This is a genomic window from Pseudomonas sp. TH07, assembly GCF_016651285.1.
Classification (GTDB): domain Bacteria; phylum Pseudomonadota; class Gammaproteobacteria; order Pseudomonadales; family Pseudomonadaceae; genus Aquipseudomonas.
In genome coordinates, this window is the sequence record NZ_JAEKED010000001.1 from 1,765,197 (window position 1) to 1,875,313 (window position 110,117).

General features: G+C 63.8%; 108 protein-coding genes and 1 tRNA gene (2 of these 109 cut by a window edge). 55 read left to right on the plus strand and 54 right to left on the minus strand.

Going from position 1 to position 110,117, the window contains the following annotated elements; all coding sequences use genetic code 11:
• The 12 genes from JFU57_RS08360 to JFU57_RS08415 form a co-directional block, all read left to right on the plus strand.
• Nucleotides 1-213, plus strand: the end of a protein-coding gene (locus JFU57_RS08360) for a YdgA family protein (protein WP_201128857.1). Its footprint begins 1,290 nt before the window's first position; the window shows 213 of its 1,503 coding nt (coding positions 1,291-1,503); the start codon falls outside the window, past its left edge; its stop codon occupies nt 211-213.
• A 349-nt stretch (nt 214-562) separates the two neighbouring features.
• Nucleotides 563-3,040, plus strand: a complete 2,478-nt coding sequence (pgaA, locus tag JFU57_RS08365) for a poly-beta-1,6 N-acetyl-D-glucosamine export porin PgaA (protein WP_201128860.1) — start codon at nt 563-565, stop codon at nt 3,038-3,040.
• 12 nt (nt 3,041-3,052) lie between these two features.
• Nucleotides 3,053-5,050, plus strand: coding sequence for a poly-beta-1,6-N-acetyl-D-glucosamine N-deacetylase PgaB (gene pgaB, locus JFU57_RS08370; RefSeq protein WP_201128861.1), 1,998 nt, complete (start codon nt 3,053-3,055; stop codon nt 5,048-5,050).
• Nucleotides 5,051-5,053: 3 nt separating this feature from the next.
• The gene (gene pgaC / locus JFU57_RS08375; protein ID WP_201128863.1) at nt 5,054-6,403 is read left to right on the plus strand and encodes a poly-beta-1,6-N-acetyl-D-glucosamine synthase; all 1,350 of its coding nucleotides are present in this window, start codon (nt 5,054-5,056) and stop codon (nt 6,401-6,403) included.
• A complete protein-coding gene (gene pgaD / locus JFU57_RS08380) occupies nt 6,403-6,924 on the plus strand; it encodes a poly-beta-1,6-N-acetyl-D-glucosamine biosynthesis protein PgaD (protein WP_201128865.1) in 522 nt (173 codons plus the stop codon). Before pgaC ends, pgaD begins: the two co-directional genes overlap by 1 nt.
• 84 nt (nt 6,925-7,008) lie before the next feature.
• On the plus strand, nt 7,009-7,539 hold the full coding sequence (locus JFU57_RS08385) for a hypothetical protein (RefSeq protein ID WP_201128867.1): 531 nt from the start codon (nt 7,009-7,011) through the stop codon (nt 7,537-7,539).
• Between the two features lie 6 nt (nt 7,540-7,545).
• Entirely contained in the window at nt 7,546-8,013 is a 468-nt protein-coding gene (locus tag JFU57_RS08390; RefSeq protein ID WP_201128869.1) for a hypothetical protein, read from the plus strand.
• 159 nt (nt 8,014-8,172) lie between these two features.
• Entirely contained in the window at nt 8,173-8,733 is a 561-nt protein-coding gene (locus JFU57_RS08395; RefSeq protein WP_020297015.1) for a YbhB/YbcL family Raf kinase inhibitor-like protein, read from the plus strand.
• Nucleotides 8,734-8,821: 88 nt separating this feature from the next.
• Complete coding sequence (locus JFU57_RS08400; protein WP_201128871.1) at nt 8,822-10,588, plus strand: vWA domain-containing protein; 1,767 nt, start codon at nt 8,822-8,824, stop codon at nt 10,586-10,588.
• Nucleotides 10,589-10,625: 37 nt separating this feature from the next.
• Nucleotides 10,626-11,207: an RNA polymerase sigma factor gene (locus tag JFU57_RS08405; protein ID WP_078469682.1), complete on the plus strand. Its 582-nt coding sequence runs from the start codon at nt 10,626-10,628 to the stop codon at nt 11,205-11,207.
• Nucleotides 11,204-11,941: a hypothetical protein gene (locus JFU57_RS08410; RefSeq protein ID WP_201128872.1), complete on the plus strand. Its 738-nt coding sequence runs from the start codon at nt 11,204-11,206 to the stop codon at nt 11,939-11,941. Before JFU57_RS08405 ends, JFU57_RS08410 begins: the two co-directional genes overlap by 4 nt.
• 82 nt (nt 11,942-12,023) lie before the next feature.
• On the plus strand, nt 12,024-12,212 hold the full coding sequence (locus JFU57_RS08415) for a hypothetical protein (protein WP_078469201.1): 189 nt from the start codon (nt 12,024-12,026) through the stop codon (nt 12,210-12,212).
• Between the two features lie 60 nt (nt 12,213-12,272).
• On the opposite strand, the gene JFU57_RS08420 is transcribed toward JFU57_RS08415, so the two are convergent.
• The 9 genes from JFU57_RS08420 to JFU57_RS08460 form a co-directional block, all read right to left on the minus strand.
• The gene (locus JFU57_RS08420; protein WP_201128873.1) at nt 12,273-12,737 is read right to left on the minus strand and encodes a hypothetical protein; all 465 of its coding nucleotides are present in this window, start codon (nt 12,735-12,737) and stop codon (nt 12,273-12,275) included.
• Nucleotides 12,734-13,588 (minus strand): hypothetical protein, encoded by an 855-nt coding sequence (locus tag JFU57_RS08425; RefSeq protein ID WP_201128874.1) that lies wholly within the window; start codon nt 13,586-13,588, stop codon nt 12,734-12,736. Before JFU57_RS08425 ends, JFU57_RS08420 begins: the two co-directional genes overlap by 4 nt.
• 155 nt (nt 13,589-13,743) lie before the next feature.
• Entirely contained in the window at nt 13,744-15,075 is a 1,332-nt protein-coding gene (locus JFU57_RS08430) for a carbohydrate porin (protein WP_201128875.1), read from the minus strand.
• Between the two features lie 146 nt (nt 15,076-15,221).
• Entirely contained in the window at nt 15,222-16,028 is an 807-nt protein-coding gene (locus JFU57_RS08435; RefSeq protein ID WP_201128876.1) for an HpcH/HpaI aldolase family protein, read from the minus strand.
• A gap of 15 nt (nt 16,029-16,043) precedes the next feature.
• Nucleotides 16,044-16,814 carry an SDR family NAD(P)-dependent oxidoreductase gene (locus tag JFU57_RS08440; RefSeq protein ID WP_201128877.1) on the minus strand — a complete coding sequence of 257 codons (771 nt, stop codon included), beginning with the start codon at nt 16,812-16,814 and terminating at the stop codon, nt 16,044-16,046.
• Between the two features lie 24 nt (nt 16,815-16,838).
• Nucleotides 16,839-17,897: an L-rhamnose/proton symporter RhaT gene (gene rhaT, locus JFU57_RS08445; protein ID WP_078469207.1), complete on the minus strand. Its 1,059-nt coding sequence runs from the start codon at nt 17,895-17,897 to the stop codon at nt 16,839-16,841.
• Between the two features lie 61 nt (nt 17,898-17,958).
• Nucleotides 17,959-18,279, minus strand: a complete 321-nt coding sequence (gene rhaM, locus JFU57_RS08450; RefSeq protein ID WP_201128879.1) for an L-rhamnose mutarotase — start codon at nt 18,277-18,279, stop codon at nt 17,959-17,961.
• A 15-nt stretch (nt 18,280-18,294) separates the two neighbouring features.
• On the minus strand, nt 18,295-19,479 hold the full coding sequence (gene rhmD, locus JFU57_RS08455) for an L-rhamnonate dehydratase (protein ID WP_201128881.1): 1,185 nt from the start codon (nt 19,477-19,479) through the stop codon (nt 18,295-18,297).
• A gap of 372 nt (nt 19,480-19,851) precedes the next feature.
• Nucleotides 19,852-20,727: an amidohydrolase family protein gene (locus JFU57_RS08460; RefSeq protein WP_201128883.1), complete on the minus strand. Its 876-nt coding sequence runs from the start codon at nt 20,725-20,727 to the stop codon at nt 19,852-19,854.
• Nucleotides 20,728-20,847: 120 nt separating this feature from the next.
• On the opposite strand from JFU57_RS08460, the gene JFU57_RS08465 reads away from it, so the two are divergent.
• On the plus strand, nt 20,848-21,792 hold the full coding sequence (locus JFU57_RS08465; RefSeq protein WP_201128885.1) for a LysR family transcriptional regulator: 945 nt from the start codon (nt 20,848-20,850) through the stop codon (nt 21,790-21,792).
• 193 nt (nt 21,793-21,985) lie between these two features.
• On the opposite strand, the gene JFU57_RS08470 is transcribed toward JFU57_RS08465, so the two are convergent.
• Nucleotides 21,986-22,062, minus strand: a tRNA-Arg gene (locus JFU57_RS08470).
• Nucleotides 22,063-22,306: 244 nt separating this feature from the next.
• Here JFU57_RS08470 and JFU57_RS08475 point away from each other — a divergent pair.
• From JFU57_RS08475 to JFU57_RS08495, 5 genes are all read left to right on the plus strand, one after another.
• Nucleotides 22,307-22,546, plus strand: coding sequence for a hypothetical protein (locus JFU57_RS08475; RefSeq protein ID WP_201128886.1), 240 nt, complete (start codon nt 22,307-22,309; stop codon nt 22,544-22,546).
• Nucleotides 22,547-22,596: 50 nt separating this feature from the next.
• Nucleotides 22,597-23,031: a hypothetical protein gene (locus JFU57_RS33235; RefSeq protein ID WP_242487455.1), complete on the plus strand. Its 435-nt coding sequence runs from the start codon at nt 22,597-22,599 to the stop codon at nt 23,029-23,031.
• Nucleotides 23,032-23,379: 348 nt separating this feature from the next.
• The gene (gene gabD / locus JFU57_RS08485) at nt 23,380-24,822 is read left to right on the plus strand and encodes an NADP-dependent succinate-semialdehyde dehydrogenase (protein WP_020296991.1); all 1,443 of its coding nucleotides are present in this window, start codon (nt 23,380-23,382) and stop codon (nt 24,820-24,822) included.
• A gap of 176 nt (nt 24,823-24,998) precedes the next feature.
• Nucleotides 24,999-26,276 carry a 4-aminobutyrate--2-oxoglutarate transaminase gene (gene gabT / locus JFU57_RS08490; protein ID WP_020296990.1) on the plus strand — a complete coding sequence of 426 codons (1,278 nt, stop codon included), beginning with the start codon at nt 24,999-25,001 and terminating at the stop codon, nt 26,274-26,276.
• A gap of 136 nt (nt 26,277-26,412) precedes the next feature.
• Complete coding sequence (locus tag JFU57_RS08495; protein WP_201128887.1) at nt 26,413-27,627, plus strand: response regulator; 1,215 nt, start codon at nt 26,413-26,415, stop codon at nt 27,625-27,627.
• A gap of 28 nt (nt 27,628-27,655) precedes the next feature.
• On the opposite strand, the gene JFU57_RS08500 is transcribed toward JFU57_RS08495, so the two are convergent.
• The 3 genes from JFU57_RS08500 to desA form a co-directional block, all read right to left on the minus strand.
• Complete coding sequence (locus JFU57_RS08500; RefSeq protein WP_078469214.1) at nt 27,656-27,904, minus strand: hypothetical protein; 249 nt, start codon at nt 27,902-27,904, stop codon at nt 27,656-27,658.
• An 88-nt stretch (nt 27,905-27,992) separates the two neighbouring features.
• Nucleotides 27,993-28,982, minus strand: a complete 990-nt coding sequence (locus JFU57_RS08505; RefSeq protein ID WP_078469215.1) for a GGDEF domain-containing protein — start codon at nt 28,980-28,982, stop codon at nt 27,993-27,995.
• A 328-nt stretch (nt 28,983-29,310) separates the two neighbouring features.
• Complete coding sequence (gene desA, locus JFU57_RS08510) at nt 29,311-30,495, minus strand: delta-9 fatty acid desaturase DesA (RefSeq protein WP_020296986.1); 1,185 nt, start codon at nt 30,493-30,495, stop codon at nt 29,311-29,313.
• 146 nt (nt 30,496-30,641) lie between these two features.
• Here desA and dibA point away from each other — a divergent pair, with 146 nt between their 5' ends.
• From dibA to JFU57_RS08540, 6 genes are all read left to right on the plus strand, one after another.
• Nucleotides 30,642-32,561: a phosphodiesterase DibA gene (gene dibA, locus JFU57_RS08515; RefSeq protein WP_078469216.1), complete on the plus strand. Its 1,920-nt coding sequence runs from the start codon at nt 30,642-30,644 to the stop codon at nt 32,559-32,561.
• A 266-nt stretch (nt 32,562-32,827) separates the two neighbouring features.
• Complete coding sequence (gene oscA, locus JFU57_RS08520; RefSeq protein ID WP_007941032.1) at nt 32,828-33,010, plus strand: sulfur starvation response protein OscA; 183 nt, start codon at nt 32,828-32,830, stop codon at nt 33,008-33,010.
• Between the two features lie 157 nt (nt 33,011-33,167).
• Entirely contained in the window at nt 33,168-34,178 is a 1,011-nt protein-coding gene (locus tag JFU57_RS08525; RefSeq protein ID WP_201128888.1) for a sulfate ABC transporter substrate-binding protein, read from the plus strand.
• Between the two features lie 107 nt (nt 34,179-34,285).
• Nucleotides 34,286-35,104 (plus strand): sulfate ABC transporter permease subunit CysT, encoded by an 819-nt coding sequence (gene cysT, locus JFU57_RS08530; protein WP_201128889.1) that lies wholly within the window; start codon nt 34,286-34,288, stop codon nt 35,102-35,104.
• A 13-nt stretch (nt 35,105-35,117) separates the two neighbouring features.
• Nucleotides 35,118-35,990: a sulfate ABC transporter permease subunit CysW gene (cysW, locus tag JFU57_RS08535; protein ID WP_201128890.1), complete on the plus strand. Its 873-nt coding sequence runs from the start codon at nt 35,118-35,120 to the stop codon at nt 35,988-35,990.
• Between the two features lie 3 nt (nt 35,991-35,993).
• Nucleotides 35,994-36,983 carry a sulfate/molybdate ABC transporter ATP-binding protein gene (locus tag JFU57_RS08540; RefSeq protein WP_078469218.1) on the plus strand — a complete coding sequence of 330 codons (990 nt, stop codon included), beginning with the start codon at nt 35,994-35,996 and terminating at the stop codon, nt 36,981-36,983.
• Between the two features lie 64 nt (nt 36,984-37,047).
• On the opposite strand, the gene JFU57_RS08545 is transcribed toward JFU57_RS08540, so the two are convergent.
• The gene (locus JFU57_RS08545; RefSeq protein ID WP_078469219.1) at nt 37,048-37,578 is read right to left on the minus strand and encodes an Mpo1 family 2-hydroxy fatty acid dioxygenase; all 531 of its coding nucleotides are present in this window, start codon (nt 37,576-37,578) and stop codon (nt 37,048-37,050) included.
• Nucleotides 37,579-37,677: 99 nt separating this feature from the next.
• Between JFU57_RS08545 and JFU57_RS08550 the strand changes: the two genes are divergently transcribed.
• Complete coding sequence (locus JFU57_RS08550) at nt 37,678-38,364, plus strand: Crp/Fnr family transcriptional regulator (RefSeq protein ID WP_201128891.1); 687 nt, start codon at nt 37,678-37,680, stop codon at nt 38,362-38,364.
• Nucleotides 38,365-38,367: 3 nt separating this feature from the next.
• On the opposite strand, the gene uraH is transcribed toward JFU57_RS08550, so the two are convergent.
• Together uraH and JFU57_RS08560 are read right to left on the minus strand one after the other, a co-directional pair.
• A complete protein-coding gene (gene uraH, locus JFU57_RS08555) occupies nt 38,368-38,778 on the minus strand; it encodes a hydroxyisourate hydrolase (protein WP_201128894.1) in 411 nt (136 codons plus the stop codon).
• Between the two features lie 140 nt (nt 38,779-38,918).
• On the minus strand, nt 38,919-39,398 hold the full coding sequence (locus JFU57_RS08560; protein WP_078469222.1) for a GlcG/HbpS family heme-binding protein: 480 nt from the start codon (nt 39,396-39,398) through the stop codon (nt 38,919-38,921).
• Between the two features lie 136 nt (nt 39,399-39,534).
• Here JFU57_RS08560 and JFU57_RS08565 point away from each other — a divergent pair, with 136 nt between their 5' ends.
• The 3 genes from JFU57_RS08565 to JFU57_RS08575 all read left to right on the plus strand — a co-directional run bounded on the left by JFU57_RS08565 (nt 39,535) and on the right by JFU57_RS08575 (nt 41,922).
• Nucleotides 39,535-40,215, plus strand: a complete 681-nt coding sequence (locus tag JFU57_RS08565; RefSeq protein ID WP_078469223.1) for a heavy metal response regulator transcription factor — start codon at nt 39,535-39,537, stop codon at nt 40,213-40,215.
• Nucleotides 40,205-41,593: a heavy metal sensor histidine kinase gene (locus JFU57_RS08570; RefSeq protein ID WP_201128895.1), complete on the plus strand. Its 1,389-nt coding sequence runs from the start codon at nt 40,205-40,207 to the stop codon at nt 41,591-41,593. The genes JFU57_RS08565 and JFU57_RS08570 overlap by 11 nt, the downstream gene beginning before the upstream one ends.
• An 80-nt stretch (nt 41,594-41,673) precedes the next feature.
• Entirely contained in the window at nt 41,674-41,922 is a 249-nt protein-coding gene (locus JFU57_RS08575) for a helix-turn-helix domain-containing protein (RefSeq protein WP_078469684.1), read from the plus strand.
• Between the two features lie 210 nt (nt 41,923-42,132).
• Here JFU57_RS08575 and JFU57_RS08580 read toward each other — a convergent pair whose 3' ends face one another.
• Complete coding sequence (locus JFU57_RS08580; RefSeq protein ID WP_201128896.1) at nt 42,133-43,137, minus strand: AraC family transcriptional regulator; 1,005 nt, start codon at nt 43,135-43,137, stop codon at nt 42,133-42,135.
• A 330-nt stretch (nt 43,138-43,467) separates the two neighbouring features.
• On the opposite strand from JFU57_RS08580, the gene JFU57_RS08585 reads away from it, so the two are divergent.
• A complete protein-coding gene (locus tag JFU57_RS08585) occupies nt 43,468-44,394 on the plus strand; it encodes an alpha/beta hydrolase (RefSeq protein ID WP_242487454.1) in 927 nt (308 codons plus the stop codon).
• Here JFU57_RS08585 and JFU57_RS08590 read toward each other — a convergent pair.
• The gene (locus JFU57_RS08590; RefSeq protein ID WP_078469227.1) at nt 44,388-45,203 is read right to left on the minus strand and encodes an ABC transporter ATP-binding protein; all 816 of its coding nucleotides are present in this window, start codon (nt 45,201-45,203) and stop codon (nt 44,388-44,390) included. The genes JFU57_RS08585 and JFU57_RS08590 overlap by 7 nt on opposite strands.
• The gene (locus tag JFU57_RS08595) at nt 45,200-46,798 is read right to left on the minus strand and encodes an ABC transporter permease (protein WP_201128898.1); all 1,599 of its coding nucleotides are present in this window, start codon (nt 46,796-46,798) and stop codon (nt 45,200-45,202) included. Before JFU57_RS08595 ends, JFU57_RS08590 begins: the two co-directional genes overlap by 4 nt.
• Before the next feature lie 293 nt (nt 46,799-47,091).
• Here JFU57_RS08595 and JFU57_RS08600 point away from each other — a divergent pair, with 293 nt between their 5' ends.
• Nucleotides 47,092-48,114 (plus strand): ABC transporter substrate-binding protein, encoded by a 1,023-nt coding sequence (locus tag JFU57_RS08600; protein WP_201128900.1) that lies wholly within the window; start codon nt 47,092-47,094, stop codon nt 48,112-48,114.
• 124 nt (nt 48,115-48,238) lie between these two features.
• Here the strand turns inward: JFU57_RS08600 and JFU57_RS08605 are convergent, their stop codons facing one another.
• Nucleotides 48,239-49,159, minus strand: coding sequence for a LysR family transcriptional regulator (locus tag JFU57_RS08605; protein ID WP_020296968.1), 921 nt, complete (start codon nt 49,157-49,159; stop codon nt 48,239-48,241).
• A gap of 184 nt (nt 49,160-49,343) precedes the next feature.
• On the opposite strand from JFU57_RS08605, the gene JFU57_RS08610 reads away from it, so the two are divergent.
• The gene (locus JFU57_RS08610) at nt 49,344-50,249 is read left to right on the plus strand and encodes a TauD/TfdA dioxygenase family protein (RefSeq protein ID WP_078469230.1); all 906 of its coding nucleotides are present in this window, start codon (nt 49,344-49,346) and stop codon (nt 50,247-50,249) included.
• A gap of 252 nt (nt 50,250-50,501) precedes the next feature.
• Here JFU57_RS08610 and JFU57_RS08615 read toward each other — a convergent pair whose 3' ends face one another.
• Nucleotides 50,502-52,118: an alkaline phosphatase family protein gene (locus JFU57_RS08615; protein ID WP_201128902.1), complete on the minus strand. Its 1,617-nt coding sequence runs from the start codon at nt 52,116-52,118 to the stop codon at nt 50,502-50,504.
• Between the two features lie 129 nt (nt 52,119-52,247).
• Nucleotides 52,248-53,192, minus strand: a complete 945-nt coding sequence (locus tag JFU57_RS08620) for a LysR family transcriptional regulator (RefSeq protein ID WP_078469231.1) — start codon at nt 53,190-53,192, stop codon at nt 52,248-52,250.
• Between the two features lie 154 nt (nt 53,193-53,346).
• Here JFU57_RS08620 and JFU57_RS08625 point away from each other — a divergent pair, with 154 nt between their 5' ends.
• Nucleotides 53,347-55,731 carry a TonB-dependent receptor gene (locus JFU57_RS08625; RefSeq protein WP_201128904.1) on the plus strand — a complete coding sequence of 795 codons (2,385 nt, stop codon included), beginning with the start codon at nt 53,347-53,349 and terminating at the stop codon, nt 55,729-55,731.
• Between the two features lie 66 nt (nt 55,732-55,797).
• On the plus strand, nt 55,798-57,105 hold the full coding sequence (locus tag JFU57_RS08630) for an aryl-sulfate sulfotransferase (RefSeq protein ID WP_078469233.1): 1,308 nt from the start codon (nt 55,798-55,800) through the stop codon (nt 57,103-57,105).
• A gap of 59 nt (nt 57,106-57,164) precedes the next feature.
• On the opposite strand, the gene JFU57_RS08635 is transcribed toward JFU57_RS08630, so the two are convergent.
• From JFU57_RS08635 to JFU57_RS08660, 6 genes are all read right to left on the minus strand, one after another.
• Entirely contained in the window at nt 57,165-57,554 is a 390-nt protein-coding gene (locus tag JFU57_RS08635; protein ID WP_078469234.1) for an Imm50 family immunity protein, read from the minus strand.
• Nucleotides 57,555-57,597: 43 nt separating this feature from the next.
• On the minus strand, nt 57,598-58,296 hold the full coding sequence (locus tag JFU57_RS08640; RefSeq protein ID WP_201128906.1) for a hypothetical protein: 699 nt from the start codon (nt 58,294-58,296) through the stop codon (nt 57,598-57,600).
• A gap of 39 nt (nt 58,297-58,335) precedes the next feature.
• Nucleotides 58,336-58,752, minus strand: a complete 417-nt coding sequence (locus JFU57_RS08645) for an SMI1/KNR4 family protein (RefSeq protein ID WP_238596123.1) — start codon at nt 58,750-58,752, stop codon at nt 58,336-58,338.
• Between the two features lie 124 nt (nt 58,753-58,876).
• Entirely contained in the window at nt 58,877-60,088 is a 1,212-nt protein-coding gene (locus JFU57_RS08650; RefSeq protein WP_201128907.1) for a CynX/NimT family MFS transporter, read from the minus strand.
• Complete coding sequence (locus JFU57_RS08655) at nt 60,075-60,536, minus strand: nucleoside deaminase (RefSeq protein WP_078469239.1); 462 nt, start codon at nt 60,534-60,536, stop codon at nt 60,075-60,077. Before JFU57_RS08655 ends, JFU57_RS08650 begins: the two co-directional genes overlap by 14 nt.
• 21 nt (nt 60,537-60,557) lie before the next feature.
• Nucleotides 60,558-61,220, minus strand: coding sequence for an ankyrin repeat domain-containing protein (locus tag JFU57_RS08660; protein ID WP_201128908.1), 663 nt, complete (start codon nt 61,218-61,220; stop codon nt 60,558-60,560).
• A 107-nt stretch (nt 61,221-61,327) separates the two neighbouring features.
• Here JFU57_RS08660 and JFU57_RS08665 point away from each other — a divergent pair, with 107 nt between their 5' ends.
• The 7 genes from JFU57_RS08665 (at nt 61,328) to JFU57_RS08695 (ending at nt 67,390) form a co-directional block, all read left to right on the plus strand.
• On the plus strand, nt 61,328-62,185 hold the full coding sequence (locus JFU57_RS08665) for a LysR family transcriptional regulator (RefSeq protein ID WP_078469241.1): 858 nt from the start codon (nt 61,328-61,330) through the stop codon (nt 62,183-62,185).
• A gap of 282 nt (nt 62,186-62,467) precedes the next feature.
• Entirely contained in the window at nt 62,468-63,283 is an 816-nt protein-coding gene (locus JFU57_RS08670) for an energy transducer TonB (RefSeq protein ID WP_078469242.1), read from the plus strand.
• Between the two features lie 81 nt (nt 63,284-63,364).
• Nucleotides 63,365-64,090, plus strand: a complete 726-nt coding sequence (locus JFU57_RS08675) for a MotA/TolQ/ExbB proton channel family protein (protein ID WP_078469243.1) — start codon at nt 63,365-63,367, stop codon at nt 64,088-64,090.
• 1 nt (nt 64,091) lies between these two features.
• The gene (locus JFU57_RS08680) at nt 64,092-64,493 is read left to right on the plus strand and encodes an ExbD/TolR family protein (RefSeq protein ID WP_078469244.1); all 402 of its coding nucleotides are present in this window, start codon (nt 64,092-64,094) and stop codon (nt 64,491-64,493) included.
• 353 nt (nt 64,494-64,846) lie between these two features.
• Nucleotides 64,847-65,428: an alpha/beta hydrolase gene (locus JFU57_RS08685; protein WP_078469245.1), complete on the plus strand. Its 582-nt coding sequence runs from the start codon at nt 64,847-64,849 to the stop codon at nt 65,426-65,428.
• A gap of 57 nt (nt 65,429-65,485) precedes the next feature.
• The gene (locus JFU57_RS08690; RefSeq protein WP_201128909.1) at nt 65,486-66,406 is read left to right on the plus strand and encodes a sigma 54-interacting transcriptional regulator; all 921 of its coding nucleotides are present in this window, start codon (nt 65,486-65,488) and stop codon (nt 66,404-66,406) included.
• A 201-nt stretch (nt 66,407-66,607) separates the two neighbouring features.
• Nucleotides 66,608-67,390: a MetQ/NlpA family ABC transporter substrate-binding protein gene (locus JFU57_RS08695; protein ID WP_010464830.1), complete on the plus strand. Its 783-nt coding sequence runs from the start codon at nt 66,608-66,610 to the stop codon at nt 67,388-67,390.
• A 72-nt stretch (nt 67,391-67,462) separates the two neighbouring features.
• Here JFU57_RS08695 and JFU57_RS08700 read toward each other — a convergent pair whose 3' ends face one another.
• Complete coding sequence (locus JFU57_RS08700; RefSeq protein ID WP_201132254.1) at nt 67,463-67,612, minus strand: hypothetical protein; 150 nt, start codon at nt 67,610-67,612, stop codon at nt 67,463-67,465.
• A 274-nt stretch (nt 67,613-67,886) separates the two neighbouring features.
• On the opposite strand from JFU57_RS08700, the gene JFU57_RS08705 reads away from it, so the two are divergent.
• From JFU57_RS08705 to JFU57_RS08720, 4 genes are read left to right on the plus strand one after another with little or no spacing between them, the layout of a single operon-like run.
• On the plus strand, nt 67,887-68,552 hold the full coding sequence (locus JFU57_RS08705) for an amino acid ABC transporter permease (protein ID WP_078469247.1): 666 nt from the start codon (nt 67,887-67,889) through the stop codon (nt 68,550-68,552).
• Entirely contained in the window at nt 68,533-69,192 is a 660-nt protein-coding gene (locus tag JFU57_RS08710) for an amino acid ABC transporter permease (protein WP_078469248.1), read from the plus strand. The genes JFU57_RS08705 and JFU57_RS08710 overlap by 20 nt, the downstream gene beginning before the upstream one ends.
• Nucleotides 69,189-69,971, plus strand: coding sequence for an amino acid ABC transporter ATP-binding protein (locus JFU57_RS08715; RefSeq protein ID WP_201128910.1), 783 nt, complete (start codon nt 69,189-69,191; stop codon nt 69,969-69,971). The genes JFU57_RS08710 and JFU57_RS08715 overlap by 4 nt, the downstream gene beginning before the upstream one ends.
• On the plus strand, nt 69,968-70,852 hold the full coding sequence (locus JFU57_RS08720; protein WP_078469250.1) for a transporter substrate-binding domain-containing protein: 885 nt from the start codon (nt 69,968-69,970) through the stop codon (nt 70,850-70,852). Before JFU57_RS08715 ends, JFU57_RS08720 begins: the two co-directional genes overlap by 4 nt.
• Nucleotides 70,853-71,011: 159 nt before the next feature.
• Here JFU57_RS08720 and JFU57_RS08725 read toward each other — a convergent pair whose 3' ends face one another.
• Nucleotides 71,012-72,187, minus strand: a complete 1,176-nt coding sequence (locus JFU57_RS08725) for an AAA family ATPase (protein WP_201128911.1) — start codon at nt 72,185-72,187, stop codon at nt 71,012-71,014.
• A 244-nt stretch (nt 72,188-72,431) separates the two neighbouring features.
• Here JFU57_RS08725 and JFU57_RS08730 point away from each other — a divergent pair, with 244 nt between their 5' ends.
• From JFU57_RS08730 to JFU57_RS08740, 3 genes are read left to right on the plus strand one after another with little or no spacing between them, the layout of a single operon-like run.
• Complete coding sequence (locus JFU57_RS08730; RefSeq protein ID WP_078469252.1) at nt 72,432-73,526, plus strand: efflux RND transporter periplasmic adaptor subunit; 1,095 nt, start codon at nt 72,432-72,434, stop codon at nt 73,524-73,526.
• Nucleotides 73,523-74,605: an efflux RND transporter periplasmic adaptor subunit gene (locus JFU57_RS08735; RefSeq protein WP_078469253.1), complete on the plus strand. Its 1,083-nt coding sequence runs from the start codon at nt 73,523-73,525 to the stop codon at nt 74,603-74,605. Before JFU57_RS08730 ends, JFU57_RS08735 begins: the two co-directional genes overlap by 4 nt.
• Nucleotides 74,602-77,652, plus strand: coding sequence for an efflux RND transporter permease subunit (locus JFU57_RS08740; protein WP_078469254.1), 3,051 nt, complete (start codon nt 74,602-74,604; stop codon nt 77,650-77,652). The genes JFU57_RS08735 and JFU57_RS08740 overlap by 4 nt, the downstream gene beginning before the upstream one ends.
• 13 nt (nt 77,653-77,665) lie before the next feature.
• Here the strand turns inward: JFU57_RS08740 and JFU57_RS08745 are convergent, their stop codons facing one another.
• The 12 genes from JFU57_RS08745 to JFU57_RS08800 form a co-directional block, all read right to left on the minus strand.
• Nucleotides 77,666-78,292 (minus strand): class I SAM-dependent methyltransferase, encoded by a 627-nt coding sequence (locus tag JFU57_RS08745; protein WP_078469255.1) that lies wholly within the window; start codon nt 78,290-78,292, stop codon nt 77,666-77,668.
• A 133-nt stretch (nt 78,293-78,425) separates the two neighbouring features.
• Nucleotides 78,426-79,070, minus strand: coding sequence for a methionine ABC transporter permease (locus JFU57_RS08750; protein ID WP_078469256.1), 645 nt, complete (start codon nt 79,068-79,070; stop codon nt 78,426-78,428).
• Complete coding sequence (locus JFU57_RS08755; protein WP_201128919.1) at nt 79,060-80,184, minus strand: methionine ABC transporter ATP-binding protein; 1,125 nt, start codon at nt 80,182-80,184, stop codon at nt 79,060-79,062. Before JFU57_RS08755 ends, JFU57_RS08750 begins: the two co-directional genes overlap by 11 nt.
• A gap of 1 nt (nt 80,185) precedes the next feature.
• On the minus strand, nt 80,186-80,995 hold the full coding sequence (locus JFU57_RS08760) for a MetQ/NlpA family ABC transporter substrate-binding protein (protein ID WP_078469258.1): 810 nt from the start codon (nt 80,993-80,995) through the stop codon (nt 80,186-80,188).
• A 206-nt stretch (nt 80,996-81,201) separates the two neighbouring features.
• Nucleotides 81,202-82,557, minus strand: a complete 1,356-nt coding sequence (locus tag JFU57_RS08765) for an LLM class flavin-dependent oxidoreductase (RefSeq protein WP_078469259.1) — start codon at nt 82,555-82,557, stop codon at nt 81,202-81,204.
• Entirely contained in the window at nt 82,557-83,750 is a 1,194-nt protein-coding gene (locus JFU57_RS08770; RefSeq protein WP_201128921.1) for an SfnB family sulfur acquisition oxidoreductase, read from the minus strand. Before JFU57_RS08770 ends, JFU57_RS08765 begins: the two co-directional genes overlap by 1 nt.
• 23 nt (nt 83,751-83,773) lie before the next feature.
• On the minus strand, nt 83,774-85,015 hold the full coding sequence (locus tag JFU57_RS08775) for an SfnB family sulfur acquisition oxidoreductase (protein WP_078469261.1): 1,242 nt from the start codon (nt 85,013-85,015) through the stop codon (nt 83,774-83,776).
• 374 nt (nt 85,016-85,389) lie between these two features.
• Nucleotides 85,390-85,770, minus strand: coding sequence for a DUF2750 domain-containing protein (locus tag JFU57_RS08780; RefSeq protein ID WP_078469262.1), 381 nt, complete (start codon nt 85,768-85,770; stop codon nt 85,390-85,392).
• A 55-nt stretch (nt 85,771-85,825) separates the two neighbouring features.
• Nucleotides 85,826-86,578 (minus strand): L-cystine ABC transporter ATP-binding protein TcyN, encoded by a 753-nt coding sequence (tcyN, locus tag JFU57_RS08785; protein ID WP_078469263.1) that lies wholly within the window; start codon nt 86,576-86,578, stop codon nt 85,826-85,828.
• A gap of 4 nt (nt 86,579-86,582) precedes the next feature.
• A complete protein-coding gene (gene tcyL, locus JFU57_RS08790; RefSeq protein WP_020299787.1) occupies nt 86,583-87,248 on the minus strand; it encodes a cystine ABC transporter permease in 666 nt (221 codons plus the stop codon).
• Complete coding sequence (tcyJ, locus tag JFU57_RS08795; RefSeq protein ID WP_201128922.1) at nt 87,248-88,045, minus strand: cystine ABC transporter substrate-binding protein; 798 nt, start codon at nt 88,043-88,045, stop codon at nt 87,248-87,250. The genes tcyL and tcyJ overlap by 1 nt, the downstream gene beginning before the upstream one ends.
• Nucleotides 88,046-88,318: 273 nt before the next feature.
• A complete protein-coding gene (locus JFU57_RS08800) occupies nt 88,319-89,314 on the minus strand; it encodes a D-cysteine desulfhydrase (protein ID WP_201128925.1) in 996 nt (331 codons plus the stop codon).
• Nucleotides 89,315-89,505: 191 nt separating this feature from the next.
• Here JFU57_RS08800 and epsC point away from each other — a divergent pair, with 191 nt between their 5' ends.
• Nucleotides 89,506-90,432 carry a serine O-acetyltransferase EpsC gene (gene epsC, locus JFU57_RS08805; protein WP_020299790.1) on the plus strand — a complete coding sequence of 309 codons (927 nt, stop codon included), beginning with the start codon at nt 89,506-89,508 and terminating at the stop codon, nt 90,430-90,432.
• A 409-nt stretch (nt 90,433-90,841) separates the two neighbouring features.
• Nucleotides 90,842-92,806: a choline transporter BetT gene (gene betT / locus JFU57_RS08810; RefSeq protein ID WP_020299791.1), complete on the plus strand. Its 1,965-nt coding sequence runs from the start codon at nt 90,842-90,844 to the stop codon at nt 92,804-92,806.
• A gap of 42 nt (nt 92,807-92,848) precedes the next feature.
• Here betT and JFU57_RS08815 read toward each other — a convergent pair whose 3' ends face one another.
• Both JFU57_RS08815 and JFU57_RS08820 read right to left on the minus strand, forming a co-directional pair.
• Nucleotides 92,849-93,106 (minus strand): hypothetical protein, encoded by a 258-nt coding sequence (locus JFU57_RS08815; protein WP_078469266.1) that lies wholly within the window; start codon nt 93,104-93,106, stop codon nt 92,849-92,851.
• 95 nt (nt 93,107-93,201) lie between these two features.
• Nucleotides 93,202-93,942: an SDR family oxidoreductase gene (locus JFU57_RS08820; protein WP_201128927.1), complete on the minus strand. Its 741-nt coding sequence runs from the start codon at nt 93,940-93,942 to the stop codon at nt 93,202-93,204.
• A gap of 132 nt (nt 93,943-94,074) precedes the next feature.
• On the opposite strand from JFU57_RS08820, the gene JFU57_RS08825 reads away from it, so the two are divergent.
• The 3 genes from JFU57_RS08825 (at nt 94,075) to JFU57_RS08835 (ending at nt 95,684) form a co-directional block, all read left to right on the plus strand.
• Nucleotides 94,075-94,965 (plus strand): LysR family transcriptional regulator, encoded by an 891-nt coding sequence (locus JFU57_RS08825; RefSeq protein WP_201128929.1) that lies wholly within the window; start codon nt 94,075-94,077, stop codon nt 94,963-94,965.
• Nucleotides 94,966-95,070: 105 nt separating this feature from the next.
• Nucleotides 95,071-95,253 carry a type II toxin-antitoxin system HicA family toxin gene (locus tag JFU57_RS08830; protein ID WP_201128931.1) on the plus strand — a complete coding sequence of 61 codons (183 nt, stop codon included), beginning with the start codon at nt 95,071-95,073 and terminating at the stop codon, nt 95,251-95,253.
• A 29-nt stretch (nt 95,254-95,282) separates the two neighbouring features.
• The gene (locus JFU57_RS08835; RefSeq protein WP_043230523.1) at nt 95,283-95,684 is read left to right on the plus strand and encodes a type II toxin-antitoxin system HicB family antitoxin; all 402 of its coding nucleotides are present in this window, start codon (nt 95,283-95,285) and stop codon (nt 95,682-95,684) included.
• A 126-nt stretch (nt 95,685-95,810) separates the two neighbouring features.
• On the opposite strand, the gene JFU57_RS08840 is transcribed toward JFU57_RS08835, so the two are convergent.
• Entirely contained in the window at nt 95,811-96,857 is a 1,047-nt protein-coding gene (locus tag JFU57_RS08840) for a LacI family DNA-binding transcriptional regulator (protein ID WP_201128933.1), read from the minus strand.
• Between the two features lie 207 nt (nt 96,858-97,064).
• Between JFU57_RS08840 and JFU57_RS08845 the strand changes: the two genes are divergently transcribed.
• From JFU57_RS08845 to mgrA, 3 genes are all read left to right on the plus strand, one after another.
• Nucleotides 97,065-99,323, plus strand: a complete 2,259-nt coding sequence (locus tag JFU57_RS08845; protein WP_201128935.1) for a TonB-dependent receptor — start codon at nt 97,065-97,067, stop codon at nt 99,321-99,323.
• 85 nt (nt 99,324-99,408) lie between these two features.
• Nucleotides 99,409-100,743 carry an LLM class flavin-dependent oxidoreductase gene (locus JFU57_RS08850; RefSeq protein ID WP_201128938.1) on the plus strand — a complete coding sequence of 445 codons (1,335 nt, stop codon included), beginning with the start codon at nt 99,409-99,411 and terminating at the stop codon, nt 100,741-100,743.
• 72 nt (nt 100,744-100,815) lie between these two features.
• Nucleotides 100,816-101,853, plus strand: a complete 1,038-nt coding sequence (gene mgrA, locus JFU57_RS08855; RefSeq protein WP_078469273.1) for an L-glyceraldehyde 3-phosphate reductase — start codon at nt 100,816-100,818, stop codon at nt 101,851-101,853.
• Nucleotides 101,854-101,910: 57 nt separating this feature from the next.
• Here the strand turns inward: mgrA and JFU57_RS08860 are convergent, their stop codons facing one another.
• The 9 genes from JFU57_RS08860 to JFU57_RS08900 form a co-directional block, all read right to left on the minus strand.
• Nucleotides 101,911-102,339 carry a type II toxin-antitoxin system VapC family toxin gene (locus JFU57_RS08860; RefSeq protein ID WP_201128940.1) on the minus strand — a complete coding sequence of 143 codons (429 nt, stop codon included), beginning with the start codon at nt 102,337-102,339 and terminating at the stop codon, nt 101,911-101,913.
• Nucleotides 102,336-102,581, minus strand: a complete 246-nt coding sequence (locus JFU57_RS08865) for a FitA-like ribbon-helix-helix domain-containing protein (protein WP_078469275.1) — start codon at nt 102,579-102,581, stop codon at nt 102,336-102,338. Before JFU57_RS08865 ends, JFU57_RS08860 begins: the two co-directional genes overlap by 4 nt.
• A 96-nt stretch (nt 102,582-102,677) precedes the next feature.
• Entirely contained in the window at nt 102,678-103,511 is an 834-nt protein-coding gene (gene tauD, locus JFU57_RS08870) for a taurine dioxygenase (protein ID WP_020299803.1), read from the minus strand.
• 180 nt (nt 103,512-103,691) lie between these two features.
• Nucleotides 103,692-104,531 (minus strand): taurine ABC transporter permease TauC, encoded by an 840-nt coding sequence (tauC, locus tag JFU57_RS08875; protein ID WP_201128943.1) that lies wholly within the window; start codon nt 104,529-104,531, stop codon nt 103,692-103,694.
• Complete coding sequence (tauB, locus tag JFU57_RS08880; protein ID WP_201128944.1) at nt 104,528-105,322, minus strand: taurine ABC transporter ATP-binding subunit; 795 nt, start codon at nt 105,320-105,322, stop codon at nt 104,528-104,530. The genes tauC and tauB overlap by 4 nt, the downstream gene beginning before the upstream one ends.
• Before the next feature lie 27 nt (nt 105,323-105,349).
• On the minus strand, nt 105,350-106,327 hold the full coding sequence (tauA, locus tag JFU57_RS08885; protein ID WP_020299806.1) for a taurine ABC transporter substrate-binding protein: 978 nt from the start codon (nt 106,325-106,327) through the stop codon (nt 105,350-105,352).
• Between the two features lie 161 nt (nt 106,328-106,488).
• Nucleotides 106,489-108,072 (minus strand): glutamate--cysteine ligase, encoded by a 1,584-nt coding sequence (gene gshA, locus JFU57_RS08890; RefSeq protein ID WP_078469279.1) that lies wholly within the window; start codon nt 108,070-108,072, stop codon nt 106,489-106,491.
• A gap of 214 nt (nt 108,073-108,286) precedes the next feature.
• Nucleotides 108,287-108,670 (minus strand): PaaI family thioesterase, encoded by a 384-nt coding sequence (locus JFU57_RS08895; protein WP_020299808.1) that lies wholly within the window; start codon nt 108,668-108,670, stop codon nt 108,287-108,289.
• Nucleotides 108,670-110,117: the 3' portion of a Tex family protein gene (locus JFU57_RS08900; RefSeq protein WP_201128945.1), read on the minus strand. Its footprint extends 877 nt past the window's final position; only the last 1,448 of its 2,325 coding nucleotides appear in the window; its start codon lies beyond the right edge, outside the window; it ends in the stop codon at nt 108,670-108,672. Before JFU57_RS08900 ends, JFU57_RS08895 begins: the two co-directional genes overlap by 1 nt.

Consider the following 110,117-nt stretch of genomic DNA (forward strand, 5'->3'; position numbering starts at 1 on the left):
GCCAAGCTGATCGCCGATCAGAGCAACATGGCGGCTGAAATGGTCAGCGGCATGGCCCTGGGGACGCAACTGGCGAAGCTGGAAGGCACCGATATCGTCTCCAAGCTGCACTACGCCGATAACCAGGTGGACTTCAACGGCCAGAAGATGAGCGTTGAGCAGTTCATCGGTTTTGTCATGAGCAAAGCCGGTGGTGCCGGCGCCCTTCGCTAAGCCCGCTTCGGTCGGTCACCGCCGGCCGACAACGTTGTAGCAATCTGACGCCCGACGCCTGTTTTCAAACAGGATCGGGCGTTTTGCTGTGCGCGCAAAAAATGTCTGGAGCCTGATGGCGATCCGCAAACTCCGGGCTTGAGCTCTTGGGGAAAACCCAACGGGTTCAAATTTCCGAAACCTTGGGCGGGAAATGAATCTGAATAAATATTGCGCTGCAAATTCTCGTCTAACCTTGCGTGAAAGAATCCACTCGAAAAGATTTAGCCGGATCTTCTGATTCCGGCTTTCCGGCGCGTAACCAGCAGGGGGCGCAAGACCTCGGCTAGCCATTAAGGATGCTGACGAAATGCCGTTTATTGTTCATCCCGTTCGCCTCTATGGTTTGCGACCGCTGTTTCGCCTGGCGTTGTGCAGCCAGTTGCTCTGGCCGACCCTGGCGTTTGCCGACGCGGCCTATGACCAACTGATTATCCAGGCGCGGGCCGGTACTTACGCTCCGGCCCTGACCCATCTGCGCGCCGTACCGCCCGATCAGTTGACCAATGGGCTGGTCAGCGACCACCTGCAAATTGCCAGTTGGGCCGGCCTCGATTCAGAGGTGGTGGACGTCTATGAGCATCAGGCGCGCAACCGGGTATTGCCGGTGCAGGCGTTGACCGCCACGGCTCGCGCCTATCGCAACCTCAAACGCTGGGATTCGGCGACCCAGGTCTACCGTAAGGCCCTGGAGCGCGACCCGCAAAACGCCGACCTGCAACTGGGCCTGGCCATGACCCAGGCCGATGCCGGCCAGCCCGCCGAGGCGGTTGCCCGGGCCCGAGCCCTGGTGGCGGCCAAGCCCGATGACCCGGCGCGCCGTCTGGCACTGGGTTACGCGCTGACCCGTTCGGGCGCGCCCTATGATGCTTTGTTCGAATACGACCAGGCGTTTGTCCGCGCCGGCAACAAGCCTGAAGTCGCCCGTGAATACATTGTCGCCCTGCAGCGGGCACGCTTGCCGGAGCCGGCCCTGCGCCTGGCTCGCCAGCGCCCCGGGCTGCTCGATCCGGTGACCCAGCGCCGCCTGGAAGGCGACGTGGCGGCCGAGCGCGTGCGCCTGGCCGAGTTTGCCACCCGCAGTGAAAAAGAACGCTTCGTCATCGCCGACCGTGCCCTGGCCGATTACGACCAGTTGCTCGGCACCTGGACTCCGGACCCGCAAGCCAAGGAAGACGTGACTCGCTGGCGCATCGATCGCCTGGGCGCGCTGCGGTATCGCTCGCGCACCGACGAAGTGATCCGCCAATATCACCAGTTGGTGGCCGAGGGCGTGACCATTCCAACCTACGCCATGCGTTGGGTCGCCGCGTCCTTCCTTGATCAGCGCGAGCCGGAAATCGCCAGCGACCTGTATCGCGAGGTCCTGGCGGCGCCGGATGCCGACAGTGCGAACAAGGTCGAAGACAGCACCGCCTTGTACTACGCGCTGCTGGAAAGCGACCGCCCGGAAGAAGCGCAAAAGGTCGCCAGCGACCTGGCGCAAAGCCAGCGGCCACGGGTTGAACTCAAGGGGCTGCCGATCGGCAACCCCAACGATGACTGGATGGACGCGCAGCAATTGCTGGCCCAGTCCGGCACCTACAGCGCTGACCTGCCTGACAGTGAACAGCGGCTTGCGGCCCTGGTCGACCAGGCGCCGGGCAACACCGGCCTGCGCCTGGCCCAGGCCGATCTGTACCTGGCCCGGGACTGGCCGCGCCGCGCGGAAAGCCTGCTCAAGGAAACCGAGAGCTTGGTGCCGCGCGATATCGGCCTTGAGGTCGCCCAGGGCCACACCGCGATGGATCTGCAGGAATGGCGGCAGATGGACGCGCTCACCGATGACACCCTGGAGCGCTTCCCGGACAACCGCCAGGTCCAGCGTCTGGCGCGCCAGCGGGACGTCCACGACATGGCCGAACTGCGGGTCGAGACCTACGGCGGCAAGAGCTACGGCGGTGGCAACAATGGTGCCGGGGCCGTGTCCGGGAGCCGGGATTTCGGCATCGAAAGCGTGCTCTACAGCCCGCCCATCAATGAAGACTGGCGCCTGTTCGGCGGCGTCGGTTACGCCACCGGGGATTTCCAGGAAGGCACCGGCCACCATCGCTGGCAGCGCCTGGGCGTAGAGCAACGCACCCGGGACATGACCCTGGAGGCCGAGGTCTCCAACCATTCCTACGGCTACGGCGACAAGCTCGGGGCCCGAGTGTCGCTGGCGCGGGATATCGACGATCACTGGCAATACGGCGGCAGCCTCGAATACCTGTCGGCCAACACCCCACTACGGGCGCTGAACAGCGATGTCACGTCCAACGGCGGCAGTGCATTCCTGCGCTGGCGCGCCAACGAAAGCCGCGAATGGAAGTTGGCCTTGAGCCCCTCGCACTTCAGCGATGGCAACAACCGCCTTGAAGCCTTGCTCACCGGTCGCGAGGGCGTGTACGCCTCGCCCCACGTGCAGGTCGATCTGGGACTGGAAGTCGGCGCCAGCCACAACACCAAGGAAGACACGCCGTACTTCAACCCCAAGTCGGACTTCAGCGTGTTGCCGACGGTCAACGTCAACCACGTGCTCTACCACCGTTACGAAACCTCGTGGAGCCAGCAGTTCCAGGCCGGGGCCGGTACCTACAGCCAGCGTGACTACTCCACTGGTGGCGTCTGGCTGCTGGGTTACGGCCAGCGCGTGACCTGGAATGACGTGTTCGAAGCAGGGGCCAACTTGAGTGTGATCAACCGGCCTTACGACGGCGATCGGGAAACCGACCTGCGGCTGCTTCTCGACCTTACCTATCGCTTCTAGAAGAGTTTGACGATGCCTCTGATCACCCGTTGCATCCTCCTGCTGGGAGTCCTGATTCTCAGCGCCTGCGCCCAACAAGCCCCGGAGTTCGTGCCGCCGGCCCAACGCCCGCTGCCGGACAATGAGGCCCCATGGCCGAAAAACCATGTCCTGGGCATCGCCTATCACGACGTCGAAGACCGCGACCCCGATCAGGCGGTGGTGGCGGTGCGCACCGAGCGCATGATCGAACAGCTGGCCTGGCTGCGCGAAAACAACTATCGGCCGGTGACTATCGACCAGATCCTGGCGGCGCGCAAAGGCGGCCCCGAGCTGCCGCCCAAGGCCATCCTGCTGAGCTTCGACGACGGCTATTCCAGCTTCTATACCCGGGTGCTGCCGGTACTGCGCAGCTACAACTGGCACGCGTTGCTGGCGCCGGTGGGTGTATGGATCGACACCCCGGCCGACCAGAAGGTGGACTTTGCCGGTGAAATGCGTCCGCGTTCGCAGTTTCTGACCTGGGCGCAAATCCGCGAAATTTCCCAGTCCGGGCTGGTGGAAATCGCCGCCCACACCGACGCCAGCCACAAAGGCGTGCTGGCCAACCCGCAAGGCAACCTGCAACCGGCAGCCGCCACCCGGCGCTACGATGCAACCACCGGCCGCTATGAAAGCGAGGCCGACTTCCAGGCACGCCTGCGCAACGACGTAGCGACCATCTCCAAGAAAATTCGCGCAGTCACCGGCTACAACCCACGGGTCTGGGTCTGGCCCTATGGGGTGGCTGACGGCACGGCGCTGCAAGTCATCGGCGACCAGGGTTACCAGATGGCCCTGACCCTCGACGACGGGCTCGATGCCCTCGACAACCTGATGAGCAGCCCGCGTTTCCTGGTGGCATCCGACCCGGATGGCATGCACTTCTCCAACAGCATCACCGGCGTTCAGGCCGACGCGCCGATGCGCGTGGTGCACGTGGACCTGGATAACGTCTACGACCCCGACCCGGCGCAGCAGGAGATCAACCTCGGCAAGCTGGTGCAGCGCATGTCGGACATGGGGGCCAACACCGTGTTCCTGCAAGCCTTCGCCGACCCCAAGGGTGACGGCCTGGTGCACTCGCTGTACTTCCCCAACCGCCACCTGCCGGTGCGTGCCGACATCTTCGACCGCGTGGCCTGGCAACTGCGGACCCGGGCCCACGTCAAAGTCTTCGCCTGGATGCCGGTGCTGAGCTTTGCCCTGGACTCCAAGCTGCCACGGGTGACCCGCTGGGACCCGGCCACCGGGCAGGTGTCCACCGATCCCAAGCAATACCAGCGGCTGTCGCCGTTCGACCCCGAGGTACGGCGAGTCATTGGCGAGATCTACCAGGACGTGGCGCGCCTGACTTCGGTCGACGGCATCCTCTACCACGACGACGCGGTGCTTTCCGATTTCGAAGACGCCAGCCCCGCCGCCCTGCGGGTGTATACCGCCAACGGCTTGCCCGGCTCGATCGCGGCCCTGCGCGCCGACCCGGCCACGTTGCAGCGCTGGACTCAGTTCAAGACCCGCTACCTGACCGATTTCACCCATGAGCTGACCGCCAAGGTTCGCGCCATTCGCGGTCCTCAGGTGCAGACCGCACGCAACCTGTTCGCCGAGCCGATGCTCAACCCCGACAGTGAGGCCTGGTTCGCGCAGAACCTCGACAACTTCCTGGCCAACTACGACTGGACCGCGCCCATGGCCATGCCGCTGATGGAGGGCAAAAACGTGCACCAGTCGGGGGCCTGGCTCGAAGACCTGGTGGCCACGGTCAAGGCACGGCCGGGCGCCCTCAAGCGCACGGTGTTTGAATTGCAGGCCCGGGATTGGGCGGCAAAACCGGCGGCGGATATCTCCGCTGAACAGATGGCTGACTGGATGGGCCGTCTCAAGCGTCAGGGCGCAACCAGCTTTGGTTACTACCCGGACAACTTCCTTGAGAACTCGCCGGACCTGAAAACAGTTCGGCCCGCGCTCTCCAACAAATGGAACCCTTGAATCATGATCGATCGACTCTTAGCCCTATTGGTGCTGGCGATTGTCCTCGGGGTGCCGCTGGGCCTTATTTTCCTGGTCACGGGCCAGTTCCTGATGGACTTCGTGTTCTTCTACCCGTTGTTCATGTCGGGGCTGTGGATCGCCGGCGGCCTGTACTACTGGCTGCACTGGGAGCGCCACTGGCCGTGGAAGGAAGACACCCTGCCGCCGGTGCTGGAAGGCGAGCCGCTGATCACCATCCTGATCCCTTGCTACAACGAAGGGGATAACGCCGCCGACACCATCCATGCCGCGCTGGGCCAGCACTACCCGAACATCGAAGTGATCGCCATCAACGATGGCTCCAAGGACAACACCGCCCAGGTCCTCGATGCCCTGGCCCTGCAGGACCCACGCCTGCGTGTGCTGCACCTGGCGGAAAACCAGGGCAAGGCCGTGGCCCTGCGCATGGGCGCCGTGGCTGCGCGCAGCGAATACCTGGTGTGCATCGACGGCGATGCGTTGCTGGCGCCCAATACCGCGGCGTACCTGGTGGCGCCGATGCTGCACAACACCCGTCTCGGGGCAGTGACCGGCAACCCACGGATCCGCACCCGTTCGACCCTGGTCGGTCGGGTGCAGGTCGGCGAGTTCTCCTCGATCATCGGCCTGATCAAGCGCACCCAGCGGGTGTTCGGCAAAGTCTTCACCGTCTCCGGGGTGATCGTCGCCTTCCGTCGCACCGCGTTGCACCGGGTGGGCTACTGGAGCCCGGACATGATCACCGAAGACATCGACATCAGCTGGAAGCTGCAACTGGACCACTGGACGATCTTCTACGAGCCCCGGGCGCTGTGCTGGATCCTGATGCCGGAAACCCTGGGCGGCCTGTGGAAGCAGCGCCTGCGCTGGGCCCAGGGCGGCGCCGAGGTGCTGTTCAAGAACATTCGCGGCATCTGGGAATGGCGCCACCGCTACCTGTGGACCCTGCTGTTCGATTACTGCCTGTCCACCGGCTGGGCCTTCACCTTCCTGCTGTCGGTGATCTTCTGGGCCGTGGGCAAATTCATCGAGATGCCCGAGGCCATCGCTGTGCACCACCTGTTGCCGCCGGCCTTTACCGGCCTGGTGCTGGCAATGGTGTGCCTGATGCAGTTCGCGGTCAGCATCCTGATCGACCGACGATATGAAAAGGACCTGTGGAAGACCATGTTCTGGGTGGTCTGGTACCCCCTGGTGTTCTGGTTCATCAGCTTGCTCACCACACTGGTCAGCTTTCCCAAGGTGCTGTTTGGGAGACATCAGAAACGGGCGCGCTGGGTCAGCCCCGACCGCGGCATCAAGCCGATAGATGATGAAGAGGAGGTGAACTGATGAAAATCATCAGAACCCGTCAACGCCCGTTCCTGGTGGTCGTCGATGTGTTTTTCACCGTACTGGCATGGATTGGCCTGCTGTACCTGTTGGTGCGTGGCCTGTTGCCGCTGGTCGGTTCCCATGAAGGCGGGCCGCGCATCGATGTCAGCCTGCTCGACGCCTTGAGCACCCTGGAGATCTACCTCTGGATCGCGCTGGTCAACGCCGCATTGCTGATCGGCTGGGCGCGCTACCGACAACTGCGAAACCGCAAGTATCCGCCCCGCCTGCCGGCACCAGTGGTGGACGATCAGCGCCTGAGCGAAACCTTCAACCTCAGCGAAGACAATTTCACCCGCATCCGCCTGCCGGGCACCATGGTCGTGCACAACGACGAAGAGGGCGGCATCAGCCACGTCGCCACCCAGTTCTATCGCATCGAGCCGCAGGACCAATTGCATCCGCCGCTGGCCGCCGTCACGCCGACCCGGGTCATCCACCTGCCGGATGAAGACGGCAAGGGCAAAGACAAGGCCTGAGCCCCTTTGGCACAATGCGCCGAACGCTGAAAAGCCCCGTTTCCCGGGGCTTTTTATTGCCCGCTAAAACCAGGGATGAAGCAGATGCACGATGAGTTACCGGCGGCCCTTGCGACCCTTGTCAGCCAGTTGCCGCTGCCCTGGATCACCGTTGCGCCGCAAGCCGGCCCGGCCCTGGATTGGTTGCCCATCTTCGCGTTTGCCCAAGGGCGAGTCGGCATCGGCCTTTCGCCTCAGGGGGCCTGGGTGCAAGTGCATGACCAGCGGGTTATGCCCTGCATCGAGGGTGCGGCGCTGGTGGCGCTGCTGCCGCTGCTGGAGATGCCCCTGGAGCAGGTCCGCGCGCTGCTCAGCGAGGGCCTGGATCGGCATGGATTGCCCCAAGCCATTGGCGAACACTTTCCCTTTGCCCGGGTGGTCGCCACCGGCTTGCTAAGTCCGAGCGAATACTGGACGACCCGGGCCCTGCAATGGGCGGCGGACGGCGTCCGCTGCGCCACGGTGCAGGCAGCCCTGCACACCCTGAGCGAGAACGGACCGACACAGAACGTGCGACACCGGGCTCGGAAACTGGCCCGGCATTTACCGGTCAATGCACTCAGGTCAGGAGAGTAATCAGCGATGACAGATCTGTTTATAAGCGAAGCCGATAGCGCGCTATTGGCCCGCAGGCTGGCGGAGTTTGCCGTATTCAAGGCGGAGCGTTTGCCGGTGCTGCATCAGTTTGTCGAGGCCATTGGCGGTGAGAATGCCTACGAGGTATTGATTGCACCGGCGAAATTCCTGCCGCTGCTGGAACGCGCCTTCAACCACCTGGAGGTGGAAGAACACAATCGGATCTGGTTGATCACGCGCATTGGCTACTTTATCGGCGAGTACCTGCTGACGGCCTATGACGGCTGCTGGCAGGTGGATGAAGATCCCCGGTCGACGGCCTTTGCCCGCTATGTGGTCGGTGAGTTCTCCTACCCGCCGCGGCCAGGCTTGAGTGTCGACCCTTTTGATATCGCCCAGCGCTATGTCGATGGAGCGCTTCCCAGGAGCCTGGCCGGGGAGATTGAGCGGGGTGTGCAAGCGCACCAGGGCTGATCGCCCGGCCGCGTTGATGAAATCCCGTGCTTGCCCATTTACAAGCACCCCCCACCTAAAGCTCAATCACCCCCCGTGCGCTGCACGAACGGTCATGGCCGGTCGTGCAAGCTATAGTCTTCAGCTCACCGACCCTCCGCGTAATAAAGGTGCTTGTGTATGTCTCGCTTTGCTTCTCGCACTACTTGGCTGACCGCCAGTGCCCTGTTGCTGTGCCTGCAACTGCCGGTTCAGGCCCAGGAGCGTTTTACCCTGAATATCCCCGGTGTCACCGATGACCGTCTCTTCACCTCTGGCAGTGCCAGCGATGCCAAGGGCTGTGGCGGGCACAACAATTCGCCGGCGCTGAGCTGGACCGCCGGGCCGGAAGGGACCTTGAGCTATGCGATCGTCATGCACGACCCTGATGGCGCCAAAGGCCAGGGCGTGGATCATTGGGTGCATTACGGAATCAAGCCGACCACCCGGCAGATCGCCGCCGGTGCCGGGAGCAAGTCGACCCTGGAAGGCGTGGGCGGTACCAACAGCAAGAAGACCACCACCTATGTCGGCCCTTGCCCTCCGATTGGCGACAGCGCGCACCACTATGTGATCCAGATCTATGCCCTGGACCTGGCGCCCGACGCGTTGCCGGCCGGCCTGACCCGGGCCCAGCTGCTGGAGAAAATCAACGGCCATGTACTGCGCAACAGCAGCGTGGTGCGGCGCTACGTGCGCTGAAAAAAATTTTTACGGGGCTTAACCCGAATTGCACAGGGGCTTCGTCTGAAGGGGGGAATGGATTACTTTTCTCCCGAGGTCAGCCCCCATGTCCCTTCCTCTGCACTACCTTCGTCCGGCCGCACAGGGTTTCGCCGCCGGATTGTTGTTGGCGATCGCCGGTTGCGGCGTTTCTTCCAAGCCGGATGTCACCGCGGCCGAACCAGCCTCGCCGAGCGGGGTATTGATCCCGGCTCCGGCCCCGATCCCGGTTGCGCCGCAGGTGCAGAGCGAAGCGTTGAGGGCCGATGCGGTGGTCAGCAAGCGCAGCATGAGCCGGCCGATGATGACGGCGCCGATGATGGCCGCCGATCAGCAGCCTGCCGGCTATCGCGATGAATCGCGCGAGCAGTACCAGACCCTGCCTGACAACCCGATCCACAGCGTGGCGCAGGCACCGGTCTCGACTTTCAGCGCCGACGTCGACACCGGCGGCTACGCCAATGTGCGGCGCCTGCTGAACCAGGGCAGCCTGCCCCCCGAAGGTGCGGTGCGCCTGGAGGAAATGGTCAATTACTTCCCCTACGACTACGCACTGCCCAGCGATGGTTCGCCCTTTGGCGTGACCACCGAGCTGGCGCCGTCGCCGTGGAACCCCCACACCCGTCTGCTGCGTATCGGCATCAAGGCTTCGGACCGCGCGGTGGCCGAACTGGCGCCGGCCAACCTGGTGTTTTTGGTGGACGTGTCCGGCTCCATGGACCGCCGCGAAGGCCTGCCCCTGGTAAAAAGCACCCTCAAATTGCTGGTGGATCAACTGCGCGACCAGGACCGCGTGTCGCTGGTGGTGTACGCCGGTGAGTCGCGGGTGGTGCTGGAACCGACTTCCGGGCGCGACAAGGCGAAAATCCGCAATGCCATCGAGCAGCTCACCGCCGGCGGCTCCACGGCGGGTGCTTCGGGTATCGAGCTGGCCTACCAGATGGCGCGCCAGGGGTTTATCAAGGACGGCATCAACCGCATCCTGCTGGCCACCGATGGCGACTTCAACGTCGGTATCAGCGACTTCGACAGCCTCAAGCAGATGGCTGCCGACAAGCGCAAAACCGGGGTCTCGCTGACCACCCTGGGCTTTGGTGTGGATAACTACAACGAGCACCTGATGGAGCAACTGGCCGACGCCGGCGATGGCAACTATGCCTACATCGACAACCTGCGCGAGGCCCGCAAGGTGCTGGTGGATCAACTCAGCTCGACCCTGGCGGTGGTGGCCAAGGACGTGAAGCTGCAGGTGGAATTCAACCCGGCCCAGGTCAGCGAGTACCGCTTGCTGGGCTACGAGAACCGCGCGCTCAAGCGTGAGGACTTTAACAACGACAAGGTCGATGCCGGGGAAATCGGCGCCGGGCACACGGTGACTGCGCTCTATGAAATCGTGCCCAAGGGCGAGAAGGGCTGGCTCGAACCCCTGCGCTATGCCTCGGGCAAGGCGGCAGGCGAGAGCAGCAACAACCCGGAACTGGCGATGTTGCGCGTGCGCTACAAGGCGCCCGAAGGCGGTAGCAGCCGCTTGATCGAGCGCCCGATCATGTCGCAGTCCCAGCCTGCGACGCTGGCGGCGGCCAGCACCGACCTGCGTTTTGCCGCAGCCGTGGCGGCGTTCTCGCAGCAGCTCAAGGACGGGCGCTACACCGGCAGTTTCAGCCTCGACGACACCCTGAAGCTGGCGCGTGGCGCCCGGGGCGATGACCATTACGGCCTGCGCGGCGAGTTCGTGCAGCTGGTTGAACTGGCGCAAAGCCTGCAAACTCAGGCCCCACAACCCGGCCTGGCCGCGCAGCGCGACGACAGCCAGATCCAGAGCCGACTTGAATGACACCATGATCCGCAGCGAACAGGAGTTGATCAGCACTATGGCGGCTGCGAACCCACCCTCCGCCGCCAGCAGCGATGAAGCGCTGCTGGCGCGCTACCGCGCCGGTGATCCGGCGGCCTTCGAGGTGCTGTATCAGCGCCATCGCCAGGGGCTGTACCGCTTTCTCCTGGGCCTGTGCAACAAGCCCGAGCTGGCCGAAGAGGTGTACCAGGACACCTGGCTGAGCCTGATCCGCAGCACCAGCCAGCCCCAGGGCCGGGCGACCTTTCGCACCTGGCTGTACCAGATCGCCCGTAACCGGCTGATCGATCACTGGCGCAAGCACGGGCAGCGCAACCCGTTGCACGACAGCTACGACGAGCAAATGCACGGTGAGGTCGATGACGCGCCGGGCCCGGAGCAACAGTTGAGCCTGAGCCGTGACCAGCAGCGCATCGACGCGGCCCTCGAAGACTTGCCGGCCGACCAGCGCGAAGTGTTCCTGCTGCGTGCCCATGGCGACCTGGACTTGCCAGAGATCGCCAGCCTCACCCAAACCCCGCTGGAAACCGTAAAGAGCCGTTTCCGTTATGCGTTGAAAAAACTGCGTCGGCTCCTGGCCGAGGAGGTACTCACATGACTGACGCCCGACAAACGCCACCTTCTGTCGAAGAACAGATGCTCAAGCACATCCGCCAGCACAGCGTGGGCGAGCCCCCGGCCAGCCTCGATGCACTGATTCTGGCCAGCGCCCGGCGTGAACTGCCAAAACCCGCGCCGAGCCTGTGGCAGCGCTGGTTGCAGGCCTGCCAGAAACCCCGCCTGCAGATGGCGTTCGCCAGCCTGTTTGGCGTGGCCTTGATCCTGGTGCTGGTCCAGCGTTCGCCGGATCATTACCCGACGCCGATCATGGCACCCGCGCCGGCTCCCGCTCCCGCTCCCGCTCCCGCCTCCGCGCCCATTGCGCCCATGGCCCGGCAAATGGCCGAGCCAGCCCCCGCCGAGCTGGCCGAGCGCGTGCCGGAGCCGATGGTGCAGGGCGCGATGTCTGCGCCTGCTCCACGCCCGGCGGCGTCCATGGGCGGTTTGTCGGCCAGCCCCGCCGCCCGGGAGTACAGCGACCAAACCCAGATGCTCAGCGACGAGGCCTCGGCCCAGGTAGCCAAGCCCATGGCCGATCAGGCCAAGGGCAAGCCCATGCTCAGCAAGCGGGCGGCGGTCCCGGTGCGGTCGGTGGACGACGAGTTGCGGGAGGTGTTGCGCCTGCGTGAAGCGGGGCAGGTGAAGGAGGCTGACCAGCGTCTGGAGGCTTTGCACAAGCGTTATCCACAGCTGGACGTGCAGGCTCGATTGCAGGACTTGCAGCGGCCATGATGCAAAAGGCTGCGCAAAAATTGGTCTGCGGCGCTGAAAGCGAGCACTATCGAGCCCAGGTCCGCAAAGTGGGAGATTGGCCATGGCGCCACGTATCGACGGCATCGCCAAACTATTGAATTGCCCGACCAAGGGCAATGACATACGCCAGGCGATCAAGCAGAGCCGCAAGGATTTCGGTCTGGAAGCTGAGGCAGAAGATGACGAAGGGGAGCCATTGCCGGCTCCCGGTAGCGCGGAGCCCCCGGCCCCCGATACCGACACGAAATAACGCCGCGAGCACGCTCGCGGCGTTTTGGTTTGACAGCCCCGCCTGTACTGCCCTCGACGCTTAGTGGTAGGGCGAACTCTTCAAGTCGAGAAACTCGGGCGGGCAGCCGGCCTCCCGCATGCGCTGGCCACGGTTGGGGTACAGCTGCCATTGGGTTTCCAGCTGCCAGCGATACCACGTCAGGTGCTGGACTATCCGCCGCCGGCAAAGCGGCGACAGTTCCGCCAGCCAGTCGGGACCGTCCGGTGCCCGGCGCAGGCGCGTCGCGTAATAACCGAAGAGGTTTTCCCGCAGGCTGAAGCCATCGTCCAGGGTTTCTTCGAGGCTGTGCACATACAGTTCGAAACCCTCGCGCAGTTGCTGCTCGCCTTCGGCATGGTCGCGAACGTAGAGAAAAATATCCGTCCAGTTGATGCTGAACATATGGTCGCCCCAGTCGGGATCACGGGTGAAATACGGGCCCTGCCCGCGAAAGAACTGCGGGATTTCCTGGCGCTGCAGGGCATCTTCGAAATTGTTGCTCATGGGCGGGGTTCCTCGCGTGAACCTTGGACGTTGCTGATGCTGACCGACAGCGCCACGCATTCGATCAGGCAGTCGAAACCGATCTTCAGCTGTAGAAAATACCCGCCCGGCACTGCGGTGATTCGGGTCCGGGCGCGGCCATCGAAGCGTGTGCCGCTGACCGCCAGGTCGCTGATCCCTTGCACCCTCAGGTCCAGGGCGCAATGGCTCGGCGCCTGGCTGTCCGGCCAGGTGGAAGGTCGTGATGTCAGGCGCGTCAGAGCGCCCGCCAGGTGCAGGCTCAGTTGTTCGTCTTGAAACACCGGGCCCCGGGTGGCCAGGTCATAGGGGCTGGCCGCCATGCCGAATACGGCTTTCCAGGCTGCGGGGTTATCGACGGCGAACAACCAGTCGTAAGTGCCCAGGTCGCGCTCGGGGAGGGCCCGGCAGTGCGCCAGTGACGGCAGGCTGGCGCGGGCCAGATCATCGCGCCAGAGCTCCTGGGCAGCGTTCAGCAGGCGCTGGAAAAAATCCCGGCTGTTTTCGATCCTGGCCGGCCAGGTGGAGGGCCACTGACTGTCTTCGTAGTCGTCTTCGTCGTCCTCCCACACGTGCTGGAAGTCATAGCCAGGGTCGGCCAGGGCTTCTTGCAGCACTTCCACCAACAGCCGCCGATGGCGAAAATTTTCCTCGCCGTGGGTGCGGGCCAGACAATGCTGGCGGATCAGGTAGTCGCGGTCTTCGTCGGCGTTGGGGTTGTAGCGGCTGAGTTCGGCGTCGAGGGCGGGGGGCATGTCATAGCGCATAAAGCAGCTGACCCAATGCCGCAGGGTCGGCTGGTAAGGCTGGTTGGAACCGGGGTGGCACAGCATCGGGACCTCCTGTCCGGGCTCGGCGCGAGGCGCCGCGAACCTGGCCGGGACGCTGGCCATGCAGCGCCCTCTGGCGAAAGGCGCGAATGTAGCAAGTTGCGCCCCGCCACGACAGCTTCGGCAAGCGGCTGCTGGCAGGGCGCGATCACGGCACCTCAGAAATCGGCGATAAATTGCACGCCGCCCACCACGGCCGAGTCGGTCTGGGTCACGCCGCCGGGGTACTTCACGTATTGCAGGTTGGGCCGCACCATCAGCCAGCGGGTGGCCTGGTAGCCGTAGTTGATCTCGTAGCTGTATTCGCGCTTTTGCTCCGGCACATAGAGTGCGTCGTCGATGGACGTCACCCCGTGGTCGGCATTGAGCACCTGAGCGTTACGGCTGTAGCGGTCGTTGACCTTGAGCCGCGAGGCGCCCAGACCAATGGTGTCATCCGGGCGCGAGGCGAACGGGCCGCGATAGATCAGGCCGACCTGGATCAGGTTCTCGATCATGCTGCTGTCCGGGTCGTTGAAGGTCATGTTGGTGAACACATTCAACCCGCGCTTGTTGTTGCCCTCCACCGTGGTCAACTGCTGCTGGGCCGAGAGCCACCAACCGCTGTTGTCGCGGTACTTTTTGTAGGGCTGGCCGCTGCGGGCGGCATCGTTGCCGTCGGCGTCCTTGAGCATGTCGCGACCGTCGACATCGCTGTAGTAGTAACCCAGGTGGTACTCGGACGAGAGGTCGTTGATCCGGCCTTTCCACACCGCTTCCAGCGGGAAGCTGGTGCCCACCGAACCTGCGATAAACGGCTTGAAGCCATTGCTCAGCTCGGCGTTGCCGGGGTTTTTGTCATAGGCGCCGGCCTGCACGTAGAACTCGGGGGTGAAGTGGTAGCGCACGCGGATCGCCCACTGGCTGATGGGGAAGCTGTTCCAGGTGCCGTTCCAGTTGCCTTCCTGGGAGCCGCACAGGGTCACGTTCTGGAATTCGCAGGGGAACTGGTCGAAGTCTTCGCCATGGCCGAAGCGCCCCAGTTTCACTGCCAGCCTGCGCTCGAAGAACTTCTGCTCGTACCACAGCTGTGACAGGCGCCAGGCATTGCCGCCGCCGTAGACCTCCATGGTCGACGTCATGCCGGTGGCGTCGGGGTGGTGCACCCGGTCATTGGTGATGTCCTTGCCATGGCGTTCGCCGATGCCGATGCGCAAGGTCGCGTCCTGCCAGCCCAGGAGCTTTTGCAGGTCCATGTCGACACCGAGAATGATCTGGTCGCTGAGCCGCGCCGTGGTGCTGCTGTCATAACCGCCGGCGAGGTTGGAGCCCAGCTCGGCGACGTATTTGAGGGTGAAGTCAAAACCCTGCTGCGCCAGTTTTTGCCGCTGGCCGTTCCAGTCTCCCAGCAGCCACGGCGACTCGGCGTCGAGGGCATCGTAGGCGAAGGCACCAGCGGAAAAACCACTGGCCAGCAAGCACAGTACAGCCCCGGATAAGTGTTTGTTCATGAGCGGATTTACCTGTTGTTATTGTTGTGGGCACAGCCCTGCGCGAGGATTTCCGGGCGCAGTGATCCGCGACGTGGTGGCCACGCCGTTCGCGGAATGTTTAAAAAAAGCCCGGGCCTGCTCAGGCAGACCCGTAAAGGTTCGGCTCAGTAAGTGCGGGAGGGGCCTGCCGCCGGGGCGCCGTCCGGCTCGCGATAGCGCGCCAGATTGTTCAGCGCGGCCTGGCGGAACAGGCTGATATCGATGCCCACGGCAATGAACTGGCAACCCCATTCGCGATAGCGGCGGGCGTCCTCTTCAAAGGGCGCGAGGATCCCGGCGATCTTGCCGGCGGCCAGGGTGGCATCGATGGCGGTGCGGATCTGCGCCTGCACCTCGGGGTGCCCGGGGTTGCCGGGAAAGCCCAGGCCTGAAGACAGGTCCGCCGGGCCGACAAACACCGCGTGCACGCCTTCGACGGCGGCGATATCGGCGACGTTTTCCACCCCCAGTTTCGATTCCACCTGGACGATCAGGCACAGCTCTTCATGGGCCGTGGCCAGGTAGTCGGGCACCCCGTCCCAGCGCGTGGCCCGGGCCAGGCCGCCACCGACGCCGCGAATGCCGTGGGGCGGATAACGCATGGCGCGCACCAGTTGCCGCGCCTGCTCGGCGGTTTCGACCATGGGCACCATCAGGCTCTGTACGCCGATATCCAGCAGTTGCTTGATCAGGCTGCTGTCGCCATTGACCGCCCGTACCACCGGCGCGCTGGCGTAGGGCGCCACTGCCTGGAGCTGGGCGAGGATGCTGGGCACGGTGTTGGGCGCGTGTTCGCCATCGATCAGCAGCCAGTCGTAGCCGGTGCTGGCGGCGATTTCCGCGGCGTAGCCGGTGGCAAAACCGGCCCACAAGCCGTATTGGGTGCTGCTGCCGGCCAGGGCAGCCTTGAAGCGGTTAGGGGGCATCTGCATGGCGAGGCTCCTGGGTTATTGCAGGTTGACGAACAGACCGCCGTCCACCAACAGGGCGGCGCCGGTGACGTAGCGGGCCATGTCGGACGCGAGAAATACGATCGGCCCAGCGATGTCATGGGGTTCGCCGAGGCGGCCCAGGGGCGTGCGCTTGACCATGTACTCGCGTTTTTCCGGGTCGGCGAAGTCGTCCTTGTTGATGTCGGTGGCGATCGACCCCGGCAGCACCGAGTTGCAGCGAATGCCATAAGGCCCCAGGGCAATGGCGCAGGACTGCATCAGCGAATGCAGGCCGGCCTTGGTCGGCGTGTAGTGGGTTTGCATGCCGCCGCCCACCAGGGCGCTGATGGAGCTGACGGCGATGATCGCGCCGCCGCTGCCCTGGCGTTTCATCTGGTTGGCCGCGGCCTGCACTGCGAAGTAGGCGCCATTGAGGTTGGTGTTCACCGTCTTCAGGTACACCTCCTTGGGCATGTCGAGGAAGGAGTGGAAGGGGCAGATGCCGGCGTTGTTGACGAACACATCGACACTGCCGAAGGCCTCGACGGCGGCATCCACCAGACGCTCGCCGGTGTCGAGGTCGGCGGCGTCGCTGCCGATCTGGATCGCCTGGCCGCCGAAGGCCTCGATCTCCTTGAGCAGGGACGCGGCGGACTCGTGGCCCTGGGCGCTGCCGCTGTGGGCAGCCACCACCCGGCCACCTTGGCGGGCGCATTCGAGGGCCGCAGCGCGGCCGATGCCACGGGAGGCGCCGGTGATGATGACAGTCTTGTCTTTGAGCAACATAAAGAGACTCCTTTGGAAGTGGGATCAGCCCAGGTAATTGCCGTAGCCAACCATGGCGATGGACGCCAGGATCACCGCGATGCCCAGTAGCAGCACCTGTTTGGTTCGAGCGCTGGTGCCCTGCCATTCACGGAAGTACAGGCCCCAGAAGTTGGACACGATGATGATGAACGACATGTGCAACACCCAGGAGCTGGCGTCGTTGTGCATGCGGCTGGCGCCCATGCCGTAGAAGAAAAACTGCAGGAACCACAGGGTGCCGGCCGTGGCCACCAACAGGTAGTTGCGCAGCAGCGGGGTCGAGCGATCGGTGTAGTTGTGGAAGGTGCGGTTGCGGTAGTTCAGCCACAGGCACCAGAGGCCGTTGGTGGTCAGGCCGCCCCACATGATCACCATAAAGGTCACGTTGTTCTGGAACAGGCTGTTGGCGCCGTGGGCGATGGCGGCTTCGGCCAGGGGTTGGCCGGCAGCGATACCGTAGCTGAAGCAGGCACTGAGCACCCCGGAGATCAGTGCCACCAGGGCGCCCTTGGCCAGGGAGAACTCCTTGACGCTTTCGAACTTGGTGCTGTCCGGTACTTCCCGCTCCTTGACCAGCCCGGCGCGGCCGCACAGGGCGATGCCCAGTAGCGAGACCAGGACGCCGATCAGTACCCAATGGCCACCGGGGTTGCCGAGCATTTCGCTGAAGGTGCCGGCCTGGGCATCGGTGAACAGATCGCGGTAGATCGGTGGCATCAGCGCGCCCAGGGCCGAGGTCAGGCCCATGATCAGCGACATGCCCAGGGACAGCCCGAGGTAGCGCATGGTCAGGCCGAACGTCAGCCCGCCGATGCCCCACAGCACGCCGAAAAAGTAGGTCCAGAACAGGGTGACGCCGTCGGCGTTGCGCAGGATCTCGACAAAGCCCGGCACCGTGAGTTGCGCGGCAATCAGCGGCACTACCAGCCAGGACACCAGGCCGCCGGTGATCCAGTAGCTTTCCCAGGCCCAGCCACCCACTTTCTTGTAGGGGATATAGAAACTGCCGGAGGCGAAGCCGCCGATAAAGTGCAGGATCACTCCCAGAAAAATGATTTCCACGTTGCGCTTTCCTTCTTATTTTTATCAGCGATAAGGGCCGGCACCGAGGCGCCGGCACGGTTCAAGGGCGTGGCAGGTCGAACATCGGTTGCAGCTCCACGCTCAGCGGCGAGCCGTCGGGATGGCTGGGCATGATGTCTTGCATGTATTGCCACCAGCGTTGCATCACCGGGTGTCGGGGCAAGTCGTCCAGGCCGTGGGCGTCCTGGTGGGTCATCACCGCGAACAGGGCGTGGCTCTGGGGGTCGAGGAAGATTCGGTAATCCTCGATCCCGGCCCCGTGCAGCAAGGCCACCAGCTCTGGCCAGATTTGATCGTGGCGGCGCAGGTATTCCTGCGCCTGACCGGGGTTGAGGTTCATCCGAAAAGCACGGGTCTGCATGGCGTGGCTCCTCGATCAGCGCGGGTAAGGGCGGTTGAGCGCGCACTCGGGGTTGAGCTCGACGCCGAAGCCGGGCTTGTCCAATACCGAGGCGCGCATGCGGCCGTTGACCGGCACCGGTTCGCCCAGCAGTTGCGGGGAAAACATCGGCACGATCTGGTCGGCCTTGGGCGACATGTTGAGGAACTCGGCGAACGGGCTGTTGGTGCGGGTGATCACGAAGTGGTAGCTGTACACCGACGAGCCGTGGGGCACGACCATGGCGTTGTGGGCATCGGCCAGGGCCGAGATCTTGATCAGCTCGGTGATCCCGCCGCACCAGCCGACGTCCGGCTGGATGATGTCGCAGCAGCCCATTTCCAGCAGCATGCGAAAGCCCCAGCGCGTGGCCTCATGTTCGCCGGTGGTGACCAGCATGCCGCTCGGCACGTTTTTGCGCAGGGCGGCGTAGCCCCAGTAATCGTCCGGCGGCAGAGCCTCTTCGATCCACTTCAGGCCGAACTCGGCGGCGCCCTTGGCCAGGCGCGTGGCGTAGTTCAGGTCCAGGCTCATCCAGCAGTCGAACATCAGCCAGAAATCATCGCCGACTTTTTCGCGCATATGGGCCAGGTGCTCAAGGTTCTTGCGCAGGCCCTCTTCGCCTTCGGCAGGGCCGTATTGCAGGGGCATCTTGCCGCCGATAAAGCCCATCTCCTTGGCCAGGTCCGGGCGGGCGCCGGTGCAGTAGAACTGCAGCTCATCGCGCACCGCCCCGCCCAGCAGTTGGTGCACCGGCTCTTTACGGATCTTGCCGAGCAAGTCCCAGAGCGCCAGGTCGACCCCGGAAATGGTGTTGAGGACGATGCCCTTGCGGCCGTAGTAGAGGGTCGCGTGGTACATCTGGTCCCAGATTTTTTCGATGTCGGTGACCTTGGCCCCTTCAAGGAAGCGCGCCAGGTGCTTCTCGACAATAAAGGCGCCGATCTCGCCGCCGGTGGTCACCGCAAAACCGACGGTGCCGTCGCTGGCCTCGATCTCCACCACCAGGGTGCCGAGCACGTTGATGCCGAAGCTCTGGCGGCTCTGGCGATATTCCGGGTAGCGGCCCATGGGGGTGGAGATGTGATCGTCGATCCAGTGGCCGGCCGCCTGGTCGTGGTAGTCGGCGCCGCCTCCGGTGAGGGTGAAGGCGCGAACCTGCTTGATGGTCGGTGTGCTCATAAAGCTCTCCTGCAAGGCAAAGGGGCAAACAGCGGGCGAGTCGAAGACCCGGGCTGAAGGTGTCAGCCGTGGCGGCGTGGAAGTCGGTGGGGGCAAGGCGGGCGCGTCTGCAGCGACAGCGCAGCGAAATGTGGGCAAGACCATGTAGGGCTGTTCATCACGCCGGTTTCCTTATTGGATTTATCGGGGCGTAAAGGGTGGGCAGCGCCTGCGGGGAGCAGGCCGTGCCGAAGTGCATGGGAGGGAGCTTACGGAGGCGGATTGATGCTGACTAATTCAAATAAACTTAATACTGATGCCCTCAAGGTATCGATCGCGCCACCCGCCACCCGCCACCTGTAGCCGCTGCCTCGGCAGCGGCAGCGGCAGCGGCTACAGCTTCAAGCCATACGCCTGCGCCGCATTGCGATAAAAAAACTTCTCCTGGGCCGCCAGGGAGTACTGCGCGATGCAGCGCTTCACCAAACCCAGGGTGGTGTCGAAATCCGCCACCTGCTCACTGTTCGGCCAGTCGCTGCCAAAGAAACACCGGTCCTCGCCAAATGCCTGCCACAGGCCATCGATCCGCTCCCGGTAAAACCCTGGGTCGAGCCGCAATTGCCCTTCGCGAACCTGCGGAATCTCCGCCAGCTTGGCGAACGCATTGGGGCGCTGCGCCAGCTCCTCGATCCGCCGCATAAAAGCTCGCTCCTCGCCGGGCTCGATCATGGCGTTGGGCAGGTGATCGATGACGATCCGCAGTTGCGGCAGGCGCTCGCTGAGCTTCAACAGGCCATCCAGCAGGCGCCCGTCGGGGTTGGCACTGTCCAGGCTGCGCCCGCTGGCGGCGAGGCCCCGCAGGTTGTCGAGAAACCCGGACTGGTCCTGATCCGTCAGCAAGTCGCGGTCCCACAGGTTGCCGTAGCGCAAGCCGAGAAACAGCGGCTCCTGCTCCAGCCATTCCAGTTCCTGGCGAAACTGGCCGTGGGCCGGGTCCAGGTTGCCGACGAAACCCAGCATCCGCGGATCGCCACGCAAGGTTTCGAGCAGCCAGCGGTTGTCCCCGACCCAGGGGCTGGCCTCCACCGCGACCGCGCCGGTGATGCCATGGGCCGGGGCCAGGGTCCAGTAATGTTCGGGCAAATGAGGCGCGTAAATGCTGTCGGCCGGGGTCGGCCACGGGATGCCTTCGGCACGGCGCGGATCGAACAGGTGGATGTGGCAGTCGATGATCGGGCCGGCATAGACGGCGGGGGCGAGGGCGCTCACAGGCGATCTCCATTGTTATTGTCGGGGGCTTCGGAATAACAAACCCGACCCGCAAAAGCTAATAGGGGATTGGGGCATTGCGATACCCTGCGGGTATCAGAACAACAATAGGGTGCCTTTATGTCGACGCCGATCACCGCCCGCAGCCTGTTCAACCGCCTGCGCTACAAGCACCTGCTGATGCTGGTGACCCTGGGCAACAGCCAGAACCTGCACCGCGCCGCCGAAGCCTTGAACATGTCGCAACCGGCCACCACGCGCATGCTCCAGGAAATCGAAGAAGCCTTCGGCTGCACCCTGTTCGAACGCCAATCCCGGGGTATGCGCGCCACGGTCCTCGGCGAAGAACTGCTGCGCTTCGCCCGTGCCGCCCTCAACGGCCTGGAGCGCTGCGCCGAAGACCTCACCGACCGCCAGGCCGGCGGTTACGGTTACTTGGCGGTGGGCGCGATCATGGGCGCGGTGCCGGACCTGGTGGTGCAATCCATCGCCGAGATGAAAGCCAGCCACCCGCTGCTGCGCCTGCGGATCATGGGCGACACCAGCGACCAGCTCAGCGAGTTGCTGGACCAGCGCCGTATCGATGTGGCCGTGGCGCGCCTGTCCCACGCCCAGGACCGTCAGCGCTTCGCCTTCGAGCCCCTGGGCAACGAACACCTGGCCGTGGTCGTGCGCGCCGGCCACCCGCTGACCCAGGTCACCGCCCCCAACCTCGCGGAAATGGTCGAAGCCTGGCCCTGGATCCTGCAACCCGACACCAGCCCCGCCCGCGTCGCCCTGGAAAACGCCTTCGCCCGCCTCGACGTCGCCTCCCCCAGTGACGTCATCGAATGCACCTCGGTGTTCGCCATGCTGCAACTGGTGCAAATCACCGACGCGATCCTGGTCCTCACCGACACCGTGGTCCGCGATCACGTGCACACCGGTTTGCTGACGGCCCTGGACCTGGAGATAGAAGAGCAGTTGAGCCCGTTCGGGGTGATGCTGAGGAAGGACGAGCCGCTGAGTCGGGAGTTGGAGATTTTCTTGAACATGCTGCGCGAGAGGGCGCAGCGCAGAGCGTGAAAAGAGGGGGCGGCAAGCGGTTCGGCCTGTTCGCGCAGGCTTTGCTTGAACGATGGCTGGCGCAGCCCAGATGCTCGGTCAAACGCGTGCGGTGCAGAGCAAGCGGTAAAAAGACGGCTATCCGTATGCCGCTGGTTTTCCCTGGCCACAAAAAAGCCCCAGGCCATAAGACCTGGGGCTTTTTCGATGTATCTGGTGCACCCGGCGGGATTCGAACCCACGACCCCTGCCTTCGGAGGGCAGTACTCTATCCAGCTGAGCTACGGATGCAGTGCGGGCGACATCATACCCATGTCCGCCCGGGGCGTCCACGCCGGTTTTTGTTTCGCTCGCGGGGCGTGGGGGCGGGGTGTGCAGGTGCTGCTGTTCTTCACCTATTGGGCCGACGACCAGCGGTAAAGGCAGATAGCCATCACTGCTTTGACTTTGCGCTAAAGTCGTTGGGCGACTTTTAACCGGCTGTTGCCATTGTGTCTTGGCGCTGTCGCACAGTCCCTTTATCAAGGAGAGAAATATGCCCGATTCCCTGGTCAATCCGCAGGCCGCTGACGTGCTGACCCAGACCACCCACCAGGCCCATGGGCTGGCCTCGCCGTCGCCCGCCGCTTACTTCGATGGCGACAGCAAGCTGGCGCTGGCGGCCCAGGCGGTGTTGCTCAAGCAGATGCCTGGAGGCCCTGGCCAAGACGCGCCGCTCGCCCCCACAGAGGACGCCTTGGTGATCGTGAGCAGCGACGTGCCGCTGGGCGCCTGATTCTTGCGAGTCTTTGTTTCTTCGCACCCCACCCTGGGAGGGAATATTCGATGGCAGACACCCCTGAAAATGATATGGCCGCCTTCCTGCAAGTTGCCGAAAGGTATTTGAAGCGCCCATTGCAGAGTTATGAACAGGAGCTGTTGGAGCGGTACAGATGGGCGCTGGCGGCCAGTGGCCGGCCATCTCTAAACGCCATACAGGTGATGGAGATGATTATGCAGGGCGTTGACCCGCATGCGTGGCGTAAGGCGAACGAGGCAAACCTCGCACCACTCTTGGCCAGCAAGGAGGTGCCACGGCCACTTCAAGCGACGAATCTCGACGCTCAGTTATCGGCTCGCACTGCGGCTGTGCAGCCGCTGACGTCGATTGATGATCTGGTGGGTCGACCCGGCGCGGAAGGCACCGAGAAAGTGGCCCAGGCCGGGGCGCCCGACGACCTCAAGAGCCTGCTGGCGCTGCTCAAGTCGTTTCAATCCTAGGGGCCTGGATCTCCAGCGTCGGGCGTCCGGCTTGCCGCCCCTGGGGACTTGTCGGGTCGCAGGGGCATTTTGGCATCGGTGCTGGGAATCACGCTGATCTGAAATTTTCGGCAAATGCGCCGTTTTCGTTCTTTTTTTCGAACGGACTATTGTCCTTTACCCCTGTTGACCCTAGGATCGTTTGAGATTTCAAACGCTCTCGCTCGGGTGCTGCGCTGCGCGCGTGTCTTTTGTGCGCTTTTTCTGTCATCACCCGGTGATTGAATTCCCTGACGGCAGCCACCTGTTGGCGCCTTTCAACAATCACAATTCGCCCCGCGCCTGCGCGGTGCTGTTAAGGAAGCCGACATGCAGCTCAAAGACACCCAATTGTTCCGCCAACAAGCCTTTATCGATGGGGCCTGGGTCGACGCGGACAATGGCCAGACGATCAAAGTGAACAACCCGGCCACCGGTGAAATCATCGGCAGCGTGCCGAAAATGGGCGCCGCTGAAACCCGTCGCGCCATCGAAGCTGCCGACAACGCTCTGCCAGCCTGGCGTGCACTGACCGCCAAGGAGCGCGCCAACAAGCTGCGCCGCTGGTACGAGCTGCTGATCGAAAACCAGGACGACCTCGCGCGCCTGATGACCCTGGAACAGGGCAAGCCACTGGCCGAAGCCAAGGGCGAAATCGTTTACGCCGCCTCGTTCATCGAGTGGTTCGCCGAAGAAGCCAAGCGCATCTACGGTGACGTGATTCCTGGCCACCAGCCCGACAAACGCCTGATCGTGATCAAGCAGCCGATCGGCGTGACCGCTGCCATCACCCCGTGGAACTTCCCGGCGGCGATGATCACCCGTAAAGCCGGCCCGGCCCTGGCCGCCGGTTGCACCATGGTCATCAAGCCTGCGTCGCAAACCCCATTCTCGGCCCTGGCCCTGGTTGAACTGGCGCACCGCGCCGGTATCCCGAAAGGCGTACTCAGCGTGGTTACCGGCAGCGCCGGCGACATCGGCGGCGAGCTGACCAGCAACCCGATCGTGCGCAAGCTGTCCTTCACCGGCTCCACCGAAATCGGTCGCCAGCTGATGGCCGAATGCGCCAAGGACATCAAGAAAGTCTCCCTGGAACTGGGCGGTAACGCGCCGTTCATCGTGTTTGACGACGCGGACCTGGATAAGGCCGTCGAAGGCGCGATCATTTCCAAGTACCGCAACAACGGCCAGACCTGCGTCTGCGCCAACCGCCTGTACATCCAGGACTCGGTCTACGACGCGTTCGCCGAAAAACTCAAAGTGGCCGTGGCCAAGCTGAAGATCGGCAACGGTCTGGAAGAAGGCACCACCACCGGTCCGCTGATCGATGAAAAGGCCGTGGCCAAGGTTCAGGAACACATCGCCGACGCCCTGAGCAAAGGCGCGACCCTGCTGGCTGGCGGCAAGGTGATGGAAGGCAACTTCTTCGAGCCGACCATCCTCACCAACGTGCCGAAAAACGCGGCCGTGGCCAAGGAAGAAACCTTCGGTCCATTGGCGCCGCTGTTCCGCTTCAAAGACGAAGCCGAAGTCATCGCCATGTCCAACGACACCGAGTTCGGCCTGGCGTCCTACTTCTACGCCCGTGACCTGGGCCGTGTGTTCCGTGTGGCTGAAGCCCTGGAATACGGCATGGTCGGCGTCAACACCGGTTTGATCTCCAACGAAGTCGCGCCTTTCGGCGGCATCAAGGCTTCGGGCCTGGGCCGTGAAGGTTCCAAGTACGGGATCGAGGATTACCTGGAAATCAAATACCTCTGCCTGGGTATCTGATCCGGTTTCAAGCGCAAAGGGCACGAGAGCGCTGTCCCTTTGCGCAGCTGTAAAAACGCACTTTTCAAGGTGGCCCGGGACCGCTCCGGCAGTCGATCATCGCATGCTGTCGCAGGCGCTTCCCCGCCCCGCAACCCTTGAACCACACCGTTTTAAAGACGGTGAATGAGGACACTATGAGCAAGACCAACGCATCCCTGATGAAACGCCGCGAAGCTGCCGTACCACGCGGTGTTGGCCAGATTCACCCGATCTTCGCCGAGTCGGCGAAGAACGCCACCGTGACCGACGTTGAAGGTCGCGAGTTCATCGATTTCGCCGGCGGTATCGCCGTGCTCAACACCGGTCACGTGCACCCGAAAATCATCGCCGCCGTGACCGAGCAGTTGAACAAGCTGACCCACACCTGCTTCCAGGTGCTGGCGTATGAGCCCTATGTAGAGCTGTGCGAGAAAATCAACGCCAAGGTGCCAGGTGATTTCGCCAAGAAAACCCTGCTGGTGACCACCGGTTCCGAAGCCGTCGAGAACGCCGTGAAAATCGCCCGTGCCGCCACTGGCCGCGCTGGCGTGATCGCCTTCACCGGCGCCTACCACGGTCGCACCATGATGACTCTGGGCCTGACCGGTAAGGTCGTGCCTTACTCGGCCGGCATGGGCCTGATGCCAGGCGGCGTGTTCCGCGCGCTGTTCCCGAACGAATTGCACGGTGTGAGCGATGACGATTCCATCGCCAGCATCGAACGCATCTTCAAGAACGATGCCGAGCCGCGTGATATCGCTGCCATCATCATCGAGCCGGTGCAGGGCGAAGGCGGTTTCTACGTCGCGCCTAAATCCTTTATGAAGCGTCTGCGTGAACTGTGCGACAAGCACGGCATTCTGTTGATCGCCGACGAAGTGCAGACCGGCGCTGGCCGTACCGGCACCTTCTTCGCCATGGAACAGATGGGCGTTACCGCCGACCTGACCACCTTCGCCAAATCCATCGCTGGCGGCTTCCCGCTGGCCGGTGTCTGCGGCAAGGCCGAGTACATGGACGCCATCGCTCCAGGCGGCCTGGGCGGCACCTACGCCGGTAGCCCGATCGCTTGCGCGGCGGCTCTGGCGGTCATGGAAGTGTTCGAGGAAGAGCACCTGCTGGACCGCTGCAAGGCAGTGGGCGAGCGTCTGGTAACCGGTCTGAAAGCCATCCAGGCCAAGTACCCGGTCATCGGTGAAGTACGTGCCCTGGGCGCGATGATCGCGGTCGAGCTGTTCGAAAACGGCGACAGCCACAAGCCGAACGCTGCCGCGGTGGCATCGGTGGTGGCCAAGGCTCGCGACAAGGGTCTGATCCTGCTGTCGTGCGGCACCTACGGCAACGTGCTGCGGGTTCTGGTACCCCTGACCTCGCCGGACGAGCAACTGGATAAAGGCCTGGCCATCATTGAAGAGTGCTTCTCGGAACTCTGATTGGTTGTGACCTGATCGACAAAAAACCCGCTTCGGCGGGTTTTTTTATGGGTTGAGGGCCGACGGACGGTATTTACGCTGTATGGATGGCGTCCCATTGACTAAGGTGCAAAGGATTGCTTTGGGAGCGTGCTGCATGACTGCTGTGGATTTACCCGCTGTACCGCGCGTGCTGATTGCCGAGGCAGACCCGTGGTCGCGTGATTTGTTGAAGCAGGTCTTATTGAGTGTGCGCTGCGACGCTCGGCTGGATGTGTGTGCCAACGGCCAGGAAGCGTTGCAGCTGTTGAGTGAAAAAGCCTACGACCTGGTGATCGCCGACTGGGAGTTGCCCGGTGTCGATGGCCTGAGTGTTTTGCGCAGCGTGCGCCAGCGCCGGCGCAACCCGGTACTGCCGTTCATCCTGCTGAGCAGTCGCAGCGACAGCGCCAGCGTACGTGAAGCCCTGCCCCTGGCGCCCACGGCCTACCTGACCAAACCCCTGAACATGGACGGCCTGACCCAGCGCCTGCAGGACCTGCTGCTCGATGCCGGTCAGGAAGTCTCCTGCGAGGTGCCGGCGCTGGCGCCGGGCATGACCCTTTGGAATTTCCTTGAGCGGCGCCGCGAGATTGCCGATGGCGCGCCCTTGTTGGCCGATGTGCAGTTGGCGGTCAAGCGCAGCCTCAACCCCGGAGGCCTGGACCTGAAGCTGCTGGAAGAGGAGGTCCGCACTGATCCGCAAATCACCGCAGTCTTGATCGCGGCGGCCAACAGCGCCGCGCAGCACCATGGCAGCGCGGTGCAAACCTTGTCCCAGGCCTTGCACCGCCTGGGGACCGGGCAAAGCATGAACCTGATTCTGGGCCTGGCGCTCAAGCGCAGTGCACGGTTGAGCTCCCCGGCCCTGGCCGACTACGCCGAACGTTACTGGGATTTGTCGCTGCACACGGCGGAATACGGCCGGACCCTGGCGCGCCTGCTGGACCTGGACCAGGAGCGCTGCTATTGCGCCGGCATGTTGCATCGCCTCGGCGACCTGGCGTTGCTGCGCTGTCTGCAGGAGTGGAAACAGGCTGGCGGCGAGTTGGACGATCAGGAAGAAATCGGCGACGCCCTGGATGAGTTCGGCGCCAGCTACGGTTCGGCGTTGCGCACTCGCTGGCGCCTGCCCCTGGAGTTGCGTGAGCTGATTGCCTCGGTCTACCAGCTCGGTGGCGGGGTTTATTCCCGTGAAGCCCTGGTGATGAACCTGGCGGCCCAACTGGCCCGCCTGCGGCCGTCAGAAGGCGTCGAAGACATCGCCAAAAGCAAGACCGCGCGCCTGCTGAAGATCGGCCTGCCGGAGTTGATGCGCCTGCGCAAAGGCTGATCAGCGCCAGGGTCTGCTGCTGGAGTGCTCAGCGAAAGATTTCGAGAACGCTGAACCAGCTATCGACCGTGTCGTCCGCCGCCAGAATCGCCAGGTACAGCGGCGGCAGCGACAAGATGATCAGCAGTGGCACCGCCAGTTCGAAGCCATTCCTGAACCAGAGCATGACGCCCATCCCCAGTAGAAACGCCCCGAAGCCGAACGCCAGGAAACGCTGCAGGAAGCAGCCGCCGCGTTGCTTGCCGTTGATGCGCTTGAGTAGCTGCTTTTCGTTCATGGGCACAGGGAGGCGGAAGGGGTCGCTACTTTAGCAAATCCCCCGACGCATCGGCGCGAGGCACCGCAAGTCGGGGGCGGCTTGGGCATCAGCCCGAGACAATCCGATTCTTGCCTTCACGCTTGGCCTGGTACATGGCGGCGTCGGCGCGGGCGAACAGGCTGTCGAGGTTTTCATCGTCGTCGCTGAGGTTGCTCAGGCCCTGGCTGACGGTAATGCCGAACGTCTGGCCTTCATGCTCGAAGCTCAGGCGCTGGATTTCCCGTTGCAGGCGTTCCGCGACTTGCCGGGCAATGTCCGGCGTGCAGCCCGGAAACACCGCAGCAAATTCCTCGCCGCCGATGCGCCCGAACAGGTCGCCCCGTCGCAGGGCCGCGCGGCCGCTTTCGGCAATGTGCTGCAGGACGATATCGCCCGCCGGATGGCCGTAGGTGTCGTTGATCACCTTGAAGTCATCGATGTCCAGCAACAGAAAGGCCATCTGCGAGCCTTGGCTGCGGGCCTGGTCGAACTCGCGGTTGGCGCATTCGAAGAAGTGCCGGCGGTTGCTGCTCTGGGTCAGGACGTCAGTGGTGGCCAGGCGTTGCAGTTCGTTTTCCAGGTGCTTCTTTTCGGTGATGTCTTCGGCAATGCCGACAATGATCACTCGCTGCCCGGCCTCGGGGTTGCGGTTGATGAAGCACTTGTCGCTGAGCCAGCGAATCTGGCCTTCGGCATCGATGATGCGGTATTCGCGGTCTTCCACCGCGCCCTTTTCCAGCACCTGGGCCAGGCTGCGCTCGGCGTATTCCAGGTCGTCGGGGTAGATGCTGTCGCGCCATTCATTGAAGTCGGCGAGCAACAGGCCGGCAGAGCGTCCGAAAATCCGTTCATAGGCCGGGCTGACGTAAAGCATCTGGCGGCTTTCCCAGTCAAAGGCCCACAGCACGGCATTGACGCTGACCAGCAACGAGCTGAACAACTGTTCGCGTTCGGTCAGGCGCGCCACTTCACCTTGGGCATGAATCAACGCCATCAGGGTTTGCGCGGCTTCTGGCCATTGCGGGAGGGATGAGTCTTGTAGATTTTTATTGACCATCGGCACAACTCTCAAAGGGCGTGCGCCGCTCGACATTCGAACACGGCCACTGCGTGGGGCCCCTTATCAATTATTTCTTGTGCCACAGCAGGCGCTCACGCTTTGGTGTGGGAATTAATTGATAAAAGGTCTCGGCCCGCCTGGATGGCGAAGTGTCTTTGAGATAGGGGAAACGGAGCTAAGTTCCCGCCGCGTGTGGCGAGGCGGCGTGTGCCCGCCCGGCGGTACGCGGGGGATTTTTCAGTTGAAGCCGGTCGCCAGGGAGGCTATCGACCTGTCCGCGAGGAGAGCGCCTTGCCACAGCAGGTGCTGTGGCAAGGGCCGGGGGTCAGGCCGTGGTGGGGCGCAGCGAGTAGGTTTTCAACTGGTTGGCGAAGTCGCGCAGCGATTGAATCCCGCTGGCCTCGGCTTCGTGTACCCAGTCCTTGATCGCCGCCAGCATGTCGTGGCCGTTGGAACTGGTCTTGAGCCAGATCTGCTGCAGGGCCAGGCGTTTTTCGTAGATCACCTTCAGTGCCTGGCTGTGTTCGAGCATGTTCTGGATGCGCAGGTGATGGCGGTCGTCCAGCAGGCTGGTTTCCCGCGACAGCAGGCGCTTGGCGCGGTGGAATTGATGACGCACCGAATGATCGACCTTTTCCAGTTCCTGTTTGACCAGGGGCGCAATCACCAACTTGCGGTACTGGGCCATGATCTGGAACCGGTTATTGAGGATCGCCATGGCGGTGTCCATGTCCAGGTGGCCCTTGCCTTCGACCCGGTGGGCGATCGGTGCGACCCGCTGGACCTTGGCCAGGCGCAGGAAGCTGAAGACCTTGATCCAGGCCCAGCCCAGGTCGAACTCCCATTTTTTCACCGAGAGCTTGGCCGAATTGGGGTAGGTGTGGTGGTTGTTGTGCAGTTCTTCGCCGCCAATCAGGATGCCCCAGGGCACCAGGTTGGTCGCGGCATCGCGGCACTCGAAGTTGCGATAGCCCACGGCATGACCCAGGCCGTTGATGACCCCGGCGGCCCAGAATGGGATCCACATCATCTGCACGGCCCAGATGGTGATGCCGGCGGTGCCGAACAGCAGCAGGTCGATGGCGGCCATGAAGGCCACGCCCAGCAACGGATAACGTGAATAAAGTTTGCGCTCGATCCAGTCATCCGGGCAATTTTTGCCATAAATGCGCAGGGTTTCAGGATTTTCCGCTTCTGCGCGGTATAGTTCCGCGCCTTTACGTAATACGGTGGACAAACCTTTGATCACCGGGCTGTGCGGGTCATCGACGGTTTCGCATTTTGCGTGGTGCTTGCGGTGGATGGCGGTCCACTCGCGGGTGTTCTGGGCCGTGGTCAGCCACAGCCAGAAGCGGAAGAAATGTTTCAGGCCGGCGTTGAGCTCAAGGGAGCGGTGGGCTGAATAACGATGCAGGTAGACTGTAACCCCGACAATGGTTACGTGGGTCATCAATAGGGTGACTGCCACCAGTTGCCAGGCCGACAAGCCAAGTAAACCTTCGTACCACATAGGCTATAGGGACCTCGATAAAGAAAAAAACAGCCGTCGCATTATCACTCAGCGTGCACAGAAAACCAGTCGCCCTTTCAGATAAGAGTGGCGGGATGTTTCTTCCTCTATAATTCCAAGCTTTTCGTAAGGACATTGACGACCTTATGCCGGTTTCTTATCGCGATGCGATGCGTGCAGCACTGCTCTATCTGTTGCTGTCTGTAGTGTGGCTACAGCTCAGTGGTCATTTATTGAGCAGTTTCTTCGATGAGTCGGCCGATCTCGCTCGATGGCAACGGATCAACGGTTACGCCTGGGTGCTGATCAGCACCGCGCTGATTTTTTTCTCTCGTTCGCGCCTGCTGCGCCTGTTGGGTGCGGACACTTGGCTGCGGCACCAGCAGGAGGATCGCGAGCGCCTGCGCCAGGCGGCGGCGGTGTTCGACTGCACCCGGGAAGGGGTGCTGGTCAGTGACCGCAAGGGCCTGATCGTGCACGTCAATCGGGCCTTTATCGAAATTACCGGCTATCAGCAGGATGAAGTGCTGGGGCACATGCCGAGCATGTTCAAGTCCGGGCACCATTCGGCGGACTTCTACCAGGCGATGTTCGAGTCCCTGAAGAACACCGGCGAGTGGAGCGGCGAGATCTGGAACCGGCGCAAGTGCGGCGAAATCTACCCGCAATGGCAGACCATCCGCGCAATCCACGATGACCATGGCCAGCTCAGCCATTATGTCGCGGTGTTTTCCGACATCAGCGCGATCAAGGATTCCGAGCACGAACTGGCGCACCTGGCCCATCACGACCCCCTCACCGACCTGCCGAACCGCCTGCTGTTCACCGACCGTGCGGAACAGGCCCTGGCTTCGGCGCAGATCCACAAGCGCGGCTGCGCCATGCTGATGATCGATCTGGATCACTTCAAGATGATCAACGACAGCCTGGGCCACAACATCGGCGATCAGTTGCTCAAGGCCGTGTCCACGCGTTTGCTGGACATGTTCGGTCCGGGCATCACCCTGGCGCGCCTGGGGGGCGACGAGTTTGCCGTGCTCGCCGAAAGTTGCCCGCAACCCGGGCAGGCTGCGGCGCTGGCGCAACGCATCATCGACGGCCTGAAAGAGCCCTTCGAGTTGGCCGATCATCAGTTGTTTATCAATGCCAGCATCGGCATCAGCCTGTTCCCCAGCGACGCCTTGAGCGCCGAACAGCTGCTGCGCAATGCCGACTCGGCCTTGTTCAAGGCCAAAAGTACCGGGCGCGACGGGTATGCCCTGTACACCGAGGAACTGACGGCCCACGCCCAGCAGCGGGTGGAAATCGCCTTCGAACTGCGCCGCGCCCTGGAGCAGCAAGAGCTGCGGGTGTATTACCAGCCGGTGCACGACCTCAAAAGCAGCCGCCTGATCGGGGTCGAGGCGCTGGTGCGCTGGGAGCATCCCCAGCGCGGCCTGGTGTCGCCCGCCGAGTTCATTCCGATTGCCGAGCGTACCGGGCTGATTTCCGAGATCGATGCCTGGGTGATGCAGCAGGCCTGTCGGCAGATGTGCGAATGGCAGGCTGCCGGGGTGGTGCTGTCGTTTATCGCGGTGAACGTTTCGACCCGTTTGTTTGCCCGCCGCGAGTTGTATCAGCAGGTGGCGCAGGTGCTGCACGACACCGGGCTGGATCCGGCCTTTCTGGAGCTGGAAGTCACAGAGAGCGCGGTGATGGATGATCCGGAGGTCGCCCTTGAGCAGATGCATCGCCTGCGCGAGTTGGGCGTGCGCCTGGCCATCGATGACTTCGGCACCGGTTATTCGTCACTGCTGCGGCTCAAGCGCCTGCCGGTGCAAAAGCTCAAGATCGACCAGGGTTTTGTCGCCGGCCTGCCGTGGGATGAGGACGATGCGGCGATCTCGCGGGTGATCATCGCCCTGGCCCAGAGCATGGGCATGCAGGTGCACGCCGAAGGCATCGAGCAGGAGGAGCAGGCGCGTTTCCTGCTCGACCATGGTTGCGACCTGGGCCAGGGCTACTGGTTCGGCCGGCCGGTGCCGGCGGTGCAGCTGGATTGGAACTGCGCCCCTCAAATTCACTGACCCACTCCCTCGCCCTGGTGCCCCGGCCAGCAGCTACACCTCTGTAGCCGCTGCCGCCAGGCGGCGCTGGTGGGCGCGTTGGTGCGGGAGGCCAACGCGGCGTTCGGCAGTGGCCACGGTAAACCCGCGTCGCCACAGGTAATTTCTTTTCGTTATATAAACATTCTTAAATAGTATTTTTAAGAATATCCGCGCCTATCTACTATTGCCCTCACGCCACAAGCAGTGCCGCCACTGCGAGGCACATCCCATTCAGGAGCAGCACCATGAGCGCATCTCTACGTAGCGTTGACGGCCAGGACGAAGCAACCATCTTGCGCGAGATCCAGAGCGCCTTGCGCGACCTGCGCTTTGGTGCGGTGGAAATCACCGTGCATAACGCCCAGGTCGTGCAGATCGAACGCAAAGAAAAATTCCGCCTGCAAAACCCCGGCAACAAACCCAGCTGAACCCCGCGTCACCCTCTCTCCCAATAGAGAGGCCCGACTGGTCAACCGGAGGGCGTCAGCCATGACCCCCAGCAGAATCAAGAGCGTTCAGTCACGAATGCGGGCCTGAAGCGCCAATAAGAAAAGCCAACACACACAAAATTTCAGGAGCTTGATCATGTCGTCAATTCGCCGTTACGCGCTGGCCGCCCTCGCCAGTGCCATTTTTTCCGGTTCCGCAGTCGCCAAGGATTACGAGTTGTTGAACGTGTCTTACGACCCGACTCGTGAGCTGTATCAGGATTACAACGCCGAATTCGTCAGCTTCTGGAAGAAAGAGCACCCAGGCGACAACGTCAAGATCCAGCAATCCCACGGTGGCTCGGGCAAACAGGGCCGCGCCGTGATCGATGGCCTGCGTGCCGACGTGGTGACCCTGGCCCTGGCCGGCGACATCGATGAAATCGCCAAGCTCGGCAAGACCCTGCCGGCCGATTGGCAGAAACGCCTGCCGGACGCCAGCACCCCGTACACCTCGACCATCGTGTTCCTGGTGCGCAAGGGCAACCCCAAGGGCATCAAGGACTGGGGCGACCTGATCAAGAAAGACGTATCGGTCATCACCCCCAACCCGAAAACCTCCGGCGGCGCTCGCTGGAACTTCCTCGCCGCCTGGGCCTACGGCCTGAAAGCCGGCGGCAGCGAAGCCAAGGCCCAGGAATACATCACCGAACTGTTCAAGCACGTGCCGGTTCTCGACACCGGTGCCCGTGGCTCGACCATTACCTTCGTCAACAACGGTCAGGGCGACGTGCTGCTGGCCTGGGAGAACGAAGCGTTCCTGGCACTGAAGGAAGACGGCGGCGCCGACAAGTTCGACATCGTGGTGCCTTCGCTGTCCATCCTTGCCGAGCCGCCAGTGGCGGTGGTCGACAAAAATGCCGAGAAAAAGGGCAACACCGAAATCGCCGAGGCCTACCTCAAGCATCTGTACAGCCCGGCTGGCCAGGAAATCGCGGCGAAGAACTTCTACCGCCCGCGTGACGAGAAGGTTGCAGCCAAATATGGCCAGCAGTTCCCTAAACTCGACCTGGTGACTATCGACAAGGACTTCGGCGGCTGGAAAACTGCGCAACCGAAATTCTTTAATGACGGTGGTGTGTTCGACCAGATCTACCAGGCGCAGTAACCTTCAGCGGCGAGCCCTGGCACTGCAAGATGTTCAGGGATCGCTCAATAGCTAGAGCAATGAGCCCGGATCCGTTTCCGGGCTTTGCGCGTCAACCAAGGACTTTTATGTCGCGTCGTATCTCCCCCGTCATACCCGGCTTCGGGCTGACGCTGGGCTACACCTTGGTGTACCTCAGCCTGATTGTGCTCATACCACTGGCGGCGATGTTCGTGCATGCCGCTCAACTCACCTGGGATCAGTTCTGGGCCATCATCTCGGCGCCCCGGGTGCTCGCGGCGTTGAAGCTGAGCTTCGGTACAGCGCTGTATGCCGCGATCATCAACGGTATTATCGGCACGCTGCTGGCCTGGGTGCTGGTGCGCTACACCTTCCCCGGGCGCAAGATCATCGACGCGATGATCGACCTGCCGTTCGCCCTGCCCACGGCCGTCGCCGGTATTGCCCTGACCGCGCTCTACGCGCCGACCGGCCTGGTTGGCCAGTTCGCCACCTACCTGGGCTTCAAGATCGCCTACACCCCGCTCGGCATTACCCTGGCGTTGACCTTCGTCACCCTGCCGTTCGTGGTGCGTACGGTGCAGCCGGTACTGGCCGACATCCCGCGGGAAGTCGAAGAAGCCGCCGCCTGCCTCGGTGCCAAGCCGCTGCAAGTGTTCCGCCATATCCTGGTGCCGGCGCTGCTGCCGGCCTGGCTCACCGGTTTTGCCCTGGCGTTTGCCCGGGGCGTCGGCGAATACGGCTCGGTGATCTTCATCGCCGGCAACATGCCGATGAAAACCGAGATCCTGCCGCTGCTGATCATGGTCAAGCTCGACCAGTATGATTACACCGGCGCCACTTCCATCGGCGTGCTGATGCTGGTGGTTTCCTTTGTCCTGCTGCTGCTGATCAACCTGCTGCAGCGGCGCATCGAACGACCATAAGGAGGCGCGAACCATGTCCCAATCGTCTATTTCCGCTGCCTCTTCTGCCAACGCCGCACGCCGTGGCAGCGCGTCTTCACGGCTGGTGCTGATCGGCCTCGGCTGGCTGATCTTCGCCCTGTTCCTGCTGCTGCCGCTGTTGATCGTGGTGTCCCAGGGCCTGAAGCTGGGCCTGGGGGCGTTCTTCACCGCGATCTTCGAGCCTGACGCCTTGTCCGCCCTGAAACTCACGGTGATCGCCGTGCTGATCTCGGTGCCGCTGAACCTGGTGTTCGGGGTCAGCGCCGCCTGGTGCGTGAGCAAGTACTCGTTCCGTGGCAAGAGCATCCTGGTGACCCTGATCGATCTGCCGTTCTCGGTATCGCCGGTGATCGCGGGCCTGGTCTACGTGCTGATGTTCGGCGCCCAGGGCCTGTTCGGGCCGTGGCTTTCGGATCACGACATCCAGATCGTCTTCGCCTTGCCCGGCATCGTCCTGGCCACCATCTTCGTCACCGTGCCCTTCGTCGCCCGGGAACTGATCCCGCTGATGCAGGAGCAGGGGACCCAGGAAGAAGAGGCGGCGCGGTTGCTGGGCGCCAACGGCTGGCAGATGTTCTGGCACGTCACCGTGCCCAACATCAAGTGGGGCCTGATCTACGGCGTGGTGCTGTGTACCGCGCGGGCGATGGGCGAGTTTGGTGCGGTGTCGGTGGTGTCCGGGCACATTCGCGGGGTGACCAACACCCTGCCGTTGCACGTGGAGATCCTCTACAACGAATACAACCACGTCGCCGCGTTTGCCGTTGCGAGCCTGTTGCTGATCATGGCGCTCTTCATCCTGCTGCTTAAGCAGTGGAGCGAAAATCGTATTAACCGCCTGCGCGCCAGCGCCGCGGAGGAATGACACATGTCGATCGAAGTCCGTAATGTCAGCAAGAACTTCAACGCCTTCAAGGCCCTGAACAGCATCAACCTGGATATCCAGAGCGGTGAGCTGGTGGCCCTGCTGGGCCCGTCCGGCTGCGGCAAGACCACCTTGCTGCGGATCATCGCCGGCCTGGAAACCCCGGACGCCGGCAGCATCGTGTTCCACGGTGAAGACGTCTCGGGCCACGACGTGCGTGATCGCAACGTCGGTTTCGTGTTCCAGCACTACGCGCTGTTCCGCCACATGAGCGTGTTCGACAACGTTGCCTTCGGCCTGCGCATGAAGCCGAAGAACCAGCGCCCGAGCGAAAGCAAGATTGCAGAGAAGGTCCATGAACTGCTGAACATGGTGCAGCTCGACTGGCTCTCCGACCGCTACCCCGAGCAACTGTCCGGCGGCCAGCGCCAGCGGATCGCCCTGGCCCGCGCCCTGGCGGTGGAGCCCAAGGTGCTGCTGCTGGACGAACCCTTCGGCGCCCTCGATGCCAAGGTGCGCAAGGAGCTGCGGCGCTGGCTGGCACGGCTGCACGAAGACATCAACCTGACTTCGGTGTTCGTGACCCACGACCAGGAAGAGGCCATGGAAGTCGCCGACCGTATCGTGGTGATGAACAAGGGCGTGATTGAGCAGATCGGCTCGCCGGGCGAGGTCTACGAGAACCCGGCCAGCGACTTCGTCTACCACTTCCTCGGCGATTCCAACCGCCTGCACCTGGGGGACGACAACCATGTGCTGTTCCGCCCGCACGAAGTGTCGCTGTCGCGCTCGGAGCTCGAAGATCACCACGCCGCCGAAGTGCGTGACATTCGTCCGTTGGGCGCGACCACCCGGGTCACGCTCAAGGTCGAAGGCCAGAGTGAACTGATCGAGGCCGAAGTGGTGAAGGACCACGACAGCCTGGTCGGCCTGGCCCGTGGCGAGACGCTGTTCTTCAAGCCCAAGGTCTGGCAGAAAGTCGCCAACGTCTGAACCCGTCAGCGCTACACCGGCCCAGGCGGCGATGTCGCTGCCGGGCCGGTGTGATGAGCGAGCGTCAGGCGTGCCCGGAGCCACCGGCAGCCAGGCGGCGTACCGGGCCCGCCCGTTGTTCGATTTCGCGTTTGAGGGGCTGGCGCAGCCCCAGCAGAAACGCCAGCTCAGCCACCACAAACAACGGCCCGACGATCAGCCCCGACAGGTCATCGACGAACGCCGGTTTGCGCCCCTCGTAGTAATGGCCGACAAACTGGATCACCCAGCCCAGCACGAACATCCCCAGGCCGCTGGCCAGCCAGACCAGGGTCTGTTGCGCCGCCAGGGCATGACCCAGCCACACCGACAGGCCCATCAACAGGCTCATCAACAGGCCCAGGCGCCATTCCAGGCGCAGGTAGAACCAGGCCGAAGCCAACGCCAGCAGCACCGCCGGCGACAGGGTGATGCCGGCCACTGCCCATTGCGGCCGCGACAGCAGCACCGCGACCGCCACCACAATCAGCGGAATCCCGATAAAGTGGCTGGCAATGTTGCGCGGGTCGCGATGGTAGGCGGCGTATTGACTGAGATGGTCGACGAGGCTTTTCATTGTTGTTCCTCCTGAAGGTTGCCTGATCATGCCCGGCCCGTGCGCCGGGCTCTGTCGGCTAGGCGACACTCCTCTGCGGTTTTGCCGGATAAGGTGTTCATGGATAAGCAGGCCTGGCGCGAACGCCTCCTGAGTGGCCAGTGGTTCAGCCACTTGCCCCTTGAGTTACAGAATAGTGTGCTCGACGCCGCGCGCCTGCGCCGTCTGGCACCGGGGCAGGCGTTGTTTCTGCGGGGTGATCCACCTTGTGGGCTGTATGCGGTGCTGGAAGGTTCGGTGCGTATCGGTGCGGTCAGCGAGCAGGGCAAGGAGGCGCTGCTGAGCCTGGTGGAAGCGCCGCACTGGTTTGGCGAAATCTGCCTGTTCGATGGCCAGCCACGCACCCATGATGCCTATGGCCTCGGCCCGTGCACCCTGTTGCAGGTGCCGCAGGCGGCGCTGTTGGCCTTGCTCGACCAGCAGCCGCAGTACTGGCGTCAGTTCGCCCTGCTGATGAGCCACAAGTTGCGCCTGGCCTTTATCAACCTCGAACAATTGAGCCTGCTGCCCGCCCCGGCCCGGGTCGCCCACCGTCTGTTGGCCATGGCCAGCGGCTACGGCGAAATCGAGCAGGCCCGGGCCGTGCTGCAACTGCCCCAGGAGCAGTTGGCGCTGATGCTTTCGTTATCGCGGCAGACCACCAACCAGATCCTCAAGGATTTGCAGAGCCTGGGGATCCTGCGCCTGGGCTACGGCGAGATCGAGATTCTCGACGCCCAGGCTCTGCGCGCCCAGGCCGGGCTCTAGCGGCTACGAACCGCGGTAGGTGGAGAAGCCGTAGGGGCTGAGCAGCAGGGGAATGTGATAGTGCTGATCGGTCTGCTTGACCTCGAAGATCACCGGAATCTCCGGAAAAAACGTCTCGCGCCTGGCCTGCTTGAAATACTCCCCGGTCTTGAACACGACCCGGTATTCACCGGCCGTCAGCGCCTGCCCGGCCGGGAACAACTCGGCGATGCGCCCCTGTTCGTTGGTGGTGCCTTCGGCCAGTGGCTTCCAGTCATGGCCCACCTGTTGTTCCAGGGTGACCTTGACCCCGGGCGACGGCAGGCCGTTCTCCAGGTTGAGCACATGCACGCTCAACGGATTCCCCGCCGCCAAGGCCAGGCCCGAAACACCGCAAAGCGCTGCGGCGACTAATGCATTACGCAAAATATTCATTCAAAAATTCCTCATTGGATAAAAAATAAAATTTGTAGCCGCTGCCGAAGGCTGCGCTGGGCCTCACAATCGCCGCGCCGTATCAGCAGTACCCCCGGCGTTGCCTATGGTCAGCGCAGCCTCGCGCTGCTCGGCAGCGGCTACAGGCTGCTGCTCAACCCCACTTTCTGCGCTGCCTGGAGCGCGCAGCTTTCGTCCTGGGCGGCGCCACCGGCGCCGGCGATGCCCATCGCCCCCACCAACTCACTGCCCGCGAACAACGGGATACCGCCCCCGAGCAACAACAGCTCAGGCAAGGTATTGAGGTTGGCTGCCTCCGGGTTGTTGCGGGCGCGCTCGGCGAACAGCCGGGTCGGGGTCTTGGTCGACAGCGCGGTATAGGCCTTGCGCTGGCTGGCGACGGTGTTGTGCGGGCCGACGCCATCGGCGCGCAGGGTCAGCAGCAGGTTGCCGCCACGGTCGAGCACCGAGACCACCGCGTTGCACTGCGCCAGGCTGGCGTCGGCCAATTGCCGTGCGGTGCGCAGGTCGAGGTCGGCGTGCCGGGGCAGTTCCGGGGCGGCCACAGCCAGGCCGCAGAGGCCCAGGCCAAGGCTCAAGACAAGGGGTTTGCAGATCATGGGTAAGGCTCCGAAAGCGAAGGCCGTCACCTTAACCAGCGTCCTTCGTCAGAACCTCGTCAGTTGCATTACAAGTTTGTAATGGGCAAGCGCGAACAACGCGCCTAGCCTGTGCCCATCCATATTGAGGTGTGCCATGCGTTTGCTGGTTGTTGAAGACGAAGCCAAGACCGCCAACTTCCTGGCCAAAGGCCTGGGTGAATCGGGTTTTGCAGTGGATGTGGCGCTCAATGGCCTGGACGGGCGGCACTTTATCGAGCAGCAGGAATACGACCTGATCATCCTCGACGTGATGCTGCCAGGGCTCAACGGCTGGCAGTTGCTGCAACTGATCCGTCAGCGCGGCGCCACGCCGGTGCTGTTCCTGACTGCCAAGGACGCCATCGAAGACCGCGTGCGCGGCCTGGAACTGGGCGCCGACGATTACCTGCTCAAACCCTTCGCCTTTGCCGAACTCCTGGCCCGGGTCCGCACCTTGCTGCGTCGTGGACCGATGCGCGAGGCCGAGTCCTACAGCATTGCCGACCTGGAGATCGACGTGCTGCGGCGCCGGGTCAGCCGAGGAGGCCAGCGCATCGCCCTGACCAACAAGGAGTTCGCCCTGCTGCAATTGCTCGCCAGTCGCCAGGGCGAAGTGCTGTCGCGGACCCTGATCGCCTCCCAGGTGTGGAACCTGAATTTCGACAGCGACACCAACATGGTGGAAGTCGCCGTGCGCCGCTTGCGCTCCAAGGTCGACGACCCCTACATGCCCAAACTGATCCACACCGTGCGCGGCGTCGGTTACCAGCTGGATGCCCCGGACGATGCGCTCTAGGTCGATTGCCTGGCGCCTGGCGCTGGCGTTTGCCGCCGTCTGCGCCCTGGTGCTGAGCGTGATCGGGGTATTCCTGTATCGCTCCCTGGCCTCTGAAATCGCCTTGCGCGACGACCAGGCCCTGCTGGGACGCCTGGAGCAGGTCAGGGCCCTGCTGCAAGACAGCGACAGCCTGGACGCCCTGCAAGCCCGTCCCCGGCTGTACCAGAACATGCTCGGCAACCAGGACAGCCTGCTGCTGGTGGAAGCGGCCGATGGCTCGCCGGTGATCCGCATCAACCCGCGCCAGCAGAACCTGCCGACCCTGGCGGCGATCCCTGCGCAACAGCGCCCGCAACGCAGCGACGTGCAGACCTGGCAAGCCACCGACGGCGCCGCCGTGGCCCTGCTCGCCGGTGCTGCCGTGGGCCCGCGCGGCGAAGCGCTGACCGTGATTGCGGGCAAGGTCCTCAGCGAGCGCGAACAGATGCTCGCCAGCTACCGCCTGCGCCTGTACCTGGCGGTCGGGTTGGGCGCCGCGCTGGCCTTCGCCCTGGGCCTGTTGCTGCTGCGCCGGGGCCTGTTGCCGCTGCGTCAGTTGAGTGAGTCGGTGCGCGGCATCGATTTGCGCAGCCTGGACAAACGCCTCGAAACCCGCGGCATCCCCGCCGAATTCCACGAACCGGTGCAGGCCCTGAATGCCATGCTGGCGCGCCTCGAAGAAAGCTTTCAGCGCCTGTCGCAGTTTTCCGCCGACCTGGCCCACGAAATCCGCACCCCGCTGCACAACCTCCTGGGCAGCAATGGCCTGGCGCTCAACCAGCCGCGCAGCACGGCGGAGTACCAGGAGGTCCTGGCCTCGAACATGGAAGAGTTCGAGCGCCTGACGCGCATGGCGGAAAACCTGATGTTCCTGGCCCGCGCCGAGCAGGCCGAACGCGCCCTTCAGCTGCGCCAGCTGGAGCTGGCGAGCGTGGGGGAGGAGCTGTGCGACTACTTCGAGGCCCTGGCCGACGACCGCGAGATCCGCCTGGAAAACGCCCTGTGCGGCCAGTTGCTGGCCGATCAGCAACTGCTGCAGCGGGCCCTGGGCAACCTGCTGGCCAACGCCGTGCGTCATGCCGACCCTGGCTCGCCCATCAGCCTGCGGCGGGTGGATACGCCGGGCCTGTGCTGGCTGCAAGTGCACAACCAGGGCCCGCCCATTGCACCCCAGCACCTGGGCAAACTCTTCGACCGCTTCTACCGCGTCGACCCCTCACGGGCCGAACCCGGCGACTCCGGCGGGCTGGGCCTGGCCATCGTGCGCTCGATCATGCTGCTGCACGGCGGGCAGGTGCGGGTCAGCAGCGATGAGGGCGGGACGGTGTTCGAGTTGGGATTCAAACAGGTGCAATAGTCTATATTTTTGCATCAAATACAGTGTGTATTGGCCCTTAATCATAAAATGCACTGTATGCGATGCAATTTGGGGGCGAAATGTACAGACTCGGCGAGCTGATCAAACAGTTGCGTAAAGAGCACAAACTGTCGCAGCAGGCGTTGGCCCAGCAATACGGCATGAGCCGGGCGACCATCTCGGGCATTGAAAACGATACGGTTTCCGAGATCGGAATCCGTAAGGTTGAAGCCATCCTCAATGGCTTCGGTTACGAACTGACGGCTGTGCCCAGGTCTCGGCAGCGGCCGACCCTGGATAACCTGAAAGAGCGCGGTTTCCATGACTGACCCCCAGCTCCTGTCGATCGGTGTAGCCCAGGCCACGGTTGGCACGCTCGGCCGTGGTCAAGCCGATGCGGGCTCGGTTTTCGCCTACGCCCCGCAGGCTTTCAGCGCATGGGCGAGGCGATGCTGACTGCCTGGTCTGCCGGTGTGGCGCGCAGCCTGACCCCGGGTTGATCCGGCACCGACCGCTTTGAACCGTTAGGCCTGGGATTGTCAGCGCACTCCATCGCGAAACTGCCCCGGGGTCAGCCCGGTCCAGCGTTTGAAGGCGCGGCTGAAGCTGCTGGCGTCGGTGAAGCCGAGCAGGCAGCTGATTTCGCTCAGGGAGCATTGCGGGTCGCGCAGGTGGAGCAGGGCGAGGTTTTCCCGGCATTCGTTGAGCAGGGTGTCGAAACGGCAACCCTCGTCCGCCAGGTGCCGTTGCAGGCTGCGCAGGCTCAGGTGCAAGGCTTGGGCGACGCGTTCGGCGGAGGGCTCGCCTTCGGGTAGTTGGGCCTCGATGGCCCCGAGTACCTTGCGCTCCCAGGTCAGGGGTTGCAGTTGCGCCAGGGTGGGCTGGGGCGTGGCCTGGCTGGAGGCGGCCAGAATCGGTTGGGTGTCGTCGAGGTGGCGCTCGAAATCGTGCAGGCCGAACTCCAGGCAGTCATCTGCGGCGTCGAACACCAGGTCGCAGCGAAACACCTTGTGCCACGGCCCGCAGTCGACGGGCGCCGGACGCCGCAGGTGCACGGCCAATGGCGCATAGTCGCGGCCCAGGCGGTTGCGGCAGGTGCGCACGTAGATCGCGGCAAAGGCGTCGATGGCCTCCACCGCCGGTTGCGGGCTGCCGGGCGGAACCTTGAGTACAAAGCGATAGCGGTCGGCGTTGCGCGTCAGCTCCAGCACCAGGGCGTCGCTGACCATCTGGTGGTAGCGCACGATGCGTTCGAACACCTCGCGCAGGCTGCCGCTGGCCACCAGCGCATAGCCAAGGGCGTGGAAGGTCGTCGGGCTGACAAACCGCGACACCCGCAGGCCGATGGCCGGATCGCCGCTGGCCGTGACCGCCAGCCCCCACAAACGGGTGGTGGCCGACAGCGGATAGCGGGCGTTGGGGTCATCCATCCATTGCGGGTCGAGCCCTGCCTCGCGGCACAAAGCATTGCCGTCGAGGCCCAGGGCATCGAGTTGTCTGCGCAAGGCGCGGGTCCAGCTGGCAAGGGAGGTGGGTTCACTCATGCTGACGGCGCGTCCGGTCGACTGGTTGGCGTTCGCGGCGAAAGCCCGGGGCAATGGCCCAGGGCAGGAAGCGGGCCGGGATAACCAGAGAATGGAATCAGGCACGCTCTTTGTGCAAGCCCCAGCCGACTGAATACCCGGCCGCTGCCGAGCCCTCGAGGCCCTGGAGACCGTCGAGGGGTGTCAGGTGAATGGACGGTGCCCGATGCGGCCAGCGCAGCCTTCGGCAGCGGCTACAGTGGCGCGTTTGCGGTGTCTTCCGGCTCGCAAACTCAAGCACAATGCCGGGCTGCCGTTATTTCTCGACGAGCCTGTATGAGCGCCGCACCTATGTCTCCACCTTGGATTTTCCCGCTTCGCCCCTCGCTGATGGCCTGTGGGCGCGGGTTGCTGGCTGCGCTGGTGCTGGCCTGGCTCAGCGGTTGCGCGCAACTGCCGAGTAACGCCGAGCTGAATCGCCACGCCGACGACATGGCCCGGGCCGCCGGCCTGCAGCGGGCCCAGGTGCAGACCGAGGGTTTTGTGCTGACCAGTTTCTACCGCATTACCCGTCCCGATCAGCCGCTGACGGTGTACATCGAAGGCGATGGGTTTGCCTGGCGTACACGCAGCCAGCCCTCCCTTGACCCTACTCCGCGCAAAGCCCTCGGGTTGGCCCTGGCGACGGCCGACCCGGCGCCCAACGTGCTGTACCTCGCCCGCCCCTGCCAGTTCACCCAGGCCTCGGCCAACCCGCGGTGTGCAGTGGCCTACTGGACCGGCAAGCGCTTCGCCGAAGAGGTGATCGCGGCCATGAACCAGGCCGTGACCCAGTACGCCGTGCGCGTGCCGGGGCAGCCGATCCAACTGGTGGGTTATTCGGGGGGCGGGGCCGTTGCCGCGCTGATTGCCGCCCGGCGCGATGATGTTGCCTGGATGCGCAGCGTCGCCGGCAACCTGGACATGGCCGAGGTCAATCGCCTGCACCGGGTCTCGGCCATGCCGGATTCGCTGAATGCCATCGACATCGCTCCGCTGCTCGCAACCCTGGGGCAAATCCACTACGCGGGCAGCGAAGACAAGGTCGTGCCCGCGCCGATTGCCCAACGCTTTGCCAACGCCACCGGTGGCCGCTGCACCCAGGTGCGCATCATCCCCGGCATGAGCCATGACGGTGACTGGGCGCGGCTGTGGCCCGGGCTGCTGGCCGAGCCCGTGCACTGTTCGGCAAGCCCAGGCAGCCGGGGTGAAGGCCTGCCGCAGGCGGTTACTCAGTAGGCAATCGATGCCAGGGGCAGGTCGCGGATCTGTATCGGCGTCGGCGCCTGGTAGTGGTCGTCGCTGGTCAGCTCGTGCAGCAGCTCTTCGCGCAGTTGGTGGAAGTCGAAACTGCTGCGCTGGCGCGGGTGGGGCAGGGCGATCTGCACCACGCGCTTGATGCGCCCAGGGCGCGGTTCCATGACCACCACGCGGTCGGCGAGGAAGATCGCCTCTTCCACATCGTGGGTGACCAGGACAGTGGTGATTTTCGCCCGCTCGCGGATCGCCAGCAGTTCGTCCTGCATCTGCTGGCGGGTCAGGGCATCGAGGGCCCCGAAGGGCTCATCCAGCAGCAGAATGCGCGGGCTGGCCACCAACCCCCGGGCGATGGCCACCCGTTGCGCCATGCCCCCCGACAGCTGGTGTGGAAAGGCATGGGTGAAGTCGCGCAGGCCCACCAGTTCGATGAAATCGGCGATGCGTTTTTTGCGCTGGGCCTCGCTCAGAGGCTCGTTGACCAGGCCCAGGCCGATGTTGTCCTCGACGTTGAGCCAGGGAAACAGACGGTGCTCCTGGAACACGATGCCGCGCTCGCTGCCGATGCCGCGGATGGCGTGGTCATCGACCCGGATCTCGCCGCGAAACTCGGTGTCCAGGCCGATCAGCAAGCGCAACAGGGTGGATTTGCCGCAGCCGCTGGAGCCGACGATGGCGACGAATTCGCCTTCGGCGATTTCCAGGTTGAAGTCGCGAATCGCCTCGAACTCGCCGCCGGCGACCTCGAAGGACTTGCCCACATGGTTGAAGCTGACAAGGGGTGCGTTCATGCGTGTCTCCAGCGGGTGGCGCGAATTTCGATCTGTTGGCCAATGAGGTTGAGCAGGGCGCCGGTCAGGCCCACCAGCAGCATGCCGGCCATGATCAGGTCCATGCGCAGCAGCTGTTGCGCGCCGATCATCTGGCTGCCGATGCCGCCGTTGGAGGGCATGAAGTATTCGGCGCCGATGGTGCCGAGCCAGGCGTAGATCAGGCTCAGGCGCAGGCCGGCGAAAATCCCCGGTGCAGCCCCCGGCAATACCAGCCGCCGCAGGCGCTGCCAGAGGCTCAGGCGCAACACCTGGGCGGCCTCGGCCAGTTGCGGTGACAGGTTGGCGACGCTGCGCTGGGTGGCGATAAACAGCGGGAAGAACGCGGCAAGGGCGACGAACACCCACTTGGCCAATTCACCGAGGCCGAACCAGGCGGTAAGCAGCGGCACCCAGGCAAAAATCGCGATCTGACGGATAGCGGCCAGGGTCGGGCCGAGGATGCGTTCGCTGATCCGCGACAGCCCCAGGAGCAAGCCCAGGGCAAACCCCAGGCCGCCGCCCAGGGCCAGGCCGCCAACGGTGCGTCCCAGGCTCAGGCCCATGCCGCCGAGCAGGGTGCCATCGAGCAGCCCGCTGAGGGTGGTTTGCAGCACCGTCAGCGGGCTGACCAGGATTGCCGGGTCGACCCACTGGCGCCAGCACGCGGTTTGCCAGACACCGAACAGGGCCAGCGGCAACAGCCAGGGTTGCAGCCGCTGCCAGCCCTGATAGCGCGGGCCACGGCGAATTTCTGCGGTGGCCGGGTGTGGCCAGTACAGGAGTTTTCGGTCCAGGGCGCCGATGCCGCGATCCATGGCCACGCCGATCACGCCGATCACCAGGATGCAGACGAAGACGATGTCGAGCATGAACAACTGCCGTGCCCAGACCATCAGGTAGCCGATGCCTTCACTGGACGCCAGCAGTTCCACCGCCAGCAGCGAGGTCCAGCCGGCGGCCAGCGCCAGGCGCACCCCGGCCATGAAGGCCGGCAGCGCCGCCGGCAGCACCAGGCGGCGAATCAGCAGGTGCGGCGGCAGGCGCAGGACGGCGGCGGCTTCGCGCAATTTGGGCTGGGCGTCGCGCACCCCGACCAGGGTGTGCAGGGTGACCGGGACCACGATGGCCTTGACCAGCACCACCAGCTTCAGCACTTCGCCGATGCCGAAAAACACCATGAACAGGGGAATCCAGGCCAGGGTCGGGATCTGGGACAGGGCGCTGAAGGTGGGGAATACCAGGCGTTCCAGGCGCGGGCTGAAACCCAGCGCGCCCCCCAGGATCGCGCCTGCGCTGATACCGGCCAGCAGGCCCCAGCACAATCGCTGCAGGCTGATCGCCAGATGGCTCCAGAGCTCGCCGCCGGCCAGCTCCACGGCGCTGCTCCAGACCAGAGACGGAGCAGGCAGGATCTGCTCGCTCATCCACTGATTGCGGCTGGCCAGCCACCACAGCAGGAACAGGCCCAGTGGCACGATCCAGGGCAACAGGCGCTGGCTGAGGGTGGGCCAGATCTTCCGCGCGCTGGCGCCGGGTGCCGCGAGCGGCAGACTGAGAAGGGAAACACGGGCCATGGATGACCTCCGTTGTCGGGTTCTGCACGGGCCGAATATTCTTTTGCGATCTATTAAAAAACTTATCAATGCTATTGGGAGATAAGAGGAGCCATTTAAGGCTTCTCGTTGTTCAGCATCCAATGCATTTGAGGAATATTTTCGATGCTGTTCATGCATAAGCCGCGCAGACAGGCGTTCTAAACGAGTTATTCGATTTTGTTATTAAAATGTGAATTTATAGTATTTAAGCGTTGATCCCCTCAGGGCCTACCTTCTGCTCCTCAATGCCCGTGCAACCAGGAGCCGCACCCATGAACCTTCCCTTTAAACGCGTTATCAGTCTGTTCGCCGCGCCGGCCCTGGCGGGGCTCCTGGGGTGCCTGCCGCTGATGGCCCAGGCCGCCGCCGTCACCGAGATCCGCATTGCCGTGCCCGACCTCAGCGCCGGCACCCAGCACAGCGGCGGCGGGGTGGTGGACGTATTGCGCGAGCAGCAGATCTACGAAAAAGCCTTCGCTGACCAGGGCATCAAGATCCAGTGGAATTTCTTCAAGGGCGCCGGTCCGGTGATCAACGAAGCGTTCGCCAACGGCCAGGTGGATTTCGCCTACCTGGGTGACCTGGCGGCGATCATCGGCCGCTCCAACGGCCTCGACACCCGGCTGCTCAGCGCCTCGGCGCGTGGGGTCAAACACTATTTGGGGGTGCAGCCGGGCTCCGGGATCAAGACCCTGCAAGACCTCAAAGGCAAGCGCGTGGCGGTGTTTCGTGGCACGGCTACCCAGCTTTCGTTCGACGCCGCCCTGGCCAGCCAGGGCCTGAGCGAGAAGGACCTGAAGGTGATCAACCTCGATTTCAGCGCTGCCGTGGCGGCCCTGGCGGCCAAGCAGATCGACGCCTCGTGGGGCAGCACCGGGCTCTCGGCCCTGCGCATCAAGGGGCTCGCCGAGTTGCCGCTGAACACCAAGGACCTGGGCGGCGCCGGCAGCGTGCAGAGCGTGCTGGTGGGGGCCGGCAAGTTTGTCGACGAACACCCGGAAGTGGTGGCCAAGCTGCTCAAGGCGCAACAGCAGGCCGTGCAGTGGCTGACCGACGACAACAACAAGGAAGCCTATATCCAGCTGGTATCGGGCCTGGCCAGCTACCCGCCGGTGATCCTGCAAGAGGACTTGCATGACCAGAAACTCAGCGAACTCTTCCCCTCCAACCTGGATCCGGCGTTCCTCGCCAAGTTGCAGGGCTCGGTGGACCTGGCGGCCAAGGAACGTTTGATCCGCAAACCGTTCCAGGTCACCGAATGGGTCGCGCCGCAACTGACGGCTGCAGGCTTGTAATCGCTGCCGAAGGCTCGGGCCGCGTTCGGACGCTGGCCCTTGTGTGCGCCGTGATGTTCCAGATGGATGTGCGGTGCTGCTGAGGGCCAGCCCAGCCTCGCGTTGCTCGGCAGCGGCCACGGGGTCAGACGGCGATGCTGTGTTCCTGTTTGTCCACCGCCACCAGCACTTCGATCAGTTTGCGTGCGGCCGGTGACAGGCGGAACCCGGTGCGGCTGACGATGCCGCAACGCGCGTTCAGCACTTCGATGTTCTGCGGCAGGTTGCGCCAGTGCAGCAGCGCCAGGGAGCCCTGCTCGATGTCCTCGATAAACGACTCCGCCGTGCCGATGCCAATGGCATTGGATTGGCGGACGATTTTCACCAGCGCCGGAAAATGCTCGGTCTGGATGGTCGGCGAAAAATCCATGCGGCCGCTGAGGTTGGCCAGCAGTTTGCGAATCCCTGGCGGGATCAGTGTGGTCGCCAGCGGGTAGTCGAACATGTCGTTGGTCGACAGGCTTTCCTTGGCCAGCAACGGGTGCCCCGGCCGGCAGAAAAACACCCCGCGCTTGGGGGTCAGGGCCTGGGTCTGGAAGTTCGGGTCGGCCTCGAAATGACGGATGTCGGCGATAAAGAATTCGATCTCTTCACGGCTCAGGCTGCGGCTGAGTTTTTCCCAGTTATCCACTTCCAGGCAGATCCGCACCTTGGGGTGCGCCGAGGTGAATTGGGCCAGCGCATCGGGCACCAGTTTCACCGCCGGTGCCGGGCCGCAGCCGAAGCGCAATTCGCCGGCGTCGAGCTTGGTCATCTGGGTCACTTCACTGCTCAACAGCGCCGCACCCTGGACCAGGCTCAGGGCATGTTGCAGCACCACCTGGCCTTCGGGTGTGGGTCGCAGATCCTTGTTGCCACGGTCCACCAGCACGCAGCCGAACTCCTGCTCCAGCCCCTGGATACTGCGGCTGAAGGCCGGTTGAGTGATGCCCATGGCGTCCGCCGCGCGGACAAAACTGCGGTGCTCGTTGAGGGCGATGAAGTAGCGCAGCTGGCGTAGATCCATATGCTTTTGCGGCATCCTAAAAATAGCTCGAAGGCATTTGCGACGAGTGAGGAATGAGGTTTTAAATGCAAGCTCTTATTCCGTCAACGAAGCATGTAGATATCTATTAGATCTAAATTGAATATAGATAGAGCGTTGTTTCGCTGCGGCTCAAACCGTAAGCAGTCAGATGAGGGTGTACCCGATGAGCAATGCCGCATTAGCCGTTAAACCCGCTGTTCATGCGCTTGAGATTCACCCGGTGGCCGGTCGCATCGGCGCCGAGATCCGTGGTGTACAACTTTCCGGCAACCTTGACCCCGCCACCGTGGACGCCATTCAGCAGGCCCTGTTGCAGTACAAGGTGGTGTTCTTCCGCGGCCAGGGTCACCTCGACGACCAGAGCCAGGAGGCCTTCTCCCACCTGCTGGGCGAACCGGTGGCGCACCCGACGGTGCCGGTGCGCGATGGCACCCGTTACCTGCTGGAACTGGACGGCGCCGAGGGCCAACGCGCCAACTCCTGGCACACCGACGTGACCTTCGTCGAGGCCTACCCCAAGGCGTCGATCCTGCGCTCTGTGATCGCTCCGGCTGCCGGTGGCGACACGGTCTGGGCCAACACTGCCACGGCCTACAACGAACTCCCGGCGGAACTGCGCGAGCTGGCGGACAAGCTCTGGGCGGTGCACAGCAACGAATACGACTACGCCTCGGCCAAGCCGGATGTCTCGGCGGAGAAGCTGGAGCGCTACCGCAAGGTGTTCACCTCCACCGTCTACGAGACCGAACACCCGATCGTGCGCGTGCACCCGGAGAGCGGCGAGAAGAGCCTGGTGCTGGGGCATTTCGTGAAGCGCATCAAGGGTTATTCCCAGGCCGACTCGGCGCACCTGTTCGGTTTGCTGCAAAGCCACGTGACCCGCCTGGAAAACACCGTGCGCTGGCGCTGGACCGCTGGGGACGTGGCGATCTGGGACAACCGCTCGACCCAGCACTACGCCGTGGACGACTACGGTACCCAGGACCGCATCGTGCGCCGCGTGACCCTCAAGGGCGACGTGCCAGTGGGCGTGCATGGACAGCGCAGCCAGACCACCAGAGGGGCGTGACAGGACTGCTCGGCAGCAGCCGGTCCTGTGGCGAGGGAGCTTGCTCCCGCTCGGTTGGCCGGCGCCCCGAGGCGCAGCAGCCGCAACCCTGCTATCCGGTGCTGCCTGACGGGATGCGGTGCCGGTTTTAGGGCCGCTTCGCGGCCCAGCGGGAGCAAGCTCCCTCGCCACAGGGGCCAGCCGCTGTGGTGAGGGTGCGCTGGCCTTTAGCGACACCATGATTTCTCAGCCCCCCCTTGGCGCCCCCCGGGTTTACCACACGCCGATCTGCACCAGTTTTTCCGTTTCCGGTTCGCCGTAGCGGAAGCGTTGGCCGCGCAGGGCGATTTCTTCGTGGCTGATGGTGGTGCGGCGTTTCAGGCCGCGCAGCCAGTCGAACAGGTAACCCAAGTGCTCTTCGCGCACAGCAGCGTAGGCCGGGTCGGCGCCGAGGTCGTGCAGCTCCTGCGGGTCGTTCTGCAGGTCGAACAGTTGCGGGCGGAAGCCATCGTAGGCCAGGTATTTCCAGCGCTCGCTGCGAACCATGGTCATCCGGCAGCGGTCGATGGGCTGGCCCAGACGCTCCCGTGCCGGGGCCTGGAAGGCGTAGTCATATTCGCTGATGGCGTAGCGCCGCCAATCCGTCGGCGTGCCGTGCAGCAGCGGGATCAGCGAGCGACCTTCAAGGCGATGTTCGGCGCCGGGCAAGCCCAGGGCCTCGAGGAACGTCGGCAGCGCATCGATGGTTTCCACCAGGCGCTGATCCACGCTGCCCCGGGTGCTGTCCGCCGCCGCGCGCGGGTCACGCACAATCAGCGGCACACCGACCGCCGGCTCCAGCAGAAACTCCTTCTCCCCCAGATAGTGATCGCCCAGGAAGTCGCCATGGTCGCTGGTGAACACGATCAGCGTGTCATCCCAGCGGCCGTTGCTCTGCAGGAAGTCAAACAGCCGCCCGAGTTGATCATCCACTTGCTTGATCAGCCCCATGTAGGTCGGCACTACGTTCAGGCGCACCTCGTCGCGGGAGAAATTGAGGCTCTCTTCATGCTGGCGAAACGCGGCGTACACCGGGTGGTCGCTGGTCTCGCCCGCTGCGGGGCGCACCGCCGGGATCACCTGCTCGGCGCCGTACAGCGCGTGGTAGGGCGCCGGAGCGATATAGGGCCAATGGGGCTTGATGTAGGACAGGTGCAGGCACCAGGGCTGCTCGCCCTGCTCGGCGATAAAGTCGATGGCGCGGTCGGTGGTGTAGACCGTTTCCGAGTGCTGCTCCGGCACCCGCGCCGGGAGATGGGCGTTGCGCATTTTCCAGCCACTGAGGATCTCGCCGTTCGCGCCTTCGGCCGCATTGGCCCAGTCGTGCCAGGGGTTGCGGCCGTCAAAACCCTGCTCGCGCAGGTAGTGGGTGTAGGGCGCGGATTCGCGTTTGTCGTCGAACAGCGGGTCGTCGGGGAAGATCCCGTCATGCCGGAAATACGCCTCGAAACCGACCTCGTTCAAGGCATCGGCCTGGACGCTTTGCGGTTCGATGGCCAGGCGCTGCAAGGCATCGATATTGGGCGTGGCGTGGGTCTTGCCCACCAGCGCGGTGCGGATGCCGTGGGGCCGCAGGTAGTCGCCGATGGTCAGTTCTTCCAGGGGCAGCGGCACCGCATTCCACGCCACCTGGTGGCTGCTGACGTAGCGCCCGGTGTAGGCCGACATGCGCGACGGGCCGCAGATGGTGCCCTGGGTGTAGGCGCGGCTGAAACGCACCCCGGCAGCGGCCAGGCGGTCGATGTTCGGCGTGTGCAAATGGGGGTGGCCGTAGCACGACAGGTAATCGCGACGCAGTTGGTCGCACATGATGTACAGCACGTTGCGCAAGGGCTGGGCAGGGTTGGACATGGGGTTCACCGAAGGGAAGACAGGCGTCGATTTTTCACCGTTGCGGGGGGCTGTCAGCAAGCGCATTTGCTGAATAGTTTTGATGCACAAACTGCATGCGCCAGTGCCCCATAGCGCCTGGCGGCGGGATCAGACCGCGACGTTGTCCAGGCTGTACACGTCCTCGTCCAGTTCATCGGTGCGCTTGATTTCCTCGATCATCGCCTCGGCCAGGGGCGACAGGCGATAGCCGGCGCGGCTGACGATGCCGTAGCGGGTGTAGAGCTCTTCCAGGTCATCGGCCAGGCCGTCGATTTTCAAGCGCACCAGTTCGCCCTTGGCGTTGTGCAACGCGTCGCTGTAGGAGCCGACGATGCCGATCGCATCCGAACGCAGGACCACGCCGAGCAGGCTGTAGCTGTTTTCGCACTCGACATTGGGCGTGTAGTCCGGCCGGCCGCTCAGGTCGACGATGACCTTGCGCAGGTTCGGCGGGCGGATGGTCACGGCCAGCGGGTAGCTCATCAGTTCGGCGGCGCTGACGCTGTCCCGGCCCGCCAGCGGATGCCCGGCGCGGCAGCAGAAATGCCATTTGCGCGGGCGCAGGCGTTGGGTCAGGTAGTCCGGGTTGGCTTCGAAGTGCCGGGTGTCGGCGACAAAAAATTCGAACTCTTCGCTGAGCAGGCGCTTGCTCAGGCTTTGCCAGTCATCGACCTGGAAATGCACCCGGGCCTTGGCGTAGCGCCCGATAAAACTGCCAATCGCCCGGGGTATGAGGCCGGACGCTGGCGCCGGACCACAGCCGAAACGGATCTCGCCGGCCTCCAGGCCATTGAACTGTTCGATCTCATTGGCCAGTTGCTGCGCGCCGCTGACCAGGCGCCGCGCATGTTCCAGCAGGACCTGGCCCTGCTTGGTCGGCGCCAGGTCCTTGCGTCCACGGTCCACCAGCTGGCACCCGACGCTGTGTTCCAGGGCCTGGATGCTGCGGCTGAACGCCGATTGCGAGAGGTTCACCGCCGCCGCAGCCGCGACAAAGCTGCGCTGTTCGGCGAGGGCGATGAAGTGGCGGAGCTGGCGCAAGTCGATATGCATTTTTCACATAAAAAATATCGGGGAAATGCATTGGCTATGCATTAGGTCGACTCCTTATAAAGGCAATCTCTTATGCAGTAAATCTTTGTAAAAACATAAATAAATAACTTAAAAGAATATGCAGGCCTGTATATTTTTTCACCAGGAGCCGCCCATGAGCCCGTCGTACCTCGCTTCACCCACTTCGCCCCGGCGGCTCAAGCGCTTGCCGCTGGCCCTGTTGCTGGCCGGCAGCGCCAGTTGGTCCCAGGGCTGGGCGGCCGAGACCCAGGCCCCTGCCGAGAGCCCGGTACAGGCCGTGGACAAGAGCGCCGGCGGCAAGGCCAAGGCCGGCAGCGGCCAGCTGGAAACCGTCACCGTGACTGCGCGCCGCCGTGAAGAAAGCTCGCAAAGCGTGCCCACGCCCATGAGCGTGATCGGGGGCCAGGCCCTGGAGAGCCAGCGGGTGTATCGCATCCAGGATCTGCAGCAACTGGTGCCCAGCGTCAACGTCGCCTATATGCATGCGCGCCAGTCCAGCGTGTCGATCCGCGGCCTGGGCAACAACCCGGCCAGCGATGGCCTGGAAGGCAGCGTCGGGCTGTACATCGATAACGTCTACCTCGGGCGCCCGGGCATGGCGGTGTTCGACCTGATGGACATCGAGCAGCTGGAAGTCCTGCGCGGCCCGCAAGGCACGTTGTTCGGCAAGAACACCACCGCCGGGGTGATCAACATCAGCACCCGCGCGCCGAGTTTCACCCCGGAGCGCAGCATCGAGACCTCCCTCGGCGAGGACGGCTACTTCCAGACCAAGGGCACGATTTCCGGGCCCCTGACGGATGAGCTGGCGGGGCGTTTTTCCGCATACCGCACCCGCAGCGACGGCGACATCAAGAACGAACACGACGGCCACGACTTGAACGGTGGATCGCGCCAGGGCTTTCGCGGGCAACTGCTGTACAAGCCCAGCGAGACCTTCAACCTGCGCTGGATCGGTGACTACAACGAAGAGGATTCCAGCGCCGGCACCCGGGTCCTGTACAGCTCCGGGCCGACCATCAACGGCACCAATATCTACGAGTCGCGGGCCGCTGCGGCAGGCGCGACCCTGGTCAACGGCTCGCACCGCAAGGTCAACCTGGACAACGACCAGCACGTCACGGTGTTCCAGGGCGGGACCTCGCTGGAAGCCAACTGGACCCTGCCCAGCGACTTCACCCTGACCTCGGTCAGCTCCTACCGCTGGTGGAATTTCACCCCGCGCAACGACGATGGGCTCAACGTTCCGGCCAGCTACAACGCCGGGGTTTCGGTGGAAGACAAACAGTGGTCCCAGGAATTTCGCCTGGCCTCGCCCAGCGGCGGGTTCTTCGACTACGTGCTCGGCGCCTACTACTTCGGTTCCGACCTGGATAACAAATCCTTCAGCTACTACGGGCCTCAGGCGGACATCTGGAACGGCACCGCCAACGGTGCGTTGAGCAACGTCACCAGCATCGGCAACGGGCATATCCAGACCGACAGTTTTGCGTTGTTCGCCCAGGGCACCTGGCACCTCACCGAGCGCCTGGACTTCACCGCCGGTCTGCGGGGCACCTATGAAGAAAAAAGCGCCTGGGTCAGCCGCAATGCGCCGCTCGGCGGTGCCGCCGTCACCGGGGCCGCAGCCACGGCCCGACGCGGACGGGCCGGGGCCTACGACTCGGGCGACTTGAGCCAGTACAGCACCAGCCCATCGGGGCTGCTCAATCTGAGCTACCGCTTCACCGATGATGTGCTGGGCTACGCCACCCTGTCCCACGGCGAGAAATCCGGCGGGGTCAACCTGGCGGTGGGCTCGGCGCCGACCGCCGGTGCCGACTCGCTGCTGATCGGCACCGAGCGCGCGAACAACGCCGAACTGGGTTTCAAAAGCACACTCTGGGAGCGTCGCCTGCAACTCAACGCCAACCTGTTCTGGACCCAGGTCAACGGCTACCAGACCAACGCCTACGACTATGGCAACCGCGTGCAATACCTGACCAACGCCGGTTCGGTGCGCTCGCGTGGGGTGGAAGTCGAAAGCACGCTGATTCCGGTGCGGGGCCTGACCCTCAACCTCAACGGCTCTTACAACGATGTGCGGTACCTGTCCTACAAGGATGCGCCGTGCCCGCCTGAAGTCAGCCTGCGCCCGGGCGCCCCGGCCTCATGCGACCTCAGCGGCCACCAGGTGGTCGGCGCCTCGAAATGGATCGGCAACGCCAACGGCGAATACAAATGGAACCTGGATAACGGCCTCGAAGAGTACGTCACCGCCAGTTATGCGTTCCGTTCCAAGGCGGTAGGCACCGTCGAGGATTCCGAGTACGGGCAGATCCCCAGTTACGCAGTGGTCAACCTTTCCACCGGCCTGCGCGGCAACTACGAGCAGGGCCAGTGGGACGTTTCACTGTGGCTGAAAAACGCCTTCGACAAGACCTACTACACCACCCTCTGGACCGGCGGTAACGGCGGTTACGAAGGCCTGCTGGGGACGCCGCGGACCTTGGGCGTGACCGGTCGCTACGACTTCTGATTGCCGACTTTCCGCTAGGCCGCGCCGGGTGTTCCGGCGCCCATGAACTTGAACAGGAGTTCCACCATGTTGCGTGCCACCGTCGCTTTGCCGCTGTTGTTGATGTTCAGTGCCGGCGCTTTCGCCACCCCCAGCGTCTACCCCACCGGGGTTACTCGCTACGACCCGGCCAAGGCCTATAACCAGTACGTGATTTTCAGCGGCGCCGACAAGCAGACGCACCTGATCGACATGAACGGCAATCAGGTCAAGACCTGGCCCCAGGCCGGCTTTCCCTCGGCGATCATCGACCCGCACCTGGTGGGTGGCGAGCGTGGCCGGGTGCTGCTGCAACTGAGTGACAAGGCTCCGGGCCCGCTCGGCTCGGCCGGCAATGGCCTGGGTAACCAGAGCGTCGGCGAGCTGGACTGGGACGGCAAGGTGGTCTGGCAATGGGGCGACAAGGCGCCCGGCGGCGCGGCCCAGCAGCATCACGATCAGCGGCGGTTGAGCAATGGCAACACCCTGGTTCTGGCGAACAAGGTGCACAAGGTGGCGGGGTTCAAGGTGCCCGAGGTGATCGACGATGTGATCTATGAAGTCAGCCCCGACGGCCAGGTCAAATGGCAGTGGCTGGCTTCCGAACACCTCAAGGAATTTGGCTTCACGCCCGAGCAGTTGAAGCTGGTGCGGGCCAGTAAGGACCCGGACTACCTGCATATCAACAACCTCAGCGTGGTCGGGCCCAATCGCTGGTTCGATGCCGGGGATAAACGCTTTGCCCCGGACAACCTGCTGCTGGATTCTCGCAACGCCAATTTCATCGCCATCATCGACAAGCACAGCGGCAAGGTGGTGTGGCGCCTGGGACCGAACCTGCCGACCCTGAGCCCGAAAACCGCCGGGCAAGTGCCGCGTCCGGTGGACCAGTTTGTCGGCCAGCATGACGCCCATATCATCCCCGCCGGTTTGCCGGGAGCGGGCAACCTGCTGGTGTTCGACAACCAGGGCACGGCCGGTTACCCCTCGGTGCCCCTGGGGCTGATCTCCGGGTCACGGGTGCTGGAGATCGATCCGCTGACCCAGCAGATCGTCTGGCAGTACAGCGCGGCCAGTTCCAGGCAGCCGGGCTGGGCGTTCTACAGCTCGTTCATCAGCAGCGCCCGGCGTTTGCCCAACGGCAATACCTTGATCGATGAGGGCATGAACGGTCGTTTCTTCCAGGTCACCCGCAGCGGGGAAAACGTCTGGGAGTACGTCAGCCCTTACCTGGGCAAGGCCCCGGGCAGCGACGCCGTGAGCAACTGGGTGTACCGCGCATTGCCGGTCAGCTACGACTGGGTGCCCAAGGACACCCCGCGCTCTGAAACCGCCGTCATCGCCCCCACTCTGTAGCCGCTGCCGCTAAGCTCGGGCCGCGTTCGGACGCTGTCTGTCATGGGCGCGGTGATTTTTCAGACCGCGCCGTCGTCGTGGTAGGCCTTGATGTTGATGACCTCCAGGCTTCGGGCGCGGCAGTTGAGTTTGCAGTGGGGGCCGATCTCCAGCTGGACGTAGTGATAGCTATCGTGCCGGGTCACCGTGATGTTCAGTGCGCCGTAGAAGTTGAAGTCGATCATTTCAACGTCGCTGACGGCGCTTAACAACAGGTCGAAGCCGTAGGCGTTGTACTGCCTTTCGTGCCATTTGCTCGGGTAACCGTCGCCGATGATCTGGCCGATCACTTTGATCCAGACCCCGTTGTCCCTGAACATCACGTAGTCCACGCTCAGGTGGCGAAGGGTGTTGGGGTCGGTAAACACGGCTTGCCACTGAGGGTGGTTGGCCAGAAAAGCAGTCCACATGGATGAAGCCTCACAGCGATTGAAGGGGGCAGCGCGTCCGCGCTCACCAGGGCCAGGGCTCTTCGCGATAGAACACCGGCGGCGTCAAGAGCGGGCGCACCTGGCCGAGGCAGTGTTCGAGCGCATGCTGGTCCGGGAAGCGCAGCACCAGGCCGATGACGGGTTGGTCCTGGAAAGAAAGCACCAGCATGTGCTGCTTTTGATCGTGGATCACCAGGTTGAACCCACTCCAGGGTGAAACAGTGCGTTTGACTTCGTTTTTCCAGCTCAGCAACCGCAACGCTGCCATCGCAGCCATGGCCGCCGGCCCGAGCAGGAACAGCAACGAGCCGGTGACCACGGCGACCGCGAAAAACAACAACAGAACGACCAGTGCCATGCCACGAAACATCGGCGCCGCCCAGTCCGGGAAGTACAGGTACTGTTCGACCTCGACACCGTCGGTGGTCAGGCGGTAATTGAATACGGTCTTTTGCCGGACCATCATCAGCATCGCGAAAAACAGGCCGTACACGATGCAATAAATCGCGATCAGGCTGTCCAGGTTCTCGCGAATGCTGCCCCACATGCTCCAGGTCACGCCCAGGCAGATGGCACTGGCGATGACCATCAGCACGATGGGCCCCAGGACAATGTCTCTCCTGGGTTGTTTGATGGCCTTGATCGACCAGGCTGCCAGCTCACGCCCGGTCAGTACCGGGGGAGCGGGATCAGGTGTTGCTTCGGGTTGGGTCGAGACCATGGACAGTGCTCTTGCGGTGAAAAGGGCGCAGGCCGTGGACTATTCGCGCCACAACTGAACGAACCCCGGAAAATGCGCAGCCACCCAGTGGCTGCGTCGGGCGTCGGTGTCGAACAGCGCGACCGCGACCGAAGGGCTGTTGAAGTCCAGGCAGATCAACCAGCCACCGGCATCGCGAGCGATGGGCAGGTAGCCGGCAGGGAGCCCGGGCACGCGTTGGGCGTACCAGAGGAGGGAGTAGGGCTGGGCTTGGGCGCTGAAGGTGAAGAATTCACTGATGCAGGTTTCGCCGAGGTCGTAACTGAAGCAGGAGACCTCGGGCGAGGCCGCGTCGGCGTACCTGACCAGGTCCAGATACAGCGCCGGCAACAGCACGCCCAACTGCTGTTGCACCTGGGCGATCACCGCGTCGGTGACGGTCGATCCGGGTTCGATCGCAAAACTATTCCAATCCATGGTCAGCACTGGCATCCGCTATTTGATAGGTCGACAGTGCCCGTGCGCTGCGAGCGCGGCGGGTTGCCGGGCGCGGATTGTAGGCGGGGCGCGGGGACTTGGGAAAGCCTCGCGCCTGATCGGGTCAGCGCACGGCGTGCAGTGCCGGCGCCGGTGCCTGCTGCGGCTCCCGGTAGCTCGCGGGGCTGAAGACTCGGGTCAGCAGCAACATGCCGAGCACGGTGGCGGTCAGCACCCACCAGGCGCTGACAAAGCTGCCGGTCAGCTCCCGCAGCCAGCCGGTCATCCACGGCGAGACGGCGTTGATCAAAAAGCCCACGCCCTGGACGAAGGCCGCCAGTTGCCCGGCGGCGCGCGGGTCGCGGCGGTGATCGAGGGTGAGGATCAGGCTCAGGGCAAAACACGCCCCCAGGCCGAAGCCGATCAGGGCCACCCACACCTGTGGCGCCTGCTGCGGCCACAGCACCAAGCCGACGTAGCCCACGGCCTGGGCGCTGAGGCTGATGCCCAACAGCGGACGACGGTCGCTGCTGCGTTGGGCCAGGGCCGGCATCAACAGCGCGGCGAGCACCTGGAAGATCGTCATGAACGCCAGCAGCGAACCGCTTTGGGTGGCGCTCCAGCCTTGTTGCAGGTAGTAGGCCGGAAGCCAGGCCACCATGCTCATGTAGCCGCAGTTGATCAGGCCGAAATACAGCGCCAGCAGCCAGGCTCGACGGTTGCCCCATAGGCGGCTGGCGCTGGCCGCCAACTGCGGATTGCGCGCGGCGCCCAGGGGTACGCACAACCACAGCAGCAAAGCGGCCATGGCCGGCAGCAACCACACGCCGAGCCCGGCCTGCCAATGGGCAAAGTGCCCGGCCACCACCGGGCTGAGCAGGGCCGCCAGGCCGCCGCCACCCATCAGCGACGCCGAATACACGCCCATGGCCAGGGCCACCCGCTGCTGGAACTGGCGCTTGATCAGCGCCGGCACCAGGGCCTGGATCAAGGCCACGCCGGCTCCGCCCAACAGCGCGGTGGCCAGGAGCGCCGGCGCCTGACCGATCAACAGCCGGGCCAGGCATGCCAGCAGAATCAGCATCAATCCCAGCGCGACCCCTCGACGTTCCCCCAGGCGTGCTTCGAGGCGCACCCCGAGCAGCGCCACCAGGCCCATGCAAATCACCGGCAGGCTGGTGAGCCAGGCGCTGCTCTGGAAGCTCATGCCGGTGGCTGCGCGGATCTCGCCCAGCAGCGGGCTGATGGAGCTGAGGATCGGCCGCAGGTTCAGGCCCAGGGCAACCAGCAGCGCCCAGCCGCCCAGCTGGTTCAGGCGCGGTTTAGTGAGGGTCATGGCGCGCTTTCCAGTCCTGATAAATACCGGCCATCGCGGCTTGTGGCAGGTGCTCGACGGGCAGGCGCTGCTCGCTCAAAGGCAGGGCCAGTTCGGCGTAGAGGGCGGCGGTGGACAGGCCAAATGCCTCGGCCTGCTCGTTGGCCGCCGCGAACACCGCCCGCGATACCCCGCACAGGTACATGGCGCTCAGGCACATAGGGCAGGGCTGGCCGCTGGCGTAGATCACGCATCCCTCCAGGCGCGGGCCGAGCTGGCGGCTGGCGCTGCGGATGGCCAGGAGTTCGGCGTGGGCGGTGGGGTCCTGGTCGAGGTGGATCCGGTTCACCGTTTCTGCCAGTACCTGGCCGTCGCGCACCAGCACCGCGCCGAACGGCCGGCCGCCTTGTTCGACGTTGCGCCGAGCCAGTTCGACGGCGCGTTGCAGGTAGTGCTGATCGTTATTCATGGTTCGATTCCTTGTGCGGTTTCACGATGCGCCGGCGTCGCGCAGCAGTTTGACGATAGCGCTCTGGCCCCGTTGTTCGGCCAGGCGCAACGGGCGGATGCCGGAGCGGTCCGGCAGGTCGAGGTCGGCGCCGGCGGCGATCAATTGCGCGACGATGTCCTGGTGCGCCGGCCCGCCGTCGGCCAGCACGATGGCTTCGATCAGGCAGGTCCAGCCCAGGCGGTTGACGTGGTTGAGGTCGGTCCCGGCCTTGATCAGCAAGGCCACGGTGGCGGCATGCCCGCGCTCGCAGGCCGGGATCAGGGCGGTGCCGCCGTAGCGGTTGGTGCTCTGCAGGTCGGCGCCGTGTGCCAGGGTCAGTTGCAGGATTTCATTGCGGCCGCTGGCGCCGGCCAACAGGTAGGCGCTGTCCTGGATCAGGTTTTTCTGGTTCACGTCGGCCCCGGCCTCGATCAGGGCCCGGGCGATGTCGATCTGGTTGGCCTGGGTCGCCAGCAGCAGCGCATTGCTGCCGTCCAGTGCCCGGGCGTTGACGTTCACGCCTTGTTCGAGCAGGTCCTGCACAGCGTGCAGTTGCCCGCCGCGCACCGCGTCGAGCAGGGCCTGGTCGTTGCCCTGGGCATACCCGGCCAGCAACAGGCCGCCCGCCAGGATGCCGCGCTTGAGCGATACCTTGAGTGCCATGTGAACCTCCGTTGAAGGTCAATAGAGGGGGGAGTATGGTCAGCGCCCAAGGTATTCTGAAATTAAATATAACCATGCCAAGCAGTGGCATCAGGAATGGTTGGGCCATGTTCGATCCCGTGTTGTTGCGCAGTTTTGTCGCGGTTGCCGATTGCCAGAACTTCACTCGCGCTGCCGAACGCCTGCACCTGACCCAGTCCACCGTCAGCCAGCAAGTACGGCGGCTGGAGGAGGGCCTGGGTTGCCAGCTACTCGACCGTGACCAGCGCCGGGTGGTGGCGACTGCCGAAGGTGAGCGGCTGCTGGCCTACGCCCGGCGCATCCTGGCCCTGCATGCGGAAGCCGCCGATGTCTTGATCCATCAACAAAGCGAGGGCGTGTTGCGCCTCGGGGTGCCCGAGGATTTCGCCGCCGAACGCCTGATGCCGCTGTTGTCGAGCTTTGGCCGCGACTATCCGGGGGTGCGCCTGGAGGTGACCAGCGGCCTGGGCCCCGAGTTGCGCCGGCAATACCAGCGCGGCGAGTTCGACCTGTTGCTGGTCAAGCAGATGGGCCACAGCGACGACTGCCTGGCCTCGTGGCCGGAGCCTTTGTGCTGGGTCGACAGCCTCGCCAGCCCGGCGTTTGGTCGCGACCCGCTGCCGCTGGTGGCGTTTCCGGTGGGCGGTTTGTATCGCCAGGAAATGCTCCAGCACCTGGAAGCGGGCGGTTGGCGTTGGCGCATTGGTTATTCCAGCGCGAGCCTGGCCAGTGTCTGTGCGGCGGTGGCCGCCGGTCTTGGCATCAGCCTGCTGCCGGTACGGGTGGTGGGCGCCGGGCATCGGGTTCTGGAAGCGGCCAGCGGCTTGCCGAATATCCAGGGCGTGCGCCTGGCGCTGTATGGCAACAGCGGCCTGAGTCGCGCCGGCAAGGCCCTGCAAAGCCAGTTGCGGGACCTGTGCGAGAGCCACCAGTTGCAGCCCTGAGGGGCTTGGCGCGTCATTCTGGCGCGCGAAAACCATGCCTTTAGCGAATATTTTTCATGCCTGTAAAGCATCGAGTTTTTGCCCCTGGGCGCAAACCCTTGCTGCACGGGGCTTTGCCGAGGGTGGTCGGTTCTTATATTCCTGTTTGGTCTATTCATAACCTTAAAGATTACTTTAAGAGATAAGCCTCAAGCGCCAATCATTCAGCCCTCGACGCCGCCGCGCGGGGGAAACAAGGCGCGGCTGTCGGGTTATTCGCAAAAGACCGTAGGGAGTAAATCAATGGGCAATGTCCAGACCGCCGCCAGTGCTCAAGAGGTGCTTTGGCGCCAGGCACCGAGCGGTGAGTTGGTCGACCTCGGCCGGCCGCACCGCCTGCCCTTGGGCCAACTGCGTCTGCAGAAGACGCCCAAGGGTGTGCTGCGCCGGCGTGAGGCGATCCTGCTCGGGATCTTCGCCCTGGCGCTGCACGGTGCGGTGATCTACTGGGTGAGCCAGAAGCCGACCCCGGTGTTGCCGATCGTGCCGCCGGAAATTCCGCCGATGACCATCGAATTTTCACGCCCGGCACCGCCGGTGGTCGAGCCGCCGCCACCGCAGCCGGTGCAGCCCGTGGTTGAGCCGCCGCCTCCGGTAGAGGACGAATTGGCGGTCAAGCCGCCACCGCCCAAGCCGGTGCCCAAACCCAAGCCGAAACCGGTGCCCAAGCCTGAACCCAAGCCGGCTCCGAAACCGGTCCAGCAACCGCCAGCGCCGGCCCAGCCTGCGGCCCCGGTTGCCGCTCCGGCACCGCCCGCGCCACCGGCTCCGGCCCCCGTGACGCCCGCGTCGGCCAACGCCGCGTACTTGAAGAACCCGGCGCCGGAATACCCGTCGCTGGCCCAGCGTCGCGGTTGGGAAGGCACGGTGTTGCTGCGAGTGCATGTACTGGCCAGCGGCAAGCCGGGGGAAATCCAGATTCAGAAAAGCAGCGGTCGCCAGCAACTCGACGATGCGGCGCTGACCGCGGTGAAGCGCTGGAGCTTCGTCCCGGCCAAGCAGGGTGATGTCGCCCAGGACGGCTGGGTCAGCGTGCCCATCGACTTCAAGATTCATTGATCCGGTGTGCCGCGCACACCGCTATCGCCGGCCAGCCGGCTCCAACATTCGCGCTAAACGCTTACACAGAGGGACTACATCATGACGTTACTGGCATCTCCACTCGAATCCATCGAAAGCGCGGTGATCTGGCTGTTGGTGGTTTTTTCCGTCGCCACCTGGGGCCTGGCTTTGCTCAAGGGCGTGCAGTTCGCCCGCCTCAAGGCCCAGGATCGCAAGTTCCACAAACAGTTCTGGGCCGCCTCCAGCCTCGACTCGGCGGCTGAACTGGCAGAAACCCAGCCCGGCGCGGCGGCCCGCGTGGCCCAGGCCGGTTATGCGGCGATCCAGGTGGGCGAGGCGCCACAGGCCACCGACCTGAGCCAGGCGATCAACCACCAGGACCGCCTGGAACGTGCCTTGCGCCAGCAGATCGTGCGTGAGCGCCGTTCCCTGGAAACCGGCCTGGCCGTGGTTGCCAGTATCGGCAGCACCTCGCCTTTCATCGGCTTGTTCGGCACCGTGTGGGGCATCATGGAAGCCCTCAAAGGCATCAGTGCCGCCGGCTCCGCCAGCCTGGAAACCGTGGCCGGTCCGATCGGCGCGGCACTGGTCGCCACCGGCGTGGGGATCGCGGTCGCGGTGCCTGCGGTGCTGGTCTACAACTACTTCCTGCGCCGCCTGAAACTGACTGCCGCCGACCTCGACGACTTCGCCCATGACTTCTACAGCCTGGCGCAGAAGAGCTCGTTCCGCGTGCTGATCCACCCGGCCGCGCACAAGTCCGTGGCCCAGGGCAGCGCACAGAAAGTGAAGGAGGCGTCCTGATATGGCCTTTTCCACCCAAGACAGCGATGAGGTCCTGAGCGAGATCAACGTCACGCCGCTGGTCGACGTGATGCTGGTGCTGCTGGTGGTGTTTATCGTCACCGCGCCGCTGCTGACTAACGCGATCCCGATCAACCTGCCCAAGACCGAGGCCGTGGCCCCGGTCGAGCAGAAAGACCCGCTGGTGGTGAGCATCGACGGCAGCGGCAAACTCTTTATCAACAAGGATGAGATCCAGCCCGATCTGCTGGAATTCAACCTCCAGGCAGCCAAAGCCAAAGACCCGGAAGTGCGCGTGCAACTGCAGGCGGACGACGGGGTGAACTACGGCGAAGTGGCGCGAGCCATGGCCTCCATCGAGCGTGCGGGCATCACCAAGCTGTCGGTGATCACCGCGCGCTGAACCCGAGCAACACACCACGACTTTTCAGGCCGTCTCCTTGGCAGGGTGCGGCCTTTTTTTATGCCTGGGGGGTTTGGTTGTGAGTCTGGCAGATGCTGCGCGGCGTCCCTGCTGGCCAGCGTAGCCTGCGGCAGCGGCTACAACGCCGGTAGCCGCTGCCGAGCCTGCGCTGGCCCTGTACGGCACCCATCTTCCACCTGGCTACTGGCCATTCCCCACCCCACAACCCGCAGCAATGAATCGGATTTCTCATATTCTTTATAGGTCTTAATAAATAGCTTCTTATTCCTTAACGAATATAAAACTCCTCCCTATACTCGTTCGGGAACAGACACGCAGCAGGAGAGTTCCCCATGCGCAACGAATCAATTCGCTACCTGATTGTGCCGGGCTGGCAAGGATCGCCAGAAGATCATTGGCAAAGCCATTGGCAGAACAGTCTGCCGAACAGTGCGCGGGTGGAGCAGGCCGATTGGCTGACGCCGCGCCGTGAAGATTGGGTCGCGGCCCTGGCCGAGGCGATTGCTGCCGACAGCACGCCGGTGATCCTGATTGCCCACAGCCTGGGTTGCATCACCGTGGCCCATTGGGCGGCCCATGCGCCGGTGGCGGCGCTGCGCCAGGTGCGTGGTGCGCTGCTGGTGGCGCCCGCGGATGTGGAGCGCCCGGCGTGCGCGCCGGCGCTGCGTAATTTTTCACCGATCCCGACCGACCTGCTGCCGTTCCCGAGCCAGGTGGTCAGCTCCGACAACGACAGCGCCGTGAGTGCCCCGCGTGCCCTCGAACTGGCCCGCAACTGGGGCGCCGAGGCCGGGATTCTGTCCGGTGCCGGGCATATCAACGTCAAGTCCGGTCATCTGCGCTGGGAGCAGGGTTTCGCTTACCTGTATCGCCTGCAAAACCGCATGGAACAGCACGCCCTGCGTCGCGCCTGAATTCTTTCTTTTTGTTAAACGCCCCCGCCCCATGGCGGTTTTGGGCGGGAGCCTGCCATGAGTTTGCATGAGTCTTTCGGTCAGCCCCTGCTGACCTTTCCCGACGCTGAAAAGAGCCCGCTGAGCATTCGCGCCAAGGCCCTGGTGTTTGTCGATCCGCGTTCGCGGCAATTGCGTCATGAGCTGGAGCAACTGGCGCCGCGTTCCGTCTCGGTGCTGATCCGGGGTGAAACCGGCAGCGGCAAGGAGCTGCTGGCCCGACACATCCACCGTGCCAGTGATCGCGGTGGCCTGTTTGTGTCGGTCAACTGCGGCGCCATCAGCCCGACCTACGCCGATGCCGAGCTGTTCGGTTATGCCGGCGGCAGTTTCAGCGGATCGGCCAGCAGCCGCGCCGGCTGGTTCGGCTCGGCCAACGGCGGAACCCTGTACCTGGACGAGATCGGCGATTTGCCGCTGCCGATCCAGATCAAGCTGCTGGCGGCCCTGGAGAACCACGAGGTGACCCGGGTGGGCGCCCATCAACCGAGCCCGGTGGATGTTCGCCTGGTGGCGGCCACCAGCATCGACCTGGCCCAGGCAGTGGCGGCCGGCAAGTTCCACGAGCGGCTGTACCGCTACCTCCGCGAAGGCCAGCTGGAACTGCCGGCGCTGCGGGATCGGGTCGGCGATATCGAATCCCTGGCCGAATACTTTCTCGGCATTTACAGCCAGCGCCTGGACCTGCCGGTGCCACTGATCAGCGAGGCCGCCCAGCAGGTACTGGAGCAGCACAGTTGGCCGGGCAATACCCGCGAACTGGAGAACGTCATTCACTTTGCCCTGCTGGTGAGCAGTGGCGACGAGATCCTGCCGGAGCACCTGAACCTGCCGGCGGCGCCATCGCCCCTGGAGCAGGTGCGGCAGTTGGTGCAGCGCATCAGTGAGCGTGGCACGGCGGCTGATCGCGAGGCGCTGAAGAGTCTTCTGCCCCGGTAAAGCCGGCGCCTGCCAGGGTTTGCAGGCGTGCAAGCGTCTGCGCTGAGCCTTCCAGGCTGTATGAACGAAATGGAATAACAACGTGAATAAAAGATATTGTTAGGGAATAAAAAATCTCGGTATCTTCCGCTCCACGCCAGCGATAGCACTTCACTGGCACCCTCATTGAAGCCGTCGTTCACGACACATTAAGGACACTGCATGAAAAAGGTTCTGTTGTTCACCGCACTGGCGGCAGCTCTGACCGCGGGCCTGGCCCAGGCTGGCGAGAAACTGGTCGTCGCCGCAACGCCGGTGCCCCACGCCGAGATCCTCGAGCTGATCAAGCCGACCCTGGCCAAAGAAGGCGTGGACCTGGAAATCAAGGTCTTCACCGACTACGTCCAGCCCAACGTCCAGGTTGACCAGAAGCGTCTGGATGCCAACTACTTCCAGACCCTGCCCTACCTGAAAAGCTTCAACGAAGGCAAAGGCACGAATCTGGTGACCGTGATCGGCGTGCACGTCGAACCGTTCGGCGGCTACTCGAAGAAAGTCAAAACCCTGGCCGAGCTCAAGGACGGCGCGACCATTGCCATCCCTAACGAAGGCAGCAACAGCGGCCGTGCCCTGATCCTGCTGCAGAAAGCCGGCCTGATCGAGCTCAAGGACCCGAAAAACGCCCTGGCCACGCCAAAAGACATCGCCAAGAACCCGCACAACTTCAAGTTCAAGGAACTGGAATCCGCCATGCTGCCGCGGGTGCTGGATCAGGTCGACCTGGACATGATCAACACCAACTACGCGCTTGAAGCTGGCCTGAACCCAGCCAAGGACGCGCTGGTGATTGAAGGCGCCGATTCGCCCTACGTGAACTTCCTGGTAGCGCGTCCGGACAACAAGGACAGCGTTGCGATCCAGAAGCTGGCCAAAGCCCTGACCAGCCCTGAAGTCAAAGCCTTCATCGAGAAGAAATACAGCGGCGCCGTATTGCCGGCGTTCTGATCGACTACGCTGATGGAGTAGCAAACCCCTTCAAGGTTTAAACGCCGACGGCTCACACAGCGTCGGCGTTTTTTATTGCCCGCTGGAAGGCGTGGTCGCTATCACCGGCTGCGCGGCAAATGAAAGGGTCGGGCAACCGGCCTGCATCGCCCGGCGCAGGGCGGTCAGCCATTTCAGCAGGTCGTGGGGATCGAGGGGCTGTGGGGTGTTGGCATCGGCCATGGTCAACGTCCTTGTGCGGCTGATGGGCAGCCTGGGCTGCGTCTCCTTGAGGCGCGCCGGGGCAAAAGACACCCCGGCGTCCACGGCGGAGACGGTAGACCCTCGGCGCCAGCCCGGCAAATTCGCGGGTTAGTTTTTTGGGTGATATCAATATGCTTTAACGGTATTTAAATTCTCGTTTTTATACCTTTAAAGTCGGTGCTTGCCGGGTGGTTATCCACTGCCCATGGACCGCACCGCCGCCGCTGTACCCCAGCGGCGTTCAGGATTCTCAATGACTCTCGATTACGCCTTTATCCTCGGCACCCTGCCGGCGTTTCTCAAAGCCGTGGGCGTGACCTTGCAGGTCGGCCTGATTGCCATCTGCACGTCGCTGCTGGTGGCCTTGATCAACGCCACGATCCTGGTATTTCGCACCCCCTACCTGTGGCGCCTGGTGGCGTTGTATGTGGAGCTGGCGCGCAATACGCCGCTCCTGATTCAGCTGTTCTTCGTGTACTTCGCCTTGCCCGCCCTGGGGATCAAGATTTCCGGGTTTGCGGCGGCAATCATCACCATGACCTTTCTCGGCGGCGCCTATCTCACCGAAGTGCTGCGCGCCGGTGTTGAGGCCGTGCCCCAGGCACAACTGGAATCGGGGCGTTCCATTGGCCTGTCCCATTGGCAACTGCTGCGCTACGTGATTCTGCCGCAAGCCGGAATCCTCAGCCTGCCGTCGCTGTTCGCCAATTTCATTTTCCTGCTCAAGGAAACCACCGTGGTCTCGGCGGTGGCGGTGCCGGAGATTCTCTACACCACCAAGAGTTACATCGCGCTGTACTACAAGACCTACGAAATGCTCGCTGTGCTGACGCTGATTTGCGTGTTGCTGTTCTTGCCCCTGTCGCTGCTGCTCAGCCGCCTGGAAAGGAGGCTCCAGCATGGCCAGTTCGGGTCTTGAGTTGCTGTGGGTGTCGTTGCCGCAACTGGGCAAGGGCGCGCTGCAAACCCTGTCGATTTCCTTTTTGAGCATCGCCTTCAGCACCCTGGGCGGCGTGTTGTATGGCGTGTTGCGCAACCTGCCGAGCAAGTGGCTGAACGCCGTGCTGCGGGTCTACCTGGAACTGTTCCGGGCGATTCCGGTGCTGGTCTGGCTGTACCTGCTGTTCTTCGGCTTTCCGATCTTTTTCGGCATCAGCATTCCCAGCTTCACCTGCGCGGTACTGGTGCTGTCGCTGTGGGGCGCCAGCGAAGTGGGCGAGGTGGTGCGCGGCGCCCTGCATTCGCTGCCCCGTGGCCAGCGTGAGGCGGGCTTGTCGATCGGGTTGTCCGGCCCGCAACTGTTCATCTATGTGCTGCTGCCCCAGGCCCTGAAACGCATGACGCCGCCGACCATCAATGTCTACACGCGGATCATCAAGACCAGCTCGCTGGCGGTGCTGATCGGCGTGGTGGATGTGATCAAGGTCGGCCAGCAGATCATCGAGCGCACCTATGAGTCGGTGTTGATCTACGGCGCGCTGTTTCTGTTTTTCTTTTTTATCTGCTACCCGCTGTCGGCCGCTTCCCGCGTGCTGGAGCGGCGCTGGACGCAAGCATGAGCGCACTGATCGAGTTCCGGGGTTTCAACAAGTTTTTCGGCGAGCAGCAGGTGCTCGACCAGGTCGACCTGCGGGTCGAGTCGGGCGAAGTGATCGTGATCCTCGGCCCCAGCGGCTGCGGCAAAAGCACCCTGTTGCGCTGCCTCAACGGGCTGGAAGTGGCCCACAGCGGCAGCCTGACCTTCAATGGCCGGGAACTGCTGGACAAGGGCACCGACTGGCGCGACGTGCGGCAGCAGATCGGCATGGTGTTCCAGAGCTATCACCTGTTCCCGCACATGAGCGTGCTCGACAACATTCTGCTCGGCCCGCTCAAGGTGCAAAAACGCGAGCGCCGCGAGGCCCGCGAACAAGCCGAAGCCTTGCTCGCCCGCGTCGGCCTGCTGGACAAGCGTGATGCCTTCCCGCGCCAGCTCTCCGGCGGCCAGCAGCAGCGCATCGCGATCGTTCGTTCGCTGTGCATGAACCCGCAAGTGATGTTGTTCGATGAAGTGACCGCCGCCCTCGACCCGGAAATGGTCAAGGAAGTGCTGCAAGTGATCCAGGGCCTGGCCCGGGACGGCATGACCCTGTTGATCGTGACCCACGAAATGGCCTTCGCCCGAGCCGTGGCCGACCGCGTGGTGTTTATGGACGCCGGGCGCATCGTCGAACAGAACCCTCCCGAGATTTTCTTTACGAACCCGCAGACCGCACGCGCGCAGCAGTTCCTGGAGAAGTTCTCCTTCGTTGAAACACTGCCTAAAAAAGCACCTGAAAAGGAACTGGAGCGCTTATGAAAACTGCCAAGTCTTCGCTGTTGTTACTGCCGTTGTTCGGCCTGGCCCTGCTGGCCGGCTGCGATAAATCCACGGATGCCCCCAAGCCTGCGGCCAGCACGGCCAGCGCTGCGCCTGCGGCCGGCTACCTGGACAAGATCAAGGCTCGCGACAAGCTGATTGTCGGGGTGTTCACCGACAAGCCGCCGTTCGGTTTTGTCGATGAGGCCGGGCGTTATGTGGGGTTCGATACCGACATTGGCCGGCGTTTCGCCAAGGACCTGCTGGGTGATGAGAACAAGGTCGAGTTCGTGGCGGTCGAGCCGGCCAGCCGGATTCCATTCCTGCAAAGCGACAAGGTCGACCTGATCCTGGCCAACATGACCGTGACCCCGGAGCGCAAGGAGGCGGTGGAGTTCACCAACCCCAACCTCAAGGTGGCCGTGCAGGCGCTGGTGCCGAATGGCAGTGAGGTGAAAAAACTCGACGACCTGGCGAGCCGCACCACCATCGTCACCACCGGCACCACCGCCGATATCTGGCTGACCAAGACTCACCCGGACTGGAAACTGCTGAAGTTCGAGAAAAACTCCGAGTCCCTGCAAGCCCTGGCCAACGGTCGCGGCGACGCCTATGCCCAGGACAACCTGGTGCTGTTCAGCTGGGCCAAGCAGAACCCGGGCTACCGCGTGCTGGAAGAAAAACTCGGTGACGAAGCCCCCATCGCCCCGGCCGTGAAGAAAGGCAACATCGAACTGCGTGACTGGGTCAACGCCGAACTGGCCAAACTGGGCGAAGAGAAATACCTGCTCAAGCTCTACGACCAGTACGTGCGCAAGGAACTGAGCGACGACACCAAGCCCGAGAGCGTGATCGTCGAAGGCGGAAAATGGCAGGGCTAATAACCCTGTAGCCGGTGCTGCGCGGTGATTTTCAAGGTGCCCCTGCGGCGCCTGCAAGGGCCAGCGCAGCCTCCGGCAGCGGCTACAGCACCGCCCTGTAGCCGCTGCCGAGCCCGCGAGGCTGCGCTGTGCCGCTATGCCAACTGACACCCATCGGGTCTAATCCGGCCAATGCCACGCCGGTTCGTCAAGCATGCCCTGGCCGACGATTTCGGTTTGACCGAAGTTCTTCTCCAGGACGATGGAGTTGCATTCGGGGTCCTGTTGCAAGGCGGCGATCAGTCGGCTGGCGTGGGACACCACCCACACCTGGCAGTGTTGCGAGGCACGGATGATCAGGCGCGCCAGGGCCGGCGACAGGTCCGGGTGCAGACTGGTTTCCGGCTCGTTGAGCACCATCAGCGTCGGCGGCCGCGGGGTCAGCAACGCCGCGATCAGCAGCAGGTAGCGCAAGGTGCCGTCCGACAACTCGGCGGCTGACAGCGGACGCAGCAATCCTTCCTGATAGAACTCAATGGCGAAGCGCCCCCCTTGCAGCGGCGCGATCTGCAACCGTGCGCCCGGGAATGCATCGCCGATAGCCTGGTGCAACGCCTCGGGGTCGCCAATTTCGAGGATGGTCTGCAGGGCGGCCGCCAGGTCGCGACCGTCGTGGTGCAGCACCGGGGTTCGGGTGCCCAGTTGCGGCTGGCGTGCCGGTGCGTCGGCATCGCTGCGAAAGTGGTCATAAAAACGCCAGCCACGGATGCTTTCCCGCAGCAGCAACACCTCGGGCGAGGAGCGCAGGCTGCCGACTTGATCGAAGAGGCTGTCGAAGGTCGCGGTGTGCTGCGCGATCACGTCCCAAGTGCGCCCTTCGCGGGTGCGGATCATCGGTCCGGCGCGACCCACCAGCAGGCTGGACGGGCGATACAGCGGCCCGGCCCAGATGTATTCCTTCTTGATTTCCGGATCGAGGGCGAAGGCCGACAGGTTCAGCGGTGGCGGCGGCTCGGGCAGGCCGAGGGAGATGGCGTAGCTGAAATCCTCCGCGGCGAACCCCAGGCGCAGGCGCGTGACTTTCTTGCGCGGCCCGCCGCCTTCAATCGCCACTTCGCCGCTGCGCATGCGCCGGCTGATGCTTTCCGGCCCGGCCCAGAAGGTCGATTGCAAGCCGCCTTCGCGAGCCAGGGCATTGACCACGCCGCCCTGGGCGGTCTCGGCCAGCAGGCGCAAGGCCCGGTACAGATTGGACTTGCCGCTGCCGTTGGGGCCGGTGATCAGGTTCAGCCGCTCCAGCGGAATCACCAGTTTGTTGATCGAGCGGTAATTGGCCACCGCCAGGGTCTTGAGCATGCCGGGTCTCCTTTTGCGTGGTGGGGAGTGTGCCTGATTTGGCGGGAAGGGAGGGTTGTGGCGAGGGAGCTTGCTCCCGCTCGTTCGCGCAGCGGACGCAAAACCTGAGGTCGCGGTTTGCTCAAAGGCCGGTATGGGCATGTTCCCTCACCCCGGTGAACACGGTGCGTGCAGCGATGGAACCCTGTTCTAAGCTCACAGTCGTAACGTCACTGGCACGACAGCATCACGCAAAGGAGCCTGCATGGCTGGTCTCGAATCGAAGTGGGTAGTGGCGTTGAGCTTGCTGGCTCTACTCTGCGGCTGTGGTGCGGAAAAGCCCGTGGAAAAGGAGCGCCCGCGCGTGCGGGTGATGGAAGTGCGCAGCAGCGACTTCGCCCCCTCCGTGACCCTTACCGGCGATATCCAGGCCCGGGTGCAGACCGAATTGTCGTTTCGCGTGGGCGGCAAGATCATCCAGCGTGCAGTGGATGTCGGCGACCGGGTTTCAGCCCAACAGGTACTGGCCCGACTCGACCCCAAGGACTTGCAGACCAACGTCGACTCCGCCGCGGCCTCGGTATCGGCCGAGCAGGCGCGGGTCAAGCAGGCCGCCGCCGCTTTTGTGCGCCAGCAAAAACTCCTGCCCAAGGGCTACACCAGCCAAAGTGAATACGACTCGGCCCAGGCCGCCCTGCGCAGCAGCCAGAGCGCCCTGACCGCAGCCCAGGCGCAGTTGGCCAATGCCCGCGAGCAACTGAGCTATACCGCGCTGGTGGCCGAGGCCCCCGGCATCATTACCGCGCGCCAGGCCGAAGTCGGCCAGGTGGTGCAGGCCACGGTGCCGATTTTCAGCCTGGCGCGGGACGGCGAGCGCGACGCGGTGTTCAACGTTTATGAATCGTTGCTGATGGCCCCGCCGGATAACGCGCTGATCGTCATCAGCCTGCTGGACAACCCCCAGGTCAAGACCACCGGCACCATCCGCGAGGTGACCCCGGTGGTTTCGGCCGACAGCGGCACGGTGCAGGTCAAGGTGGCGCTCAAGGAGTTGCCGGCGGGCATGGACCTGGGCTCGGTGGTGAGTGCCACCGCCAGCGCGCCGGGCACCGCCAGCGTCGAGCTGCCCTGGTCGGCGCTGACCAAGAACTTGAGCGAGCCCGCCGTGTGGCTGGTGGGCGAGGACGGCAAGACCGAGCTGCACACGGTCAAGGTCGCGCGCTACCTGACCGGCAAAGTGATCATCGGCGAAGGCCTCAAGGGCGGTGAAAAAGTAGTGGTGGCCGGCGGGCAGTTGCTGCATCCGCAGATGTTCGTCGAGATCGCCGCCGAGGATAAAGCCCAGGGAGCCCAGCCATGATGCGCCTGTCGTTGCCGTTCGCCGCGCTGTTGTGCAGCGTGGCGCTGTTGCCGGGTTGCTCCAGGGAAGAGCCGGCGCCCGAGCCGGTGCGCCCGGTGCTGTCGATTGAAATCAAACCCGAGTCCGAGGAAAGCCTGGGGCGTTTTGCCGGGAGCATCCAGGCCCGCTACGAGACCCACCTGGGGTTTCGTGTGCCGGGGCGGATCGCCAATCGCAACGTGGATGTCGGCGCCGAGGTCGAGCAGGGCGCGCTGCTCGCGACCCTGGACCCCACCGATCAGCAGAACCAGTTGCGCGCGGCCCAGGGTGACCTGGCGCGGATCGAGGCCCAGTGGATCAATGCCCAGGCCAATGCCCGGCGCCAGCAGGAGCTGTTCGATCGCGGGGTAGGCGCTCAGGCCCAGCTGGACATCGCCCTGACCGATCTGCAAACCACCGGCGCCTCCCTGGCCCAGGCCAAGGCCTCGGTGAGCCAGGCCCGGGACCAGCTCACCTACAGCGAGTTGCGCACCGATCACGGCGGCGTGGTCACCGCCTGGAACGCCGAGGCTGGCCAGGTGGTCACCGCCGGCCAGCAAGTGGTGACCCTGGCCCGTCCGGACATCAAGGAAGCGGTGATCGACCTGCCGGCCAGCCTGGTGGATCAACTGCCGGCGGATGTGGTGTTCAAGGTCGCGGCGCAGCTGGACCCGAGCATCAACACCACGGCCATCGTCCGCGAGATCGAACCCCAGGCGCAGAGCGCGACCCGCACCCGCCGCGCACGCCTGACCCTGACCGAGACCCCCGATGGCTTCCGCCTGGGCACGGCGATCAGCGTCAGCCTCAGTTCGGCCATCGAACCGCGCACCGAGCTGCCGCTGTCGGCGGTGCAGGAGGTCGACGGCAAGACCCGGATCTGGGTCATCGATACCCAGAACCAGACCGTGGCCCCACGGGAGGTCACGGTGCTGCGTCGCGACGCGAATTCGGCCCTGATCGGCAAGGGCGTCAAGGCCGGTGAGCGGGTGGTCAGCGCCGGCGTCAACAGCCTCAAACCGGGGCAGAAAGTCAAAATCGACGAGGACGCCCCGCGATGAAAGGGAGCTTCAATTTATCCGAGTGGGCCATCAAGCATCAGTCGTTTGTCTGGTACCTGATGTTCGTCGCGCTGCTGATGGGCGTCTTCTCCTACCTCAACCTGGGCCGCGAGGAAGACCCTTCCTTCACCATCAAGACCATGGTGATTTCCACCCGCTGGCCGGGGGCGACCCAGGAAGAAACCCTGAAGCAGGTCACCGACCGCATCGAGAAAAAACTCGAAGAACTCGATTCCCTCGACTACGTGAAAAGCTACACCCGCCCCGGCGAGTCCACGGTGTTCGTCTACTTGCGCGACACCACCAGTGCCAAGGACATCCCCGAGATCTGGTACCAGGTGCGCAAGAAGATCAACGACATTCGCGGCGACTTCCCCCAGGGCATTCAGGGCCCCGGGTTCAACGACGAGTTCGGCGATGTGTTCGGTTCGATCTACGCCTTTACTGCCGACGGCCTCAGCCTGCGGCAACTGCGCGACTATGTGGAACAGGTGCGCGCCGAGATCCGCCAGGTGCCGAATCTGGGCAAGGTGGAGATGGTCGGCGAGCAGGATGAAGTCATCTACCTGAACTTCTCGACCCGCAAGCTGGCGGCCCTGGGCATTGATCAGCGCCAGGTCCTGCAAAGCCTGCAATCACAGAATGCGGTGACCCCGGCCGGGGTGATCGAGGCCGGGCCGGAGCGGATTTCCGTGCGTACCTCGGGGCAGTTCGCTTCCGAGAAGGACCTGGCCACGGTCAACCTGCGGCTCAATGACCGCTTCTATCGCCTGGCGGATATTGCCGACATCAGCCGCGGCTACGTCGACCCGTCGACGCCGATGTTCCGCTTCAACGGCCAGCCGGCCATCGGCCTGGCGATTGCGATGAAGAAGGGCGGCAACATCCAGGACTTCGGCAAGGCGCTGCACGCGCGCATGAGCGAGCTGACTGCCGACCTGCCGGTGGGGGTCGGGGTGCACAAGGTCTCGGACCAGGCCGAAGTGGTGGAAGAGGCGGTGGGCGGCTTTACCAGCGCGCTGTTCGAGGCGGTGGTGATCGTGCTGGTGGTGAGTTTCATCAGCCTCGGCGTGCGCGCCGGGTTGGTGGTGGCCTGCTCGATTCCGCTGGTACTGGCCATGGTCTTCGTGTTCATGGAGTACAGCGGCATCACCATGCAGCGCATCTCCCTCGGCGCCCTGATCATCGCCCTCGGGCTGCTGGTGGACGACGCCATGATCACGGTGGAGATGATGGTCACGCGCCTGGAAATGGGCGAGACCAAAGAGCAGGCGGCGACCTTCGCCTACACCTCGACCGCGTTTCCCATGCTCACCGGGACCCTGGTCACGGTGGCCGGTTTTGTGCCCATCGGCCTCAACGCCAGCTCTGCCGGCGAATACACCTTCACCCTGTTTGCGGTGATCGCGGTGGCGATGCTGGTGTCATGGGTGGTGGCGGTGCTGTTCGCGCCGGTGATCGGCATTCACATCCTCAGCAGCAAGGTCAAACCCCACTCCAATGAACCGGGGCGGGTTGGCCGGGCCTTCAATGGCGGCCTGCTGTGGGCCATGCGCAACCGCTGGTGGGCCATCGGCATCACCGTGCTGCTGTTCGCGCTGTCGGTGTTTTGCATGCGTTTCGTGCAGAACCAGTTCTTCCCGTCTTCCGATCGCCCGGAAATCCTGGTCGACCTCAACCTGCCGCAGAACGCCTCGATCAACGAGACGCGCCTGGCCGTGGATCGCCTGGAGGCGACCCTCAAGGACGACCCGGATATCGAGCGCTGGAGCACCTACATCGGCGAAGGCGCGATCCGTTTCTACCTGCCCCTGGACCAGCAACTGCAAAACCCCTATTACGCGCAGTTGGTGATCGTCAGCAAAGGCCTGGAGCAGCGCACGGCCCTGACCCAGCGCCTGCAGAAGCGTCTGCGTGAAGACTTCGTCGGCATCGGCAGCTACGTGCAGGCCCTGGAAATGGGCCCGCCGGTGGGGCGGCCGATCCAGTACCGGGTCAGCGGCAAGGACATCGACCAGGTGCGCAAGCACGCCATCGAACTGGCCACCGAGCTGGATAAGAACAGCCATATCGGCGAGATCATCTACGATTGGAACGAGCCGGGCAAAGTGCTGCGCATCGACATCGCCCAGGACAAGGCGCGGCAGCTGGGGCTGTCTTCCGAAGACGTGGCGCGCTTGATGAACAGCATCGTCAGCGGCTCCACCGTGACCCAGGTGCATGACGATATTTACCTGATCAATGTGGTCGGGCGTGCCGACGATAACGAACGCGGTTCGCCGGAGACCCTGCAGAACCTGCAGATCGTCACCCCCAACGGCACCTCGATTCCGCTGCTGGCCTTCGCCACCGTGCGTTACGAGCTGGAGCAGCCGCTGGTCTGGCGTCGCGACCGCAAGCCGACCATCACCATCAAGGCCGCGGTGCGCGACGAGATCCAGCCCACCGACCTGGTCAAGCAACTCAAGCCGACCATCGACCGGTTCTCGTCGGCGTTGCCGGTGGGTTACTCGGTGGCCACCGGCGGCACAGTGGAGGAGAGCGGCAAGGCCCAGGGGCCGATTGCCAAGGTGGTGCCGCTGATGCTGTTCCTGATGGCGACCTTCCTGATGATCCAGTTGCACAGCGTGCAGAAGATGTTCCTGGTGGCCAGCGTCGCGCCCCTGGGCCTGATCGGCGTGGTCCTGGCCCTGGTGCCGACGGGCACGCCCATGGGCTTTGTGGCGATCCTCGGGATCCTTGCGCTGATCGGCATCATCATCCGCAACTCGGTGATCCTGGTGACCCAGATCGATGCCTTCGAGAAGGACGGTTATTCACCCTGGGATGCGGTGGTGGAAGCCACCCAGCACCGGCGCCGGCCGATCCTGCTGACCGCAGCGGCAGCGAGCCTGGGGATGATCCCCATCGCCCGCGAAGTGTTCTGGGGGCCGATGGCCTACGCCATGATCGGCGGCATTATCGTCGCCACCCTGCTTACCCTGTTGTTCCTGCCGGCGCTCTATGTGGCCTGGTACAAAATCAAGGAACCGCAGCAGCAGGCGTGAGCCACCGGCCGCGTCAGGCCTTGCGCCAGACGCTGGCCAGCCACGGCTGCTGCTCGCGCGGTAATCCGGCGGGGCGGTAGTAGTGTTCCAGTTCAACGAAGCCGGCGGCGGTCAGCAAAGCCTGCCAGGCCGGCAGATCGTGGTACGAGCCGTAGCGTTCGCCGTTCCAGCCCTCGCGGTTGTCGCCCCGCGGATTGGAGCTGAACAGCACGCCGCCCGGTTTCAGCGTGGCGTGCAGTTGCTTGAGGATCCGAGGCAGCTCCTGCAACGGGATGTGAAACAGCACCGCGTTGGCAAAGATTCCGTCGAAGTGGGCGGCGGGCAGCTCGAGCTTGAGAAAGTCCTGTTGCCAGACCTCACAGCCACTGTCGTCGCGGGCCATTTGCGCAAAGCGTTCGGAGCCGTCGAGGCCGACCGCGACATGGCCCATGCGGGTGAAAGTCTGTAAATCGCGGCCCGGGCCGCAGCCGAAATCCAGCACGGTAAACGGAGCCGTGCCCTGGATATGTCGCAGCAGCGCATCAATGTTCTGGCTCACATCATGATCGCGCGTACCTTCGCGAAAGCCTTCGGCAACCTGGTTGTAATGGCCGAGGGTGGTGGCGGTGATCTGGTCGAGGTCGTCGGGGGCGAGTTTCATGGCAGCTGCGCGAAGAAGGGAGAGGGGCCGAATATACTCCAAGTCGCCCAGGGGCAACGTTCAACCAATGACCAACGCGGCGACGAATTGTAGCCGCTGCCGCAGGCTCGGCAGCGGCTACGTGCGGTTACCGTCAGCGTTTGTTGAGGATTCGTGCCAGGCGGTCGCCGCCCAGTTGGATGGCGGCAACCAGGATCACCAGCAGCACGATGACGGTGAGCATCACCTGGCTGTCAAAACGCTGGTAGCCGTAGCGGTAGGCGATGTCGCCCAGGCCGCCGGCACCGATGGCGCCGGCCATGGCCGAGGAGTTGATCATGGTCACCAGGGTAATGGTGAAGCCCCCCACGATCCCCGGCAGTGCCTCGGGCAGCAGCACGTGCCAGACGATGTGCCAGCGCCGGCAGCCCATGGCCTGCGCTGCTTCGATCAACCCATGGTCGACCTCCCGCAGGCTGACTTCGGCGATCCGCGCGAAGAACGGCGTCGCGGCGATGGTCAGCGGCACCACGGCGGCCCAGACGCCATAGGTGGTGCCGACAATCAGCCGGGTAAAGGGGATCAGCGCCACCATCAGGATCAGGAACGGGATCGAGCGAAACAGATTCACAAACGCCCCCAGCGCCCGATTCAGGGCTGGAGCTTCATAGATCCCGCCCTTGGAACTGGTGACCAGGATCACCGCCAGCGGAATCCCCGCCAGCAGGGCGATCAGCGAGGACACGCCGACCATCAAAAAGGTGTCGATGACCCCTTGCAGCAAACGGTCAAACCACATAACCCAGCACCTCCACCTGTTGTGCCCAGTCGCCCGCGCGCTGGCGCAGTTCTTCAGCGCCCAGGGACGAACCGCTCACCGCCAGCAGCAATTGCCCCAGGGCATGCCCCTGGATCCGTTCCACACCGCCCTGCAACAGCCGCACGCGCCCGCCCAGGGCACTGAACAGCGCCGCCAGGTCCGGCTCGTCGCCGCTGGCGCCGGTGAACTGCAAGCGCAGCACCACGGCGGCCTGGGCCGACTCCGGTTGCGCCCGCAGGCGCTGCTGCAGCTCCTGCGGCAAGCCATGCTGCAAGGGTGCGAGCAGGGTTTTGCTGACCTCGTGCTGCGGGTTGCCGAACACTTCCCAGACCGGGCCCTGCTCGACAATGCGCCCGTGTTCAAGCACCACCACCCGGTCACAGATATCGCGGATCACTGCCATCTCGTGGGTGATCAGGACGATGGTCAGGCCCAGGCGCTGGTTGATCTCCTTGAGCAGGCCGAGGATCGACTGGGTGGTCTCCGGGTCCAGGGCCGAGGTGGCCTCGTCGCACAGCAGAATCGCCGGGTCATGCACCAGCGCCCGGGCGATCCCGACCCGCTGCTTCTGCCCGCCCGACAACTGCGCCGGGTAAGCCTTGTGTTTGTCCTGCAGGCCCACCAGCTCCAGCAGCTCGCGGACTTTGTTCTGGCGTTGCTCCTTGGGCACGCCGGCCACCTTCAGCGGCAGCTCGACGTTCTGCCACACGGTCTTGGCCGACATCAGGTTGAAGTGCTGGAAGATCATGCCGATGCGCCGGCGCAGTTCCACCAGGCGGTCTTCGTCGAATTCGCCGATGTCCACCTGGTCGATCAGTACCCGGCCGCTGCTGGGTTGCTCCAGGCGGTTGATGGTGCGGATCAGCGACGACTTGCCGGCGCCGCTGCGGCCGATGATGCCGAACACCTCGCCGTGCTGGATCGCCAGGTCGATGCCCTGCAGGGCCGGCACCGGGCCTTGCGCGCCCTGGTAGGTCTTGCCCAGGCCGACGAAGCGCACGTGGGCGCGGTTGAGCTGCGGGTGCAGCTCAGCCTGCTGGGCGCTGTGGGGCTGTTGTTCGGGCAGCTTGCGCTGCAGGCTGGCGACGCTCATCTCAGCCTTCCCAGCCGGCTTGGTAGAGCTTGCCGTGGGCTTTATCCAGGGCGGCGCGCACAGCCGGCGAATGCTGGTAGATATCGACGAACTTGATCAGCCGCGGGTCGGTCTTGCTCTTGGGCTGGATCACGAACTGGATCACGTACTCCTTGTGGTCCAGGCCGTCGAACAGCAGGGCGGAGCCGGCATCGAAGGTCTTGGCCAGGCGGATGTACGCCGGGTAGCCCTGGACCAGATCGGCATCGTCATAGGCGCGTACCAGTTGCACGGCCTCGACCTGGAGGATCTTGATCTTTTTCGGGTTGGCGATGATGTCGTCTTCGGTGGCCTTGTAGCCCACGCCCGGCTTGAGGGTGATCAAACCGGCCTTGGCCAGCAGTTGCAGGCCGCGCCCGCTGTTGATCGGGTCGTTGGCGATGGCGACGCTGGCGCCTTCGGGCAGTTCGTCGAAGCTTTTGTATTTCTTCGAGTACAGGCCGACGTTGTTGATGATCCCCGGGGCGAAGGGCACCAGGTCAAAACCGGCGGCGGCCTTGGCGTTTTCCAGGAACGGGATGTGCTGGAAGTAGTTCACATCGATGTCGCCGGCCGCGAGGCTGACGTTGGGCGCGATCCAGTCGGTGAACTCCACCAGCTCGACTTTCAGGCCCTGTTTGCCAGCCTCTTCAACGGCGGCTTCCAGGGGGATGGCAAAGGCCGCGGTGGTGCCGACCTTGAGGGGTTTGTCGGCGGCAAACACGGCGCCGCTGAAGAGTCCGAGGGCGAGGACCAGTGCTTTGACTGGGTGGCTCAGGAGTTTGCTTTTCATGGTGGTTATGTCCAGTCAATACGAATGAGTTGAGCAATTTTTGTGGACGCAGCGAAGACCGCTGTCTGTGGCGAGGGAGCGTGCTCCCGCAGGCTTGCGAAGCAAGCCCAAACCCTGATGACTCGGTATTCCTGGAGAAACTGCGTCGCCCGGATTTGGGACCGCTACGCGACCCAGCGGGAGCAAGCTCCCTCGCCACAAGGGCCTCAGTGGCGGTAGGCCGCGCCGGTGTGTTGTTCAGGCAGCTTGCGGTCCTGGCGGAACAGCTTTTCGCGCAAGGTGCCGTTGTCGTAGGCGGTCTTGTACGAGCCGCGTCGTTGCAGTTCCGGGATCACCAGGTCGATGAAATCGACGTAGCTTTCCGGAGTCACGATGCGGGTCAGGTTGAAGCCGTCGAGGCCGGTTTCGGCGATCCACGATTCCAGTTCATCCGCCACTTGCTGCGCCGAGCCGACCACGGTGATGTAGCGTCCGCCGAGGGCGTGCTGGTCGAGCAATTTGCGTCGGGTCCAGTCGTTGTTCTGCAGGTTCTTGGTGGCCGACTGGATGGCGTTGCTCTTCACGTACTGGATCGGCTCGTCGATTTCATACTGGGCGAAGTCGATGCCGGTCGAGGCCGAGAAGTGCGCGACACCGGCTTCGGCGCTGGCGTGGCTGCGGTACTCGGCGTGCTTGGCCCAGGCGGCTTCCTCGGTCTCGCCGACAATCACGTTGAGGCCCATGAACAGCTTGATGTCCTCGGGATTGCGCCCGGCGGCCACGGCGCTGGCGCGGACCTTGTCCACCTGGGCCTTGGTCGACGGCTTGTTCTGGCCGCTGATGAAGACGCACTCGGCATGACGTCCGGCGAACAGCAACCCACGGTCCGAACTGCCGGCCTGGAACAGCACCGGGGTGCGCTGGGGCGAAGGCTCGCAGAGGTGATAACCCTCGACCTGATAGAACTCGCCCTTGTGCTCGACCTTGTGCACTTTGTCCGGCTGGGCGTAGATCCGCTGCACCGGGTCGTTGAGCACCGCGTCGTCTTCCCAGCTGCCTTCCCAGAGTTTGTACAGCACTTCCAGGTACTCATCGGCCTGGTCGTAGCGCCGGTCGTGTTCCACCTGTTCCGACAGGCCCATGGCCTTGGCCGCGCTGTCCAGGTAGCCGGTGACGATGTTCCAGCCGACCCGGCCGCTGCTCAGGTGGTCAAGGGTCGACATGCGCCGGGCGAACAGATACGGCGGCTCATAGGTGAGGTTGGCGGTCAGGCCGAAACCGAGGTTTTTCGTCACGGCGGCCATGGCCGAAACCAGCAGCAGCGGGTCATTGACCGGCAGCTGGATCGACTCTTTCAGCGTGACGTCCACTGAGTTCTGATAGACGTCGTACACGCCGACGATGTCGGCGATAAACAGTCCGTCGAACAGCCCGCGCTCCAGTAACTGGGCCAGTTCGGTCCAGTAGGCGAGGGTTTTGTATTGGGTCGAGTTGTCCCGTGGGTGAGTCCACAGACCGTGGTTGATATGCCCGATGCAGTTCATGTTGAAAGCATTGAGCAGGATCTTTTTCTTCGCCCCCATCAGATCGTCCCCCGCAGTGGCGGGTTCGTTTCATTCAGGTAGTAATTGCCCACGGCGTGGTACTTCCAGCGCACCGGGTCGTGCAGTGTGTGCACCCGGGCGTTGCGCCAGTGACGGTCAAGGCCGTGCTCGGCCAGGGTTGCCTGGCTGCCGGCCAGCTCGAACAGGGTGCTGCCGGCGGCCAGGGAAATTTCGGTGCTCAGGGCGCGGGCTTCGGCGACCGCGATCGAGGCGGCGGCCACGGTCTCGGCGTTGGTCTGGTCCTGGGCCAGGTCGAGAAACTCCCCTGAGCGTTCCAGCAGCGCCTCGGTGGCGTGCAGGCGGATGCTCAGGTGGCCGAAGCTCTTGAGGGTCAGCGGGTCTTCGGTGGCCTTGTCGCTGGTGGCGTCGATCCACGGCCGGGTCTTGGTCCGCACGAAATGCAGCGCGTCCTCATAAGCGGCGCGGGCGATGCCGGTGTCGATGGCGGCGTGGAGGATCTGCGCCAGCGGGCCGACCGTGGTCGGGCGCTCGAAGGCGCTCTGGAACGGGACCACGTCCTGGGCGGCGACGTAGACGTTTTCAAACAGCACCGAGCCGCTGCCGGTGGTGCGCTGGCCAAAGCCTGACCAGTCATCGATCACGCTCAGGCCCTGGCTGTCACGCTGGACGAAGGCCAACTGCTGCACACCCTGTTCATCCACCACCGAGGTCGGGATGCGCTGGGCGTAGATGGCGCCGGTGGCGTAGAACTTGCGGCCATTGATGCGGTAGCCATCGCCGTCACGGGTCAGGGCGGTGGTGCGGTCGTGGGCGGTCTTGGTCCCCAGTTCCGCCAGGGCATTGCCGAAGCGGCGGCCGGCCAGGACTTCGGCGTACAGCCGTTGTTTCTGCTCGGGGCTGCCATTAACCCGCAGCACCTCCAGGGCGTAAAAATGGTTTTGCGGGATCTGCCCGAGGGAGGCATCCGCCTGGGCGATCAGCGCGGTGACCTTGGCCAGGGTGACGTTGGATACGCCGGCACCGCCGTACTCCTTGGGCACGCTGATGCCCCACAGGCCCGAGCGGGAAAACACTTCCAGTTCCGGGTGCGGCAGGCGACGCTCGCGATCGCGCAGGGCGCTGTCGCGTTTGAAATCCTCGGCCAGGTCGCTGGCGACAATCAGGGCTTGCTCATCGCTGGTTATGACCGCGACGTGTTGGGTAAGAGTCATGTACTTCTCCAGTGGTCTGGTTGTCAGATCCAGGAATGGCGAGCAGGCAACGTGCCGTTCAGGTGATAAGCGCCTACGGCGTGGTATTTCCAGCGCACCGGGTCGTGCAGGGTGTGTACCCGCGCGTTGCGCCAGTGGCGGTCGAGGTTGAATTCGGCCAGGGTTGCGCGGCTGCCGGCCAGTTCGAACAGCTTCTCGCTGGCCTGCAACGAGATTTCGGTGGTCAGCACTTTGGCTTCGGCCACGGCAATCGAGGCGCGGGCTGCGGACTCGGCGGTGATCGGCGCCGCGTTGACCTGGTCCAGCACCCGGCCGGCCTTGCGCAACAGCGCTTCGGCGGCGTGCAGTTCGATTTTCAGCTTGCCGATATCGGCGATCACATACAGGTCATCGCTGGCGCGCTCGACGTTGGCGTCGACCCAGGGCCGCGCTCGTTCACGGACAAAACTGATGGCGTCGTCGATCGCCGCCCGGGCAATGCCGGCGTCGATGGCGGCCTGGATCAGTTGCGACACCGCGCCCTGGATATTGGGCACCTCGTTGATCCGCCAGTTGTCCACCACCAGGTCGGCGTCGACCCGCACGTTGTTGAGCAGGATGGTGCCGCTGGCGGTGGTGCGCTGGCCGAAGCCCGACCAATCGTCGACGATGCGCAGGCCCGGGGTGCCGCGACGTACGAACGCCAGCACTTGCTTGCCGTCATCGTTGAGGGCCTTGACCGCCACCCAGTGCGCGAACAGCGCGCCGGTGGAGTAGAACTTCTGGCCGTTGATCACGTAGCCGTCACCATCGGCGGTGATGCGTGCCTTGAGTTCCAGGGTATTTTTGGTGCCGCGCTCGGGGCCGGCATTGCCGATGCGCCAGCCTTCGAGCACGCTCTGGAACAGGTGTTTTTTCTGCCGTTCGGTGGCGCTGGCCAGGACCAGGTTGAGCACGCCGAACTGGTTTTGCGGGATCTGTCCCAGGGCCGGGTCGGCGGCGGAAACAATGGCGAAGACCTCGGCCAGGGTCACGAATGAAACCTGCGGGCCACCGTATTCGCGGGGGATGGCAATACTGCCCAGGCCGCTGCGGGTGAATTGCTCGATCTGCGCCCAGGGCAGCTTGCGCTGGCGATCGCGCTGCGCGGCCTGCTGGCGCGCGGCAGCGGCCAGTTCATGAGCGGCTTGCAGGGCTTGGGCGTCGTTGAGCAGGACCTGTGCGGGCAGCAACAGGGGGGCGATATCCAGATCGCTCTGGACTTTTGCATCGGCCAGATTGGACATCAGCGCCACTCCTTGGCTGCACGCAATGCCCTGGCGATCTGCACTGGGGTGATTGTGTTCCGGACCATACCTACCTCACATCTCATGGATATGCCGCGGTCGTGCGGCGAAATCAGAATCAAAGAATGTCCGGTGGTCCGGTGCATATACCCTATGCGTGTATAAAAATTAAATAAACTAACTTTTAGGAATATACATAGAAGGGGTTTACGTATACGGCAGGATGGCAGGTTGCGGCCCAGTGGCTGCAGGCTGGCGCGGTGTGTGGCTGCCGCCGGCGAGCATTTTTCGTCGGCAGCAAAGAGGACGGGCGGGGGGTGAAAACACCCGATGGCAGGCGATCAGCGGTGGACGTTCAGGTGGCGTCGCAGGGGTTACTGGTACTGATCCAACTCGTCGGTGAGCGATTGCAGCAGCGATTCGGGGGGCAGCAACAGGCCTTGCCCGTGCGCATCTGCAAACACCAGGCAAAGCGTGGCGTCGCGCTGCATGCCGGGCAGCCAGTGGGAGAGGAAATGGGTCAGTTCAATGGGTTTGGGTTGGAAGCCCTGCCATGGGCCATGGGCACACAAGGCGGCGAAGTCCGCCTCCGGCCAGAATGGTATGGCGCTGGCCTGGGCAGAGCCCGCAGTGGCCCAGCCGTCCGCGAACAGCCCCCAGATGACCTGGAAATCCGCCACCTTGCGAATCAGGTAGTCGCACCGGGCCTGGGGCGAGAGCCGGAGCAGGTTGTGGATTTTCTGCGGGGCCAGCATCAGGCATCCATGGTCTGGAATGGGAGCGGGTAGTCGGCTGTAGAAGTTCGAAGCTTCATGTGCCGGGGTTGAGAAACTTGCTCAGAAACTGCTGGGTGCGTTCTTCCTTGGGGTGGGCGAACAGCTCCTTGGCGTCGCCCTGTTCGACGATCACGCCCTTGTCGAAGAAGATCACCCGGTTGGCCACGTCGCGGGCGAAGCTCATCTCGTGGGTGACGATGACCATGGTGCGTTTTTCTTCAGCCAGGCTGCGGATGGTCGCCAGCACCTCGCCCACCAGTTCCGGGTCCAGGGCTGAAGTGGGCTCGTCGAAGAGGATCACTTCCGGCTCCATGGCCAGTGCCCGGGCAATCGCCACGCGCTGTTGCTGACCACCGGACAGGCGCCGGGGGTAGGCGTCTTCCTTGCCCGCCAGGCCGACCTTGAGCAGCAGCCGACGGCCCAGGGCTTCGGCCAGGTGGCGCGGTGTTTTTTTCACCACCAGCGGGCCTTCGATCACGTTCTCCAGCGCGGTGCGATGGGGAAACAGGTTGAAGTTCTGGAACACGAAACCCACCTGCTGGCGCAATTTGCGCACCAGGCCCTGTTGCTGGCTCAGGGGCCGGCTGCCGTCGATTTCGATGTCGCCGACCTTGATCCGGCCGCTGCTGGGTTCTTCGAGAAAATTCAGGCAGCGCAGGAAGGTGGTCTTGCCCGAGCCGCTGGGGCCGATGATGGCGACCACTTCGCCGGCGGCGACGGTCAGGTCGATGCCATTGAGCACAGTCTGACCCTTGAATTGCTTGGTCAGTTTTTCAACCACGATCATGGGTTCAAGACTCCTGGTCATGCCGATTGACCCGCGCTTCCAACCGGTTCTGCAGGTGCGCCAGGGCGCTGGCAAGAATCCAGTAGATCAGGGCGGCGGCAAGATACATGGTGAAAATTTCGAAGGTCCGGGCGGTAATCAGCTGAGCCTGGCGGAACAGTTCCGGCACCTGGATGGTGGCGGCCAGGGCCGTGTCCTTGACCAGTGAAATAAAACTGTTGCCCAGGGGCGGCAGCGCGGTGCGCATGGCTTGGGGCAGGATCGCCCGGCGCAGGGTCTGCGCGCGGGTCATGCCGATGCTGGCGGCGGCTTCCCATTGGCCGCGCTCGATGGAGCTGATGGCGGCCCGCAGGATTTCACAGGCGTAGGCGGCCATGTTCAGCGAGAAGCCGATCAGTGCCGCCGGCAGTGGGTCCAGTTCGATGCCCAATTGCGGCAAGCCGTAATAGATCACGAACAGTTGCACCAGCAGCGGCGTGCCGCGAAAGAACGACACATAGACCCTGGCGGTCCAGCTCAGCAGCTTGAAGCGCGACAGCCGCATCAGCGCCAGGCCGAAGCCCAGCAGCAAGCCGAAAAACATGCCGCCCAGGCTGAGAATGACCGTGTAGTAGGCGCCCTTGAGCAGAAAGGGCGCCGAATCCAGCGCCAGTTGAAGGCCTGCTTCCATTATTGAGTGACGTCAGCGTTGAAGTATTTTTCCGAGAGTTTTTTCAGCGTGCCATCGGCGCGCAGTTCCTCGATGGCCTTGTTCACTGCGGCCAGCAGTTCGGGTTCGCCTTTGCGCAGGGCGATACCGGCTTCCTGACGGGAGAACGGAGCGCCGGAAACGGCCAGGGTGTCATTGGTTTTCTTGATCAGCTCGAAGGCGGCCAGGCGGTCCACCAGGATCGCTTCGATGCGGCCTACGCGCAGGTCCTGGTACTTGGTCGGATCATCGTCATAGGTCTTGATGATCGCGGTCGGTACGTTGTCCTTGAGCCATTGCTCGTAGTTGGTGCCCAGGCCGACACCGACCTTGTGCCCACCCAGGTCGGTGGCGGTCTTGAATTTGCCTTCGTCTTTTTTCTGGGTCAGGGCCTGGATCCCGGAGACGGTGTACGGCACCGAGAAGTCGTACTTCTTCTTGCGTTCCTCGGAAATGGTGACCTGGTTGACCACGGCGTCGAGACGCTTGGATTCCAGGGCGGCGAGGATGCCGTCCCACTTGGTCGGCTGCAGCTTGACCTTGACCCCGAGCTTTTGCGCCAGGGCTTCGGAGAATTCCACTTCAAAGCCGGCCAGCTTGCCGTTTTCATCGACGTAACTGAAAGGCGGGTAGGTGCCTTCCAGGCCGACGTTGATCACGCCGGCGTCCTTGATCTTTTGCAGTTGCTCACCGGCAACCGCCTGCCCCAGCATTCCGGCGCCAATGGCCAGACCCAGTGTGCCAATAAGCAGATTTCGACGTAGTGCAGAAAAATTCATGACAAGCCCCTGTGGTTTCTTATGCGCAATGCGGGTGGGAGATGCAGGTCAATCGAGGAACGTGACGAGCGCTCATCCTGCCTTAAATGCAGCCTGCGCGTCTCGCGGCAAATGAGCCTGCGGCGCGACTATAAAGCGCGTTTTATAGGTTTAAAAATAATATAAATTTAGTTTGTTATTTCTTTTAGTTTGGTTGGTTGAGTTGTGTACTCACCTCGCAAACTGTAGCCGCTGCCGAGTGGGCTCGGCAGCGGCTACGACGGCTACGGAAGCTCAGGCGAAGGCGCCGGCGTAGGCGAATAGGGCTGGGGCGCCGCCGGTGTGGAGAAAGATGATCGGGCCGTCATTGAAACGCAGGCGGCCGACGCCGTCGAGCAGGCCGGCCATGGCTTTGCCGGTGTAGACCGGGTCCAGCAGCAGGCCCTCCTGGCTGGCCAGCAATTTCACCGCGGCCAGGGTGCCGGCATTCGGCTCGCCATAGCGCGGGGCGAAATATTCGTCCCACAGTTCCACCTTGAAACTCGCCGGCAGCTCGACGCCCAGCAATTGGGCAGTGCGTTCGGCCAGGCGCTGGACCTTTGGCCGTTGGGCTTCATCGGTGCGCGACACGGTCACCCCGATCACCGGCAACTGTGGCAACGCCTCGCTCAACGCCAGGGCCAGGCCGCTGTGGGTGCCGGCGCTGCCCGAGGCCAGGACCACGGCGGCGAATTCCAGGCCGCTGTCCTTGATCTGCTCGGCCAGCTCCAGGCCCGCACGCACATAACCCAGGGCGCCGAGGGCGTTGGAACCGCCAATCGGCACCAGATAGGGCTTCTTGCCATTGCTGCGCAGGCGCTCGGCCAGGGCCTGCAATTGCTCGTCGGCGTGGTCCAGGTTGTCCACCAACTCGACCTTGGCGTCGAACAGGTCCAGCAGCAGGCGGTTGCCGCTGTGCAGGTAATGGCTGTCTTCAGTGCCGATGGGGTTTTCCAGCAGGGCGACGCAACCCAGGCCCAGCTTGGCCGCCAGGGCGGCGGTCTGGCGCACGTGGTTGGACTGGATGGCCCCGGCGGTAATCAGGGTGTCGGCGCCCGCCGCCAAGGCATCCGCCGCCAGGTATTCGAGCTTGCGCAATTTATTGCCGCCCATGGCCAGCGGCGTGGTGTCGTCGCGTTTGACGTAGATATCGCGCCCGAGCCAGGTGGACAGGCGTTCGAGTTTTTCCAGGGCGGTGGCGTGGCCAAGCAGGTCGAGTCGGTCGAAGCGGGCTAGCTGTTGTTTGATCATGGGGGCGCACGGGCTGATGGGATGCGGGGACTATAGGCAGCGATATTTGCCCGGGCAACCGTCAATCGCATATGTCAAAAAGTGCTAAGGCCCGCACAATTAGTTCTTAATTTTGCCTGCGGCCCATACCGTAAAGTGGATGCCGTTTCCGTAGCCAGACTGTCCGGCTACCTGAGTGAGGAGTGTTGAGCGTGAGCGAGCGATCCAGCCATTGGCAACTGCAGACCATCGTCGGCCAACTGCGTGATGCCCGCGACCAGTGGCGTACCCGCAATGGTCGTGTCAGTGGCGAACAGGGCGGCCGGGAACTGCCGTCCCGAGCGGCCATGGCCGAGATTCTCGAAGCCTTGTGCGGTGCCTTGTTCCCCATGCGCCTGGGCCCGGTAGACCTGCGCGAGGAAAGCGAAGACTTCTACGTCGGCCACACCCTGGACGCCGCCCTCAATGCGCTGCTGGCCCAGACTCGCCTCGAACTGCGCTACGCGACCCGCCATGGCGGTGAGCAGGCCGAGGACGTCGAGGCCAAGGCCATCCGCATCATCCAGGACTTCGCCCTGGCCCTGCCGGGCCTGCGGGTGCTGCTCGATACCGACGTGCTGGCGGCCTACCACGGCGACCCCGCGGCGCGCAGCGTGGATGAAGTGCTGCTGTGCTACCCGGGGATTCTGGCGGTGATTCACCATCGCCTGGCGCACCACCTGTACCGCGCCGGGTTGCCGCTGCTGGCGCGGATCAGCTCGGAAATTGCCCACTCGGCGACCGGCATCGATATTCACCCGGGCGCGCAGATCGGCCGCAGTTTCTTTATCGACCACGGGACCGGTGTGGTGATCGGTGAAACCGCGATCATCGGCGAGCGGGTGCGGATTTATCAGGCTGTGACCCTGGGCGCCAAACGCTTCCCGGCGGACGAGGACGGGCAGTTGCAGAAGGGCCATCCCCGGCACCCGATCGTCGAGGACGATGTGGTGATCTACGCCGGCGCGACGATTCTGGGGCGCATCACCATCGGCCAGGGTTCGACCATCGGCGGCAACGTCTGGCTGACCCGCAGCGTGCCGGCCGGCTGCAACCTGACCCAGGCCAATCTGCAGCATGACGATGGGACGCAGAAGTAACACTGCGCCCACCTGACGCCACGCGCAGCCCTGTAGCCGCTGCCGAGCCCACGAGGCTGCGCTGGCCCTGTGCAACACCTTGCGCCCACCTGACACCCCTCGGCGCCCTCGCGGCCCAGCGGCAGCGGCCACGGTCGACAATGATTTTTCTGCGGAACGATCCCGTCACGCCTACGTCATACCCTTCCTTGAGCTAGCGTACTGAAGGTACCGCTGAGCCTTGCGATTAGTCCTCGAACCCCCATCCATGTTTAACTTGAACGCTCGTTCAAGTTAAATCGGTAGTTCGCTGCCCGCTCACAACAGGAGGCTTGCCTTTGCTGAGTCCGTTTATTTCAGCCACGTCCAACCCGTTTGAGGTGCACCTTTCATGAGTGCGTCGCCTACTCCCGTCAACAGTCAAATTCGCATGAATCCGCCGGTGTTCTACTTCGCGGCGAGCTTTATCCTGATCTTCGGCCTGGTGGTCATCACCCTGCCGCAACAGGCCGGCGCCTGGCTCCTGGCAGCGCAAAACTGGGCGGCCAACACGGTCGGCTGGTACTACATGCTGGCGATGACCCTGTATCTGGTCTTCGTGGTGGTCACCGCCTTGTCCGGCTACGGCAAGATCAAGCTCGGTGCCGACCACGACGAACCCGAATTCAGTTACCTGTCCTGGGCCGGCATGCTGTTCGCCGCCGGGATCAGCATCACCCTGTTCTTCTTCTGCGTCTCCGAACCCCTGACCCACATGCTGCAACCGCCCCAGGGCGAGGCCGGCACCGCCGACGCCGCGCGCCAGGCCATGCAGTTGCTGTTCCTGCACTGGGGCCTGCACGGCTGGGGCGTGTTCGCCTTTGTCGGCATGGCCCTGGCGTACTTCGCCTACCGGCATAACCTGCCGCTGGCCCTGCGTTCGGCGCTGTACCCGCTGATCGGCAAGCGCATCAACGGCCCCATCGGCTATGCGGTGGATGGCTTCGGCATCATCGCCACGGTGTTCGGCCTGGGCGCCGACATGGGCTTTGGCGTGCTGCACCTCAACTCCGGGCTGGATTACCTGTTCGGCATCGCTCATACCCAGTGGATCCAGGTCGGCCTGATCACCCTGATGATGGGCGCGGCGATCCTGGTCGCGGTGGCCGGGGTCGACAAGGGCGTGCGGGTGATGTCCGACATCAACATGCTGTTGGCGGTGGCGCTGCTGCTGTTCGTGTTGTTCGCCGGGCCGACCCAGCACCTGCTCAACACCTTGATCCAGAACATCGGCGACTACCTCGGCGCGCTGCCGACCAAGAGTTTCGACGTCTACGCCTACGACAAACCCAGCGACTGGCTGGGTGGCTGGACGGTGTTCTACTGGGCCTGGTGGATTGCATGGTCGCCATTCGTGGGCTTGTTCATCGCACGGATTTCCCGTGGCCGCACCATCCGTGAGTTCGTCTTCGGCGTGCTGCTGATTCCCCTGGGTTTCACCCTGGCCTGGATGTCGATCTTCGGCAACAGCGCCATCGACCAGGTGCTCAACCACGGCATGAGCGCCCTGGGCATGAGCGCGCTCGACAACCCGTCGATGACCCTCTATCTGCTGCTGGAAACCTACCCCTGGGGCAAGACCGTGATCGCGGTCACGGTGTTTATCAGCTTTGTGTTCTTCGTCACCTCGGCCGACTCCGGCACCGTGGTGCTCTCGACCCTGTCGGCCAAGGGCGGCAGTGCCGATGAAGACGGGCCGAAGTGGCTGCGGGTGTTCTGGGGCGCGATGACCGCGCTGGTGACCAGCGCGCTGTTGTTCGCCGGCAGCATCGATTCGCTCAAGTCAGCGGTGGTGCTGACCTCGTTGCCGTTCTCGCTGATTCTGTTGTTGATGATGTGGGGGCTGCACAAGGCCTTCTACCTCGAATCGCAGAAGCGCATCGCCCAGTTGCATTCCCTGGCACCGGTGGCGGCCTCGTCGCGTCGGGGCAAGGGTGGCTGGCGCCAGCGCCTGAGCCAGGCGGTGCACTTTCCATCGCGTGACGAGGTGTACCGCTTCCTCGACCAGACGGTGCGCCCGGCGATCGAAGAGGTAAGTGCGGTGTTCGTCGAGAAGGGCCTGAATGTGGTGACCCAGCCCGACCCGGCCAACGACAACGTCAGCCTCGAGATCGGCCACGGCGACCAGCATCCGTTCATCTACCAGGTGCAGATGCGCGGCTACTTCACGCCGTCCTTTGCCCGTGGCGGCATGGGCCCGAAAGAGCTGCGCAACCGCCGCTACTACCGGGCCGAGGTGCACCTGAGCGAGGGCAGCCAGGATTACGACCTGATGGGCTACACCAAAGAGCAGATCATCAACGACATCCTCGACCAGTACGAACGCCATATGCAGTTCCTGCACCTGGTGCGTTGATCGGGGGCGCCGTGGCGGGGGCGCAGGCTCCCCGGCACGGCTTCAGGGCCGGGTCGACAGCAGATACAGGGCCAAGGCCACCACCGGCACCACGAACACCAGGCTGCCGACCACCAGTTCCGAGCGCAGGGGCTGGTTGGCGGTGACCACACCCACCGCCCCGTTGATCACCGTCAGCGCCAGCCACAGGCCGACGAAGCCGTAGGTCAGGGCCTGGCGGTTGATACCGATCTTGTTGCCGATAAACAGCATCAGCGCCAGCAGAAGCAGGCCGAAGGTGATGACGATGGTGGTGTGCATGATGGATACCGCCCTATGGGAAAACCGGCTGACCAGTGACAGGGCGGCCGTGGCGCACCCTTCAACGAGCATAGGCCCCAGCGCCGCGCTCGACCTCAAACCAGCCCGCCGTTGGTGCGCAAAATCTGCCCGTTCACCCAATCCGCCGCCGGGCTCATCAGGAAGGCAATGACCTGGGCGATGTCTTCCGGCTGACCGAGGCGTTCCAGGGGCGGCATCTTGGCGAAGGCCTGAATCTGCTCCTCGCTCTTGCCCTGCAGGAACAGCTCGGTCGCCACCGGCCCCGGCGCCACGGCGTTGACCGTGATGTTGCGCCCGCGCAGTTCCTTGGCGAACACCTGGGTCAGGGATTCCACCGCGGCCTTGCTGGCGATGTACACCGCATAGCCCGGCAGGTTGAGACCGACCGTGCTGCTGGAAAAATTGACGATGCGGCCGCCGTCATTCAGGCGCGTGGCGGCTTCGCGCAGGGTATTGAAAGTGCCCCGGGTGTTGATGGCGAAGGTCTGCTCGAACAGCTCGTCACTGTGTTGCGCCAGGGGCAGGACCTTGAGGATGCCGGCGTTGTTGATCAGTACATCGACCTTGCCCAGCTTGGCTTCGGTCTCATCGAACAGCCGACGCACGTCCTCGCCACTGGCCACGTCGGCCTTGATCGCGATGGCCTGGTGCCCGGCCTGGCGCAGCTCCACCACCAGCCTTGAGGCTTCGTCGGCGCTGTTGGCGTAATTGATCGCGACGGCAAAACCCTGGCTCGCCAACTGCCGGGCGATCACCGCGCCGATACCGCGGGAGGCGCCGGTGACGATGGCTACTTTGCGTTGTTCAGTGGTCATGGTTCAGGTTCCTGTGGCTCAAGGTGGATGTGGGTGTGGCAGCAGAGTCACATGGTTGCCCGGATCGATAAATGCAGCGAAGTTGCCTTGACTGTTCAATAATCGCCAACAATCGAAGCTCTGGAGGTGCTGATGGATCAGGTCAAGGCGATGAAGGTTTTTGTGCGCATCTACGAGCGCAGCAGTTTCACTCTAGCCGCCGCGGACCTGAACCTGCCGCGGGCGACCCTGACCCACACCCTCAACCAGTTCGAGGCCTGGCTCGGGACGCGGTTGCTGGAACGCAGCACGCGCCGGGTGCGCCCGACCCTGGATGGCGAGGCCTACTACCGGCGTTGCGTGCAGTTGCTGGCGGAGCTGGAGGAGGCCGAACTGGCGTTTCGCGAGGTGGCGCCCAAGGGGCTGCTGCGGGTCGATCTGCACGGGACCCTGGCCAAGTACTTCGTGATTCCGGCGTTGCCGCAATTCATGGCGCGTTATCCGCAGATCGAGCTATCGCTCAGCGAATCCGATCGTTTTGTCGACCTGATCGCCGAAGGCGTGGACTGCGTGCTGCGGGCGGGCACCCTCGGGGATTCGGCGCTGATCGGCCGGCGGGTCGCCAACCTGCGCCAGGTGACCTGTGCCAGCCCCGATTACCTGCGGCGCTTTGGCGAGCCCGAGCGCCTTGCCGATCTGAGCCGCCATCGCGCGGTGAACTACGTATCGCGCACCACGGCCAAGCTGTTCCCGTTCGAATTCATGGTGGCGGGCCAACGGCAGGAAGTGGCCATCGACGGTGCGCTTTCAGTATTCGGCGCCGAGGTCTACAAGGCGTCGGCGGTGGCCGGCCTGGGCATCATCCAGTGCCCGCATTACGGCGTCGCGCAGCAGATGGCCCAGGGCCTGTTGCAGGAAATCCTGGTCGAGACCCCACCGCCGCCGATGCCGGTGTCAGTGCTCTACCCGCACAATCGCCATATGTCGCCCAGGGTCCGGGTGTTTGTCGACTGGCTGGCGCAGGTGTTTGCTCAGGCGGATTGAACGGACGCCCGCCCGGCAAAATTTGATTGCTTAATGTGTATAGTGTGTATTAGCCTCTGGCTGTTGGTTAGAGTGCCTGTTCGATGGGTATCGAAGGGCTGGGATATGCGCAGTCGCGACATGATCAGGATGATCGAGGCCAATGGTTGGTATCGGGTTGCAATCAAGGGCAGTCACCATCAGTACCGGCATCCGTACAGGCCGGGGCGGGTGACGGTTCCGCATCCTGATTCGGATCTGCCCAGGGGCACGATCAACAGCATATTGAGACAGGCGGGCTTGAGATGAGCTGCGACCTGCAAGAGGAGCCCAACGTCATGAAATTCCCAGTCGTACTGCACAAGGACGCCGACTCCGAATACGGCGTGACAGTCCCGGATGTGCCGGGTTGTTTTTCTGCCGGGAAAACCGTGTCCCTGGCGTTCGAGAACATCAAGGAGGCCTTGTCTCTGCACTACGAGGGGTTGGTGGCCGATGGCGAGCCGCTGCCCCAGGTGCATGAAATTGACGACCACCTGCACAACCCCGACTACGCGGGGGGCGTATGGGGCGTGGTGGAGTTTGATGTGGCGCCCTATTTCGGCAAGTCGGTGCGCTTCAACGCCACCTTGCCCGAGCAACTGCTGGAGCGCATCGACCAGACCGTAAAGCGCGACCAGCGCTACCGCTCGCGCTCCGGCTTCCTCGCCGCCGCCGCCCTGCGCGAGCTAGCCCTGTAGCCGCCGTACCCGCTGCCGAGCGCGCGAGGCTGCGCTGGCCCTCCAGATCGCCGTTCAAGTGTCAGGTGTACAACCGGCATCCGAACGCCCCCCGAGCCTGCGGCAGCACCCACAGCCCAGCAGAAGTCAGGTGCTTTCGCGCTCGATCACTTGGCACTGCAACAGGTTCAGGCGTTGTACTTCGTCTGCCACCGGCAACACGCCCAGGCTCTGCAGGACGCGGGTGGCGGCGAGCACGCCGATCTCCAGGGCGGGTGGCTTGATGGTGCTCAGGCTGGGCAGCAGCATCTCGGCGAAAGGGTAGTCGCCAAAGCCCAGTACCGCGCAATCGGCAGGGATCTGCAGGCCGGCCCGTTGCGCAGCCAGCGAGCCGCCGGCGGCCAGGTTGTCGTTGGCGAAAATGATTGCGTCAGGTCGCGGGCTGGCCTGCGTCAGCGCGTGCATCGCCTGTTTGCCGGCCTCGAACGGCGCGCGGTCGGCGTCCGGGGTAAAGATCCAGGGTTCCAGCCCTAACCCGCGCAGTGTGGCGGCGTAACCCTCGCTGCGCTCCAGGGCGCTGAGGTCGCCGGGCGCGCTGTTGAGCACGAAAGCGATGCGTCGATAGCCTTTTCCGTGCAGGTAGTTCGCCGCGCTGACCCCGACCTGATGATGAGAAAATCCGATCTGCACCGGCGCCCGATCCGGCTGGTAATCCCAGGTTTCGATCAGTGGGATATCGGCCTCGGCGAGCATCTTCTCCGTGCCCGGGCTGTGAAAGTGGCTGGTCAGCACCAGCGCCGCCGGTGACCAGCCGAGAAAGGCCCGCACGGCGCTTTCTTCCTGGGCCACGTCGAAATAACTGGAGGCCAGCAGCAGTTGATAGCCATGGCGGCTGAGGGTGTCGCTGAAGCCCTGGATGGTGCTGGCAAAGATTGGCCCGGAGATGTTCGGGATCACCATGGCCACGATCCTGCCCCGTGCCGAGGCCAGGCCGCCGGCCACCAGATTGGGCACATAGCCCAGTTCCGCCACCACCTGGGCGATGCGTTCGCGAAGCTCGGCGGACACGCTCTCGGGCTGGTTGAAGTAGCGCGATACGGTGATGGCAGAGACCTCGGCCTGCCTGGCCACGGCGTTCAGGGTCACCCGTCCTGCGCCGCGGCGTTTGCGGCCTGGAGTGTTCTCGGTGGTCAAGGGCGTGATCCTTTATTCAAACCAAAAAGCATATAAAAGTAATTTTTCAGTATTGGACGGTCTATGACCGTCTTGCAGATACTGCCGATGTTAGCGCTAACAAGGCGTCGTGTCTGCTACTCGCTCGAGCGAATGCCCAAGACAGATATTCAGGCGCTGCCGGCGTAGATCGGCAGCGGTTCAGGGCATTTTTCCAGCAGGCAGACCATGCATAACATTCTTGGGGATCAGCAAAAACTGGCGCAATCGATTCGCGCCGCCACACCGCGCCGGCCGCACCTGGGCTGGTTGCTGGCAGGGCTTGCCGCACTGCCGCTGCCGGGGGCATATGCCGCTGACCCCGCGACCGCTGTCGCAGAGCAGGAGCCGACCCTGAAGTCGGTGACCGTCACCGCCACCCGCCGCGAAGAGTCGCTGCAAAAAGTGCCGGTTGCAGTCTCGGTGGTGGATGGCGAACAGCTCGAGCGGGACAACCGCAATGGCGTGGCGAGCATCGTGCAGCAGGTGCCGTCGCTGAATTTCCGCACCGGTGCCTCGAACAAGGACACCTCGCTGTTCATTCGTGGCGTGGGCACCATTTCCACGTCGCCGGGCGTCGAGCCGACCGTGGCCACCGTGATCGACGGCGTGGTCTACGCCCGTCCGGGCCAGGCCACCCTCGACCTGCTGGACCTGGAGCGCATCGAAGTCCTGCGCGGGCCCCAAGGCACCCTGTTCGGCAAGAACGCGTCGGCCGGGGTGCTGAACATCGTGACCAAGGCGCCCACCGCCGAGACCCACGGCTATATCGACCAGGCCTATTACAGCGGCAATGAAAGCCGCACCCGCTTCGGCATCGGCGGCAGCCTGATTCCCGATACGCTCAAGGGCTCGCTGACCACCTTGTTTGGCAGCTACGACGGTAACGTCGACAACCAGCACAACGGTCAGGAGGTCAACGGCTACAACCGCAAAGGCGTGCGCGGCAAGCTGGAATTCACCCCCAGTGACGACCTCAAGCTGACCCTGGCCGCCGACTACATGCAGTCCCATGACGACGCGCCCAATGGCGTGGTGAGCAAGGCGCTGACGCCGGCTTTTGCCGGTGCCCTGAACCCGGTGCGGGCCAGCAGTGACAACCGCGATATCAACACCGATACCCGCAGCCATGTCGAAGACATCAACAAGGGCCTGTCGGCCCAGCTCGACTGGAACCTGGGCGATTACACCCTGACCTCGATCACCGCCTGGCGCGGCTGGAACAACACCCAGTACCAGGATGGCGACCGCCTGGGCACCGTCACCGCAGCCTTCCCCGGCACTGCCGACAAGGGCGACCTGGACTTCAACCAGTACTCGCAAGAGCTGCGCCTGGCTTCACCCAAGGGGCAGTTCCTGGAGTACGTCGGCGGCGTGTTCTACATGCATGGCAAGGATGAAGAAACCTACCAGCGCACCCTGACCACGACCACCAGCGTCAACCGCGGCATTGCCGACTACAGCACCCGCAGCGACAGCTACTCGGCGTTCGGCGAGACCACCCTGAACTTCACCTCCAGCCTGCGGGGCATCGCCGGCCTGCGCTGGACCCATGACCAGCTGGAATACGAGCACCGCCGCAGTTCCACCTCGGCGGTGCAGGTCAGCGGCATCCAGCCGGCCACCAGCAGCTCCGGCTCGGTGGATGAAGACGGCTGGTCCGGGCGCCTGGGTCTGCAATACGACCTGAGCGACACGGTGACCACTTACCTGACCTATTCCCGTGGCTACAAGGGCCCGGCCTACAACGTGTTCTTCAACATGCAGCCGCGTGACACCGATGCGCTGAAGCCGGAAACCTCCAATACCTGGGAGGCCGGGATCAAGGCCACCAGTTGGAACAATCGCCTGACCACCAACCTTGCGGTGTTCCACAGCGCCTACGACAACTATCAGGCCAACTTCTTCGACACCGTGGCCGGGCAAGTCGTGACGCGCCTGATCAACGCCGGCAGCGTCAGCACTGAGGGGGTCGAGCTGGACTACGCGTTGCAAGCCACCCAGCAACTGAAGCTGTCCGGGGCCCTGGCCTACACCCGGGCGCGCATCGATGAGTTCGCCTGCCCCGCGGGTGCGGCGGCCTCGTGCAACGTCAATGGCAAGCCGCTGCCCTTCAGCCCGGACTGGAAAAGCTACGTGCGTGCCGATTACACCATCCCGCTGGATAACGGCCTGGATATCGAACTGGGCACCGACTACAGCTGGCAAAGCGAGGTGCAGTACGACATCAGCCAGAACGTCGACACCAAGCAGGGCGCCTACGGCATCTGGAACGCCAGCGTGGCCCTGGCCGACTACAGCAACGGCTGGCGCGTGGCCCTCTTGGGCAAGAACCTGGCCGACAAGTCCTATTCGCCCTTGCTGGCCAGCGGCGGCAGCTACATTTACCGCGCTGTACCACGGGATGACGAGCGTTACTTCGGTGTACAGCTGCGCAAGGATTTCTAAGGAGCGGCCGGCTTGGCCCGGGAGTGCGTCCTGCTCTCGGGCCCTGGCTGCTGCGCCCCGTTATGCGTGAATCAAGGAGTGCTGCATGACCCAACCTGCTCGCCAACTCAAGCTGGGTGCGTTTTTGATGGCTACAGGCCATCACGTAGCTGCCTGGCGCCACCCGTACGTACCGGCAGACGCCGGACTGGACTTTGCCGCGTACAAGCAGCTGGCGCAGATTGCCGAGAGCGCGTTGTTTGACGCGCTGTTCGTGGCCGATAGCATCGCCGCGCCAACAGGCGCCATCGCCAGTCGTATGGCGCGTTCAGACCACTTCGAGCCCCTGACTCTGCTCTCTGCCTTGAGCGCTGTGACCCAGCATATAGGGCTTATTGCCACGGCTTCGACCAGTTATAACGATCCGTACCACGTAGCACGTAAGTACGCATCATTGGATCATTTGTCGGGTGGCCGGGCCGGTTGGAACCTGGTGACTTCCGATAATGCCGCCGAAGCGCAGAACTTCGGCCGCGACCAGCACATCGGTCACGCTGAGCGCTACAGCCGGGCCCGGGAGTTTCATCAGGTGGTCACCGGGCTATGGGACAGTTGGCAGGATGATGCCTTTGTCCGCGACAAGGCCAGCGGCCAGTACTACGACCCGGCCAAGCTGCATGTGCTGCACCACCGGGGCGAGCACTTTCGGGTCCAGGGGCCGCTGAACGTGGCGCGCCCGCCCCAGGGCTACCCGGTGATTGTCCAGGCCGGCTCGTCGCCCATCGGCCGCGAGCTGGCGGCGCAGACCGCCGAAGTGGTGTTCACCGCGCAAAGCTCCCTGGCCAGTGCCCAGGCGTTCTATGCCGACCTCAAGGGGCGCCTGGCGCAGTACGGGCGCAGCCCTGAATCACTGAAGATCATGCCGGGAGTGTTTGTGGTGGTAGGGCAAAGCGAGAGCGAAGCCCGGGACAAGTTCGAGTCGTTCCAGGCACTGGTCGAACCTGAGGTGGGCGTGGCTTTGCTTGGCCGGATGCTGGGTAACTTCGACCTGTCGCATTACCCGCTGGATGGCCCGTTGCCTGAGTTGCCGTTGACCGAAAGCGGCCAGCAGAGCCGGCAGAAACTGCTCACCGATCTGGCTGGGAAGGACAACCTGACCCTGGCCGAACTGGGGCGAAAAATCGCCGGCGGCCGCGGTCATTACAGCCTGATCGGCACCCCGTCGCAGATTGCCGACGAGCTGCAAGCCTGGTTCGAAGAGGGCGCCGCCGATGGCTTCAACGTGCTGGTGCCGCACCTGCCGGGAGGGTTGCAGGACTTTGCCGAGGGCGTGGTCCCGGAACTGCAACGCCGTGGCCTGTTCAGAACAGAATACGAAGGCCGCACGCTGCGGGAGAACCTGGGGCTGGCGCGGCCAAACAATCAGTTTCAGCCTCAATGACGCCGGGGTCGCCGCAAGGCGGCGACCGCGGTAAATCCAAGTTTCAGCAACACCCAAACGAGAGAGGATTCGATGACTTACCTGGCTGCCGAAAACCGCTACGACTCCATTCCTTACCGCCGCGTCGGCCGCAGCGGGCTGGTGCTGCCGGCACTGTCCCTGGGCCTGTGGCACAACTTCGGCGACAGCACGCCGATCGACACCCAGCGCGCGCTGCTGCGCACCGCCTTTGACCTTGGCATCAACCATTTCGATCTGGCCAACAACTACGGCCCGCCCTACGGCAGCGCCGAAATCAACTTCGGCCGCCTGCTGCGTGAAGACTTCAAGCAGTACCGCGACGAGTTGATCATTTCCAGCAAGGCCGGCTGGGACATGTGGCCGGGCCCTTACGGCCAGGGCGGCGGTTCGCGCAAATACGTGCTGGCCAGCCTCGACCAGAGCCTGCAGCGCCTCGGGCTGGACTACGTGGATATCTTCTATTCGCACCGCTTCGACCCGGACACCCCGCTGGAAGAAACCGCCAGCGCCCTGGCCACGGCGGTGCAGCAGGGCAAGGCCCTGTACATCGGCATCTCCTCGTATTCCGGGGTCAAGACCCGCGAGATCGCGGCCCTGCTCAAGGAGTGGAAAGTGCCGCTGCTGATCCACCAGCCGGCCTACAACCTGCTCAACCGCTGGGTGGAAAAAGACCTGCTGGACACCACCGAGGAACTGGGTGCGGGCGTGATTGCGTTCACCCCGCTGGCCCAGGGGCTGTTGACCGACAAGTACCTCAACGGCATCCCCGAAGATGCGCGGGTCAACCGCCCGGGGGGTGGCTCGTTGCAGGCGGCTCATCTGTCAGAGGCCAATATCACCCACGTCCGCGCCTTGAATGAAATTGCCAAGCGCCGTGGCCAGAGCCTGGCGCAACTGGCCCTGGCCTGGACCCTGCGCGACCCGCGGGTGACCTCGGCGCTGATCGGCGCGAGCCGCCCGGAGCAGATCATCGAAAACGTCGGGGCGTTGCAGAACCTGAACTTCAGCGCTGAAGAACTGGCGGAAATTGATCGCTTTGCCCTGGAAGGCGGGATCAACCTCTGGGAAAAACCGTCGACCGCCGAATAGGCCTCGATGGGGCTGGCGCCGGCCCGGCGGGTCGGCGTTCAGTGCTGCGGCGGGAGGCTAAATCTCCAGCGGCCGCCAGGGATTGATCAGGTCCACGCCCGACTCTTCGAAATCCCTGATATTGCGCGTGGCCAGGGCGGCGTCGTGGGTGCGGCAGATCGCTGCGATCTGCGCGTCGGCCATGCTCATGGGGCGTCCGGCTTGACCTCGGGTGGTCATCAGGTGGGCGTAGTACAAGGCTGCGGGGGTATCGAAGGGCAGTATCCGTTCGCCGAAATCCTCTTCGAACATGATCATGGCCGACTCGTGGAGGTCCCGTTGACGCTTGCCCTTGGGCAGGCGCGCCACGCCGTGGAGAATCTCGGCCATGGTGATCGAACTTATGCACAGGTCATCGGTGCGTTGCGTGCTTATCCACAGGACAACCGTCGGTTCGGGCTTGGGTCGCATCAGCTCCGAGAGCACGTTGGTATCGAGCAGGATCATTGGCCAAGATCCACCAACCGTCCCGGCTCCTTGCGTTCAGGCAGATCAAGCTCGACCCCGCCAAGACCCGCAAAGCGCGAGCGGATCCGGCTGGCCAGGTCTTGATCGTTCGAGGGTTTAGTCAGCGCCCTGCGCAAAATCAACCGCGCCTCTTCTTCCATGGAATGGCCGTTATGTGCGGCCTCGATGCGCAGGCGCTCTTTGATCTGATCGTCCAGGTTGCGGATGGTGAGGCTGGCCATGGGCATGCTCCGAGTGCAATCAATGAAATCATTGCGAGCATAATCGTTTTTTTCGCAGAGGACGGGCCGTTGGTCGTACCAGCGGTGGTGGCCGTCCTAGAACGGCACATCCCCGACAATGGTCGCGCGCTGCATCACCCGGCGTTGTGGGCGGTAGTCGTCGACGGCGTAGTGCTGGGTCACGCGGTTGTCCCAGAACGCCACGTCGTTTTTCTGCCAGCGCCAGCGGATGGTGAATTCCGGGCGGGTGGCGTGGGCGAACAGCAGTTTCAGAATGGCTTCGCTTTCGGTCTCCGACAGCTCGTTGATCCGGGTGGTGAAGCCTTCGTTGACGAACAGCGACTTGCGCCCGCTGACCGGGTGGGTGCGGATCACCGGATGGGACAGGGGCGGGTTGTTGCGCCGGGTCTGTTCCCAGCGCGCCAGGTCTTCGGGGGTATTGCCGAAGCGCTCCAGGGGAAAGGACTTGGTGAAGTCGTGGGTCGCGGTCAGGCCCTGCAGCAGCCCTTTGAGCGGTGCCGACAGGGCCTCATAGGCGGCGATGCCGCTGGCCCACAGGGTGTCGCCGCCAAACTCCGGCAGCAGCTTGGCGCTGAGCACGGCGCCCAGGGCCGGGGTCGGCAGGAAGGTGACGTCGGTGTGCCAGATGGCGTTGTCGCGCACGTCGGTTTCGGCGGTGTCGAGGATCAGCACCTCGGGTTGCTCCGGCACATTGGGGTAGATCGGGTGAATGTGCAGATCGCCAAAATTCGCTGCGAACCGCGCCTGCTGCTGCGGGGTGATCGGCTGGTCGCGCAAGAACAGCACCTGGTGCTTGAGCAGCGCCTGCTCGATGGCATCGCGCTGTTCCACATTCAGCGGCTGGCTGAGATCGACGCCACTGATCTGGGCGCCGAGGGCGGAGCTTAAGGGGGTGATGGTCAGGCTCATGGTCATTCTCGAAGTCGGCGCCGAAGGAGTGGCGTGGTCAGATAGCGTGTCATTGCCGGTCTACGGACCCGTAATCGCTGTCGATAGGCTGCGCTGGCCCTGGAGAACGCCCTGTGTACACCTGACACACTCACGGTGTTCTTGGGGGGCAGCGCAGCCTGCGGCAGCGGCTACAGGGGTTCAGTGGGACTGGCCGTGCCAGGGCACGAGTTTGCGTTGCAGGGCGCGCAGGCCCATTTCCATGCTGAAGGCGATCAGGGCGATGACCAGGATCCCCAGCACCACCACGTCGGTGACCAGGAACTGCGCTGCGGACTGCACCATGAATCCCAGGCCGCTGGTGGCGGCGATCAATTCGGCGGCGACCAGGGTCGACCAGCCCACACCCAGGCCAATCCGTACCCCGGTGAGGATCTCCGGCAGGGCGCTGGGCAAAATCACATGGCGAATCAGCTGTGCCCGGGTCGCACCCAGGGACTGCGCCGCGCGCAGTTTGGCCGGATCCACGGTGCGCACGCCGGTGGCGGTGGCGATGGCAATCGGGGCGAAGATCGCCAGATAGATCAGCAGCACCTTGGACAACTCGCCAATGCCGCACCAGATCACGATCAGCGGCAGGTAGGCCAGGGGTGGAATCGGCCGGTAGAACTCGATCAGCGGGTCGAGCACGCCACGGGCGATGCGGTTGGCGCCGATGGCGATGCCCACCGGAATCGCCGTCAGCACGGCAAAGCCCAGGGCCAGGCCGATGCGTTGCAGGCTTGCCGCCAGGTGCTGCCACAGGGTGGAATCCATATAGCCGCTGGTCGCCAGCAGCCAGCCTTTTTGCAGCACGGCAGCAGGCGGCGGCAGGAACAGGGGCTCGATCCAGCCGCTGGCGGTCACTGCCCACCACAGGGCGAGCAGGGTGACCAGGGTCAGCAGGCTGATCCAGCGCGTACTCAGGCTGCGGCGCACGGGGATTACCGCGGTGGGCTGGGCAGGGGCGGTCGCGGTGGCGGGAATCTGGTAGCTGCTCATGCGCGCTCCTGGCGCTCGGCGGCGCCGCGTTGGGAAAACACTCTGGACAGCACGTGTTCGCGGGTTTCGATAAAACGCGGATCAGACTTGATGGCCCGCGCCGATTCACCGGCCGCGTAGCGCTGGCCGAAGTCCAGGCTCAGGCGCTCGACGATCTGCCCCGGATTGGGCGCCAGCAGAATCAGATCGGTGGCGAGAAATACCGCCTCTTCGATGTCATGGGTAATCAGGAATGTGGGCTTGGCGGTGCGCTGCCAGACTTGCAGCAGCAGCTCCTGCATCTGTTCGCGGGTAAAGGCATCGAGGGCGCCGAAGGGTTCGTCCATCAGCAGTACCCGTGGGTCGGCCGCCAGGGCGCGGGCCAGGCCGACGCGTTGTTTCTGGCCGCCGGAAAGCTGCCAGATACGCCGCGTGTCAAACCCGGCCAGGTCCACCAGGGCAAGCATTTCCCGGGCGCGGGTTTCACGCTTGTCGCGGGCGATGCCGGCCAGCTCCAGGCCGAAGCCGACGTTGGCCTGCACGTCCTGCCAGGGCAGCAGCGCATCGTCCTGGAACACCACGCCGCGCTCGGCGCTCGGCCCCTTGATGGGCACGCCATCGAGGGTGATGCGCCCGGCACTGGGCTCGACGAACCCGGCAATCAGGTTCAGCAGCGAGGTCTTGCCGCTGCCCGAGGGGCCCAGGGCGACCAGCAGTTGCTGTGGCCCAAGGCTCAGGGAAATATCCGCCAGCACCGGCTCGGCCGCGCCGGGGTACTGTGCGCTGATGCGCTCCAGTTGTAGCAAGGCCATGACGGCTATCTCCTCTCCCGACGGGTTTCAGTTAGTGATGAACTTGGCGCTGACAAAGGGCGCGTAATCCGGCAGCACGGCTTCAACCTTGCCTTGCTCCTTGAGGAACACCGCGGTGTCGGTGATGGCCTTTGTGGTCGGTGCGCCCAGGCTGATGACCTGATCGGCGGCCAGTGGGTAGACGTTGCCTTGCAGCAGCAGCGGAATGTCGCTGGCCTTGGCGCCGGAGAGTTTCACCAGCTTGTCGACATTGCTCTGATTGGCCAGCCAGGCTTGTGGGTCTTTACGGTAATCGGCGTAGGCATCCAGGGTGACTTTGGCGAAAGCCGTGACGATTTCCGGGTGCTTCTCGGCAAAATCCTTACGCACGATCCAGGCATCGAAGGTCGGAGCGCCGAATTTGGCCAGTTCGCCAGAGGTGATCAGCACCTTGCCGTTTTCCTTGGCCACGCCCAGTGCCGGATCCCAGACATAAGTCGCGTCGATGTCGCCGCGTTTCCAGGCCGCGATGATCGCCGGGGGGGCCAGGTTGAGAATCTGTACTTTCGAAGGGTCGATGTTCCAGTGCTTGAGCGCTGCCAGCAGACTGTAGTGCCCGGTGGAGACGAAGGGCACGGCGATTTTCTTGCCGATCAGGTCCTGCGGGCCTTTGATCCCTGAACCTTCGCGAGCCACCAGGGCTTCGGCAGCGCCGATCTGGGTGGCGATCAGGAAGGTCTGTACCGGCACCTTGCGGGTGATTGCCGCGGTCAGGGGGCTGGAACCGAGGTAGCCGATCTGCACGTCGCCGGAGGCGATGGCGGCAATGATGTCGGCGCCGTTATCGAATTTGCGCCAGTCGATCTTGGCTTGGGTGGCTTTTTCATAAGCGCCGTCGGCCTGGGCGACTTTGGCCGGGTCGACGGTGGTCTGGTAGGCAACGGTAAAGTCGGCCGCCTGGGCGAACAGACTCGCAGCCGCCAGGGAAGCGGCCGCCAGGAGGCGAAGGGGGAAATGCAGTTTCATGGAGGTGCTCCTCATACGCGGCCGGTGATCGGCGTGGGAGGAGACTAAATGATCTAAGAATGCAGAAATAAATAACTTATTTGCATTAGCTTATGAGGGGAAGTACGCGGACCTGGCCCGGAGGCTGTTGTGGCGAGGGAGCAAGCTCCCTCGCCACGGTTTCAATTGCTGATGGCCAGGATGCTGGCCTGGTAGGAACCCACGAACACATCGAAATCACCGACTTCGTTCTGCTCCAGCTCAGCCTGTTGCGCCAGGGATTTGCGCGCCGCTTCTTCGAACGCGGCCTGTTCTTCCTTGCCCAGCCCTGGGCTGCGGAAGAACTCGGCGTGGGCCTGGCTCTGGCGCAGGGAGAACTGGGTAAAGCTCTCCTTGCGTTCCTGCATGGCCGCCAGCACTTGGGCCGATGGGGTCAGGGACGAATCCTTGACCTTGGCCAGTTGCGCATCCAGGGCCTTGCTATGGGCGTCGCCGCCATGGCTCTGGTCGAGCAGGGCGGCCAGTGGCGCGATCTGCTCCAGCAACTGGGCTGCCCATTCCTTCATGTCCACGGCCTGGCCCTTGCGCTGCAATTGCAGGCCCGGGCGCCGGCCTTCCTTGACCACGCTGAGGAAGTTCGAGGTGGCATTGCCGCATTCGTTGTTCTCGAACAGCGGGCTGTCGCTCAGGGCGCAGTACAGGAGGAAGGCGTCGAGGAAGCGGGCTTCCTGCAGGTCGATGCCCATGGGCAGGAACGGGTTGATATCCAGGCAGCGCACTTCAACGTACTGGATGCCACGGGCCATCAGCGCCTGGATCGGCCGCTCGCCGGTGTAGGTCACGCGCTTGGGGCGGATGTTGGAGTAGTACTCGTTTTCGATCTGCAGGATGTTGGTATTGAGCTGTACCCACTCGCCATCCTTGTGGGTGCCGACTGCCACATAGGGCGCGTAAGGCGTGGCCACGGCCTCGCGCAGGCTGTCGGTGTAGCTGGCCAGATCGTTGTAGCAGGGCGTCAGGCCGGCCTGGGCATTGCTCTGGTAACCCAGGTCGCTCATGCGCAGGCTGGTGGCGTAGGGCAGGTACAGGGTGTCCGGGTCCAGCTGTTCAAGCTGGTGCGAGCGCCCGCGCAGGAAGCCCGCGTCCAGCGCCGGCGAGGCGCCGAACAGGTACATCAGCAGCCAGCTGTAGCGGCGGAAGTTGCGGATCAGCGCGATATAGGCAGTGGACTGGTAATCGCGATCGGTGCCGACAAAACCTTCGGCTTCCTTGAGCAGCGGCCAGAGCTTTTCCGGCAGCGAGAAGTTGTAGTGGATCCCGGCAATGCATTGCATGGTCTTGCCGTAGCGCAGGGCCAGGCCCTTGCGATACACGTACTTGAGCTGGCCGATGTTGGAGGTGCCGTAGTAGGCGATCGGAATATCTTCCTCGGCCGGCAACGGGCACGGCATCGATGGACTCCACAGGTACTCGTTGCCGAGCTTGCTGTAGGCAAAGCGGTGAATCTTGTCGAGGCTGCTGAGGGTGTCTGCCGGATCAGGCAGCGCGGGAGTGATGAACTCCAGCAGCGACTCGGAATAGTCGGTGGTGATCTGTTCGTTGGTCAGCGCGGAACCCAGTTCCTCCGGGTGCGGAGTCTGTGCCAGGCGGCCTTCGCCGGTCACACGCAGGCATTCACGTTCGATGCCGTGCAGGCACTGCTCGAGCAGGGATAGGTTAGCGCGCTCGCCGAGCAGAGCCAGGCGGCGGTTGAGAAGTTCGCTCAAGTTGGATTCCTTCACGCGTCAGTCGCCCCAATATGGGGGTGGGCAGGACGGTCTACAAGGGTGAAGTTAAAACTGGCGTTTTCGCCTTGTTCGTAAGCCCATGGGCTCATCTGGAAACGCCAACACTCCATCCTTGAATCTGGCTCTGGCGCCGGCAAAAAATTCCGACGCCGCTTTCGCAGCGCCGAAATTAACCCAATTTGATGGCGGGCAGCTATAGGACCGCGAAGGTGCCTTGTGCTTTTGCGACCAGTTTGTCGCCTTGCACCACATCCGCCTCGACCACCAGGGTCCGGCGGCCGGGATGGATGACCCGGGCGCGGCACAGCACCTCGCCCTCGGCCACCGCACGGATGTAGTTGATCTTGCACTCGATGGTCGCGCTCTGCTGGTCGAAGCCGTGGGTGCTGGAGCAAGCCAGGCCCATGGCGATGTCCACCAGGCTGAAAATCGCCCCGCCGTGCAGTTTCTGCCCTCGATTGCGCAGTTCTGGCGTCAGCGCCAGGGCAACGTCGGCCTCTCCGACTTCCAGGCGCTGCAAGCGACAGCCCAGCAGTTGGAAGAAGGCGCTTTCGGTCAGGCCGGCGGGGATTTCCATCAGCGTTTCTTCAACTGTTTGGCATTGGCGAACAGAGACGCCATGGCGTTGTTGGCCGGGGCTGCCGTGGCGGTTTCCTTGCGCGGCGCGCTGTTTTGCGACTGGCGCGATGCCGAGCCCGGGCGTGAGCCACGGGCACCGTCGATTTTCTCGCCCGGGGTGTCGCTCATGCGCATCGACAGGCCCACGCGTTTGCGCGGGATGTCGACTTCCATGACCTTGACCTTGACCACATCGCCAGCCTTGACCGCTTCACGCGGGTCCTTGATGAACTTCTCGGACAGCGCGGAGATGTGCACCAGGCCGTCCTGGTGGACGCCGATGTCGACGAAGGCACCGAAATTGGTGACGTTGGTCACCACGCCTTCGAGGATCATCCCCAGTTGCAGGTCCTTGAGGTCTTCGACGCCTTCCTGGAACTCGGCGGTCTTGAACTCGGGGCGCGGGTCGCGGCCCGGCTTGTCCAGTTCCTGGAGGATGTCGGTGACGGTCGGCAAACCGAAGGTCTCGTCGGTGAATTTCTTCGGGTCCAGGCGCTTGAGGAAGCCGCTGTCGCCGATCAGCGAGCGAATATCGCGGTCGGTCTCGGCAGCGATCCGTTGCACCAGTGGATAGGCCTCAGGGTGCACCGCCGAGGCGTCCAGCGGGTTGTCGCCGTTCATCACGCGCAGGAAGCCAGCGGCCTGTTCGAAGGTTTTTTCGCCCAGGCGTGCGACTTTCTTCAGTGCGGCGCGGGTCTTGAATGCGCCATTCTCGTCGCGGTGGCTGACGATGTTCTGCGCCAGGGTCGCGTTGAGGCCGGAGATCCGCGCGAGCAGGGCCACGGACGCGGTGTTGACGTCGACGCCCACGGCGTTCACGCAGTCCTCGACCACGGCGTCCAGGCCGCGTGCCAGTTTCAGCTGCGACACATCGTGCTGGTACTGGCCGACACCGATGGATTTCGGATCGATCTTCACCAGTTCGGCCAGTGGATCCTGCAGGCGACGGGCAATCGACACCGCGCCACGGATGGTCACGTCCAGGTCCGGGAACTCGCGGGCGGCCAGTTCCGAGGCCGAGTACACCGAGGCGCCGGCTTCGGACACCATGACCTTGGTCATCTTCATGGCTGGGTATTTTTTGATCAGTTCGGCAGCCAGCTTGTCGGTTTCACGGCTGGCAGTGCCGTTGCCGATGGCGATCAGGTCCACCGAATGCTTGGCGCACAGGGCGGCCAGCACGGCGATGGTCTGGTCCCACTTGTTGTGCGGCACGTGCGGGTAGACCGTGGCGTGGTCCAGCAGCTTGCCGGTGGCGTCCACCACCGCCACCTTGCAGCCGGTACGCAGGCCCGGGTCCAGGCCCAGGGTGGCGCGGGGGCCGGCCGGGGCGGACAGCAGCAGGTCGTGCAGGTTGTGGGCGAACACGTTGATCGCCTCGGTTTCCGCGCCATCGCGCAGCTCGC

What these genes read in the sequence shown, in the direction of transcription:
- JFU57_RS08625 (WP_201128904.1), top strand. Translation starts at nt 53,347, where the DNA reads ATGAGCCCGTCGTACCTCGCTTCACCCACTTCGCCCCGGCGGCTCAAG.
- JFU57_RS08635 (WP_078469234.1), bottom strand. Translation starts at nt 57,554, where the DNA reads ATGTGGACTGCTTTTCTGGCCAACCACCCTCAGTGGCAAGCCGTGTTT.
- JFU57_RS08695 (WP_010464830.1), top strand. Translation starts at nt 66,608, where the DNA reads ATGAAAAAGGTTCTGTTGTTCACCGCACTGGCGGCAGCTCTGACCGCG.
- JFU57_RS08605 (WP_020296968.1), bottom strand. Translation starts at nt 49,159, where the DNA reads ATGGATCTACGCCAGCTGCGCTACTTCATCGCCCTCAACGAGCACCGC.
- JFU57_RS08705 (WP_078469247.1), top strand. Translation starts at nt 67,887, where the DNA reads ATGACTCTCGATTACGCCTTTATCCTCGGCACCCTGCCGGCGTTTCTC.
- JFU57_RS08525 (WP_201128888.1), top strand. Translation starts at nt 33,168, where the DNA reads ATGTCGTCAATTCGCCGTTACGCGCTGGCCGCCCTCGCCAGTGCCATT.
- JFU57_RS08720 (WP_078469250.1), top strand. Translation starts at nt 69,968, where the DNA reads ATGAAAACTGCCAAGTCTTCGCTGTTGTTACTGCCGTTGTTCGGCCTG.
- JFU57_RS08650 (WP_201128907.1), bottom strand. Translation starts at nt 60,088, where the DNA reads ATGACCCTCACTAAACCGCGCCTGAACCAGCTGGGCGGCTGGGCGCTG.
- JFU57_RS08680 (WP_078469244.1), top strand. Translation starts at nt 64,092, where the DNA reads ATGGCCTTTTCCACCCAAGACAGCGATGAGGTCCTGAGCGAGATCAAC.
- JFU57_RS08675 (WP_078469243.1), top strand. Translation starts at nt 63,365, where the DNA reads ATGACGTTACTGGCATCTCCACTCGAATCCATCGAAAGCGCGGTGATC.
- JFU57_RS08545 (WP_078469219.1), bottom strand. Translation starts at nt 37,578, where the DNA reads ATGAAAAGCCTCGTCGACCATCTCAGTCAATACGCCGCCTACCATCGC.
- mgrA (WP_078469273.1), top strand. Translation starts at nt 100,816, where the DNA reads ATGACTTACCTGGCTGCCGAAAACCGCTACGACTCCATTCCTTACCGC.
- tcyL (WP_020299787.1), bottom strand. Translation starts at nt 87,248, where the DNA reads ATGGAAGCAGGCCTTCAACTGGCGCTGGATTCGGCGCCCTTTCTGCTC.
- JFU57_RS08400 (WP_201128871.1), top strand. Translation starts at nt 8,822, where the DNA reads ATGTCCCTTCCTCTGCACTACCTTCGTCCGGCCGCACAGGGTTTCGCC.
- JFU57_RS08440 (WP_201128877.1), bottom strand. Translation starts at nt 16,814, where the DNA reads ATGTTGCTCAAAGACAAGACTGTCATCATCACCGGCGCCTCCCGTGGC.
- JFU57_RS08560 (WP_078469222.1), bottom strand. Translation starts at nt 39,398, where the DNA reads ATGATCTGCAAACCCCTTGTCTTGAGCCTTGGCCTGGGCCTCTGCGGC.
- JFU57_RS08500 (WP_078469214.1), bottom strand. Translation starts at nt 27,904, where the DNA reads ATGAACGAAAAGCAGCTACTCAAGCGCATCAACGGCAAGCAACGCGGC.
- JFU57_RS08600 (WP_201128900.1), top strand. Translation starts at nt 47,092, where the DNA reads ATGAACCTTCCCTTTAAACGCGTTATCAGTCTGTTCGCCGCGCCGGCC.
- rhaM (WP_201128879.1), bottom strand. Translation starts at nt 18,279, where the DNA reads ATGCAGACCCGTGCTTTTCGGATGAACCTCAACCCCGGTCAGGCGCAG.
- JFU57_RS08770 (WP_201128921.1), bottom strand. Translation starts at nt 83,750, where the DNA reads ATGACTCTTACCCAACACGTCGCGGTCATAACCAGCGATGAGCAAGCC.
- JFU57_RS08740 (WP_078469254.1), top strand. Translation starts at nt 74,602, where the DNA reads ATGAAAGGGAGCTTCAATTTATCCGAGTGGGCCATCAAGCATCAGTCG.
- JFU57_RS08860 (WP_201128940.1), bottom strand. Translation starts at nt 102,339, where the DNA reads ATGATCCTGCTCGATACCAACGTGCTCTCGGAGCTGATGCGACCCAAG.
- JFU57_RS33235 (WP_242487455.1), top strand. Translation starts at nt 22,597, where the DNA reads ATGGCAGACACCCCTGAAAATGATATGGCCGCCTTCCTGCAAGTTGCC.
- JFU57_RS08710 (WP_078469248.1), top strand. Translation starts at nt 68,533, where the DNA reads ATGGCCAGTTCGGGTCTTGAGTTGCTGTGGGTGTCGTTGCCGCAACTG.
- JFU57_RS08405 (WP_078469682.1), top strand. Translation starts at nt 10,626, where the DNA reads ATGGCGGCTGCGAACCCACCCTCCGCCGCCAGCAGCGATGAAGCGCTG.
- JFU57_RS08660 (WP_201128908.1), bottom strand. Translation starts at nt 61,220, where the DNA reads ATGGCACTCAAGGTATCGCTCAAGCGCGGCATCCTGGCGGGCGGCCTG.
- JFU57_RS08815 (WP_078469266.1), bottom strand. Translation starts at nt 93,106, where the DNA reads ATGCACACCACCATCGTCATCACCTTCGGCCTGCTTCTGCTGGCGCTG.
- pgaA (WP_201128860.1), top strand. Translation starts at nt 563, where the DNA reads ATGCCGTTTATTGTTCATCCCGTTCGCCTCTATGGTTTGCGACCGCTG.
- JFU57_RS08665 (WP_078469241.1), top strand. Translation starts at nt 61,328, where the DNA reads ATGTTCGATCCCGTGTTGTTGCGCAGTTTTGTCGCGGTTGCCGATTGC.
- tauA (WP_020299806.1), bottom strand. Translation starts at nt 106,327, where the DNA reads ATGAAACTGCATTTCCCCCTTCGCCTCCTGGCGGCCGCTTCCCTGGCG.
- pgaC (WP_201128863.1), top strand. Translation starts at nt 5,054, where the DNA reads ATGATCGATCGACTCTTAGCCCTATTGGTGCTGGCGATTGTCCTCGGG.
- gabT (WP_020296990.1), top strand. Translation starts at nt 24,999, where the DNA reads ATGAGCAAGACCAACGCATCCCTGATGAAACGCCGCGAAGCTGCCGTA.
- JFU57_RS08630 (WP_078469233.1), top strand. Translation starts at nt 55,798, where the DNA reads ATGTTGCGTGCCACCGTCGCTTTGCCGCTGTTGTTGATGTTCAGTGCC.
- JFU57_RS08565 (WP_078469223.1), top strand. Translation starts at nt 39,535, where the DNA reads ATGCGTTTGCTGGTTGTTGAAGACGAAGCCAAGACCGCCAACTTCCTG.
- JFU57_RS08435 (WP_201128876.1), bottom strand. Translation starts at nt 16,028, where the DNA reads ATGCAGATGCCCCCTAACCGCTTCAAGGCTGCCCTGGCCGGCAGCAGC.
- JFU57_RS08595 (WP_201128898.1), bottom strand. Translation starts at nt 46,798, where the DNA reads ATGGCCCGTGTTTCCCTTCTCAGTCTGCCGCTCGCGGCACCCGGCGCC.
- desA (WP_020296986.1), bottom strand. Translation starts at nt 30,495, where the DNA reads ATGTGGTACGAAGGTTTACTTGGCTTGTCGGCCTGGCAACTGGTGGCA.
- JFU57_RS08540 (WP_078469218.1), top strand. Translation starts at nt 35,994, where the DNA reads ATGTCGATCGAAGTCCGTAATGTCAGCAAGAACTTCAACGCCTTCAAG.
- rhmD (WP_201128881.1), bottom strand. Translation starts at nt 19,479, where the DNA reads ATGAGCACACCGACCATCAAGCAGGTTCGCGCCTTCACCCTCACCGGA.
- tcyJ (WP_201128922.1), bottom strand. Translation starts at nt 88,045, where the DNA reads ATGAATTTTTCTGCACTACGTCGAAATCTGCTTATTGGCACACTGGGT.
- JFU57_RS08850 (WP_201128938.1), top strand. Translation starts at nt 99,409, where the DNA reads ATGACCCAACCTGCTCGCCAACTCAAGCTGGGTGCGTTTTTGATGGCT.
- cysT (WP_201128889.1), top strand. Translation starts at nt 34,286, where the DNA reads ATGTCGCGTCGTATCTCCCCCGTCATACCCGGCTTCGGGCTGACGCTG.
- JFU57_RS08690 (WP_201128909.1), top strand. Translation starts at nt 65,486, where the DNA reads ATGAGTTTGCATGAGTCTTTCGGTCAGCCCCTGCTGACCTTTCCCGAC.
- JFU57_RS08865 (WP_078469275.1), bottom strand. Translation starts at nt 102,581, where the DNA reads ATGGCCAGCCTCACCATCCGCAACCTGGACGATCAGATCAAAGAGCGC.
- JFU57_RS08895 (WP_020299808.1), bottom strand. Translation starts at nt 108,670, where the DNA reads ATGGAAATCCCCGCCGGCCTGACCGAAAGCGCCTTCTTCCAACTGCTG.
- tauD (WP_020299803.1), bottom strand. Translation starts at nt 103,511, where the DNA reads ATGAGCCTGACCATCACCCCCTTAAGCTCCGCCCTCGGCGCCCAGATC.
- JFU57_RS08585 (WP_242487454.1), top strand. Translation starts at nt 43,468, where the DNA reads ATGTCTCCACCTTGGATTTTCCCGCTTCGCCCCTCGCTGATGGCCTGT.
- JFU57_RS08495 (WP_201128887.1), top strand. Translation starts at nt 26,413, where the DNA reads ATGACTGCTGTGGATTTACCCGCTGTACCGCGCGTGCTGATTGCCGAG.
- JFU57_RS08385 (WP_201128867.1), top strand. Translation starts at nt 7,009, where the DNA reads ATGCACGATGAGTTACCGGCGGCCCTTGCGACCCTTGTCAGCCAGTTG.
- tauB (WP_201128944.1), bottom strand. Translation starts at nt 105,322, where the DNA reads ATGGCCTTGCTACAACTGGAGCGCATCAGCGCACAGTACCCCGGCGCG.
- JFU57_RS08735 (WP_078469253.1), top strand. Translation starts at nt 73,523, where the DNA reads ATGATGCGCCTGTCGTTGCCGTTCGCCGCGCTGTTGTGCAGCGTGGCG.
- JFU57_RS08420 (WP_201128873.1), bottom strand. Translation starts at nt 12,737, where the DNA reads ATGAGCAACAATTTCGAAGATGCCCTGCAGCGCCAGGAAATCCCGCAG.
- JFU57_RS08475 (WP_201128886.1), top strand. Translation starts at nt 22,307, where the DNA reads ATGCCCGATTCCCTGGTCAATCCGCAGGCCGCTGACGTGCTGACCCAG.
- JFU57_RS08750 (WP_078469256.1), bottom strand. Translation starts at nt 79,070, where the DNA reads ATGTGGTTTGACCGTTTGCTGCAAGGGGTCATCGACACCTTTTTGATG.
- JFU57_RS08505 (WP_078469215.1), bottom strand. Translation starts at nt 28,982, where the DNA reads ATGGTCAATAAAAATCTACAAGACTCATCCCTCCCGCAATGGCCAGAA.
- JFU57_RS08590 (WP_078469227.1), bottom strand. Translation starts at nt 45,203, where the DNA reads ATGAACGCACCCCTTGTCAGCTTCAACCATGTGGGCAAGTCCTTCGAG.
- JFU57_RS08620 (WP_078469231.1), bottom strand. Translation starts at nt 53,192, where the DNA reads ATGCATATCGACTTGCGCCAGCTCCGCCACTTCATCGCCCTCGCCGAA.
- JFU57_RS08550 (WP_201128891.1), top strand. Translation starts at nt 37,678, where the DNA reads ATGGATAAGCAGGCCTGGCGCGAACGCCTCCTGAGTGGCCAGTGGTTC.
- oscA (WP_007941032.1), top strand. Translation starts at nt 32,828, where the DNA reads ATGAGCGCATCTCTACGTAGCGTTGACGGCCAGGACGAAGCAACCATC.
- JFU57_RS08825 (WP_201128929.1), top strand. Translation starts at nt 94,075, where the DNA reads ATGGATCAGGTCAAGGCGATGAAGGTTTTTGTGCGCATCTACGAGCGC.
- JFU57_RS08410 (WP_201128872.1), top strand. Translation starts at nt 11,204, where the DNA reads ATGACTGACGCCCGACAAACGCCACCTTCTGTCGAAGAACAGATGCTC.
- JFU57_RS08640 (WP_201128906.1), bottom strand. Translation starts at nt 58,296, where the DNA reads ATGGTCTCGACCCAACCCGAAGCAACACCTGATCCCGCTCCCCCGGTA.
- pgaB (WP_201128861.1), top strand. Translation starts at nt 3,053, where the DNA reads ATGCCTCTGATCACCCGTTGCATCCTCCTGCTGGGAGTCCTGATTCTC.
- JFU57_RS08715 (WP_201128910.1), top strand. Translation starts at nt 69,189, where the DNA reads ATGAGCGCACTGATCGAGTTCCGGGGTTTCAACAAGTTTTTCGGCGAG.
- JFU57_RS08730 (WP_078469252.1), top strand. Translation starts at nt 72,432, where the DNA reads ATGGCTGGTCTCGAATCGAAGTGGGTAGTGGCGTTGAGCTTGCTGGCT.
- JFU57_RS08670 (WP_078469242.1), top strand. Translation starts at nt 62,468, where the DNA reads ATGGGCAATGTCCAGACCGCCGCCAGTGCTCAAGAGGTGCTTTGGCGC.
- JFU57_RS08775 (WP_078469261.1), bottom strand. Translation starts at nt 85,015, where the DNA reads ATGTCCAATCTGGCCGATGCAAAAGTCCAGAGCGATCTGGATATCGCC.
- JFU57_RS08700 (WP_201132254.1), bottom strand. Translation starts at nt 67,612, where the DNA reads ATGGCCGATGCCAACACCCCACAGCCCCTCGATCCCCACGACCTGCTG.
- JFU57_RS08655 (WP_078469239.1), bottom strand. Translation starts at nt 60,536, where the DNA reads ATGAATAACGATCAGCACTACCTGCAACGCGCCGTCGAACTGGCTCGG.
- JFU57_RS08835 (WP_043230523.1), top strand. Translation starts at nt 95,283, where the DNA reads ATGAAATTCCCAGTCGTACTGCACAAGGACGCCGACTCCGAATACGGC.
- JFU57_RS08760 (WP_078469258.1), bottom strand. Translation starts at nt 80,995, where the DNA reads ATGAAAAGCAAACTCCTGAGCCACCCAGTCAAAGCACTGGTCCTCGCC.
- JFU57_RS08780 (WP_078469262.1), bottom strand. Translation starts at nt 85,770, where the DNA reads ATGCTGGCCCCGCAGAAAATCCACAACCTGCTCCGGCTCTCGCCCCAG.
- JFU57_RS08615 (WP_201128902.1), bottom strand. Translation starts at nt 52,118, where the DNA reads ATGTCCAACCCTGCCCAGCCCTTGCGCAACGTGCTGTACATCATGTGC.
- JFU57_RS08570 (WP_201128895.1), top strand. Translation starts at nt 40,205, where the DNA reads ATGCGCTCTAGGTCGATTGCCTGGCGCCTGGCGCTGGCGTTTGCCGCC.
- JFU57_RS08580 (WP_201128896.1), bottom strand. Translation starts at nt 43,137, where the DNA reads ATGAGTGAACCCACCTCCCTTGCCAGCTGGACCCGCGCCTTGCGCAGA.
- JFU57_RS08610 (WP_078469230.1), top strand. Translation starts at nt 49,344, where the DNA reads ATGAGCAATGCCGCATTAGCCGTTAAACCCGCTGTTCATGCGCTTGAG.
- JFU57_RS08395 (WP_020297015.1), top strand. Translation starts at nt 8,173, where the DNA reads ATGTCTCGCTTTGCTTCTCGCACTACTTGGCTGACCGCCAGTGCCCTG.
- JFU57_RS08765 (WP_078469259.1), bottom strand. Translation starts at nt 82,557, where the DNA reads ATGGGGGCGAAGAAAAAGATCCTGCTCAATGCTTTCAACATGAACTGC.
- JFU57_RS08800 (WP_201128925.1), bottom strand. Translation starts at nt 89,314, where the DNA reads ATGATCAAACAACAGCTAGCCCGCTTCGACCGACTCGACCTGCTTGGC.
- JFU57_RS08725 (WP_201128911.1), bottom strand. Translation starts at nt 72,187, where the DNA reads ATGCTCAAGACCCTGGCGGTGGCCAATTACCGCTCGATCAACAAACTG.
- cysW (WP_201128890.1), top strand. Translation starts at nt 35,118, where the DNA reads ATGTCCCAATCGTCTATTTCCGCTGCCTCTTCTGCCAACGCCGCACGC.
- JFU57_RS08820 (WP_201128927.1), bottom strand. Translation starts at nt 93,942, where the DNA reads ATGACCACTGAACAACGCAAAGTAGCCATCGTCACCGGCGCCTCCCGC.
- betT (WP_020299791.1), top strand. Translation starts at nt 90,842, where the DNA reads ATGAATCCGCCGGTGTTCTACTTCGCGGCGAGCTTTATCCTGATCTTC.
- JFU57_RS08465 (WP_201128885.1), top strand. Translation starts at nt 20,848, where the DNA reads ATGTCGACGCCGATCACCGCCCGCAGCCTGTTCAACCGCCTGCGCTAC.
- tcyN (WP_078469263.1), bottom strand. Translation starts at nt 86,578, where the DNA reads ATGATCGTGGTTGAAAAACTGACCAAGCAATTCAAGGGTCAGACTGTG.
- uraH (WP_201128894.1), bottom strand. Translation starts at nt 38,778, where the DNA reads ATGAATATTTTGCGTAATGCATTAGTCGCCGCAGCGCTTTGCGGTGTT.
- pgaD (WP_201128865.1), top strand. Translation starts at nt 6,403, where the DNA reads ATGAAAATCATCAGAACCCGTCAACGCCCGTTCCTGGTGGTCGTCGAT.
- JFU57_RS08745 (WP_078469255.1), bottom strand. Translation starts at nt 78,292, where the DNA reads ATGAAACTCGCCCCCGACGACCTCGACCAGATCACCGCCACCACCCTC.
- JFU57_RS08575 (WP_078469684.1), top strand. Translation starts at nt 41,674, where the DNA reads ATGTACAGACTCGGCGAGCTGATCAAACAGTTGCGTAAAGAGCACAAA.
- JFU57_RS08390 (WP_201128869.1), top strand. Translation starts at nt 7,546, where the DNA reads ATGACAGATCTGTTTATAAGCGAAGCCGATAGCGCGCTATTGGCCCGC.
- dibA (WP_078469216.1), top strand. Translation starts at nt 30,642, where the DNA reads ATGCCGGTTTCTTATCGCGATGCGATGCGTGCAGCACTGCTCTATCTG.
- JFU57_RS08845 (WP_201128935.1), top strand. Translation starts at nt 97,065, where the DNA reads ATGCATAACATTCTTGGGGATCAGCAAAAACTGGCGCAATCGATTCGC.
- JFU57_RS08415 (WP_078469201.1), top strand. Translation starts at nt 12,024, where the DNA reads ATGGCGCCACGTATCGACGGCATCGCCAAACTATTGAATTGCCCGACC.
- JFU57_RS08430 (WP_201128875.1), bottom strand. Translation starts at nt 15,075, where the DNA reads ATGAACAAACACTTATCCGGGGCTGTACTGTGCTTGCTGGCCAGTGGT.
- gabD (WP_020296991.1), top strand. Translation starts at nt 23,380, where the DNA reads ATGCAGCTCAAAGACACCCAATTGTTCCGCCAACAAGCCTTTATCGAT.
- JFU57_RS08645 (WP_238596123.1), bottom strand. Translation starts at nt 58,752, where the DNA reads ATGGATTGGAATAGTTTTGCGATCGAACCCGGATCGACCGTCACCGAC.
- JFU57_RS08830 (WP_201128931.1), top strand. Translation starts at nt 95,071, where the DNA reads ATGCGCAGTCGCGACATGATCAGGATGATCGAGGCCAATGGTTGGTAT.
- JFU57_RS08425 (WP_201128874.1), bottom strand. Translation starts at nt 13,588, where the DNA reads ATGCTGTGCCACCCCGGTTCCAACCAGCCTTACCAGCCGACCCTGCGG.
- tauC (WP_201128943.1), bottom strand. Translation starts at nt 104,531, where the DNA reads ATGAGCAGCTACCAGATTCCCGCCACCGCGACCGCCCCTGCCCAGCCC.
- JFU57_RS08755 (WP_201128919.1), bottom strand. Translation starts at nt 80,184, where the DNA reads ATGAGCGTCGCCAGCCTGCAGCGCAAGCTGCCCGAACAACAGCCCCAC.
- JFU57_RS08685 (WP_078469245.1), top strand. Translation starts at nt 64,847, where the DNA reads ATGCGCAACGAATCAATTCGCTACCTGATTGTGCCGGGCTGGCAAGGA.